Genomic DNA, 114,441 nt, shown 5'->3' with positions numbered 1-114,441 from the left:
TACGAGTGGATCCCACCCGCGCCGACCGCCACCTGCTTGGACGCCCAGTAGTCCCGGTAGGCGGCAGAAAGAGAGTCGGTCTGCTTCAGGCAGTCCAGGTAGGAAACGAGGTCGCTGATCACTCGCTTCTGGTATTTCTTGAGTTCCATGGTGGTCCTTGACTCACAGCCTCGTAATATCGCGGGGGATCTTCTTGAATGTGACGTTCAAGTTCGACATCTCCCGGTCGCTAAGCGTGCAGGTGTCCGCGTAGATCACCAGAGCATCCGATACCACCTCGGAAGAGAGGGAAGCGATGTACTTGTGGCCGACGTTCGTGACTTCGTCAGCCTCGTAGATGAAGTGGTAGGCGACGCGACGGTCGATCCCCAAGAAGTACGGATGCGTCTCCGAGGATTCCCCTGAGGCCATGGTCTGGGTCTCGGTGAACCAGATGTATTCACGAATCCGCTCAGCTGGCACCGAGGCATTCAGGTTGCCATCGACCAGCAGCGGCTCTCCAAGCTCGTAGAAGGAGAACGAACCACCAGTGCCGGACACGTCGAAGTCACGGATCTGCGTGGCGACGACCTGCACAAAGGTCGAGCCGGTCTTTCCGGTCACCTTGGTGCTCACCTTGGGGCGCCATACCTTTGTGTACTCGCCCTCGCGCTCGGCGTCGTCGGCAACTTTCGTCGCTTCGGCCAGGATCTCGGGAGCATTCTTCAAAGCGCCCAGGGTCAGCTTCTGCTCATACAGCACGACTTCTTCAGCGGTCTCGCCGGTATAGCCGTTGATTACGCGGCGCACGCGCTCAGCCGTCACCTCGTCGGCGTAGTCGCCCAGCTCGACCAGGATGAAGCTACGATTCCCGCCATCCCTCTTGTTGAGATTCAGGACCGCCTGAGCAGTCGTTCCAGATCCAGCAAACGAGTCGAGGACGATTGCGTTGGGGTTGCTGTTGAGGGCGACGAGCCATTCGAGCAGGCTCAGCGGCTTCGGCGTGTCGAACTTCTTGGATCCGAAGATCGCCTTGATGACCGCCGTGGCATCCGCGTTCGTGCCGTAGCCGTCAAGCCATGTGTTCCAGCCAAACGAGGTCGTGACATCGCGGATCTTCTCGTACGGCACCCAGCGTTCCGCCTCGCCGTTTACCGAGACCCCTGCGTCATACGGCGTGAGTTCCCAATGTGCGAAGCCTGGATCCACGAGGATCTGCGCCATTCCGGGATGGTCTTTGCCCCAACGCCAGTACCCGTCCGTCCCGTCGTTCTTGAACGGCAGCACGACTGTTCCGTTCGGGGCAGTGACCGGAAACCACAGCTTGGGCCTGTCGGATCGGTCGGACGTGGCACCCCACTTTCGCAGCTCGCGCCCCTTCTTGTATGGCCCGAGCGAGTCGCTGAGGTTGAGCGCTCCAGTCTCCTTCTCTTGCAGTGCCAGCATGCTCTGGTCGCCCTTGGTATAGATCAGGAGGTACTCGTGCCCGGTGCGCAGGGCGGTCTTATCCTTCCCTCCGCTGGGCTCGGACCGCACAGGCGCATAAGCGAGCCTGTTGGACGAGCCGAAGATCTCATCCATGACCTTGCCGAGATTCGCGAACTCGTTGTCATCGATGGAGATGAAGATGACACCGGTAGGAGCGAGAAGCTTGTGGAGCAGTCGAAGACGCGGGTACATCATGCACAGCCACTTGTCATGGCGGGAGAGGTCTTCGCCTTCCTTGCCGACGACGTCCCCAAGCCACTTCTTGATTCTGGGGTCGTTGACGTTGTCGTTGTAGATCCAGCCTTCGTTGCCCGTGTTGTACGGCGGGTCGATATAGATGCAGTCGATTCGCCCCTCATACTGCGGGAGCAGCGCCTTGAGAGCTTCGAGGTTGTCGCCATGGATGACCATGTTCGGCGACCCATTGTCGTGCGAATGCTGGCCGCTCTCATCGAATGAGTATTCCCGGTCGAGGACGCGGAAAGGTACGTCCATGTGGTGGGTGATGACGTTGGCTTTGCCAACCCAGTTCAGTTCAGGCATTGGTGCTCGCTCGTCGATGCGGGACCGCGGCGCGCTCAAGGCGACGGAGCATCGTGGACCGCAAGACCTCCGATCCGAACTCGACAACTGGGTCATGGAGAGGGCCTGCGACGCCCCACACATAGCTCGACAGAACTGACACGATTGGAAACACTCCGGTTCTCAACGAGGCCAAAGGCCCTGCGAGGGCCACTGTTCTACTTGTCGATGACTCTAGTGTGAGCCTCCGACACGACTCAGCACCGGGCGCGTTGTACGACCGTCCTGGTCGACTTGAGCCGTAGCCGGTTGTGACCGCTTGCTTGGTTAGGGGAAGAGGATCACCATCATGTCGGAGCGCCTGGGTTCGGGGGAAGGCAGTGCGTCTGGGGCTCGGACAAGACGGCTCGATGGGTACGGATCCGCCTGTGCTGCCCGCGCGATTGCCCCGCCGGTGGATGTGCATCACGAGATGCTGTGAGTTGAGGATCAAGAAGGCCGTTGTTGCCGACGGCCTGGGCAGCCTGGCCTGTCATCATCGAAACTGATCCGCCGCGCACTTCTATTGGGATGCTGTCGCCGTAGCTCGCAACTTAACGTGTCGACCTCGGCATTCACCTTCGACGGGCAACTGAGAACCTACCGGCCGTCCCCGTCACTTGCCGGGGCGCGTCAACGCATAATCATCACCTACCGGCATCAGTCAAGGCCGGGGGCCTCGTTGGTTCGAGATCGAGCGATGCTATCCGCCTGAATCCCGCAGGGCTCTTACCCGAACGCAGTTCCGAATGCCGCGACCCATGTCCACATCAGGATCGCAGCGCCGATGATGGCGGCTGGGAGGTGGGGCCAGCGTCGTGTGGTGGACAGGGCTGTGCCGGCGAGTCCGACGACGAGTGCGAGTCCTGTGCCGAGGATCAGTTCTTTGGGGATGTCGTAGGGATCCATGCAGGTTGTTGGATATTTCACGCAGTCCTGTGATGACGCGACGATGATCCAGGTGCCGGGGAATATCAGGGTCAGGACGATGAAGGCGAGCGGCAGTAGCCACAGGGCTGCGGCCAGGCATATGTCGAGTGTGTGCCACCAGCGGTGGCGCCGGTTCTGCGCCTGATACCGCGCGTACCGGTCTCGGAAATCGGGCTGGTGCGAGTACTGCGGTGGATTCACGTGTGGGTAGTTCATCGGGGGTGTCCTCGGTAGCGGTGGATGCGGGCGGCCTGGAGTGGCGAGTACGCGGTCGCAGCCTCGGGCTGTGTCGAGGTGTGAGGCAAGCGGACTCAGTCGTGGTCGTGGCAGCATTCCGAGCGGGCCAGGTCCCGCCCCCGCATACGCGGGGCAGGTAATCTCGATGTCGCTGCGTATTCGGTCATGCCGATGACAGTAGGGGGTTGCCGGGCGTCGCGGGATGGGGGTCGATGCGTGCCCTGGCTCGGTAGTTCTACTGATAGTGGCCGATGTGCGGGCGGTGGGTTCGTGGCCGTTTTACCCGCGTCCGCGTGGGTGGTGGTCGTCGTATTCGAAGACGCTGAAGGTTCGGAAGTACTCGTCCTCATCGGCGGGATCGTCGGGGTAGGTGGGTTCGGGACTCGGCCGCGGACGGGGGTCCTGGGCCGGTGGCGTTACCTCGGTGTGAGGTGTCGGCGGTGGCCCGGCTGTTGCTGGGATCGTCGCGCTGTGCGGTTCGTCGCGTTGCGATAGCTGCACACGGGGTTCGGCGGACATCGCGAACTCCGGCGATGCGCTGGGTGCGGAATCTAAATGATATGCAGGAGAGCGGAATTCGGCGGAATGGTCTGGATCGGGCTGTCCGGTGGGGTGTGGTTGCGGCAGTAGGGCCGCTGGTGAGTCGGCAACCTCGGGTTCGGGGTTCGCGGGAGTTTCGCCGCCGGACAGGGCAGCTTCGAGCGCTTTCTGCGCCTGGGCCAGTCCTGCGGTGTGTAGGGACATGATCAGTTCGGCGACCATGGCCGGTGTCATGTGGTGGCCGGTCTCGGAGAGTCGGATCGCGATGATGGAGCCGTCGGCGGTGAGTTCGACGGTGACCGAGCCGGTCGGGTCCGTCATGACGGCCCGTTGCTCACTGAGAGCGAAGGTGAGCAGATCTATCGGATTAGTGGATGTCATGGCAGTGCCCCCGCTTGTTTCTCCCCGCGTCTGATGTCGGTTGAGTATGGCAGAATCCTGGTCAGCGAGTCGGGAACGGGAGCCCGGGTTCGCTGGCCTTGGAGGGGGTCTGCTATGCCCATGCTTGATTTCGATCCCGATCGTGTGCGCGCGCTCGGGACCAGTTTCGACACCGTCGGCCATGTGCTGGCCGCCCTGGATGTCGGCGGCAATACCGAGCAGTTGCAGACCGATCTAGCGGGCGCGTTGACGGCGCCGATGTGTCAGACGGTGTCGGACATGGCGAGGGACGCATTGCTGGCAGTGCGCACCAACTTCGTGTCGGTGAGTGAGATCACGCTACTGGCGGTGAGCGAGTTCACCGGTAAGGACGAGGCGATCGCGTCTGACATTGCTCGGGCCGGGCAGGGTGTGCGATGAGCGACGCGAAAGCTGTTGCACCGATGACGGTTTCGCGATCGCGTGGGTGGAAACCGGAGACGCTCGGGTTACACGGGATCGCCTGGCAACTCGCCGCGGCCAAGATCATGCGGGAGCTGACCCCGGTCACGGCGGCGGCAGCGGACGCGGGTGACTACTGGGTTGGTGGATCCGGCGATACGGCCAGGGAACGGGTGGCCACCATCCATACCGACACGATCAAGGTCGCGGACGCTTTGAACACGGCCGCAACGGCGGCGACGACGGGTGCGCTCGACATCTCGGCGCATCGTCAAACGGTGCTCAAGCACGTCGATGACGCGCTCGCCAATACCTTCGACGTCGCCGATGACGGGACCGTGTCGGCGAGTAAGAAGATGTACACGACATTAGTGGCCCGGCTGGGTGCGGCGATGTCGATGAAGGCTTGGGGGATGCTGATCTCCGATGCCGCTGACCGCACGATCACCGTACAGAAGGCGTTGGCTGATCTTCGGACTGCTGATCAGCGATGCGAGTCTGCGATCCGGGAAGCGTTCTCCGACAAGGTATTCGCCGCGAACGCTGTTGACCCGAGCAAGGTGAATCTCGGTCAGATCCCGGCGCTGGATGCCAGTGTGGAAACCAACCGGCATTGGTGGAACACGCTCACCGAGGCTGAGCAGGCCCAGTTCATCAGCACCTATCCGGATCTGATCGGTAACCGTGACGGCATCCCGATCGCCGATCGCGATGCGGCCAACCGGGTTCGATTGCCGGGAATGATCGCGCTCGCCGAAGCCGAGCAAAGCACAGTCGCCGCACAGTTCGGCACCGACAGCGACGAGTACCGCGCCGCGACAACGAAACTCGACGACCTGAAGGCCGTGGACAAGGCGATCACGAAACCCACCGAGGTCCCGCCGGGCTGGGTTGATCGCAAGCTGATCCTGCTCGACACAACCGCCGGGCGTCAGACGCGGGCGGCGGTGTCAGTCGGCGACCCTGACAAGGCCGAACATGTCGCGGTGGTCACGCCGGGCCTGGATACGCGGGTGCGTGACGACATCACCGGCATGACCAGTGAGGCCGACCTGTTGAATACGGAATCGAAACGCCAGCTCGCTCTGGCGGGCCGGGGCACCGAGGACGTCGCGACGGTGGCGTGGATTGGGTATGACACTCCGCAGGTCAAGAAGGTATATGCCGAGGGTGAATATGGCGCGGCCCTCGAAGGGTTGACCGATGTCGGTTCGAACGAGCGTGCAGCCGAGGGCGGCCAGGCGCTCAACCGGTTCTACAACGGTCTGGAGGCCTCGCACCAAGGTACGGAACCGCCGCACATCACGGCGGTCGGTCATTCATATGGGTCTCTGACGACCGGGATGGCGTTGCAGGACGGGGATCACCCGGTCACCGACATGGTTGTCTACGGTTCGCCTGGTGTCGCGGCCGCGTCGCCCGGGGAGCTGGGTCTCGAGGACGGTCACGCCTATGTGATGCGTACCGACGATGACCCGATCAAATGGGCCCAGGACGGCCCCAAGATCGCCGGCAGTTTCAACGACAGTCCGGTGGACCTCGGGCCCTTCAATCCTCGGGTGCTCCAGGGCGGCGGGGTTCCGGTCCTCGCCGACGTGTGGGGGGCGTCGGACAACGGCGGCTTCGGTCCGGACCCGGCCACCAACTCGAACTTCAATCAGCTCGAAACCGGCCAATCGTTGTCTGAGGACGGCGAGAAACGGCCGCTGTTCGGTGCCTTCGGGCACAGCGATTACCCACGGGCCGCCGGGACAGACGCCGAGGGCAACCCGATCCCGCGAGTGACCACCTACAACATCGCCGCCGTGGTCGCCGGACTGCCCGACAACGCAATCGGGAAACGATGACGATCCACGGTCGGAGCGCGGTAACGCACCGACGCCTACTGCAATCGCGGCCCGCGCAACCGAAAGGTTCCCGACGAAGACGAATGAGGAATTTAGGGCGAACCGCCAACGCGGTGCGACCAGGACTGCTGGGAATCGGGGTCCTCGCGCTGGTTGTCGCAGGATGCTCCGGCCCGGACGCCGAGCCCACTGCACTGCCCGCGTCGACCACCACGGTGGCGCAGCCCGATTTCGACCCGTGCGCCGATTTCCCGCAGTCAGTGTTGAAGTCGGAAGGGCTCATGCTGCTCGGCCCTGAGGACTGGGAACGCGACGGCGCCAAAGCCCACGGCTGCAGCTACGCCGTGACCGAGAGCGGCTACAACGTGCGGATTGTCCGAACCACGCGGACACTGGCCGACATCAGGCAGCGTTTCCCCGACTCGTACCGGGAGCAGAAGTTCGGTACTCGCACGGGAGCGTTCTACGCGCTGTTTCCCGAGCAAGGTTCGAAAAGCTGTGTCGTCAACCTGGAGATGAAGACCGGAAGCCTCCAGTTCGACTTGTCCAATCCGCCCAGCGGACGGACGACGGGCCACCTGAACAGCTGCGATCTTGTGACGAACCTTGTCGATAAGGTTCTTCCGTCGATGCCGGAAGGCGCATGACCGTGGTCACTCCCATTAAGGAACTCATCACCCACGCCGAGAACGGCGGCCTGTCGTTGGAGGCGGACCCGGCCGCGTTCGTCGCCCTGGAGAAGGCGATGACCGAACGGATACGGCAACTGACGCTGGTCCAAGTCCAGATCCGTACGGTGGCGGATCAGGAGGCGTGGGGTTTGGGCGAGGCGTCTCCTGAGTTGACGTCCGCACAAACGCTGGTGCGGCGTTTCCGTGAGAAGGCGTCGGGCGGACCGAACAACGCGGTCGATGTTCTCCAGAGCCACGTGGTCGCCGCAGATGAGATGCGGACGTTGTTCCGGACGATCCGTGCTCGTCTGGAGGAGGCCGACGAGCAGTTCGCGGTGAAGTTCACCCAGCTCGCCGCGGCTGAGGGTATCGATGTCGGGGGTAGCCGGTGACAAAACAATATGATCCGCCGGGGATCACCGATCCGGAGAACGTGGACGGGTTCACTCATCAGCAGATCGTGGATGCGTTCGAAGCGGTGGTGAACTCGACCAGCGAGATCGTGAAGGCATGGATGAAGGCCGATGCCGATGTGACCACCTCGACGCAGGGTGTCCTCGCCGCGGTACGGGGTGTGGTCGATGGTGGGTGGTCTGGTTCGGCGGCCGAGGCGGCAATCAGCACGGTTGCCCGGTATTGCGATGACGCGTCGCGGTTGCCGGATCTGTTCGGTGACGTCTCGTCGGTGGTCAGTAGTACGGCGATGACGGCGGTGATGACGAAATCGTTTCTGCCGCCGGTGGTTTCGGTGACTGCTGATCAATCCAAAGACCCGGTGGGGTTCGATTCCCAGACTCGGGAAGCCGAAACGGCGCAGGCCGAGGCGCGTCGGATCATGCAGGAACGCTACGTCGTCGGGTTCCAGGATCAGGACACGAAGCTGCCCACGTTCCCACCCGCAATGACGATCGCGAACGACCAGCCACCGCAGGTCGGCCCCGGAGGACCGGGTGCCTCGGAGGATCCTGGTTCGTTGCCGTCGGGGGGAAGTCCGGTTTCGGGCGAGCCAGGTGCGACGGAGCCCGAGGCTGGCGACACCGATGATCCGGGTTCGCAACTGGACACCGGTGAGCAGCCGGGCGACAGTCCGGATACGTCGAGTCAGTCGTCGGATAGTTCGACTTCGACTGGCGGGCAGGATGATTCGACGCAGGCCGCGTCGACAGCCTCTGCACCGAACGGTTCTACACCGACGACGGGGCTGCCAGGGGACTCAGGGCGACCCGCGACAACAACTCCGTTCGGTCCCGGTGGCGGGCCGGGAGGTGGGGGCGGTACGCCTGGCGGGGGACCGGGTGGCGCGTCGGGTTCGGTTCCGGCTCCGGGTGCGGCGGTGCCGCCGGGGTCGGCTGGTGCCGGGGGATCACCCGCTGCCGCGCGCGGGGCAATGCCTGCTGCCGCGCACGGGCCCGGGACGGGGATGCACGGGATGCCGGGTGCGGCGGGCCGTGGTGGTCGCGGCGAGGACCCGGACAAGACGGACAAGAAGGTGAGCTTGACCCACGGTGACAACACCACGGAGCTGCTAGGTGTCATCAAGCACGTCCCGCCGGTGATCGGTGACCGATGACGTCGTGGGTGTTCGATATCGAGGAATTCGCCGCGCTGTGGTTCGGTCCGGCGGCCGACCGGATGGTATTCCCGCTGCACTACACCTCCCAATTCACGCACATGAACGCGTTCGAGTCCTACCGGTCGGCGGTGCGTGAACAATGGTCCGAGCGGGGACGTTTGGACGTCGATACCGCCGAGCGGTTGCGGCGCGCGTTCGATGTGCTGACCGGGCCCGAGGCGTGGGTGGAGGTGCACGGGCATCGCAAGCAGCGGCCAGTGCGGGCGGTCGGTGCCCGCCACGATCGGCACGGGGCCCTGGTGGAACAATCCCCTGACGGTGCGCGGGTGCGGATGAGCCTGTTCGGCGCCGACAGTCTGGCGCGCTTCTCTGTCGAAATGCTGCCAGATGTCGAAGCTGGGAAACGGCCACGGCAACGGTTCGTTCATCATGATCTGGCGCCCGCCGATCCTGATGTGGTCACGATCATCGACGGACCCGATCCTCGCGAGCAGTACCGCCGTTTGCGTGAAGAACCATGTACCTCGGCCGGGGTGATCCAGGTGTTCCGTGGCCCGCGAGAGTCAGGTGGTAGGCAACCGCACTGGGTGGCGGCGATCCAATGGCACGACCGCCACGACGGCCGCTACCTCGAGACCGGCACTCGCGCCCGCACCGTTGTCGGAGCGAACTCGGCGATGCTGGCCCACCAACTCGGCACCGATCTCGGGCGGGCGTTGGAGCAGTACCGGGAACTCGCCGAGGACGTCGCCCCCTATCTGCGGTGAACGATCGACCGAGGTGAGGCCGGTGGCGGAGATATGGGGATCCACGGTGTTTGACGAGCTCCTCGGATCGGTGACGTGGGGTGTGGGCCCCGGGATCGTCGGGAGAACGATCCCGGGGCCCGCCCTCGCTTCCTGACCTGAGATGGAGGGTCTCCCGCCGGTATCGAGGGCATTCGGTTGGTCGGAAACGCGCGGGGTCGCGCGGTCAGGGCAGCAAGTAGAGCCGTTCATTCGGCAGACGCGACCACCCAGCACAGCTGCCGGTATGGACGGCGACAGTGCCGGGGCGGTATGTGGCGACGTCGCAGACGAATACCAGTGCTGCGGTCAAGCAAGCGACGAAATGCACTCGCACACGTCCCAATTGGATGGTGAGGCCGATGTCGGGTTCGTCGGGGCGCGGTGATCGCTCGCCGCTGTTCATCGTTGGCTCTGCGGAGTCAAACACGAGCGCGCGCAGGCGATCACGACCTCGCCCGAGGGCCGGAACGCGCTGATCGCTGGAGATACCCAGGTGCGGACCATCAACGAGTCCGGAATCGGGGAGGGCAACGCGATGTCACCTTCGCGGATCACCACGACCCGGGCTTTCAATAATCGGGCGATCTCGACGGGGTCTTTGATCGGCCGGATATCGGACCTGGTCAAGAAGGTCCACATATCGGCGCGAGGGTGGCCGACGATCGGCAACGGTGCGATACCGCGCAGGTCGAGGATGGTTTTGACACGGTGGGCGATCTCGGTCGGCATCATGACCGCGCCGACCAGCCCAGCTCGCATCGTGATGCGCCCGGTGGCCGGGTCGATCACGGTGGGCAGGGAGCACACGCGCCGGTAGAACTCGCACCGTGAACGAGGGGTTTCGGAGTAGGGCGGGCCGGAGGAATCGAGAGGCGTCATCGGCGGTCCTCGGGCCGGGCGACCGTTGGTGGCTCGTCGATCGTCGGGGTGATCCACCCAGCGGTGGTCATGGCGTCGAGAATCTCGGATAGCTCGGTGCGTGTCGAGTCGGGGGTGTAGGTGTCGTCAGAATGGTTGTGGCCGTGGTTCATCCGCGTGTGCTCCATTGGCCGCGGTGGTTGGCCCACGCGAGGTTATTGGTCAAGAGCCCATCGGTGGCTCGGCGCATGTCTCGCACTGGCCGGCCGGTCCGTCGTGCCAGAGTCTCGAGGGTGAGAAGCGCGCCTGGCGCCAAGACGTCGAGCACCAGGCGCTCGACATCGGTGAGTGTGGCGGAATGTCTCATCTCAGGCCCTCCCATGGGATTTGCGGAAACTCCTCGGGCAGTTGCGCTTTGGGTTCCAGCAGCAGGTTCTGGGTTCATATCGTGGCCCGATCACCGCATCGGCAGGAACCGCACAGTGGTGGCATACTGGGGGCGTATCGCGTGAAATTCCCAGGTCAGGTCCTAATTTCGGGAGCGGTGATGGTACGAGGGCGGAGCTGGACCGGCTTCGAAGCGGTGGCGCTGCAGGAAGCGATGCGTCAGTCGAACCGCCAGTTCGCGGGCTTGCTGGGCGTGGAGACAACGACGATCAACAACTGGCGCTCGAGACTCGGCGCGGTGAAACTCCGACCCGAAACCCAGGCGATCCTGGACACGACGTACGCGCGCCACGCGACCCCGGACGACAGGGAACGGTTCGCGCAGATTGTGTTGGAAGGTGAGGATGCGTGGCGCGAGCGCTCCGGGAGGGGCTACCGATCTGTGCCGACCGGGTCACTGGGAAACGCCTCGACAATCAGCGGCGGTGTTTCGCACGAGTCGGCGTCATCAGGGGCAGAACCCCATGGTGGATCGGTTCGGACTGCTATCCGAGTCGGAGCGGCCGATGTCGAACGAATTAACCAGAGCATCAACAGGATTCATGAACTGCAACTGCTTGCTGGTGGAGATCGGCTGTGCGAGATCGCGGCAAACGAAGTGCGCTATGTCGAGCAGCTGCTCGATGGGGGAAGCTACAGCGACAAGGTAGGCATGGCCCTTACCAGCGCCGCCGCCGAGATGATGACAGCGGCGGGATGGGTGCACTACGACGCTAGGCGGTGGAAGGAGGCGAAACGCTATTACGCCGACGCGGTGCAAGCTGCTACCGCCAGCGGCGACGGCATCGCCACATCTCACGCCTGGATCAACACATGCCTGTTGTCGTATCGGGAAGGCTCGCGGCCGCAGGAAGGAGTGCGGCTCGCGCAAGCAGCTCAGCACGCCGCCAAGCGGGAAGGTGGACCGAAACTGCGGGCCTTGGCAGCGATTCGAGAGGCCGAGGCGCACAGCGTAATCGGCGACCGCTCTGCGATGGTCAGGGCTGTCAAACGGGCCCGCCGAGCATTTGAATCGGACAGAGGCCACGATCCCGCCTACCTCGCCCACCTTTCGGAAGCGCAGCTCGGCGGGCTGACCGGTCTGGCATTCATGCGGGTCAGTGATCACGACCAAGCGGCGAGGCATCTGCGGTCCGCCATCGACGGCTCGTCGGCCTACCCACGTGAACGGACTGCCTGGCAGATCCGTCTAGCTCAGAACAGTGTTAGGAACGAGGATTTCGCCGATGGCTGCGGTCTGCTCGTCGAGAACTTCACCGAGATCAGCGACGTCGCTTCGGCTCGGCTGCAGACAACTCTTACCGGCATTGCCGCGGCTTTGGGGGCTCAACATGGAGTGCAAGAAGTGCGCGAGTTCTTGGACTTGTGGGCTGACCGGGCTCAAGACTGAGTACCGAGTAGCTCCGCGACGCGTGACCTCAACCCCTCGTAGCGACGTCTTGTGTTCTCATAGGACAAGCAGTAGTCGCGAGTTGCGGGGAAACCCTTGGTTTTCGGGGTCGGCGGAGAAAATTGGGTGCGTTCCGGGAACTGTGCTGCAGTGAGATCGTGTGGGCGTCCGTCGATGACGTTGAAGTAATGCGAGACGGTTCTTCCGCCGGGCAAGGTGGCGATCGTGTTGACGATATCGCCACCCAGGTAGTCCTGAACCACGCATGCCGTCACCGCGCACTGCCCCTTGGAAGGGTTGCTGGCCGTCCAGTCGCTCGCCGCGCTCGTCTCTGCTGACCAGGCGGCCTCGACGGCCCGGCGGAGGGATTCGAGCGCGACGCCGTGCATAGGGCCATGGTAGCTGTCAGGGGAGACACCCGCCGTAGTCCTCTCGCTGCTCAGTCGCGCTCGATCCTTCAGCGGCGCGCTGTCCTGGCTGGTCGCGTGAGTTATGCAGACGCTGCATCATAGGCGGCGATGATTTCGGAGGAGATCCTGCCCCGGCTGGACACGTTGTGGCCGTTTTCGCCCGCCCACATCCGGATCGCTGCGAGATCGTTCCGACGAGAGGGGGTCCCCGCGATCACTGCGACGGAGGACCGGCGGCTGGTGGACTTGATGCGTCCGACGCGGCGGGCGTAGGGCAGCCACTGGTCGAATGTTTCGCGCAGTTTGGTCGCGTTGGCGTCGGACAGGTCGATTTCGTAAGCTGCGCCGTCGATTTCGAAGTTGACGGTATCTTCGGCAACTGAGATGCCGTCGAAGTCGTCGACGAGGGTGACAACTACCTTGCGCGCCATAGCTCTGCGTCCTGTTCGTTTGTGTCCGGAAAGGCCTGTTGACAACCCTAATGGCCGATCAGTGCGGTGCGAAATTATCGGCCCGGGTTCGCGTGGCATGGACTCAGACGTTCGTCACCGCCGACCAGCCTTCGGGGCTAGCTGTCGTGATGGTGCACGGTGGTGGCGTGACCGGAGAGGAAGGCGGGTTCTTCGCCAGGCTCGCAGACGGCCTCGCCATCGCTGACATAGCTACGCTGCGTTTCGATCTTGGATTCGAATCGAAATCAGATACAGCTGTTCACTCTTCGATGTCTCATCATCAGGCATGTCGTAGCAGAGAGTGATTGCGAGGTGAGATCGTTGGGTGTTCGTATGGGGGATCTCACCTCGCGGGCAGCATTGATCGCTGTCGTAAGGGTTCTCAGCAAGCAATCGCGGGTGTGCTGTAGAGGCCGTGGACGACGAGGACTTCCGAGCACGCCCCGTACTCGTTGATTTCGAGGTTGAGCGCGAGCGGTTTGCTGGTACCGGATATGCGCAGGTACATCGGTGTCGCGCGAGGCCAGTCGTAGGTGACTTGCATCGGGGTGCCGTCCCAGGCGCTGCGGAAGGCGATGTCTTGTCGCAGCGTCAGGAACAGCTCTTTTGCCCGGGGATCGTCGCGGTAGCGGGCCAGCACTGTGCGCAGGTTACGTGCGAGGCCGAGTAGTTCGCCGTGCCAGCCGTAGACACGGTCGCGGGCGGCGGGGGTCAGCATCCAGCGAATGATGTTGTAGTCGGCCTGGTCTAGGCCGGGCATCATCCAGTGGAGTACCTCGTTGCCCATCAGGACGGTCTGGAGTGGGTCTACGTATCCGCCGAGGATCTCGTGCTGGTCGAGAACGTCGAGGTGGTCTTGGACCCGGTGGGCGGTGAGGCGGCGGCGTAGTTCGTCGGTGGAAACGAGAGGGCGGGAGGGTTGCAGCAGGTCTTCCAGGTGCCGCCGTTGCGCGGGACTGAGGCCGTGGAACCGGACGAGTTTGTCGAACACCTTGGGGCCGGGAATCTGGCGTTGCCAGATGAGCTGGTTGAGGCGAGAAATGCTGATTCCAGCCTTCAGGGCGATGGATTCGCGGGATAGGTTGCGGTAGTGGCGCAAGTACTCCACCGAGTCGTGGAAGTCGGGCATCCCGGGTAGCAAGGGCGGGTTGAACCAGGCCGGGCGGATCATGTCAGTGGCCTCGCATCGGCGGCGGGATGAGCACGATACGGACCTCGCACGGGGCGCAAGGTCCGGGTTCTGCATCGCGATGATTGGCGTTGGCGGGGAGGGCGGACATGGCGTGCTCCTAGGTCGGTGTTCGGTTGTCCCGCCGCGTGTTCGGTGAGACGGTTGTGTTCTGCAGGGTGTGTCAGAACTGGGTCGGTGGGTCACGGGGGTCGCGGTAGCCGATGAAGAATCGCAGCTCAGGGGTGTCAAGGTGTGTACGAACTCTGGCACCGAGATGGATCCGGACGGAGTACCGATTCCCGGTGTCGGGCTCGCGGAGCTGGAGGGGTTCCTCGGTCGGGTAGCCGTAGGCAACCTCGAGCTTGGTGTTCCACAGCTCGGTGAAAGTGTGTGAACCGCAGAGCTTCTGAAACAGCGCCTGCGCTTGTGGGTTTTCGCGGTGGATGCCGAACGCAGCGCGCAGGGACGCGACCAGGTAGGCAGCGGCGGCATCCCAGTGCACGACAAGGGGTTCAGCGGTGTGTGTGGTGGTGCCGGGGTGGAAGAACCACAAGGCGGCGTTGTCGTCGTAGCGATCAATACCGGGCAATTCGGAGCGAAATCGTTTGTTGGCGTGGACCAACGACCACAAGGGGTCGATGTACGCGCCGACGAGTCCGCGCTCGTCGAGCCCGCTCAGTGTTGTGAGGTGCTCGCGAGCGCTGTGATGGGTGCGCGGCTCCTCGACCGGGGTCAGCGGTACAGGGTCCTGGGCGAGGTCGCGGGTGTGGCGGGCTTGGGCCGTATCCAGGCCGTAGGTGGTGATCATCTGCTCGAGCACCGGCAGGGTGCACGGCGCGGTGCCGTACTCGATCTTCCGCAGCAGCTCGTAGCTGATGGTGAGCAGGCCGGCCGCCTCGGGCCGGGAGAGTTCGCGGTCCTCGCGGACCCTGCGCACCCATCGGCCAAGGTCAGGTAGCTCGGATTCGAGGTGGTGACCTCGGCCTCGCCGCGGGTCGTTGGTCGGTGGGTTCCTCCGGTTCATGTCAAGCCCCTCCTACTACAGTCTTCCGTTTCTCCTTCCCCGTCGGTTACGTTGAAGGGTTAACTCCCCCCGGAGTTGATTAATTCGTACCAGAAACTGACCGGTCCGGCCACAGATCATTCGCTTTGACCTCGCTGACAATTAGCTACCACTCTCCGCCTCGGGGCGGCGAGGTATTTTCAGTACCCTTTCGGTGGGGGGACAGGCCCCGGAAAATTTCCTGTCTGACACTTTATTTACCACTTTCGACGATCGACGCAGGTCACCCCCTGTTGGCCGGGTGGTAACAAAATCGGCAGCAAAACATTTACCAGTCGAAGGGGTAGCGCTGCACTGGTTTTCGTGGCTGTGATGGTGAGGTACGCCAACCTCTTCCGAAAGGGAAATCATGGATCTCTACACGGTTTTGTCGGTGCTCAGTGCTGGTGCGTCGCTGGTCTCGAATGCGCTGGCGATCGCGGTGCAGGTGCTGCCGTTCTTCTGATCGGTCAGCTGGTTCTCACTGACTAGAAGAATCGAGAGCCCGGCTCTCCCGGCTGCGATCCGCAGCCGGGAGACACGGGAATTTGTCGCAAATTCGCGCAATTCCTAGTCTTTTCCCTGGTCTTTTTCCACCTTCGATCGAAGGGTTATTTGTCATGCCCAAAAATGGGAATACATCGCGGGTCGCTGTCGCGCTGTCGGGGCAGGTCTGCCACCGAGCCCGCAGCCCTCGTCTGCCCTACGGAGGGCGGCTGCTGTGGAGTGGCCGCATAGTGGCCGCTGGTGCTGTGCCGGTGCTGATGATGCTGGCCACCCAGCCCGCGAGCGCGATGGCACCGCTGGCCCCGATCGCGGACCAGCCCGGCGTCACAGCTCCCGCACAACCCGGAACTCAGGCTCCCGCACCGCCTCCGGCCCCGGAGCCTGAGCCGCCGGTGTATGTCGAGCAGCCACCCGAGGTCCGCAACGGCCCGTCCCCCCGTCCGGCTCCCTCGCCCGAGCCCGCGCCGCCGGTGTACGTGCTCGAGCTGCACACTCCGGTGCCGGTGGAACCGGTCGCGCCGATCGAGCCGCCGCCGGACACGATCCGGATCGGGACGGCTGAATTCGCAGACCCGGAGTGGCTGCCGCCGGAGGTCGGCGACACGATCAATACCGTCGCCGCCGACCTGGAAGCCCAAGCCGCGACATTCCTGGACTCGGTCGGGCTCCCGGCCGGACGTTCTGATCGGGTGGCCGGGGCCACGGTCGCCGGTGCCGGGGCCGGTGGCGCGATCGGCGGCACGATAACCGGTGCCCCGGCCGCAGCGGCGGGCGCGGCGGTGGGCGCGCTGGCAGGCGGCACGATCGGCGGAATCGCCGGGGCCGCAATCGGAACCGTGGTAGCGATCCCGGTCATCGGGACGATTACCTCCGGCGTGGCCGGTACGGCACTGGGTGCGGCGGCCGGGGCGGTCGCGGGCGCGCTGGTGGCCGGTATGCCAGCTGCGGCCGTGGGCGCGATGGTCGGCGGCACGGTCGGTGCTGGCTTCGGTGCGGGCGCAGGGGTGGGCCAGCCATGACCGCCAGCCGTGTCCTCACCGCAGCCGTTCTGGCCACCTTCGCCGGTAGCCTCTGCGCGCCGGGCACCGGTGTCGCGCAACCGTCTCCGGCGGGGCCGAGCTGCCCGGCGCTGTGGGTGCTCGGGGTGCAGGGCACCAGCGAGTCCTCGCCGGGCACCTCTGAGACGGTTGACAGCGGGATGCTCGGGCAGCTGCTCGGCCCGGTGGTGGCTGCCGCACCACATCTGGTGGCACGCAGCTACATCGGCTATCCAGCCTCGTTCGGCGGTGCGGTCGGCACCGGTGGCGGGACCGACCCCTACGCAGTGTCGGCGGGCGCGGGCCTGGCCGGGCTCACCGATACTGCTGGGCGGATCGCTGCCGACTGCCCCGGCACTGCCCTGGCTGCTGTCGGGTACTCCCAAGGCGCGCAGGTGGTTTCGTCTTTCGCTCAGTCTGTCGGGGCCGGGGAAGGCCCCGTCGATCCTGGACGGGTCGCCGGGATCGCGCTGTTCTCCGATCCGCAACGCGCGCCGGGATCGCCGGTGATCCCCGGCCGCCCCGGACAACTGACACCGGACCCGGCCCCCGGCACGAGCGGGGCAGCGGTATCGCAAGTGGCGATCACCACCGCGTCCGCCTCTGGTGGCGGGATCGCCACGAACTCGGGCGTCGACTACGGCTCGTTGACCGGCCGGGTTGCCGATATCTGTGTCGAGGGTGACCTCAGCTGTTCGGCACCCGATCGCGCCGCGCTGTTACGGATGTCGGCCCAGCTAGCCGCCCAGGCGGACTTGCGTGACCCGATCGCTGCGCTCGGCTCGATCCAGGCGCTGTTGTCCTCCACACTCGGTGACGCCTGGACGACCGTGGTGAACAACGACTTCCAGATCGGCCCCGGGTTCGTCGACTATGTGCCCGCGGCGAGTCTGGCCCAGCGGCTCACCGACGCTGCGGACTCGCGCACACCTGCCCCGGGCCCTGCGGACAATGCCGCCGCGTCAGCGAAGTGGGCGCAGATCACCGCCATGGTGGCTGCAAACCCGTTCACCCAGTTGCCCAACCTCGCCGCGCGCTTGTCAGGGGCGTGGGGCCAGTTGGTCGCCGACAATGCCGATCTGCTCGATCCGACGGTGTTGCTGCGCTATGCCGATACCTCTTCCCGCCACACCAGCTATTACGCGACCGGGCAGCTCGCCAGCTCGGTCGCGTGGATGACCGCCCTCGCCTACGACCTCGCCGGGAGATACCAGTGAAATTCAGCGACTTCTACCAAACACCGATCCTGCGTGACGGTGCCCGGCCCGGCGACCTGGTCCGCACCAGGCCCGTATTCGCCTCCCAACTCGCCGGGGCAGCCGGGGCCTGGCAGGTCATCTACGTCACCACCGGCTCACGCGGGCAACTGCTGCCCGCCTCGGCGATCGTGCTGATCCCCGAAGCCACCGCCGAGCCCGGCAAGACCGCGATCCTGATGTACTGCCCACCTTTTCGCGGGCTCGCGGGAGTGTGCGCGCCCTCGCAACTCCTCTCCACCGGCACCGAACCCGACACCTACGCGATCGAAGCGGCGTTGGATCGAGGGTGGGTGGTGGCGATCCCCGATGGGCAAGGACTCGGCGTCGGCACCGGACCCCACACCTTCCTCGCCGCCCGAGACGGTGCCAGGGCCGTGCTCGATCTCGCGCGGGCTGTGTATCGGGGTGCGAACCTCGATCTGCCCGTCGCTCCGGTCGTGGCCTGGGGATACGCCGACGGCGGGCGGGTCGTCGCGGCTGCGGGGGAACTGCAGCCGTGGTACGCACCCGAGGTGGACCTGCGCGGGATTGCCGCCGGGGCCGTCGTCTCCGACTTCGTCGCGGTCGCATCAGCGATCAGCGAGGGCGCCGGCGCGGGACTGGGACTGCCCGCGCTGATCGGGCTCGCCCGTGCCTATGACCAGCTCCCGCTGCGTCACGTGCTCAGCGAGGCCGGGGTGCAAGCTGTCGCTGAGGCGCAACAGCTCACCGGTGTCGAACTGCGAGAACGGTTTCCGCAACCATTGGCGCATTGGACCAAAGGTGCGGACCCTTGGAACGATCACTGGTGGCGGCGGGTGCTGGCGCTCGAAACCCTGGGCCACACCAAACCGCCGATGCCGCTGCACCTCTATCACGGCGAGCTCGACCTCGTCGTGCCCGTGCGCGCTGGTCGACGCACCCTCATCGCCTACCGGCAACGCGGCACGCTCGTGTCCTGGCGTGAATACGAGGCCGATCACCGCTCCACCGCCCACCTCGCGGTCAGCGATGTCCTCGCCCGGCTCGGCGAGGACCTCACGAATCGGCCGGCTACCTCGCCCACCCCGACACAGCCCGAGAGCGAGCACAGCGAGCACACGAGCCGCCCATGACCCCTCCGGGGAACCTGCCCGCGCCCCCACCCCCCTCCGGGGTGCGGGCAGGCCCCGGAGCCTCACCGATCCGAGGCGAGCTGAATGGCGAGGTACCCCCACAATCCACCCGATGAAGGCGACGCCGAAGCATGGGTCGAGCTACCCGACTCCCAACCCGACCTCCGCAACATTGCTGGCCAGTACACCGGCCCCGACGTCGACGAACCCGACCAGTCGCCCTCGCCCGAGGACGACTGGCTCGTCGCACTCGGTGACCCTCCCGGCACGGCCGCCATCGACACGATGTCTGGATGGTGGACCGGCATTCGATTCCGGATGCCGGTCGGAGCCTGGGCCGCCCTAGCGGCCACCGTCGCCCTGCTGGCCGGTGTCTTGGCGTTCGGGACCGGCGACACCGGAGATACCGGCCAGCAGGTGCAGGCCACCGCCGCACCGCCGAGCCCGACCACGACGGCACAGGGTCCCTGCGCCGGGCTCTCGGGCACGGTGGTCACCGACCGCGCCGGAGACTCGAGCACTGTGGAAGGGCTGATCGCCTCGTTCGAAGCGGCCTACTACATCGATCGCGATGCTGGGAAGGCGACGGGACTGCTCGGGCCCGAGACCGGCATCACCTCCGAGGCCCTCGCTGCGGGTATCGCCAGCATCCCAGCGGGCACGCGGCACTGCGTGGCGATCACCCCGATCACCCCGAGCACAGCGAACGTTCACATCGCCGAGCTGCACCCGGACCGCAAACGCATCGACTACCTCCAGCTGATCAACACACGCCCCGCCGACACCGGCACCGCGCTGCTGATCTCCAACTTCCAGAAACGGGGATAGGGCATGAAACCAGGCTCACAGGCGCCACTACTGATCGCCGTCGCCGGACTGAGCCCCCGCGCCGGAACCACCACGACCACCGTCGCCCTCGCCCACACCTGGCCCGGCCCGGAAACCGCCCTGATCGTGGAAGCCGACCCGTTGGGTGAGCAGCTCGCCGAAATAGTCGGCGCGGACCCGTATCTCGGGCTGGCGAGCCTGGCCCGCAGGACCCACCCCGGCGAACCCATCACCCCGGACATCCTGGCGCGGCATGTGCAGCGATTACCCGGCGGCGAAGCGCTGCTTGCCACGCCACCACACCACGACCCCACGCGAGCCCATCCAGCCGCCGAATTGCTCACTGATCCACATGGCAGCTGGCGGGCATTCGGAGCGACCGTGTTCGCCGATTGCGGTGTGCCCGAGCCAGATTCGACCGCGCATCCGGTCATCGCTGCTGCCGATGCCTGCCTGTTCGTGGTGCGCGCCGAGCACATCGACCCCGAGCCTGCCGCGCAACGCATCCTCGATCTCACCCGCCGCAGACGGCCCCGAGGAATCGTGCTCATCGGTGCCAACCGCGACTATGCCGCCGCGATCGGGTTTCCGGTCCTGGGTACCTTGCCCGCCTCGCGCGCCGCTTCCCAGGCGCTCCTGAATGGCCGCCGCGCACGGCGGCACCTGATCTCACCCGCTCGCCTCATCGTCAGCGACGTGGAAATCCAGCTTCGCGCCAATGGCCGCGACCGCCTCGCCCAGCCGTACATGCCCCGCGCTGCCCGCCAGAACCGCCCGAGCCGTCGTGACGACGGCGGGCCGAGGATTTACAGCATCGACGGTGGACCTGTGCCCGCATCGCGACCTCGGCCGCCGGAGCCTGTGCTGGTGGAACCGGCCGAGCCGAGCACGCCGCCAACGGCTTCTGACCCTGTGCTCATCGAAGTGGCCGAGGATGCCGGCCAACCCCGCGAGGGCGACCTCGCCGCGGCACCGGAGCCCGGCCTTGACCTCGAGACCGAGATTGCGGACTCCGCACCGTTGTCGATGCCGACACAGGCTGAGCCTGCGCTGCGGTTGCGGGTGTTCGGGCCCACCCGGATCTTCTGGCGCAAGCCCGAAACTGGTGAGAGCGTGGAGATCACTTCGCAGTTGCAGCCGCGTATCCGCGAGTTGGTGACCGTGCTCGCTCTACATCCTGAGGGACTCTCACGGGAACAGTTGATCGAGCTGTTGTGGAGCCAGCGGCCCAAGGACAGGGGAGGCAGCGCGCTCGCCAACACAGTGAGCCGCCTGCGTGCCGCGATCACCGCCGCGACCGGTGGGCAGATCACCAGCGTCCTCGCCGACGACAGGCTCCAGCTGTCGGACCTGCTGGGAGTCGACTACTGGGACTTCACCAGCGCGGTCGCTGCGCGCCGCCGCGCGAGCAACGACGCCGAGCAGGCCGACGCCGCCCGCCGGATCGCGGCCCTGGCCACCAGCGAACTGGCCAGTGACCTCACCGACACCTGGGTCGAAGCGCTGCGCGAATCAGCGCGGCGCACCTCCCTGAACGCGTTGAGCTGGTTGGCCATCCGGAACACCGAAAACGACCCCCGCGCCACCTTGGGAATTCTCGAGACAACTGTCGAGAACGACCCCTACAACGAATCGGTCTGGCAAGACATTCTCCGGCTCCATGCCCGCCTCGGCGAAAAGGCCGCACTTACCCGCACCTACACACTCCTGACCCACACACTCGCCGAGATCGGCCAGAATCCGAGTCTCGAAACCCGCCAGCTCCTCGAACGTCTCCGCCACGCCCCGAAATAGATAGACATAGGCCGGGTGTTCCCGTTTCGCCGTCGATCGATTAACGTGGTGATCGCATTTACCGCTATTCCGAAAATGGCGGAAATGGCGGGTTGCGACAATCATGAAACTCTATCAGAGTTGTTGAAATGGCCAGGTTTCCGCTGTGGCGAATTCTGTCAATTTCAGGATTGGATATTCTGCCGCCTGGGTGGCTCGATGAAAATCAATCGGTGCATCGTTCGATGGTGAGGTTCCGTGCCCTACTCGGTGGGCGGATCAAAACGACCCACCCGTGCCCGGCAGGCTGGCAGGTGGGAGGCGGTTTATCCGGGCGGATAGCAGCCGGGATTGTCTATACACAAAGCTGTATAGACATGCGTCGCCGGTCCGTCCATGCCTGTCTTCGGCATCCGGTTCGTGTCCTGCTCCCGCTGATCCATTCCGATTCCTTCCCCCGCTTTCTCATTCTTCCTTTATCGCTTGATTCCTTTCCGCTCATTTGGTCGGGCGCTCGTCGTCGCGCCTAAGCATTGCCGTGCGCATTGCATATCCGTATTGCACTGCCGGGCTCGCCGTTGTCCGGAAGAATTCCGGGAAATTCGCGCACTTTTGGGGTTGCGAGCCTGTTCGAGGTCGAGCTAGCGTCGAACCGTCCCCGGAATTCGCCGGGAAATTCGCAGAAATCCGAATGGCGGCCACGCCGCACCTGTGCCGGAAACAGTGCACGAATTCGGAACTGATTTTCCAGGAGTTGCAATGCCCACCACACCCGCCACCGCCACCACTGCACCGGCCGCCGGTCGTCTGCCCAACGGGGAATTGCGGCGCATGGTCGCCGCTGCACTGGCCGCCGACCCGGGCCGCGACATGTCGCCCCGTGAAATCGCCAACGGGCTCAACCGGTCCTCCGGGGCAGTCGGCAACGCCCTCGAGGCGCTGACCGCCGCCGGGTACGCCGACCGCACATCGGCCACACCCCGCCGCTACCGCGCCAATGCCGACACCGCCGCCGCTGCCACCGCCCCGGCCCCGGCAACCCCGGCGGCGGGTACGGCGGCGAAACCGGCCACGCGCCGCCCCCGGGCACCGAAAGCGGCCAAACCGGCCCCGGTCACTGCCGCCGCCCCGGCTGCCCCGGCGCGCACGGGTAACACGGTGGCTCGTCCGAACGGGCAGGACTACCACGTGCGCCAGCTGGCCGGACGCGCTGATGTGGATGTGTTGGTGACGATGCGCGCGGCCGAGGTGCCGGTCCTGCTGTACGGGCCGCCCGGAACGGGCAAGACCTCGCTCATCGAGGCCGCCTACGGGGACCTGCTGACCGTGCAGGGCGACGGGGACACCACGGTCGCCGATCTCGTGGGGGAATACACCCAAAAGTCGGATGGCACTTTCGTTTTCGTGCACGGGCCCATGGTCCGGGCTATGCGTGAGGGTCGGGTGCTGTTCATCGACGACGCGACCCTCATCCCGCCGACCGTGCTCTCGGCGGTGTACCCCGCGATGGACGGGCGCAAAGAGATCGTGATCAAAGCCAACGGTGGCGAGGTCATCACCGCCGAGCCCGGCTTTTTCGTGGTGGCAGGCCATAACCCCGGCGTGCACGGGGCCATCCTGTCGGACGCGCTCGCCTCGCGGTTCGCGTTCCAGGTGCAGGTGGGCAGCGACTACGACCTCGCCGCCCAGCTCGAGGTGGAACGGCGCGCGGTGAAAGTAGCCCGCGAGCTGGCTGCCCGGCAGGCCAAAGGCGAGGTCGGGTGGGCACCGCAGCTGCGCGAGCTGCTCGCGTTCCGCAAGATCGCCGCCGCCACCGATCAGGCCACCGCCCTGGCCAACCTCGTCGGGGCCGCGCCGGAAGAGGACCGCGATGTCGTGGCCGCCGTGGTGAAAACCGTGTGCGGCCGTAGCCACGAGCCCCTGTCGCTGGGCCCCCGTTTCTGACCTGCCAACCCGCCTCAATCCACCACCACCGCCACTGATCCCGGGAAAGGACCCCCGACATGACCGAACGCACCCTCACCGAGGCCCTCGCGATTCACGACTACATCGTCGCCGTGCGCGACCTGCGCGACGAGCTGGCCGTGCTGGCCCGACAGACAGAACACGCGCAACTCAACCTCGCCGCCGGACTACAGCTGCAGGACCCACCTCGCGGCGAACGGGTCTCGATGGCGATCAGCAAGGTCACCGCCCTCGCGCCGATCGCCCGGCGCGCGATCGGTGACGAGGCGCGATTCCTTGCCCTACACGCGAACCCGGACACGTTCGAACCGATGCCCCAGCGCCCTCGACGCTGACTACCCGCCCGCCCACGAAAGGCACTGCCCGCCATGACCGGCCACATGATCACCGCACCAGCCCCCGCCGCCACGACAACACCCCCGCCCCCGGCCACGCCGACCAGCCCCCCGGCTACTGCCGCCACGCCCACCTCGGCCTCGGTGCCTGTCACCGGTGGATGGGCCACGCTCTCGGCGGCGATGACCGCCGAGGTTCCCTCGATCGCTGACAGGGACGACCTGACCGTCACCATCGCCCCGGGTGCCGCGTTCGGGCACCCGGCGGCGTTCGTGCCGAGCTGGGGTGCCATCGAGATCGATGGCACCCGCCTCACCATCGACCCCGCCACTGCCCGCCCGGAACGCACCAGCGACCGCAACCGGTACCCGGCGGTGTGGGGCGCTCTGGTCCACGAGTGCGCCCACGCCCAACACTCGGTGTGGACCGCGCCGCCGGTAGCGCACCCCGGGGTCCTCGAGGCCGCGACGCTACTCGAGGAATCGCGCATCGAGGCCGCCCAGATACGCCGCCGCCCCGACGACCGGCATTGGTTGCGTGCCTGCACCACCGAGATCGTGATCGGCGACAACGGCGGCACGATCGCCGCCGCCCAGATTCCCCCGGTGCCCTACCACGCGGCTCGCAACGCCGCCCTCATCCTGGCCCGGTTGGACGGCGGGATCCTCGACGCTGGCGAGTGCGCGCCCGCCGCCACCGCGATCGAGGCCATCCTTGGCACCGACACCCTCGAGAAATTGCGGGCGATCTGGCGCGAGGCCCACACCGTGGCCGACACCGACGCCGCCGCCATGCTCGAACTCGGGGCGCGCTGGCTCGACCTGGTAGGCCCCGACCCCCACGCCGACCCCGAACCGTCCTCGCCACTGGGGGCCGCGATCGGTGACACCGTGACCAACATCGGCAAGGCGGTCGCTGCCGCCCCGGTAGCGCCCGACCCTGCCGAGTTCGCCGAGGCCGCCCGGCAGGTTGCCGAGCAAGAGGCGAAAGACGCTGCCGCGCAAGCGCGAAAGGTGTTCGGTGCCGGGGCGGGCCGGGCCCGGACCGCGAGCAGGCAACGGACCCGCGAGGCCCGCGCGGAAGAGCACACCGCCGCCCGGGTGCTGGCCCGCGCCCTCAACACCGCCGCCACCCGCGAACGGGCCACGGTGAAAACGACCTCCGCGCTACCGCCGGGCCGGTTGCGGATGCGCGGCGCGCTCGCACGTGAGGCCCAACGCGCGGCCGGAGCGATGCCGACCGCCGAACCGTTCACCCGCACCACACGCAAAACCGTTCCACTGCCGCCGTTGCAAGTCGGTATCGCCTGCGACGTGTCCTCTTCGATGGGCGACTACGCGGGCCCAGTGGCCTCGGCCGCGTGGATCATCGCCCGCGCGGCGGAACTGGCGACCATGCCCGCTACGACCGCGACCGTGACGTTCGGGGCCTCGGTCAAACCGATCACCTACCCGGGCACCGCACCCGCACGAGTTACCGAATTCAGTTGCCCGGATGGCTACCACGCCCTCGACATCGCGGTAGAGGCCCTCAACGGTGCCCTCGATCTGGCCTACCCGGGCGCGACCCGGCTGTTGGTCATCATCTCCGATGGCCACTACACCGGCAGCGAACGACGCCGCGCCCAGCAACACCTCGACAAGCTACGCGCCGCCCGGTGCGCGGTGCTGTGGCTCGCACCGGCCGACAGCAACCCGAACCCCCTCAAAGGGGCGAACATGCACCTGGTCACTGACCCGGCCACTACCGCCGCCGCCATCGGTCGCGCCGCCACCGCCGCTGTACGCGCCACCTAGCCCCTGTGTTGCCCCGGGTGCGAAACCGCGCCCGGGGCAACAGGACCGGGACCGCCACACACCAGCGGCCCCGACTGTTCGCCCGAACACCACCCCGCCCGCACGGGCACCGACGACAGGACACGACATGACGAGCAATGCCCACCCGATCCCCACCACGGCCGCACTCGACACCCTCTACGCCGCCGCCAACCCCGTCACCGGCGACCAGTTCGTCATCTACGCCCCCGGCCCGCACGACGAACGCGGCATGTACACCGTCGCGCACGTGACCGGCAGCACGGACCGGCTCGCCGTTCCGCGCGTTCACCTCGTGCACCCCGACGACATCGCCGCCTACGCCACCGGTGCGGTGAACCGGCTGCGGGACAGCCACGCCGGGCACGCGGTGAGCGTGTGGCTCGACCGCACCACCGGCGGACTGCACGAGCGCCTGACTCGATGAACCCGCTAGCGACACAACAGAGCCCGATACCGAACCGCGAACAGAAGACATTCATGCGCGAGATGAAGAACACCCAGAGTCACGATGAGGAGGGCGTGATCAAACCCGGAGCCAAAGTCAGCGGCAACGACTATGTGTTGGTGAGGCTGCGCGATAGCGAGGACCCCTACGGCCGGATCCTGCTGGTGGGCAACCCCTCCCGCTGCAACCACGGCTACGCCATCTGTGTCGAGTGTGCTGAGAGCTGGGAACTCGACCACCTCGTGCACTACGACCTGACCGGCGGCGGGCGACGGTTACGCGAGGCCCTCGACGTACAGCCTACCGAGGCCACCCGGTCCGCCGAGGCCGTCTTCTCATCCCCAGGTGAGGGGGTCCAGGTGAAGGTAGAAGTTCGAGCGGTCACGGTCCAGGACGAGGCCGTACCTCTGCGCGAACGCCGTGTCCGCAGCCAACGCCCGCTCCTCGTTCCCCCAGGTTTCACGCGCATTGGCGAGCAGCAGTGCCAGATCGGCATAGCGATCGGCGGTCCCGAGGCGGCCGAGGTCGATGAATCCGGACACCTTCAGTGTTTCCGGGTCCACAACGATGTTGGGCAGGCACAGGTCTCCGTGACAAACGACTGTGTCCAAGGCCTCCTGAGCCAGCATCCGCGCGATCTCGGGTTCGAGGCTGGCTAGTAGTTCCTCGGGTGGGGTGTGCTGCTGCTCGACGGGAAGGAACTCCGGGTTCACGGCATGTCGGCCGACGACGTCACGCGCCACGGGGACCATCGTGGCCAAACCTCGGTCGAACAGGCACCGTTCCGCCGGAAGCTCGTGCAGCCCGCGCACCGCGTCCGCGATGTGTCCCCAGGCCGCGCCCAGGTCCGCAACCGGTAGCTGATCCGCGGAAACACCGGAGACTGCACTGGTCACCAGTACTGCCCCCGCCTCGCCGGAGTGCCAGTCGAGCACCCGTGGACCTGACACGCCTTGGTCGGTCAGCCACTCGACCCGGTCGTGCTCTGCCTTCAACAGGGCGGCCTCTGCGGCCGGCACGCATTTGGCGTATCGGGTGAGGTCCTCGTCGCGAAGGACTGTGGCGCCCGACTCACCTGTTGTGACAGGTGACCAGTCTTCGGTGCTGTATCCCGCACTCGCCAGTATTGTTCGCAGGTCGCGTGCACCATTCATTCCGGCCACTGTAGCCAACCCACACCCGCGCTTGTCGGCCACGCAGGCGGCGCCCGTTTGCGGTCCGGCGCCGCCAACTCGGGTGGTTTTCTTTATAGGACACAACGTAATTGGTTGTCCGGGATGTTCAGGTTCACGAGGTAGTGCTCGACGATCTCGTTGATGCACGCATTTGCTGCGATGGTGGCGCCGTGTTGTTCGCCGTCGACGGTGAGCAGTCGTGCGCCGAGCATCTCTGACAGTGCCACACCGCCTTCGTGCGGGGTCAGCCCGTCACCGGTGACGGACACCACGAGCGTTTCGGGTAGGCCGGTGAGGTTGTCGCCGTAGGGATAATCCAGTACCTGTTCGTCGGGCCACCCCTCGCATCCGTAATGGGTGTCCACATCGAACCCGGGGTCCATGTACGGGGCAAGAGAATTGACCTCTGCGACGACGGCTGTTGTCTGTTCGGGTGTCGGCCTGATCTCGTCGAGGCAGTTGATGGCGAGGGTCGCTTCCGATGAATTGGTGTACGTGCCGTCGGGTCCGCGCTGCGCCGCGACATCGCGCAGTGCGAGCATCACATCGGCGCGCCCGGCTCGTAGCTCGGCCAGGCCTGTGATGACGCTGTCCCACGCCTGGCTGGAGTACAGGCCGAGTGTGACAGCTTCGATCGCAGCGAAATAGGTCAGTCGACGCCCGCCGGCGGTCGGGGCAGGGGTGTCGAGGAGAGGTCGAAGCAGGCTCTGGAGGGCATCCACCGTTCCCGCCGGATCACTTCCGAGAGGGCAGTTCCCTCGGTCTACGCAGTACCGGGACAGTTCGTCGAACGAGCGCTGTACGCCTGCGAACAGTTGTGTCTGGCGTTCGAGGACATTCTTGCGAGGATCGACCGCCCCGTCGAGGACCATCGCACGGACCCGGCTCGGAAACTGTTGGGCGTAGATCGTCCCCAGGCGCGTTCCGTAACTGGCACCGAGGAACGTCAACTGCTCGTCGCCGAGCACCGCGCGCAGGACATCGAGATCACGTGCCGCGTTCTCGGTGCCCATCTGTCCCAGGACGTCCATTCCGCCGCTTCGTCGAGCGCACTGCTCCAACACCGACCGGGCAGAGTCGGCGGTCCAGGCCAACGCACCAGCGGGGATCCCGGAAACGATCGCGTCGTCGTCACGCTCCTGGTCGGTGTAGCAGTCGATGGCCGGTCGAGAGGTGCCGACTCCGCGGGGATCCATCGACACGATGTCGAACTGTTGGCGCGCTGGGCCGTCCGCCCAGGAGTCGGCGACCGCGGTCACGAAACCCACACTGGGTGCTCCTGGTCCGCCGGGGTTGACCACGACAGATCCGACTCTGTCGGTGCCGGTGGCTCGGATGCGGGAGATTCCGAGTTCGATGGCGGTCCCGTCAGGGCTGGCGTAGTCGAGCGGCACCTCGAGTGTCGCGCATTCGACCCGGTCATCGTCGATGCCTGCGGCGGTCTGGTCGCATGGGGCGAAGTCGAGTGTCTGTGACTCGTAGCGTGCCGGTGCGGGATACGAGGAGTTCGGCTCCTCCGATGAGAGTGTGCCGCAAGAGGTGACAGTCCACAGGGCGGCTGTACTCACTGCGGCGGCTTTCAACAGTGCAGTGCGGCGACGCCGATGACGCCCGTGTCGGTGAATATCGCTGTCTGTCACGAGAGATTCCTATCGAAAGGGTCGGCGTGGAATGGGCGAGCAAGAGTCCCCCGCAGGCCGGTGACTAGTTCGCGAAATTGTCCAGCCAGCTTGTGCGGATGCGCAGAGCGCGTTCGATGCTGCCGAGGAAGGCGGCTACACCGACCGCGATGTTTGCCGCGAGCGGCAGCCGCAGCGGAGACTGCACCCCGCCGACGAGCTCGCGTACCTGCGGAATGCTGGTGATCGGCTCGACCAGCTGTAGTAGCGCGACCATCATCCCGACCAGAACGGCGAGCGTGGCGAGGACGCCGAGGATGCGGCTCAGCTGTGGCCGGTTCTCCTCGAGCCTGGCCCGACGACCTTCGGCGGACGCGGGATCGGGCACCAGCATCGTCTCGTTGCCGTCGGTGTCGACGAAGTGGCAACGCTTGAGCCCGAACCCGCCCATGGCGACTTCGATGGTTCCGTTCTCGACGCAGAACCGGGCGGGCATACGGGCGACAGCATGTTGCAATCCGTTGCGGTACATCCGGGCACGTACTTCCCCGTCTTTGCCGTCGCCGAGCTGTCGGACGTCGACCGTGTACTGGGTGGTGGTGCCGGATTCGGCCGGCACGTCCACAGCGAGCTGGGACCTGCTCAGGACCTGCCACCACCGAAACCGTGTGAGGGCTCGGCCGTCACCGGGTCGAACTCGTCGCTCGGCTCGTCGTTCACGCCAGCTTGTCGCCATGACTACACCCCAAAATTCATTAGTACAGTGTGATAGTGCGTTTTCGACGTTAGCACGCTGTACTAGTACTGTCAGGGTCGGAGGTGACGATGGTGCCACGAAGTGAGCCCAGCACGAGGGATCGCATTTTGATTGCTGCCGCGACGATGGTGTCCGAAGACCCGGGTGCCAGGCTCAGTGTCCGCGCGGTCGCCGCGCGCGCTGGCGTCAGTACCGGTTCGCTGCGGCACTTCTTTCCCACGCAGCGGGCGTTGATAGACGAAGTCGCAGCAGGCATCACCGGTCTCTTCGCGAGTGCGGACGTCATCGAGGACACCACGGTGCCCGCCGAGGATCGGCTGCTGGCGTGCATGCAGCAGGTGCTGGCCGCCACGGGCGCGGGGGAACAAGCGCGACATGCGTGGCGGCATACGCTCGAGACCTACGTCGGCTCGGAGCCCAGTGCTGATGCCATCGACACCTACCTTGCCTTCAGCGCGGCTGGGCTGCGGCGTACCGAGCACTGGCTGGACGTGCTCGAAAGAGAAGGGGTCCTCCCGCCGGGAGACAATGCTCAACGGGCTGCCTACCTCAACGTCGTACTGGACGGTTTGGCCATTGCTCGAGCGTTGCCGACCGACGCCGCGCGAATCCGCTCGGAGACAGACACACTGCGATACGCCATTTCGATGCTTTTCCTACCGCACCCACACCGCAGGGGGGCTTCGGCGTGCGAAGCTGATCTGTAGTCATCGTCCTGAGCGCCACGTTGGTCTGTAGTTGGCCCGTGGTCCAGATCTGAGAAATCCGGCGCTAAGGATTTGCCGCAGATAACGGCCCATTATGTGTGCTCTGTCGCGTATTTCATCTGATGAATGATTCTGGAAGCCAAGAGATTTGGGTGCTGAGCTGCTGGAATTCGCCGTTCCCTGACTTGCGGCGATAGCTCGGGAGGGCTGGTCGCCAATTCTGTGATCAGCGACTTTCCGACTGCCTTATCATCTGATGAATGAATCATTCGACAGATGTTGGGGTGATGGGTGGCGGGATCACGGAAGTTCGAGGTCGCCGGGGCGGCTCATCGGGTCGTGGCGGCCGGAGTGCCGTTGCTGAGTCCGGACGCGCAGATGTTCGACGCGATGTTGGAAGGATGGCGGCAGCAGCAGCTGAGCCGAAATCTCGCCTTCAGCACCGTCGATTCACGATCGGAGATGCTACGACGCTTCCAGGACCACTCCGGTGAGTTCCCGTGGCAGTGGACGCCACAACATCTCGAGGAATGGTCGACCGACCTTCGGGCGGTGCGCGGAGCCGCGTTGTCGACCGTGCGAGTCGAAGAGATCGTCGCCGCCCGCGATGACGCCCTGGCCCAACGCCGCGCCGCGGCCGCCGGCCGCGTCACCTCGCCCGGGCATTCGCGCGCCCCCAAGCCCGGCAAGAACGCCTCCACCGCGCACTCGCATACACCGAGCAGAGCGGTGAGTGAGCGGCGCCAGCTGCACGCGTCGGAGGTCGAGCGCTGACGCGGAACTTCGCCACAATCACCGCGCAGAATCTGCTCCAGGGCTTCCTGTAGTCCAACCCCTGTGAAGCGTCAGCCCCTGTCGGGGTCTATCCGACAGGGGCTGACGCATGTCGAGGGTAGGGGAGACACCGCCGAAACGCTCGGTGTCTCACGCCCATGTGTCCCAGGTTTTGCCCCATGCGCCCGGAATTCGAACAGGACGAGCGTACGGTCATTGCGGGAAGGAGAACTGATGAACGGGACCGATCCCGCCCAGCTGCTCCAGGTCCGCACCGGCACACACGGCCCGATCCCGGTCGTGACCGCGACCGGTGAGGTCGATGTGCTGTCGGCGCCACTGCTCAAACGCGTGATACGTCAAGTCCTGAAAGCGGATCCGCCGGCCGTGGTGGTGGATCTGTCCCGCGTGGCGTTCATGGGATCTGCCGGGCTCGCGGTACAGGCGGCCTGCGCGCAGGAGTGCGCGTCACCGCTACGCGTGGTGGCCGCGCTCGCGGTGCAGCGCCCGATCCTGGTCATCGGAATGCACACCCCTGCTGCAGCTGCACGACACCCTCGACGAAGCGCTCGCCAACGCCACACAGGAGTGAAAAGAGGCTGCTTCGCTGCGGGTTTCGGCGGTCCGCGCGACGGGCGCGCGAGTACCACTGATGGTGCCGGTTAGACACGGCAGAGGGTGGGTGGTTCGTCCGGTGGAATGCGCTCGGGGAGCACGATGACCGTCACATCGCGCGGCTCATCGTTGGCGTGGTCGAGCGCCTGGTCGCCCGCCAGGATGAGCAGGCCGCTGAGGACCCCAGCGAGGATGGCACCGCGCATCGTGGCGGGGTTACGCCAAGGCTGCTTCCGACGTTTCTCCATTTTACTACTCCACATACCTTTTCTCCCTGCTAGTCGTCCTCGGTTGGACGACCAAGAGGAGCTTGGACCTACTCGATTAGCGGCAGGTACAGGTATTGGATCTGGGATCATTCGGCCAAGGAAGCCGAGGCCGGGCGGTCGGCTGTCAGAGCGTTTTGGATCGCCTTTGGATCATCACCGGCCTGCACGGCTGAGGAAGGACATCAGATGGACGAGGCATCAGGCACTCTCTCGGCGAGAGAGGAGTTAGCTAAGAAGCTGGGGGATCTCCAAGTTCGGTTGCCCCGTCAGCAGAAAGATGTGATCGACAAGGCCAACGAGCGCAGGGCGAACTCCGGCAAAGACCGGCTGAACCTCACGACGGTCAATAATTGGTTTCCCAAGTCCAACGGCAAGGCACCGTCGATACCGAATGATTTCGAAGACCTGTGGGCGGTGGTCCACGAGATGCTGGCACGGACCGCCCCGACTCCCGCTTCCTTCGAGCAGCGTCTCGCGGCTACGAAACTTGCCTGGCGACAGCTGCACGACAGGGCGAAAAGACCAATCGGCCTGGACGAGTCGGCGCGCGGTTTCCTTCGGGCCGCCCTCAAGTTCGCGCAGGTACACCCGTACCCACATCTCCCAGTTTCGGTGTACTCGCCGACAGTGAGTCAGGTCTACGTGCGCCAAACCAGCACGCGCGCGGCAGACAAACAGGACGAAGTCCATTGCCGCCCATCGCCGGAGCCCGCCAAGAACCTCTTCCTGGCCCGCGACCGCCTGTGCGTGCTCATCGCCGGTCCGGGGGGCGGCAAGTCCACGCTGCTGCGCACTCGGCTGTCCGAGTCCGCCACGGCATGGCTGGAGAACCCCCACACCATGAACAACAAAGACCCAGCTGTTCCGGTCTGGATCGAGGCACGCGCGCTGGCCGACCCGGATATCTCCGTGCCCACGGCGCTCGCCAAGGCCACCCAAGTACTAAGCGATTATGGGCTGCACCAGGGGTTGGACACGGACCACTTCCTTCGACGGCCCTATGGCCGAGCGTCCTGGCAACTACTGGTCGACGGCCTGGACGAACTCCCCGACGCGGAAACACGGCAGAAGGTGTTGACCAAGCTTCACAACGCCCTCGAGGAGCAGCAGATGTACCGGTGTGTGGTGGCCACCCGTCCCTTGGGCGAGAACGAACTCACGGTGCTCGGTGAGGTGCCGCGCTACGAATTGGACCCTTATACCACCGAGGACCTGCTCACCTACGTCGAAAAGCACTTCAGCACTCCCTCTCTGTCGAAGGAGACCTGGTCGCAGGAGGAGGCCACCCGCCGAGCCCGTGAGTTCACCGCCGCGCTCCGCGACGCCTCCCTGACCGCACTGGCCCGCACCCCGCTGATGGCCTCCCTGCTCTGCCAGCTCTACCTCGCCGAGCCAGAACGTCCGCTGCCCCGCGGCCGGAGCGGGGTGTACGAGGATTTCACCGACCGGCTCTACGAGGTCAACCCGAGCAAGCCTGTCCGTACCAACCATCAGATGGCGATCCAGCGCCTCGTAAAGAACCTCCACAACCCGTCGACGCGTGAGCCTGCTGAGGAGGCCGCACAGCAGGCCCTCGGTCGGCTACCCGAACTGGTCGACCTCCTGGCCTACCAATGTTTCTCAGGAGAGAAGATCTCGGTATCCGCAGCACTGGAATCGGAACCTGTCCCCCGCCCGAACAAAGTGCTCAAAGAGTCCTGGAAGGCGTTCTTGAGCGATATCCTCCAGCACTCCGGTCTGTTGGTCCACGGAGCGGACGGCCTCGAATTCCCCCACCAGACCTTCCTCGAATACCACGCCGCCCGCCACGCCACGCGTGACGCAGAAACGCGCGCCGAACTCCTCGACAAGCTGTTCCCCTCGGATGAGGAGAACATTTGGCCACCGACCGTCGAAGCGTCCTACCTGGGTTTCCTCCTCGATGGCCTCATCGTTCTCGGTGACGACGTCACGGCCAAGACCATCGAAAAACTGCACGTACTCACCAGACAGAGCGAATACAGAGGAGAACGTGCCTGTCGGTTCCTCATCACGCAGGTACGCCTGAGGACCAACTTCGGCCCCGGCCACATCGTCGACTGGCTGACCCGCTTCACCCGCGACACCAGCCTGGACGGCTTCTACCGCCTGCGAGCAGCGGAGGTCCTGGCCGAGGTGGACCAGAAGGCCGGTACAGCCCTCCTGGTCGGCCTTGCCGACGACGACCTCCTGAGCGTTTCCGACCGCGTGCAGGCCGCAGAGTGCCTGTCCCGATGGAACAAGAAGGCTGGCACGACCCGACTGACCGGCTTCGCCGACGACGACCTCTTGAGCGTTTCCGACCGCGTGCAGGCCGCAGAGTGCCTGTCCCGATGGAACCAGAAGGCTGGCACGACCCGACTGACCGGCTTCGCCGACGACGACCTCTTGAGCGTTTCCGGCCGCGTGCAGGCCGCAGAGTGCCTGTCCCGATGGAACCAGAAGGCTGGCACGAACCGACTGACCCGCTTCACCCGCGACACCAGCCTGGACGGCTACTACCGCGTGCAGGCCGCAAAGTACCTGTTCCGGGTCGACCAGAAGGCCGGCACAACCCGATTGATTCACCTCGCCGACAACCGCGACCTGGACGGCTTCTACCGCGTGTTGGCGGCCAAGACCCTGGCCAGAGACGACGAAGAGGCCGGAGATATCGGGGTGAGCCTGTTGGCCGACCTGGCTGCCAACCGCGACTTGGACGGCTTCTACCGCGTACGGGCGGCCAAGATCCTGGCAGGAGGAAGCGCACAGGCAGGGGTGGACGAGAAGAATGGTCATGCCCTACTGGCCAGACTTGCCGCTGATCTCGACGTGGGCGGCTCTTGCCGCGTCAAGGCGGCCTGTGCCCTGGCTGCGGTGGACGGGCCCACGGGTACGACCCTACTGATCAACTTTGCTATCAATCCCAAAGTGGCCGGCTACTCCCGCGTGCAGGCAGCGGAGGGGCTCGCAGCCGAAGTGGACTCGGAGGCTGGTACGGCTCTGCTGTCCGACCTCGCCAACGACCTCGGAAACGACCTCGGACTAGACGGCTACTCCCGGATCCAGGCGGCGCAGGCTCTCAACGATCACGAAGAGGACATGCAAACGGCAATGGACCTGCTGGCCCGCCTCGCCAACGACCTCAACCTCGAGGACCACGCCCGAGTTCAGGCCGCGCAGGTTCCGGCCTGGGACGAATCCTGCGGGAACCTCTCCTGGGTAGAAGGTTGGTCGGCGACGGAGTGGCTGTTCAGCCAGGCCAAAGACACCGGCCTGAGCGTCTCCCATCGCGTGAATGCAGCGTGGACGCTGGCCGGGTGCGGCGACGAGCGGATCATCAGGAACCTACTGGCCGGGCACGGCGTCGACGGCGACGAGGCTAAATCGGATGAAGATCTCGAACCGGCGGAGAAGGATTGGAAGGTCGTCGGGGAGCTGTTGGCGAACCACCACAGCGCCAACGCCCATCCGGACCTCGACAACGCTCACCTGGACGGGTTCTTTCGCGTGCAGGACGCAATGAGCAAGGTCGAGAATGCCGAGGAGGACGAGGATCTCTGGGCAGATGGTGCGGACTGGAAGGTCGGCATGGATCGGCTGGCCGAACTTGCTGACAATCGCAATCTCAGCGCTTTCTCCCGCGTACAGGCGGCGGAGTTCCTGGCCAAAGCGAACGAAGAGGCCGGTAAGGCCCGCCTGGCCAGCTTGGCCTGCGACACCGACCTGGACGACTATTTCCGGGCGAAGGCGGCGTGGGCTCTGGCCGGGTGGGGTGTTGTGGCCTAGCCACTACACGGCACGTGGGGTCCGCGCGGCCGAAAAGTCTCGGTAAGACCGGCTACCGCAGATAATTTTCCGAGTCGGTACCGCCCATGCGGTGCATTCGCCCAGGTCGGCACCCGAGTTGCCGCAGATAATGGGCCCTTTATCTGTGCTCTGTCGCGTATTTCATCTGATGAATGATTCTGGAAGCCAAGAGATTTGGGTGCTGAGCTGCTGGAATTCGCCGTTCCCTGACTTGCGGCGATAGCTCGGGAGGGCTGGTCGCCAATTCTGTGATCAGCGACTTTCCGACTGCCTTATCGTCTGATGAATGAATCATTCGACAGATGTTGGGGTGATGGGTGGCGGGATCACGGAAGTTCGAGGTCGCCGGGGCGGCTCATCGGGTCGTGGCGGCCGGAGTGCCGTTGCTGAGTCCGGACGCGCAGATGTTCGACGCGATGTTGGAAGGATGGCGGCAGCAGCAGCTGAGCCGAAATCTCGCCTTCAGCACCGTCGATTCACGATCGGAGATGCTACGACGCTTCCAGGACCACTGCGGCGAGTTCCCGTGGCAGTGGACGCCACAACATCTCGAGGAATGGTCGACCGACCTTCGGGCGGTGCGTGGGGCCGCGTTGTCGACCGTGCGGTCCTACCAGCTGGCGATTCGCGCGTTCCTCGCCTACGTCTGTGAACCGCTCTACGGCTGGGATATCGAGTGTGAGAAGCGATTTGGGACTCATCCAGTTCAGATCAGCCACGACTGGAACAGTGCCAAACACGTCCTGGACGTTGAGGGACGCCCGCAACGGCGGGCGTTGACACGGCCGGAGTTGCAGCAGCTGTTCGACGCGGCCGATGAGATGGTGGAGGAGATCCGACGGCACGGCCGCAAGGGCGCGGTCGCGGCGTTCCGCGACGCGGCAATGTTGAAGACCGCCTACGCTTTCGGGCTTCGCCGTCGTGAACTGGTGCGGTTGGAAGCACACGATTTCGGTCGCAACCCCAAAGCGTCGGAGTTCGGAGATTTCGGTGTCTGCTACGTCCGTTTCGGCAAGGGAAGCCAAGGCAGCGGTCCGAAGCGGCGCAGCGTGCTCACCGTGATGCCCTGGTCGGTCGACGTGCTCACCGAATGGGTGCACGACATCTGGCCGCACTGCCGACGCGACGGCAGCGCGGCATTGTGGCCGTCCGAACGATCGGAGCGGATGAGCGAAACCCGGTTCAACGCGGTATTCGTCAAGCTCCGAGACCGAGTGGGCCTGCCCGAGGAATTAGGCCCGCACTGCCTGCGCCACAGCTACATCACGCATTTGATCGAGGATGGGTTCGATCCGCTGTTCGTCCAACAGCAGGTCGGACACGAGCACGGCAGCACGCTGTCGGTCTACACCTCGGTCTCCTCCGACTCAAGACGACGGTGCTGCGGGCCGCCCTCGACAGGGTCATCGAGCAGGCCCGCAACGAAAAGGAGCGACGATGACGAAGAAGATGAGCTACCGCTGGCTGCTGCGCGAACGGATGGCAGAGCAAGGCATGTGGAAGACCACCGAACTCGTGCCTCTGCTGGCCGACCGCGGTATTCATCTGTCCAACGTGCAGATCTACCGGCTCGTGTCGGGCACCCCCGAGCGCCTGTCCATGCCGATCCTGGTCGCGCTATGCGACATTCTGTCCTGCACACCCAACGACCTGATCGCCCCACAGGTCGAAACCATCAAGGCACGCAAGGCGGTTGGGGAGAACCTCGCCGAGGACGTGGTCGACCTCAACCGGATCGGACGACCGCGGCGGGCCCGCATCACCCCAGATTCCCAATGAGCCCCGAACCCAGCCTCTGCGCGCGCTGCGACCGGCCGCGCCGACGCTCAGTCCTATGGCCCGACGGCATCATCTGCCCCAGCTGCCATAGAGCGGCCTACCGCCGCATCGGCATCTGCGGTGCCTGCGGACATCGCCGTGTCCTTCCCGGTCAGCGCAGCACAGATCTGCTTTGCGCGCCATGCTTCGGCATCCCCGGATTTGTTTGCGCCACTTGCAGTGCCGACGACGAGGCCCTCTGGGGAGTCTGGGAATGCGCACGTTGCGCGCTCCGACGCCGGGTGATCGCGCTACTGGGCGATGGCACCGGCAATCCGCCGACCTTCTTGAAACCACTGGTCGACGCATTGTGTTCAGGGAAGAACCCGGGCAGCGCCGAACAGTGGCTCCGCAACCCCGGCGTCGGGGATCGGCTGCGAGCGCTCGCGGCCGGCGACTGCCGTTGACTCACGACGCATTTGCCTCCCTCCCTCCCACGCTCGGGCGGCGTCACCTACCTGCGCGAACTTCTGATGACGACCGGACTACTGCCCCAACGCAATCCCGACCTGCTCAAATTCGATGAATGGACCACCGGCTTACTCGATCAAATCGTCGCGACCGACGACCGCCAGGCACTGGCCACCTACATCAAATGGCACCACCGCCACCGAATCCTGCGACAACTCGACAACGGCACCCCGCGTGCATCGGCCTGGAACACCGCCCGCCAACAAGCAAGGGTCGCAATGGATTTCCTCAACTGGTTGAGAGCGCGAGGAACAAACCTGGGAGAATGCACACAGCACGACATCGACGACTGGTTCGCCGACGGCCCGAAAACCCGCCTGACGGCCCGCATCTTCATGACCTTCGCCATCCGGCGACGGCTCTGCCCGAAGCTCCACATCCCCAGCCCGCCAAGAGTGATCACACCCGAGGCACAGCCCCAGGCCGAGCGAATTGCGCTGGTCCGCCGACTGTTCACCGACGGCTCGCTGGCACCCATCGATCGTGTCGCGGGCTTGTTGGTCCTGCTCTACGCCCAGCCAGCAACTCGCATCACCCAGATCAAGGTCGAGGACGTGACCACCCGCGACGATCAAGTCGCACCTGCGGATCGCTGAGGAAGACCTGCTGATGCCAGAGCCGTTGGACCGCCTCATCACAGACCTGATCACCCAGCGCCGCAACATGGGAACCGCCGCCAACCCCACCTCACCTTGGCTGCTCCCCGGGCAGCGACCGAACCGACCGATCACGACGAGCCAACTCCGGAACCGCCTTCGCAGGATCGGCGTCACCGGCACCAGCCGGGTCGCGGCCTTCAACGAACTCCTGCGCGACATCCCCGCACCAGTCCTAGCCGACCTGGTCGGCTGCCACCCGCGATTCGCCGCAGAACGCGCTTCCGCCCTCGCGACCGACTGGGCCAACTACGCCGCCATCCGTGCACGCCCGTCACCCGCGAATGCGTGAGATTCAGGGGCATACGAGCACGCCGAGTATGGGATGGCACCGGCCGGATCATGAGATTCGGCCTGCGCGAACACCGCGCGGACGACGCACGAAGCGCACCTGTTATCTGTGGCAAACAGGAGGATCGGCATGGCGAGCACAGTTCACCGCCTCCGCACCAGTGGGGGAATCACCGTCGTGGATGCCGCTAGCGCCTTCCTCGACTCGGTCCGATCCCCGAACACCCGCCGGGCATACACCACCGCAGTGGTCAAAACCGCCAACCACTTCATCGGCACCGACCCCGTGACGACGTTGCCGAACTTCGGCCGCCCGCTCGCCGAGGTCGCCGACACCGAGATCGGCGACGCGCTCGAAACTCTGTGGGGCGAGGCCGCGGTCAACACCTGGAACGCGCGCCGCGCCGCCGTGCTTGCCTGGCTGGCCTGGTGTCGCGAACACGGCCACGCCGGACCGACCGTTCCGGCCGCGGTGAAGCGAAGCACCCCACCCGACTCCGAAACCCCGGTGCGGTCGCGCACCGCGATCGACCGACTGATCTCCCAGCGCGGCGTCCATATTCGGGAGAAGACGCTGTGGCGGATGCTGTATGAAACCTTCGCCCGCATCGACGAGCTGCTGCAGATCAACATCGAAGACCTCGACTTGGCTGGGCGCTGCTGCCCGGTGAAATCCAAAGGCGCCAAGCCACGCACACGCCGCCGCGGCACGACCCACGCCGACTACGTCCACGAACTCGTCTACTGGGACGCCAGCACCGCCCGGCTGTTGCCGCGCCTGATCCGCACCCGCGGTCCGCTGTTCGTCACCCATCGCCGACCGGGACCCGGCAAGTACGTCGACGACCGCGACGTACGTCCCGACACCGGGCTGGCGCGGTTGTCCTACGAGCAAGCCCGCTCGCTACTGGACGCAGCGACCGCCACGGCCGGTCCCGGAACAGGTTGGGATCCACACGAACTACGACATTCTTCGCTGACCCACCTCGGGGAAGCAGGCGCCAGCCTGGTCGAGTTGATGGCCAAATAGCGGCGTCGGAAGCCGGAGAACCTGCGCCGATACTTCAAACCCTCACCGCAGGCGATGCGGGATGTGACCGCCCTACTCGGGCCAGGCGCGGACCGTCGATAACCCGGCCCGAGAAGGATCTTCGCCGACATCTTCCAGCAGCTTCTCGGACTTCGGATCTGCCCAGGTCAGACGGGTGCGAGCCCGGTCCTAGCTGCTGACATTTCGTGCGGCATGCCGCTGACCTGCAGTGCGGTATGCCCAGGTCAAGCCACTGACATCAACGCGCGGCCTCTCAGCGAGGTCGGCGCGAGTGGCTCTCGCGCTGCCACAACAATTGCCTGCGAGTCGAATTCCTCTCGTGCCGTTGGCATTCCAGAAATGGAAGAGAGGAATTCGGGACCGGAATTTTGTTTTCACGTTCCGCTTGACATCGGACACCGTATCGAGCGTCCATGGAACCCGGAACGCCGCCGCCCCCCGGGGAATTCGCCCCGACCGGAATGGCATTCCGTCCAGGCCGGGACACCACGAATTCACCGAAACCCACTGTTGGAAGGAATCCCGCCATGTCCAAAAGGAAGAACACCGCGAACGCGCCCACGGCACCGGCAGCACCCGTCCCCGAAACCGCCGCACCGGCCCCGGAATACGGTTCGACGGTGGTGCCCGTGCTGCGCAAACCGGCCACCCGGGCGTTGTGGGCGGCGTTGGGCACCAACCCCGGCAGCACCACCGCCGCGCTGGCCGACACGGCGGGGATCGCGGTGTCGACGGCCCGCCGTCTGCTGACGGGGTGGGAATCGGCCCTTGCGGTGCGGTCCTACACCGACCCGGAAACGCCCCGGGCCGCAAAAGCCTGGTTCATCGCCGGATCGGCCGCGCCCGAACCCGTCGCCGAACCGGCCGGACCCGTAGCCGCCGAACCGGAACCGGCCACCCCGGAACCGGCCACCCCGGAACCGGCCACCCCGGAACCGGCCACCCCGGAACCGGCCACCCCGGAACCGGCCGCGCCCGAACCCGCCGCCGCCGAACCGGTCAACCCGCAACCCGGCCCGGCAGTACCCGCCGCGCCGGAACCGCTGGCCCCGGAACCTGACTCGGCGGAGCCTGCCCCGCCGGAACCCGCTGCGCCGGAACCCGCCGCGCCGGAACCTGTTTCGCTCGACCCGGCCGACCCCGACGAGGAGGCGGCACCGGCCGACCCCGTGCCAGACAGCGCACCGAAACCGGCGGCAGCTGCCCCCACGGGCGACGATCCCGCCGAACCGGCCCCGGTGGCACCGACACTGCCCGCCGAACCGGTAGCGGCCGACGCGGAGTCGACGGTGTATCGGTTGCCCGCCGGTGCGCTGCGGGGACAGGTCGAGGACTACCTGCGCGACAACCCAGGAGAGGAGTTCACCCCACACCAGATAGGCAAGGCCCTCGAACGGTCCAGCGGCGCGGTCCACAACGCCCTGGTCAAGCTGACCAAGGACGAGACCGCTCGCCAGACCAGCACGGCCCCTAAGAAATTCACCCTCGCGTCCTGACAAATGGGGCGATGCCGGAATCCCCGGAGGACCTAACTCCGGGGAGTCCGACACCGCGCCTCTCAATGTATCTGCTGAGAAAGGTGCTCGACTATGTACGTCACTCCCACCCCCGCCATCCTGGCCTCATCCCTGTACCGGGTGTTCGCCAACTCCAGACAGGCCCCCGATAGCCTCGCGCTGTGGCGCGACATCGCGGCCGAGGCTGTGCGTGAGCTCAGCATGCCGGTGCAACCCGCTCTGGTGCCGGGGGTGCCGGTGGTTCTGCGTTACCGGCTCTACCGGACCGAGGGCGACTTCTTCCCGTTCACTGGTTCGGTGCGGATCCTGTCGGGGCCGTTGGTCGGCAACACCTTCGCCGATGCCGACAGCGCCGCGCGGGCGGTTGTCGAGGTGACCCCGGCCCCGGTGTCGGACGTGATGCGGAATGTGTTGCCGTTGTGGCGGTTGCGCACTACTGGTTCCCCGGGCGCGTTCACACCGCGCGCCGTGCCGCCCCTGATCTCCTGATCCTGGCTACCGACTGAGACGGCCGATGGTGCCGAGCAATTCGCTCGGCACCATCGGCCGTCTCGCTGTGCGTTGTGGGTGACTGTGTGGCGGTGGCTATTTCGTACGGTCGATGGACCCGGCGATCCAGTCGGTCAGCGCGGGCGCGGCGGCGTCGTAGCCGGTGGCGTCGAACAAGGCCGTGTCGCCGTCCTGGGGGGCGGTGCCGGTACCGGTAGTGATGTCCGCCCCGGTGGTCGTGGCGGTGTTGTAGGTCTGGGTGAGCGCGGGGAACGTGGTGCCGGTGAACGCGCTGGCGGTGGCCGAGAGGAGATCGGCCGCGATCGGTGCCAGCCCGGTCAGCGCCAGGAAGGCGGTGACGGGGTCGCCTTTGGCGAGGGTTTCGGCGGCGGTCCAGGCGATCTCTTGGGCTTGGCCGATGTCGGTGGCGATGCGGGAGATGTCGAGTCCGGCCAGGACACCGACGATCTCGGCGGCGATCGTTGCCGCGCCGGTGGTGTCCAAGGGGGCGGCCAGTTTCAGTGCGCGGGCGACCAGGCGCAGGTCGAGTCCGGCGGCCATCTGCACGAGCGGGCTGAACTGGTTGTTGAGGTCGCCGGAGACTCGGTGCAGGCCAGGCACATCCGCTGCGGTGAGCAGGCCCGGCAGTTGGGCGAGGTCGTTGACGATGGCGGGCACGTTCGCGGTGAAGCTCGCGAGCCCGTTGAGGACGGTGACCACTTGGGCGAGAACCTGTGACGCGCTGAGCTGCCCGGTCGAGGTCGTCGTAGTCGGCGCACTCGTCGTGATGGTGGGGACCTTCGCTGAGGTCGTGGTCGTGGGGGAGGCGGTGGTGGTCGGGGCCGGAGTGGAGGTGGCCGAGGTAGCGGCGAGTGCACGGTTCACCGCGGCGAGGACCGGCGAGGACTCGGCGGTGGTCGAGCAGTAGCTGTCGCCTTCGAGGCAGAGCGTGCGGACCCGCTCGGTCAGCTCGCCGAAGCTCTGCGATCGCGAGCTGGTGACGCCTTGCCCGGAGACCGGGGTGCCGAGTTGGGTGGTGGTGGGGTTGCGGCGCGGGTCGGAGACGAGCGCGACGGCCACGATTCGGGAGGCTGGGATCGGGCCTTTGTTGTTGCCGATGCTGGTGGCGAGGTCGCCGGTGACCTCGGCGCCCTGGCCGTAGCCGGCCACAACGACTCGCGTTTCCGAGCACAGCCCCGAGACCGCCGCGGTGAGTTCTGCTCCGCTCACCGAACCGGCACCGCTCGTCGTCGTGGCGAGCGTGCGGACCTCAATATCGCTGCCGTAGCGGGCGGTAAGTGATTGCCCGAGCTGGGTGAGGATCTCGGGCATGGTCTGCCCGCTGGTGGTGGGGGTTGTCTCGTAGGTGCCCGGTGTCAGCAGCGCGGTCCAGCGCGGGCACTGCGCGCCGTTGCGGCCGGGTGTGGGTTCTGCGGCGGCGACACCGGCTGTCACGGTGGTCGCGGCGACGGCCGCGCACAGTGCCAGGTGTGCGGCGCAACGGGTGGTTCGAGTGTGGTTGTGGTGCATGAGTGTTCTCCGTCCGTGCAGGGGTGATCAGGAGGTGGCGCGGGAGTCGTCGTGGGCGGGAACTGGTGAAGTGCGAATATTGAGAAGCTGTCGTATTCCTCCGTTCAGAAGTCAGCTCGGACGTGCTTCGATGCCTTGGGTGTCATCCGCTGGGTTAGTGCGGGCGGCGACGTATGCGCTCCATTCGTTTTGGGCGTAGTTGGACCACGCGAGAGCGGTGTCGATGTGGAGGTCGAGGAGCTCGGCCAGGACCGCGGCGGGGATTTCGCTCGCGAGGTGAGCCAGAGCAGCGCTGCGAGCGCGTCGGAGGTGGACGTGGAGGTGGTTGCGTAGTCCGCGATAAAGGCTGTCGCGGGCGTGTTGTCCTGGGGATCCGCCGGGGAAAAGCCATTTCTTGTTGTTGGGGTAGTCGCGGTTGACCGCGGCGATGACGGTCGGGTGCTCACGTTGGGTGAGCACCAAAGTCGCGACGGCGGGTGGGAGTCGGAGTTGGTGGCGGCCGTAGTGCAGCCAGACCCGCTGGCGGGTGTCGATGTGGATGTGGTGGTGTTGCAGGGCGGCGACTTTGCTGAGTGGGAGCCCATAGAGCAGGACGAGCGCGCCGGCTGCGCGGACGGCGGTGGGCAGGGTGTCCTCGTGGAGGCAGCGGCGGAGCTGATGCCAGCGTTCGTCTTCGGTGATCGGTGCGAGTGTGGTGCGCGGGCGCTTTTTGGGGATGGCGATGCCGTCGACCAGTCGTCGGTGACGTGCCCAGTTCAGGAATTCCCGTGCGGGATAGGTGGATTCGGGCCTTCCGGTCAGTAGCCAGGTGTCGATGTGGTCTTGGCGGACGTCGTGAAGCTCGAGGTGTTGCTCGTCGATCCAGACCAGCAGCCGTCGTGCGGCGAGTATCCGGGTGCGTGCCCAGCTGTTCGCGCCGGAGGTGAATGGTCTTGTGGTGGTGCGGTGTCGGGCGCGTCGTAGCACCGTCCAGGTGGTGTAGGTGCGTAACAGGTGGGCGCGGGTGGCGGGTTCGTCGGTGAGGAGCCGGTCGAGCCAGGGCACGAGTCGTTCCAAGTACTCGACTCGGTCGCGTAACATGCCGGTGTGGACGAGGGTTTGACGCAGGTGGTGCAGCGCGGGTCCGGGTGGGAGTTGGTCGAGCAGGTTGTGGGTGATCGGTTCGTCGGTGCTGGTCAGGTGTTCGAGCATGCGGGTGGCTGATCCGCCGGGGCGCAGCCACCGCAGGATGGCTGCCGGGGACTCGGAATCGGTCAGTGCGGTGGACAACGGGAGCAACTCGGCGGGGATGGTGCCGTCGATCCCGAGGATCTCGTGTAGACGGTCACGGACGTGGCAGCGCAGGCAGCGCCCACTGGTGTGGAAGAAGCCGGACTCGCCGCAGCGTTGGCAGCTGTAGGCGCGGTCGGGTTGTCCGGCGCAGGGGCCGCAGATCGGCTTTCCGGTCGTGTTGGTGCCGATCAACGGCCGGGTGGCGCCGCACTCTGTGCAGGTTTGTGGGTGGTGGCGGATCCACTTGTAGCAGGCACCGCAGATGTCGCCGATGGGCCAGCGGGTCAGGATCGCCGTGATGTGTTTGCAGTTGACGCAACGGCGTCGAGGCCGTGGCCAGCAGCCTGCGCAGGTCGGCTCGCCTGCTCGGGCAGAGCATCGTTTGGTCGGTCGCTCTCGCCCGCAGCGGGTGCAGATGCCGGTGCGGCCTCGGTAGCACCCGCCGCAAAGGGCGGGTCGGGTTGGGGTGCGGCGGGTTTTCAACGGTCCGACTCGCCCGCAGGCGTCGCAGCGCTGGTCGGGAGAGCGGTAGCAGCGGTCGCAGACAGGGCCCTGCGGGCTGCGATGTGCGGGCACGCGCTGTTGGCCGCAGCCCCAGCAGCGTTCGGGTGGGCGTTGTTTGTTGTAGCAACTCCGGCAGAGCGCGGTTCCGTCGGCGGCATGCGCGGTGATCGACGTGACCGTGCCGCAGCGTCCGCAGGCCCGATGGTTGCCGGGATCGCGAACTCGGCATGTCTGGCAGAGTGGTGTTCCCTGGTTGTCGCGGGTCGAGATCGGGCGGCGTCGCCCGCAGCGCCCGCATGGTTGGGCCGTCTCGAGATCTATGCAGGGTGCGCAGATCCGTCCTCCTTCAACGGCTTTGGGGAGCCGTCTGGCAGGGCGTCGGCACCAATGGCATGTCGGTAGCATCGCTGCGGCACCGGCGTCGGCGAGCACGGTGATGAATGTCGCGACCACGGGTGTGACGTCGGAGTCCCCGGAGGTCAGCGCTGCGGGATGGCGTTCCAGGTGTTTGCGCAGGATCGCCAGAGCGCGTGTGCTTTTCGCGGCCGAAGCCACCGCAGCCCGTGCTGCAGTGGCGCTGAGCATGGGGAACGCGCCGCGGACGTGCGCGACGAGCCAGTCGGTCGAGTCCGGGCCGGCCACGGCGGGCTCACAGTCCGTCCGGTCGACGGATCGTGGTGCGGCGCGGCTTCGCCGCGGTGCCGGTGCCGGTTCCGGTTTTGCGGACCTGGGTGGGCTCGGTGGTGATCTCGATGAGATCGTTCGGGGTGGCGTCGAGGATGTCGCACAACGCGGCGAGGGTGTCCATCGACAGCCGTTGCGGGGGTTGGGTGACCATCCGGTAGACCTGTTCGCGGGAGAGGTGGATGCCGCGCTCGGCGAGCAGCGGCACCAGATCCGAGGTCTGGAACAAGCCCCGTTCGGCCATTCTGGCTCGTAGGTGCCATCGGTAGCCCATTGTGCGAGTCATGTTGTCTCCGTCCATAATTCGGTATGCTGGCGCAGGGATTGCTCCAGCAGGCGGTTGCGGAATTCATCCGATACCGAGGTGTAGAGCGCGGTCGTGGAGCCCCAGGCGTGCCCGACTTGCTGTTGCACCATCAGCGCCGGATATCCGAACTCGAGTAGGTGGGTGACGTAGGAGTGGCGTAGCGCGTGCACGTCGGCCTCGGGCGGCAGACCGGCCTCGGCACGGATGTCGCAGAAGGCGTCGTTGACCGATCGCACCGAGATCCGGCCGCGGCGCTCGGTCACCCACAACGCTGGATGCGCGCCCGGGTTGAACATCGGGCGGATCTGCTCGCACCACTCGGTGAGCACGTCCACGATCCAGTCCATCTCCGGCACGGTCAGTACGGTGCGGCGTTTGGGTGGGCTGCCGCGCGAGGCTTTGCCGTAGCGGACCTGCACCGATCCGAACAACCCGTAACTCGGGGCACGCGGGTTACGGCGAAAGTCCGCGACATCCAGACACGCCGCCTCCCGGCGGCGGAGGCCGAAGGCGTAGATCGTTTTCAACATCGCGGCCTCGCGCCACGCGGCCAGCGCACCTTTGCGGCCCCGTGCGCGGATGGCCTCCACGCGGGCGTCGGCCGCGTCGAATAACGCTTGTACCTCGTCGTAGGTCAACGCCCGCCGGGCGGGACGGCCCTCGTAGTCGACCTTGTGGGTGACGGTGTTCCACTCGTGGGCGATCTGGATCGGTGCTTGCCCGAACCTGGTGTCGCATTCGGTCGACCAGCCGTAGCGGGTATCGGTGAGGAACTCGCAGAACATCCGCAACGCACCGTGATACGAGCGGATCGTCGACTGCGCCGCCGGGCGCTCGCGAGAGAGAAGGTCGGTGGTGAACGCTTCCAGCTCACCCGGAATCCATTGCCACGGATACTGATTGGTGAACTCGGCGAACCTCCGTATCAGCCGCAGCCGGGGCTCGATGGTGTCGTCGTTCAAGAACCGGCTCTTCTGCTGACGCCGCCAGCCCTCCAGCATCGCGTCGAATACCGCTGTTTCCGGATCCAGGTACCGCACACCGGATTCCAGTACCAGGTGCATCGCGCCGGGTAGATCGATCTGTCGCGCCACCGTCACCTCCGGTTGTATCGGATGCAACATCGTTGTAGCTGGCACCGTAACCGCAGGTCCGCGACACGCCAACCCGTCACTGCGCGACTCGCCAAAACCGTTCCGACGTGGGAAGATCGGGTAGTCGCGCAACGTGTCCAATGTTGCATTCACTGCGATAAATCCTGTTTTGTGGGTCGGGTGGCGGTGTAGTAGTCGTCACCTCCCCAGCGGTAGGGCGAGACCTGGACCGGCTCGTTGAAGGTGGGGGCGTGCACCATCTGGCCGCCGCCGAGATAGATGCCGACGTGATGGACGTCCCCAGAGGTGCTGTAGAAGAGCAGGTCTCCGGGCGCGAGCTGGTCCTCGGAAACCGTTGTGCCGGTGTGGACCTGGTCGTAGGTGGTGCGGGGTATCGAGATACCGGCGGCGCGGTAGGCGGCCTGGGTGAGTCCGGAACAGTCCCAGCCGCCGTTCACGTCGGGCCCGTTGCCGCCCCACACATACGGGAGGCCGAGCTGGGCGCAGGCGAAGGAGATCACCTGCGCAGCAGTGGGATTCGGTGGCGAGGCGCTCTGGCAGTCGCCGCCGGAGGTGTCGGTGGCGCGGTAGCGGGCGGCTTGGTCGACGACTTGGTTGACGTACCAGTCGGCGTGGTTGTACGCGAAGATCGCGCTGTACATGTCCTCGGGTGCGCCGGAGTCGCACAGGTAGAACGCGGCAGCGTGGATCGCATCGGAGGGGTTGTAGCGCGAGGGCGGGCTCGCACCACCAGCGGGCAGAGGATGGCGGCCGACGACGGAGTCGAAGGTCGGGGCCAGGAACTGCATCGGCCCGCCCGCCCCGGAGCTGTTCTCGCCCGAGGACACTCCCGGCAGCGTGGAGCGGGCGTGGTCGGTTTCGATCTTGCCGATCGCGGCGAGTACCGACCAGTCCAGCCCGGGGCAGTCCCCGGCAGCGGCCTGATACAGCACGAGCATCTCGCCCGGGATCTCTTGTTGGGCTTCGGCACTCGGGGACGACCCGGTGCCGGTCGAGGTCCCCGGGGCGGGCGCGGTGAGCGCGTGATCGAACACGACGACGGTGGTGACAACGGCCGCGATGACGACGGTGAGGAACACGAACCCCGCGAATCCCGCTGCGAGTGCCTTGACCAGCATTGCTGCCTCACCAGTGCTCGGAGGCTGGTGGCTGTGGGGGCGGTGGTGCGAGGACGACGAGCCCGTTCAGCGATGGCGCGGGTTCCTCGGAGTCGATGCTGGTGGCAGGTGGGGTTCGCCGTGGCCAGAGAGCGGGGAGTTCGTGCAGGCGTTTGCGGTCGGTGTCGGTGTCCAGTGGCAGCCACACGTGTTCGGCGGGGCTGGCTTCGGGCCTCGGGGTGAGGAGTTCGGCGGCGGCGGTGGCGACGGGCACGGCATCGGGGTCGGGGAGCCGTTCCCAGGTCCGGCGCAGCGCCGCGCGAGTGTTCGCCTCGCGCACCATGGTCGGTACCCACAGCAGCACGGGGGTGATGACGCCGGTGGTGCGGGCCAGCTCGGCGAATCCGTGCAACTTGGCCGCGACCCGGGACGGGGCCGTGGTGGTGGCGAGGTCGTATTCGAGGAAGAAGTCGAGCGTGGTCTCGGCGTAGCTATAGCGGCCGAAGGCGTCGGGGCGGGCGAGGTCTCCCCACAGACGCTGGCACCGGGTCTGCGACCACCACGCCTGCACCTGGGCCTGGTTGCCGCGCTGGTCGCGGGGGGCGTGGGCGATCAGGGTGGTGAACCATTCGGCGACGCCGAGGGTGTGGGTCAGGTGCAGGCTGTGGGCGATGGCGAGGGCGCGCTGGTGGTTGTAGCCGAGCTCGCGCACGCTGATCCCGGCCTCGGCGGCGAGGACGGCGGCTCCCCCGGGTGCCAGGACCCAGTGCACGGGCGCGCTGCCTCGGGTGCGTAAGGGCCGGAACCGTTCCAGGACGCCGTAGCGGTGCAGCAGGGTGAGACGGCGCAACGCGATGGCGGGGGTAGGGAAGGCGAGTGCGGCGAGTTGGTTGGTGGTCAGGACGCGGTGTTCGTGCAGCATCCGCAGGATCCAGCGGTCGCGCTCGGTCAGCCGCGCGACGAGTGCGGTGATGTCGAGCGGCCGGGTCCGGGCGGGCCGGGCCTCGGGGCGGGGTCGGCGGGTGTCGGTTTGTTGGTCGGGACGCGAGATCATTGGTGACGCAACCTTTCTCAGTGTGGGCGGGGTGCGGTCAGGAGTGGCGAGGGTCGCGCTGTGGGCGATTGGGTGGCTCGTCGTGATCGCGGTGGGGCGTGCCGCTGGGCGGGGATGCGGGTGTGGTGAGGCGGGCGGCGGCGGCGATCTCCCGGGCACGGCCCGGGATCGGCGGGTCCAGGGGGCGGGTGGTGAGGGTGAAGGGTCGGGCGTTACGCCCGTCGACCAGCAGGCGGGCGGCGGCGTGGAAGGCGTCGAGGTGGGACAGGTCGTGCTCGGACAACCACGGGTCGGTGTGACGGGCGAGGTCTCGGGCGTCGTCGGGAGACACGGCGAAGACGATTTTGTTGCGGGCATTGGCCGAGATCCCGTCACGCAGCTCCCGGGAGAGCTGGCCCAGGTTCTGGTGCGCGAGCAGCAGAGAGAGGCGTAGTCCTCGGGCTTCGGCGAGCATGTCCTCGATCGGCGTCGACAGGTTGAGGAAGTTTTGAGCCTCATCGAGAACGAGAGCTGCGTCCGGCCGGTCGGCGGCGGAGACCCGAGCCCGCGCGGTCACCGCCTGCCACGTGCGTGCCACGAGCAGTGACCCGACAAGGCGTGAGGTTTCCTCGCCGAGTGAGCCTTTCGGTAGACGGGCCAGGCAGATGCCGCCGTTGTCGAGGATGTCGGCGAACTCGACGGTGCTGGGCCCGCCCGCGATGGCCGCGCGCACGAACGGGCGCAGCAGGAACGCGCGGAGCTTGTTCAGCAGTGGTCCGGTGAGTTGGGCGCGGCCGGTGTCGGAGAGGGTCTCGTAGCTGTCCCAGAACCCGCGCAGGACTGGGTCTTTGGTGGTGCGGGTGACCCGGGCGCGGAAAGCAGGCTCGGTGAGCAGCCGGGGTAAGTCGGCCAGGGTGGCGGTGCCGGGCTGGGCGCACAGAGTCAACAGGCTGGCGCGCATGATGTCGTCGGTGCGCGGTCCCCACCATTGGTGGAAGATTCGGTGGAAGACCGTGACGAGGTTGTCGACGGCGAGATCCATTCCCGCGCGACCGATCCGGTCGATGTCGAGGGGGTTCACGCACGGCGGCGGGGCGGAAGAGTCGGCATCGAAGAGCACCACTCGATCGGCCATGCGGGAAGGAAGCCGGGACAGGACGTCGGTGACAAGGTCGCCTTTGGGGTCGATGACGATCACCCCGCGTCCGTTGTCGGCGTCGTCGAGGATCGTGCGGGCGAGCAGGGTGGACTTGCCGACGCCGGTCGGGCCGAGGATGTGCAGGTGGTGTCGGGCGTCGGAGATCTTGACCGCGACCGGTCGGCGAGTTCCGGTGTCGGCCATCCCGAGGGGTTTCGTGAACTCCCCACCGACCGGTATCTCCGGGGCCGGGGACAGGGCGCGGGCTCCGGCTCGTTGGAGTCCGGGTAGGCCGGTGTCGGTGGGCAGGTGGGCGATCGTGGCGAGTTCGGGTACCGACAGCACGTCCCCCCGGCTGAGACGCCGCTGCCGGATCAACCACCCGAGGCGCAGGCGACGACGCCGCCGGTAATAGTTGTGGTCGGTGCAGGCTCCGAACACCGTGGCTAAAGCGTCGGCCCGACCTCGCGCCACAGCTCGCGCCTGCGCTGTCGGCGCGCTGTCGTCGGGATCATCGGAGACTGGGATCGAGGTGGCGTAGCGGACCACGGTTTCCCAGTGCGCGCCACGTGCTTTCGCTGCCGCTGCGCGGGCGGCGGCGCTGTACTCCATCACCGACTGCCGGTCGCTACCCCGGCCGCCCTGGGCGGAACCCTCGGCCCGCGTTGGCCGGGCGGTGGTCGTGCCGGGGGTGAGCAGATTCAGTGCCTCCCGCAGCAAACCCACCACGATCCCCGCTGAGGCACCGGTGCTCGCCGCGGCACGAGTAGCTCGCGCGACTCGGCGGCCGGTGACCGGGCGAGCGAGGATCTGCACACAGGCGGCCTGGCCGGGGCCGAGATCGTCGGCGGCGGTGATCAGGTCACGCACGAGATCACCGGAATGGTCAGTACTCAACGGCAAACCCTCACGCCGCCCGAGCCGCAGCTCGCCTCCGGCCACGATCCGCCGCACGCCTTCTGCCGGGGCGGGCAGCGGTGACCGGGCGGGGGTGAGGGTGTCGGTGTGCGCGCCGGGCCACGCGGAGGCGATGGCGCGTTCGATGAGTCCGGGCGGGATCGCGCCGGGCACCCAGAGCCGGATCGCGGCTCCTTCTTCCGGGGTGACGGTGTACTCGAACCCCAGGTGCGGCTGCCCCCACAGCACCCGTGCCCAGGCTGGGCGGAGTTGTCCGATGAGGTGGGCCCAGAAGGCGAGTGCGCCTTTGGCGTCGACCTCGGGTGGGGTGAGCACGGTGATCTGGCGAGCACGCGCACTCAGCCGGCGCCGACGCCACTCGGCCAGAGACCGCACCGCGGCGAGCACCCCGAGCACGGCCGCGACCACACCCAGCCCGGACACCGATCCGAGGGCCTGTTCGATCGACTCGGTGAGATCGGCCAGGGCCGTGCCGGGCGCGAGAAGCGCCCGGCCCAGCCACCCCTGTTCGGGATTCACGCGGCCACCGATCCCGTGCCGCTGGCATCGAGAGTCGGCAGCGTCGTAGAGGTGCCGAAGGGGAAACCGCCGCTCGCGCGGCGGCGCTCGGACGCGGCGCTGGCGGCCTCGGGCTTCCTCAAAATCACGACGTCCTCGTGGGCGATGAGGTGCATCGGCAGCCCGGCAGCGCGCTGTTTGACGACGAAGTCGCGCTGGAAGAAGCTCGACCGGGCGACGAGCTCGCCCTCGGACAGGCGGCCCAGCAGGGCGACGCACCGCTCCACCGGCACGAGCCCGGCCAGCTCGCCACAGGTGTAGAGGTGGCCGGGCAGCGGTACCAGTTCGGCGTGCTGACGCCACGGCCGCGCGGTGATCACGACATGTCCGCCGGGGGCGAGGTATTCGGCGGCCCCGGCGAGGATCCTGGTGAACCCGGTGAGCAGGCGGCCGAGGCCGACGTTGGCGAGGTTGCCCCGGTCGAGGACCTGGCCGTAGCGGTGGTTTCTCTTGCGGATCGGGTCCGCGCCGTTGGCGCGGACGTGGCCGTGCAGCGAGTCGCCGTAGGGCGGGGAGGTGATCACCAGACTCGCCTGCCCGCGCAGCTCGGCCGGGATCAGATCGGGCAGCTTGCGGGCATCGCCGTGGTAAACGTTGGCGTCGAGATCGATCCCGGTCTCGCGGGCGAGCTCGATGTTGGTGCGGGCCAGCTCGGCCCACCGGGACTCGTATTCGACGCCGACCGCTCGGCGGCCCAGGTGCAGCGACTCGACGAGGGTGGTACCGATCCCGCACATCGGGTCCAACACGAGGTCTCCGGGGCGGGTGTAGGTCTCGACCGCGTGTTGGACAATCGCGGGGAACATCTTGGCCGGGTGCGCGGTGCTGTCGGGGTGATAGCGGCCCCGTCGTTGCGCGGCGGGGGCGTTCTGAGCGGTCGCCCACACCGACACCGGCAGGGCGGCCAGGTCGTTCTGTACGGCGGTCGCGGAGTCGATGTCGGGGGTGTGGGTGGCGTGGGCGTCGAGAGTCATGCGGGTGTCCTTCGCGTGAGAATGCGGGCAGGGCGAGGGGTGCGGGTCAGCCATGGGAGGGCTGGAGGAACACGAAGACATCGGTGTGCGCGACGCGGTGGCGTGCGAGCGCAGACGAGCCCGGTTCGGTGGTGACGGTGGTGCCGCTGATCGGGGCGGCGATGATGTGCTGGAGGTAGAGCAGATCGGCGGCTTGCGCAGCGGCTACGACCGACCCGGCCGGATCCAGCAGGACCCCGGAGTCGCTGTGGCGGCAGCGAGAGAGAACAACCAGCAAACCGCCCATCGCCAGCACCTCGGTCGCGAGCGAGGTGACATGGTCGGCGGCGGCGTTCGGGTCGACGTGCTCGGTCAGCAGGCTCGCGATAACCAGATCCACCGACTGTCCGGCCCCATTCCGGTCGGTGGGGGCGTCGAGGCCGTGGCGGTCCAGGTCACCGATCGAGGCCAGAGCGGCGGCGGTGTCGGGCTCGATGATTCGCAGCGCGCCTCGGGCGGCGGGGGTGGGCCAGCCCAGCAGCATTACTCGTGAGGCTGGTTCGGAGAACTCAGCGATCGCGTGGGACAGGACCGGGTCGGGCCAGCGGTCGTCCGGATCGAGCGGGGCGGGGCCCAGCGCCCACAAGGTCGAGGGGACACGCACCGGGGCAGAGGTGGAGCGGTGACGAGAATTGGCGGGCATAACGACTCCTGACGAGAGAGAGCGGTGTGTACTCGCTTACTTCCGCCGAAAAGCCGTTTTCGGGACACAATTATTTGGATTTTTTTCTGAGAATTTTCTGAGACAGAAAAGGCGGAACGACGCCCGTTCTGTGGGTGGCGGGTTGAACTTTTTTTGAGAACTTTTTGGATGGTTGCGAACCGGTGCGAAGGGGGTATCCGCAACCTATCTGAAACATATCCAGTTCATATCCGGAACCTATCCGCGTCTTCATAGCCGCAGGTAGGCGGCATATCGGTCCGGATATGAGTGCGCGTTCGGGGCTCGGGTGAAGCGGTAGCGAAATGTTCGCCAGCTTGCTCGGGATATGACTTGGATATGTTTCAGATAGGTTTGGGATATGGTTTGGATATGTTTCAGATAGGTTTGGGATATGGTTTGGATATGTTTCAGATAGAGGCCGCAGGTGTCCTTGTGAGGTCGGAAGTTCTCGATCGAACAAGGAGTTTTTGTGGTGACGAATTCACACGTCGGTACATATTCGGGATCGGGCGGTAAACCAGGTTCTCCGCTGGCAGTAGTGCGGGCGGGTTTCGACCGCATCGCCACCGAGTTGTTGCCCGCCGATCCGCGTGCGGTGCCGACGCCGGACGCCGCCACGGCCAGCTCGGTACGGACGTGGGAGCAGTTGCGCGAGCGGCTGTGGGACCCTGCGGTGCCGATCGCCGAGATCGACGCGATCTGGGCATGGCTGATCGAACGCACACACAACCACGACCAGGACGCGATGCTGGTGTGCGCGGGCCTGGCCGTGCCGATGCTAAGCAGAGTTGCCGGGGAATACGCCACCCCGGGCAGTAGTAGCCGCCACGACGTCGAGTCCGAGGTACTGACCGGATTCCTCACCCACCTCGCTCGCGTCCCGTTGGACCGGCCCGGGGTGTGGCATCGCCTGCGGTGGGCGGCCTACCGCGCGATGATCACCGGGGCGAATCAGCAGCAATCACCAGCGATGTCAGCGGGTGACATCGACTGCGACCTCGGTCCGCTCGCAACGCGGGCGCGGTCGGCGATCGCCGAACCGGGCCATCCCGAGTCGGTTCTGGCCCGAGCTGTGACGGCCGGAGTGATCTCCGCCGACGCGGCTGAATTGATCGCGGCGTCGCGGTGGGAGGCCCGCTCGTTGACTTCGCTGGCGGCTGAGCGTGGCGTGTCGTTGGGCAAGCTGCGCAAGCAACGCCGCCGCGCCGAGCGCGCCCTGCTGGCGTGGCTGACCGAACGCGCCCGAGACCTGGACTCGGATCGCACCAGCACTGTCGAGGCCGCGACGGTCACCGCACTCGCGTCGCCCTCACGGTTACCGCGGCGAGGTCGCCGGCCCAAGCGCGACTCCTCGGCACCGGCGCAGTCGGGCACCGAACACGGGCAGGTGGCGGCATGAGCGGGAACCGAGGAAACCTCAGCGTGGCACCACTGTCCTCGACTCGGCAGGCGGTGCTGCGGCGGCGGTGGGCGACGATCCTCGCGGCCCTAGCCACGATCATGGCGTTGCTGGTGCTGATGGCCGGGTCGGCGTCGGCCGCCCCGCAGACAGCGGTGCTGGCGGTCGCGTCGTCGCTGGATGAGGTGATCGACAACGCCCGCAACTGGGTGATGGGGATTCTGGCCGGGTTGGCGACGCTGTGCCTGACCGTTGCCGGTGCTCGCTATCTGCTCGGCGCGGGCGATCCCGCCGAGACCGAGAAAGCCAAGACCGCCTTCCGGGCCGCGTGCATCGGCTACGGGTTGGCGGTGCTGGCACCGGTCATCGTGGCCGTTCTCAAGTCCATCGTCGGAGGCTGACGGTGAACGCCTCACACCAGCCCGGTCCCACCCGGGTCTGCGCACGAGGACTGCGCCTCGTCCGCACCGCCACAACGGCGGCAGCGGTGGCGGTATTGGTGGCGGTCCTACTCGGGCTCACCGGCGCGGGTGGTGCCGCCGCCCAGCCCGCCACGCCGACGCCGCCTGTGCCGGTGACCCCGACACCTGCCTCGCCGACGACCACTCCTCCGACTACGACCCCGCCGTCGCGGTGGGTGACGCCGCCCTCGACCACCACCCCGAGCCCGGCCACGCCCACACCCTCTCCGGCTTCGCCGGGTTCGTCGACCTCGGCCGAGTGCGGGGTCACCAACATCAACGGGTGCGTGGAGAACGCGATCGACGGATTCTTCCAGCGCATCGTCGAGTCCGCGCTCAACCCGCTCCTCGAGTTGCTGTCGGAAACCCTGCTCACCACACCCGAACCCAGCGAGATCCCACAGATCGGTGTGCTGTGGAACCAGTCCTGGCAGATCGTCACCGCCCTCTACGTGCTCGTCGTGATGGCGGCCGGGGTGCTGCTGATGATGCGCGAGACCCTGCAATCTCAATGGTCGCTCCGAGAACTCGCCCCGCGCTTGGTGGTCGGGTTCGCCGCCGGGGGACTGAGCATGGCGATCGCCACGGCAGCGATCAGCTTCGCCAACGCACTCGCCGCCGCCGTGGCCGGAGATGGCGTTGACTCCGGCTCGGCCGCCGATGCGCTGACCGAGCTCGCAACGACCGGTCCACAGAGCCAAGGCTTCGCGCTGCTGCTCTATCTCGCCCTGGTGGTGATGCTGCTCGTGCTGCTCATCAGCTACGTCGTGCGAGTCACCATCACGATCCTGCTGATCGTGGGTGCACCGCTAGCGTTGATGTGTCATGCACTGCCGGGTATCGACGGGGTAGCGCGGTGGTGGTGGCGCTCGTTCGCCGCGTGCCTGGGGATCCAGGTCGTGCAGTCGCTGATCTTGGTGACGGTTCTGCGGGTGCTGCTGGCCCCGGGCGGGTGGTATCTGTTCGGCCCGGACGCGAACGAGATCGTGAACATGATCGTCGCGTTGGCGCTGATGTTCGTGTTGATCAAGATCCCGTTCTGGCTGCTGTCGGTCCTCAAGATCGGGCAAGGTCGCAGCTTCGTCGGCTCGATTGTGCGTGGCTTCATCGCCTACAAGACGCTCGGCCTGCTCAAAGGTTCTACCGCGAGTAGCGCACGCAGCGCCGCCTCAGCGACATCCGGCCAGCGTGCGGCCCGGCCCCCGCGAGCACCTCGTACCGCTACCAGCTCCGGACCTGTGGATCCGTTTGCGCGGGTCCGCTCGACGCGAGACGGGCAGCTGATGCTGCCTCTGGAAGGGGTGCGCCGCGTCGCCCGCCAGCCGAGCCCGACACCCGCCCATTCGACCAGCCCCACCCCACCGCCGAGACCGACGCGGGCTCAACGTGGACGCCAGCTCGCGTTCGACTTCGCCCCACCAGACCCCTACCGGGGCATCCGCGCCGGGGCTGGCGGTCAGTACCCGCTCCCGATCCCGGTCCGCCGGGTCCGCACGACGCCACTGGCCCCGCCACCACCCGAGCGACCCGGCCGCCGGGCAACACCTCAACAGCTCGCCTTCGATTTCACCGAGCCCGCCCCGGCCGATCCCTACGCCCGTCTCCGGCCGAACCGCAGCGGCCAGTACCCGCTGCCGTTCCCGGTGACCCGGGTCAAACCCGTTCCGCCGCCACCGAACCCGCCACATCCACCCGCATCCGCGCCTGCGCGTCCTGCGGGGCGGCAGCTGCATCTACCCATGCCCGACCTGCCCGTGCGCCGCCGCGCACCACGCGCTCCGAGAGGAGGCACCCCGCAATGAGCACCATCGTGCGCATCCCCGCCGACGTCGACCGCTCCGACCGACTGCTGGGTCCGTTCACTGCCCGCCAGCTCGCCGTCCTCGCCACCACCGCCGCGCTGATGTACGTGGCCTGGATCACCGTCAAAACGGTGATCGAGCCGCCGATCTTTCTCGCCACAATGACTCCAATTGGAGTCATTGTCACCGTCGCCGTCGTGACCCGACGCGACGGTCTGTCGACCGACCTGCTCGCCGTCGCTGCGATCCGCCACCGCCTGAGCCCACGTCACCTGGTGAGAACACGCGGGCAGGCACCGCCCCCGCCGCAATGGATCACCAACCGCACCACCCGAACCCAGCCCCGCCCACCCACACCGGTCGCGTTCACCGCGCAGGTGGCACGGCTGCCGGAGTCGGTGACGCAAACCGGTAGCGGTATCGGGGTGATCGACCTCGGTGCCGACGGGCTCGCCGTCATCGCGGTCTCTGGAACCCTGAACCTGAGCCTGCGTACCCCGGCCGAGCAGGACAGTCTCGTCGGCCAACTCGCGGGATGGCTACACACGCTGCGCCAACCCGTGCAGATCCTGGTGCGCTCGGCGCGGCTGGACCTGACCGAGCAGATCACCGGACTGCACTCCGCCGCCGAGCAGATGTCAACCGACCTCGCTGTGGCCGCGCTCGATCATGCCGATCATCTCGCCGAGCTGGCCGCGCGCGAGAACCCGACCCACCGCCAAGTGCTGCTGGTGTGGCGCGAACCCACGCAGAGGCTCGCCGCCACCGGGCTGCGTGCCCGGTGGCCCGGACGAAACCGGGCCCGGCGCGCGCTGTCCACCGGCGCGCGCCGGGCTGCGCAATCGCGGCTCCTACGCCGGATGACCGAGGCAGCCGATGTCCTTGCACCGCTGGGAATCTCGGTCACCCCTCTCGATGAGACGCAGGCACGGGCGGTGCTGACCAGCTGCACCAACCCCGAGGGCCTCGTCTCGGTCGCAGCCGACATCGCCGAACCCTCCGCGATCATCACGTCTGACCCCGCCTCCGCAGTGGCCGACCCATTCGCCACCGAGACCGGGTTCGCGCCGGAATCACTCACCATCGGCACCCGGCATCTCGAGGTCGGCTCGGACTGGACTCAGACCCTCGCGGTCACCGGATACCCGAGAGAGGTAACGGCCGGCTGGCTCGCGCCGCTGCTCTCGCACCCCGGGCGGGTCGAGGTCGCCATCCACATCGACCCCGTCGACCCGGTCACTGCCGCCACCCGGCTACGCCGCCAGCAAGCCCGACTCGAGTCCTCCCGGATGCACGACACGGCCCGAGGCCGCCTCACCGACCCACAGGTCGATGTAGCGGTGGAGGACGCCGCTGACCTGTCCGCCCGGGTCGCGCGCGCGGAGGCGAGGTTGTTCCGCGTCGGGGTATATCTGAGCGTGCACGCCGAATCCGAGGCCGAACTGGCTGACGAGGTCGCCGCCGTGCGGGCCTTGGCGGCCAGCCTGCTCGTGGATACCTGCACCCTGTCCTACCGAGCCGCTCAAGCCTGGGCCACCACTCTGCCGCTGGGCCAGGACTTGATCGGAGTCCAGCGCACCTTCGACACCACCGCCCTCGCCGCGGCGTTCCCTTTCGACTCCCCACAACTTCCCGCCGTCGATCCGGCGCAGGCCGCCCGCCCGCACGGGGTGCTCTACGGCCGCGACGCCGCCTCCGGGCTGCTGTTCGTGGACCGGTTCGCCCCCGAAGCGCACAACCACAACCTGGTGATCCTCGGGCGTAGTGGTGCGGGTAAGTCCTACCTGGTCAAAACCGAGATCCTGCGCTCGCTGTATCGCGGGATCGAGCAAGTCGTGATCGATCCCGAGGACGAATACCGGCGCCTGTGCGAGTCCGTGGGCGGCACCTCTATCCGCTTGGGCGCTCCTGGTGTGCGACTCAACCCATTCGACCTGGAAGTCCACACCCGAGTCGATGGCCGTCGCAGTGCTCCATCCGATGCGCTCACCCGGCGGAAGCTGTTCCTGCACACCCTGATCCAGGTGCTGCTGGGAAACCAGACCGCCGCACAACGGTCGGCCCTGGACGCCGCGCTGGCCGCCACCTATGCCGCCGCCGGGATCACCGACGACCCCGCCACCTGGGCCCGGCCCGCGCCCACGCTGAGCAACCTGCGCGATCAACTCGACCAGCTCGGCACGCAAGCCGCGACCGAGCTGGCTGCCGGGCTGCACCCCTACATCGGCGACGGGGCCTACGCCGGGCTGATCGACGGGCCGACCACCACCGAACCCGAGGGCGGGCTGATCGTGTTCTCGCTGCGGGAGCTACCCGAGGAGCTGAAAACCATTGGCACGCTTCTCGTTTTGGATGCCACATGGCGGCGGGTATCGAATCCAGGACAGCGACGGCCCCGGATGGTCACCGTGGACGAGGCATGGCTGCTCCTGCGCCAGCCCGCCGGAGCCCAGTTCTTGTTCCGGGCGGCCAAGAGCTTCCGCAAACACTGGGCGGGATTGACCGTCGCCACACAGGACTGCGCGGATGTGTGCTCGACCGAACTGGGGCGCGCGATCATCTCGAACGCCGCGACCCAGATCTTGCTACGCCAAGCACCTCAAGCGATCGACGAGGTCGCCACCGCCTTCCACCTCTCTGAAGGCGAACAGCAGTTCCTCCTCTCGGCCGCACGCGGTTCAGGACTGCTCGCCGTCGGCGGCACCGACCGGGCGGTATTCGGGTCGGTGGCCTCGCCTGCCGAGAACGCCTTCATCACCACCTCTGCGGTCGAACTAGCCGCTAGGGATGACGAACCCAACACCGACGTCGAGATCGGCGATACGTTGGCGGACTCGTTGACCGGCACTCCTAACAAGCAGGAGACCGGCCACCCGAACATGGTCGCGTCTGCCAGCGACCGAGCCGAGGTGGTGGTCGGAAGTTATGGGGCATGAGCTCGTCCTGCTCCGGTCGGAGGACGCCCAAATCTTCTTCACCATCATGGACCCCGCATCCCCGGCGAGAGCGATCTAGCGCGGCCCGTCCGCGCATCCACGCGCTACCCAATCCGCCCGGAATCCGCCGCTGTGCCCGAACGGGGCGGTCGGCGAACGGGAAACCCCAAATCGGGCGACGCGACAGCAGAAACGTTGGACGAGAAGCTATTTGACTGCTCACCAACTACGGAGCGTTCATGGACCCGGTGTCGGAATGATCCGGTCCCTTCACGCAACCCATCACCCCGTCGCCGCCGACCCTTACTTGGCACCGGACACGCGGCGTGGTGCACGAAGAAAGCGAGGAATTGATGAATCCGAGAACTCCTGGCGGCGAGGTGGTCACGCCGCTGCACAGGCCCGGCGGTCCACACCGGACGGGACACAGGCGCTGGCTTAACCGCAGTGAGGCTGCCGACTACTTGGGCGTGCACCCTCGAACGCTGGCGAACTGGGCGGCGATGGGACGCGGCCCGCGCTACTCGAAGCCCTCCGGCAACTCGTGCATGTATCGCCTCGGCGACCTGGACGCCTACCTCAAAGCGTGCATGGTGCACACCGATGACCAGCCCGAAGCCGCCTGACAGCCATCGAAAGAATCGAAAGGATCGAGAGGATCAATGCCACGACCAGCCACCGAGCTCGGCAGCTACGGCGATATCGGCACCAAGGAGCAGAAGGACGGGAAGTGGAGAGCCTGGGTCACGTTTCGTGACTACGACGGCACGGGCCGCGTCGTGGATGCACTCGGAACAACCAAGAGCAAGGCCACGGCGGAGTTGCGGAAGAAGCTCACAGCTCGGCAGAAGCAGTACAAGGGCCGCACGCGCGGCAAAGTCACCCGCGATACACGCCTCACCGTCCTGATGGACATCTGGCTCGACGAGGTGTCACGAGATGAAGGCGTAGGCCAGCAGTCGTATGACCTGTACAAGGGCGAGATCGACGCGAGCGATGACAAGCGCGCCGACAAGGCGACGGTCAAGCTGCGTCCCGCGATCGGCAATCTTCGTGTCTGGGAGGCAGATACAGGTCGACTCGACGAACACATCCAGTCGATTGTCGCTGCCGGAATGAGGTCGAAGGCGCGGCTGCACAAGGTGATTCTCACCGGCATTATGGGGGTCGCCGTCCGGTACGGAGCGCTGCCGGAGAACCCGGTGCGAGACACATCGCGTCTGCGCAGCCGCAAGATCAAACCTCAGACGATCGAGCGGGACCGCCTGACGGGTTTGCGTGCTCAACTTCGGGAGTGGTTGGCGGGGAACGAGATTCCGGGATCACCCGCTTACACGCACGGCCCGAAAAGGGACCGGACGATACTCGATGTGGCCGATTTGATCCTGGGCTCAGGGGTGCGGCCAGGCGAGGCGCTGGCAGCGTCGTGGGATCAGTTCGATCTCGAGGCGAAACCGGCGACGTTCACCGTGTCGGCGACCATTGTCAGGCTCAACGGGAAGGGGTTGTTCCGGCAGGAGTGGGCGAAGTCCGATGCCGGGCATCGGACGGTGGCGCTGCCCGGGTTCACGATCGAGATGCTGAAGCGGCTACGCGACAGCCCGACCTGTGGACGGATGTGCGCGGTGAAGGCGCTGCGCGAGGTGGGTGCCAGCGTGGTGCAGATCGAAGACAAGGTCCCGCTCGTCTTTCCCGGTCGGGGCGGGGTCCTGCGCGATCCGAACAACTTCAATCGGACATGGCGGAATGCCCGGGGCACGTTGTATCGGGATGTCACGCAGTACACGTTCCGGAAGGCGGTAGCGACGCTGATCGCCGAGACGTCGGATTCGAAGACCGCCGCGAAACAGCTGGGGCACTCTCGTGAGGCGGTCACCGAACGGCACTACATCGCGTCACCGGAGCAGGCGCCGGACTCATCGGCGGCGCTGGAGCTGGGGTTCGGTACGTCGGGCTGACAACGACGTTCTTGGTGGCGAATTCTTGGTGTTTTCTTGGTGATGGCCCGAAAATGCGGGATAAACGAAGAAATCCCCTGACCATTTTGCCTGGTCAGGGGATTTTTTATGCTCCCCCATCTGGACTCGAACCAGAAACCTGCCGATTAACAGTCGGCTGCTCTGCCAATTGAGCTATAGGGGATTGCCCTGAGTGGTTAGACTCAGGCGGTCTGCCTTGGCGGGCTGACCGAGATGAAACTTTAGCGCATCGTGTCGCGGGAACCCAAATCGGGGCGCTACCTGCGGACATGCGGCGTATAACGATGTGCTGTCGAACGGTGGCCGGATCGACAGGGGTGGGGCGGCTGGGGCAGGATGGAGCCCGCACACAGACGTGGGAGGAGCTCCAGGAGATGCTGCGGTTGATCATCGGCGTAGCGGCCGGTTACGTGCTCGGCACGAAGGCTGGTCGGGTGCGCTACGAACAGATCACCGCGGCCTCGCGAGCGGTCGCGGGTAGTCCGGTGACGCGCAAGTTGGTGTCGGTGGGTCGGCAGAAGCTGTCGGACAAGTTGAGCACGCAGCCGAAGCTGGAACCGATGGAGCCGATCGACGAGCGCACCACGGTACTGATCCCGCACAACCAGCTGCGCCGCTGAGGCCTATCGAGTTGTACGGGAAAGCGGTACAGTACAGGTATCTCGTACGAGGATGGGAATCCAATGACAGATACCGTGTCTGCCAGCGAAGCGCGGAACAAGCTGTTCCCGCTCATCGAAGAGGTCAATAACGACCGCACCGCAATCCACATCACCAGCAAGAAGGGCAACGCCGTCTTGCTGAGTGAAGAGGAGTACAACTCCATGCGGGAAACGCTGTATCTGCTGCGCTCGCCTGCCAATGCGGCCCGGTTGGCGCAGGGTATCGCGCAGGCGGAGTCTGGCGATGTTGTGGAATTCCAGCCAGAAGGGGACCAGTGAGAGTCGTCTTCGTCAAGGTCGCTTGGGAAGATTACACACATTGGGTCAGTACCGACCGAAAGGTTGCTATCCGCATCAACCGTCTGATCGACGACATCGCACGCGATCCGTTCAACGGTCTCGGCAAGCCTGAGCCGCTGCGAGGCGACAAGTCTGGCTACTGGTCACGTCGCATCGACAGTGAACACAGGTTGGTCTATTCGGTCTCGGGGGAGACTGTCACGGTCGTGCAGGCCAGGTACCACTACTGAATTCTTCCGAACCTTTCGCGTTCATCGCCCGACTCGACTGTGCGAGAGGTTCGTTGATGGTGAATCAGCTCCTCGACAGTCGCACGTAGCGGAGCACGTAGTACTGCCCGAGAAATTGGGGTAGCCGTGTACTCGCGTCGGCTCGCGCACATCCTCGTACGTTCAGAGCGGACAGAAAATCTGCGGCTGACGTTGGCGTTCGGGACATCGGAGCCGCTCGGGAATCGAGGAGCACGGATGTCTACCGCAATCACCACCCTGACTTCGCCCAAAGGTCAGCCGCTGACTCTGGTGGGGGAGGCGAAGGTCTCACCGAACTCGGTGTACCCCCGCGTCGAACCGCCGCGCGGCGACGAACTCGGCCCTGTCTTCGAGATGTCGGACTATGAGCTCGCCGAAGCATTGCGGCCGGTGATCTTCAACGAGGGCAAGGAATACACCGTCGACGCACCGAGCAGCTCGTTCGTCGAGCTGCTCCGGGCGGATCGCGAACGGCGCACATCGTCCTACACCGCGCTGCCGCGCTCCCAGTCCGAACAGATCGATTCCACGTCGCTGCACGCACTTTCGGGAATCATCGGCACGGACAACCGCGTTGTGCGTCGCGACAACACGGTGTATCCGATGAGCACGATCGCCTATCTCGCGCTCGCGAGCGGGGGATACTCCGGGTCCGCGACGATGGTCGGGCCGTCGACTGCGGTCACCGCGGCGCACGTCGTGCACAACGGAACGAACTGGCTTCCTTTCGCATCCGTGGCACCCGGCACCGATCGCCAAGACCCGACACCGATGCCCTTCGGCAGTCACGGCGGTTACAACGTGACGGTCCCCGGTGGCTGGGTCAACAATGCGGGCGGTGACGCGCGATTCGACTACGCCGTCATCGAATTCTCCGGATACGGCGACTTCCCGGGCCGCGCGTCGGGTTGGAAGGGGCTGTGGGTGGCGCCCGACAACGTTGTGACCGGCAACCGGATGTATCTCTACGGCCATCCGAGTGACAAGTCTCAGCCCCAGATCTGGGGCAACGAAGGCAACGGCATCCTCAACGGTCAGTACATCAACTTCTTCATGGACGCGTGGTACGGCGACAGCGGTTCGGGTCTCTATGTGTACGACACCGACGGATGGCCCTACGTCGTGGGCGTGCTGCGCGGTGCCGCGGGCGCGATCGGCGACAACACCAAGCCCAACTTCGGGCGGCGGATGACTCGCGACGTCTTCGACTTCATCGTCGCGTACTCGGCTCTGTAGGAAGGAATCATCATGTCCGACACCATTTCTGCGGAGCCGGAAGCCGGCGTCGCGTTCGAATCGGTCGTCCCCGTCGAGAAGCCGCTGCAGACCGACCTGGCGTTCATGCCGGAACTGCTCGAGGTCGATCTGCTGGTACGCGCCGCCGAGGCTCGCACCAAGTTCAACGTCGACGGGTCCGGTATGACGGTCGCCGTTCTCGACACCGGGCTCCGCACCACCCACGTCGATTTCGCCGGACGGGTTCGGGCGGGCCGGAACTTCACCTCCGACAACAACGGTTCGCCCACCGATCCGACCGACGGCCAGGGGCATGGAACCAACGTCGCGGGCATCATCTGCGCCGGCGGCGTGCACACCGGGATGGCACCGCGCGCGCATATCGTGCCCGTCAAAGTCCTCGGCAACTCCGGCGGCGGCAGTTTCCTCGCGATCCGCGACGCACTGCTCTGGGTGCTGGCCAATCGAACATCGCTCGGCATCTCCGCCGTGTGCATGTCCCTCGGCGCATCGGACAACAACACCTCCGACGCGGATTTCGCGGGTGACGGCATCGGTGACGCGATGCGAAAACTCACCAACGCCGGAGTGGCCTGCTGTGTCGCGGCGGGTAACGACTACTTCGCCCACAACAGTGGCCAAGGCATGAGTTACCCGGCGATCTTCCGCGAGACGATCAGTGTCGGCGCGGTCTACGACGCCGACGAGGGATCGTTCAGCTACGGCTCCGGTGCGACCGCCCTGTCGACGGCTCCGGACCGGATCACACCGTTCTCGCAGCGCCTGCACTCGACCGTGGGTGGCGACTGCGCGACCGATATCTTCGCGCCCGGCGCCCCGACGACCTCGTCGGGAATCCGCAACGACAGCGGCGAGTCGATCCAGCACGGCACCAGTCAGGCCACGCCCGTGGTCGCCGGCGTCGTGCTGCTGATTCAGCAATTCCATCTGCGGGTGGCCGGGACGATGCCGTCGGTCGCCGAGGTTCGCACATGGTTGCAGGCGGGCGCTGTGCCGATCGTGGATGGCGACGACGAGCACGACAATGTCGTCCACACCGGGCAGACGTTCAGCCGGATCAGCGCGTTCGGCGCGCTCACCGCCTGCGCGAAGGATGTCGCGAGGTCGGCGCTGATCGAAGCGGGCATCGACCGGTCGCGGGTGTAACTGCCATGGACGCCGGCCGGTCGGCCAGGCTGTTCCTCAGCCATTCGAGCCGGGACAGCCGCGAGGCGGTCGCGCTGCGGGCGTGGCTGATCGAGGCGGAGCCCGGTCTGGCAGGCGAGATCTTCCTCGATCTCGACCCGGATACCGGGATTCCGGCCGGCGTCCGATGGAAGGACGCACTGCGCGGGGCGGGCGATCGCTGCGAGGCGGTCATCTGCCTGTTGTCGAACAATTGGGACAGTTCTCATGAGTGCAAGGTCGAATACCGTCATGCCGAGTCACTGAACAAGCCGATCTTCACGGTCCGCCTCGAGCCGTTGGCGGGGCGCGACATGACCAGTGAATGGCAGCGTTGCGACCTGTTCGGGGACGGACCGAAGACGGCGATATCGGTGAATGGGGAGACGGTCGAGTTCCTGACCGAGGGGTTGCAGCGGCTCCGTCACGGCCTGCGGGCCGCGGGCATCGGCGCCGACACCTTCGGCTGGCCACCGCCGGGCGACCCGGGCCGCGCACCTTATCGAGGGTGGGAACCGCTCGAATCCGTAGACGCCGCAGTCTATTTCGGCCGCGACGCGCAGATCGGGCGAGCGATCGACACGGTGCGTGGGCTGCGCAACCTCGGCGGCGGCCACCTGTTCGTCGTGCTCGGTCCGTCCGGTGTGGGCAAGTCGTCGTTCGTGCGCGCCGGGTTGCTGCCACGCCTGGCCCGCGACGACCGCCACTTCCTCACCATGGACATCGTGCGGCCGCACCGCAAAGCGCTCACCGGTGACGCCGGATTCGCGCGGTCGATCCACGCGCTGCGCGTCGGCGTGGGGCTGCGGCGGCCCGGTCTCACCGAGATCGAGGACGGCGTCCGCGACGTCGAACAGGTGCGGGCCTGGCTGATCGAAGCACAGCAGGCCGCGCGGGAACGCGTCCTGGACTCCGACGACGACCCGGCCCCGACGCTGATCCTGCCGATCGACCAAGCCGAGGAACTGTTCGGCCCCGAGGCGGGCGAACAGGCCGGTGTGCTGCTCACGCTGCTCGGTGGCCTGCTCGACCGCGACCGCGGGATCTCGATGATCGCGATCGCGACCATCCGCTCCGACCGCTACGAACCGCTGCAGACCGCACCGATGCTGGCGTCGGTCGCGGTGCGGCCGTTCGACGATCTGAAACCGATGCCGCAGGCCCAGTTCAAGGAAGTCATCGTCGGGCCGGTGCGGCGGGCGAGGGAAGCGGGCGCGGAGTTGTCGTTCGCCCCGGACCTGGTGGAACGTCTGCTCGACGACTGGTCCCGCGGCGCCGACACCCTGCCGCTGCTCTCGCTCACCCTCGCCCGGCTGTTTCGGGACTACGGGGATGGGGAGATCACCCTCGCGCACTACGAATCCCTCGGCGGGTTGCGGCGGGTGGTGCAGCGCGAGGTCGACGAACTCCTCGAGGCCGACCCCGAGGTCCGTGCCGGACAGTTGGCGATCCTGCGACGGGCGTTCGTGCCGTGGCTGGCGACGATCAACTCCGGCAACGACCAGCCGATGCGCCGACCGGCCCGCTGGTTCGATCTGCCGCCGGAGAGCCATCCGCTGCTCGAGGAGTTCGTCGCACGCAGGCTACTGGTCAAGGACGAGCGTGACGGGGCCGTTGTCGTCGAGGTCGCGTTGGAAAGCTTGCTGCGCCAATGGGATACGCTCGCCGACTGGCTGCGGGTGCAGGCCGCCGATCTGGAGGCCACCGACAACCTCGAGCGGGCCGCGCAGGCGTGGGAGCAGAACGGGCGGCGCGAGGACTGGCTGCTGTCGGGGTCGCGACTCGCCGACGCCGAATCACTCGCCGCCGCACCAGGATTCCGCGAGCGACTCAACCCCGTCCGGGGTCTGCTGTTGGCCTCGCGACGCGCCGAGGACCAGCGAATCGACGAGGAACGCCGGCATCGGGAGGATGAGCTGCGGGCCGCCAGGGAACGTCAGCAGGCGGCGGAAACGTTGGCGGCCACGGAGAGCCGGGCGAAGGAGGACGCGCAGCGCAGCGCGCGGGCATTGCGTCGGCGGTCGCGGATTCTGCGGGCGGCGTTGGTGTTGACCATGGTCGCTGCGCTGGTCGCGGGGTTGCTGTGGGTGCGTGCAGATCGGGCGCAGGAGCGCGCCGTCGCGGAGAGCCTCCACGCGACAGCGCTGGCGTTGTCGGCGAATTCGCAGCTCATGCTCTCGGGAAGGTGGCCGGGCAAAAGCGACGACATCCTGGGAATGCAGATGGCTATGGCCGCGTATCGCATCCCTACGGAAACCAAGCGGGAGTTCGCCCTGCTCAACGCTATTCACCAGCAAGGCAAACTCCGCAAAATCGTCCACATGAACAGGGTCGAGGTCGCCAGTGTCGCCTATAGCCCGGACGGGAAACGGATCGCGGCCGCTGGTGGTAGCGAGATCCAACTCCTCGACGCCGTTACCTGGAAGCCGATCGGTACTCTGTTGGCGGGTCACAAGTCTGAGGTGATACGCATCGCGTTCAGTCCCGACGGTACCCGCCTCGTGTCCTCGGGTCGGGATCGAACTGTGCGGCTGTGGGACACCGGGTCCCAGCAGCAGGTAGGTGCCGAAATGCGCGGCCACACCGGACCGGTTATGGGCGTAGCGTTCAGCCCGGACGGCCGCCACATCGTGTCGGCGAGTACAGATAAGACCGTCCGGCTCTGGGATGCCGACACGCGCCAGCAGATCGGCGAAATGACCGAGCACACCATGCCGGTGACCTCGGTGGCGTTCGGTGAGGGCGGGCTGATCGCTTCGGGCGACTTCGGCGGCACCGTCCGTTTGTGGGACGCGCAGTCCGGACTACCCTCGGGCGAGCCGCTGACCGTGTACACCGACAGCGCGGTGAACAGTCTCTCCTTCGACCACAAAGGTGACCGACTCGTGGTCGCGGGATTCGATGTCCAGCAATGGGATACAAGAACCCACCGGCAGATCGGCGAGCCGCTACGTGAGCACACCGCAGCGGTAGGATACGTAACCTACAGTCGCGACAGCACTGTCATCGCCTCGGCCAGCGATGACAAGACGATCCGGCTGTGGGATGCCATGGCGGGTCGGCCTCTTGGGGAGCCACTGGACGGACACGAACTCATCGTGTCCAGCGTCGCGCTTCACCCCGATTCAGGTCGAATTCTCTCCGGCAGCCTGGATTCCACCGTCCGCGAATGGGAGGTTGGCGGCGGGCGAACCATGCACCACGGCGCCAAGGTGTTGGGCGCGGACGTGAGCCCGAATGGCAGGCATATCGTCTCTGGCGGTACGGATGGCATTATCCGACAGTGGGACACCGCCACCGGTGCGCAGCTCGGGCCCTTGATCCGCGGCGAGCACGGCATTTTCCAGATCGCGGAATACACAGCCGAAGGCACACAGGTGGCGGCTACCGGGTTCAGCCCCAAGTCCCTCGCGTTGACTGACATTCAGCTTTGGGATGCTGCATCGGGGGCGGCGATCGCGCCGCCGATCGCTCTGCCACCAGGAACGACCGGCCACACATACGATCCCGGCCGGCGCAGGCTGGTGATCAGAGCTGACGGTTATGCCCAGATTCGAGACATGGCGAGTATGCGTCCGATCGGACCGGAACTGCGCCATGACGATGGCTCTGTGCGGACGGTATCTATCGACAACGGCGGACGGCGTGTCGCCACCGGCGCCACCGACTACTCGGTGCGGTTGTGGGACCCAGACACCGGTCAACCGGTCGGCCAGCCGATGACCGGGCAAGCATGGGTCAAGAGCACCACCTTCAGCCCGGACGGCCAGCTGCTCGCCGTCGGCTACGAAGACAAATCGGTGCGCATCTGGAATACCGATACCGGCAGGCAAATCGACGAACCCATGTGGCAGGACGGACCGGCCAGCATGGTCCAATTCTCTCCGGACGGCCGCATACTCGTCACCGTCGGCATCGACAATGTGTTGCGACTGTGGGATGTGGAGACGCACCGTCAGATCGGCCCGGCCTTGGTCGGGCACGGCGCCCCAGTTACCGCTGTCGACTTCACGCCCGACGGTTCTGCGATCATGTCCGCGAGTGTTGACGAGACCATCCGGATGTGGCCGGTGCCGACTGCCTCGCCCGAGCAACTCTGCGCCAAGATGACCCACAACATGAGCCGGGAGACGTGGCGGAACTGGGTCTCTTCGGAGATCGACTACATCGAGCTGTGTGAGGGACTACCGATCGCCGGCGAGGAGGAATAGCCGATGATTACCGACGACGATTTCCTGAATACCCTCTGGCAGCGGCGAACTCGCTGGTCGACCACCGCTACCCAGATGAAGCGACAGTTGGATCGAACGCGTCTCGCAGTTCTCCTCCTCGGAAGCTGGGGCGCGATCGCCACGGCCTCGACCGCGACCATCCTCCGCTCGGCAGGCACCCCGACACGCATCGTGGCGCTGTCGGGCGCGGTGGCGCTGGCGGTGGCGACGTTTCTCACCGCCCAGTACCTGACCGCGGAATCGACCCGCCGCTGGGTTCGGGCCCGGGCGGTCTCCGAGGGTGTCAAGCACCGAATTCTCACCTTCCGCGCCACCGGTGACGCGGAACAATCCGGGCAATTGCTGGCCGATATCGATGGCATCGAGCGGACGGCAGCGGACCTGTTGCCGATGCTCGCGCCCAGCGCCGAAGCCGTCGAGGCGCCACGATCGATGCACCCCGAAGAGTATGTCCACGACCGGGTACGGGCCCAGATCGACGACTACTACCTGCCCGCGGCCCGCTGCTACAGCACCCGTGCGACCCGGCTGCGCCGCGCCGCTGTCGGCCTCGGCCTCGCGGCTACGATCGTCGCCGCGATCAATACCGGTGTCGGTGTGGAAGCGGCGGGCCGCATCGCGCCCTGGGTCGCGGTGATGACCACGCTGAGTGGATCGTTGCTGGCCTATCTCGCAGGCAAGCGGTACGACTTCCTGGTGATGACCTACCTCGCTACCGCGGATCGCCTGCGACGGCGGCTCGATCGGTGGCGCACCGACGGGTCACCCACCGACCGGGTCCGGTGGGCGGCGTTCGTCGCGGACTGCGAGAACACCATCTCGCTCGAGAACGCGAGCTGGATGGCGAAATGGGGCGAGCGCACAGAGATCTGACGACCTCGACCGTCTCGGCCCCGAGACGCGCGTGCGGACGACTTCGGCACCACGCCGAGCGGCCTCGCTGATCGTCTGCTGTGGCTGATCGACCGCCGCTAGCAGGTGAGCGAACTGGTCAGCGCCGCATCATCGCTCGACCTTGCGGAAATGCCTCGGCTGACCCGGTTGATGTCGCAACAGACGCTGACGTGCTCTTGCGGCAGGGGTGGACCGGGGCGGATAGCCTGATCGCAGTCACATGGGTGGTGCGAAGGAGCTGTGATGGAGTTCGGGCCGGGGGCGATCCTTGCGGGGTACCGCATCGAGCGCAGGGTCGGTGGCGGGGGGATGGGAGCGGTCTATCTGGCTCAGCATCCGCGACTGCCGCGCCGGGACGCGGTGAAGGTGCTCGATGCGCGGCTGGCGGTGGAGCCGACGTTTCGGGCGCGGTTCGAGCGTGAGGCCGATCTGGCTGCGCGGCTGCGGCATCCGAATGTGGTGCAGATCTTCGATCGCGGGGTCGATGGCGATCGGTTGTGGATCGCGATGCAGTTCGTCGATGGGCTCGACGCGGCGCAGTTGCTGCGTCAGGGGTTGTCGGTGCTCACGCCGGAGCGCGCGGTTCACATTGTCGCCGAGGCGGCCAAGGGGCTGGACTACGCGCATCGGCAGGGGCTGCTGCATCGCGATATCAAACCGGCGAACCTGCTGATCGCGCGTGCCGACGACGGCACCGACGAAGTACTGGTCACCGACTTCGGGATCGCTCGCAGTATGGGGGAGACGACCAGTCTCACGTCCGCGGGATCGGTGCTCGGCACCCTCGCGTACGCGGCGCCCGAACAGCTCGAGGGGCAGCCGCTCGACGTGCGCACCGATGTGTACGCCCTCGGCGGGACCCTCTACGAGCTGCTCACCGGGTTCGTTCCGTACCAGCGGGAGAGTCCGGCCGCGTTGATCAGCGCGCATCTGATCGAACCGCCGCCACGCCCGACGGCGGGTAATCCGGCATTGCCGTTCGCGCTGGACGCGGTGATCGCGCGGGCGATGGCGAAGAACCCGGACGACCGGTACGCCAGCTGTGGTGAGCTCGCCGACGCGGCGATCGCGGCCTTCACCGGCAGGCGGGTAGTGGGGGATACCGCTGTGCTGCAGGGAGATACGCGACCCACACCACCGCGTGCTCCCGGCACGTCGCGGACGAGGAAAGCCCTGCTCGCGGTGGGCGGCGTGGCGGTGGTGGCCGGGGTGACCGCGATCGCCGTGCTGACTGCCAAGGACCGGGGCGGGGCGGAGGCGACAACGCCCGTCGCGCAGATCGGTGCCGTCCCGAACAGCTCGAGGGCGGCGCCGGCCCTGCGTCCCTGGCTCGACGATGTCCTCGCCGGTGATACGAGCGCGCTGATCCGCAAGTGCTGGACCCAGTCGCCCGCGGAGATTCCCCGGATGTACGGCGACGTCGAGCAGATCACCGATGCGGTGCGCCGCCCTGGCGTCCTCGGGCCATTCGGACCGTACTGGCAGAACGACGCGCTCCAGGTCAGCTTGCGCCCCAGCGAATTACGGTCCGACTACGGCTGCCCGATCGTCAGCGACCGGTCGGCGACCCGGCTCACCGACGAGCAGGCCCGCTACACCGTCGAGCGCTATCTGAGCCGGGTGGTCGGTGATCCGGTGAACCCGGCCGACGTGGAACCGGACTACCCACTGCTGTGCAACGGCGCCCAACCGGGCACCACGCTGTCCGGCGTGCGGCACTTCGAGGACAAGGCGCTCACGGTCCGCGGCTCCGCAGGCTCGGTCGTGACCGTCAGCGCGCCGGTGACCAGCTCCGAGGGTGCGACGTCGTCGGTCGACCTCACCCTCGACCATGCCGCGAACGGTTTCTGCATCTCCCGTATCGACCGGGCAGGCTGAGCGGCGGGCCCGGTGGCAGCCCGGCTTATCCGAAAAGGACGATCCGTCCGGTGGACAAGCCGACCCGGCCGCTCACCATCAGATGGTGAAGGCATGGGATAGGCTACGGCGGAAAGTTGGAACATGTTGATATGCAACACATTCGGGCCGCCGTATTCTGGCTCGTGTTCGAATCGGGACATATTTCAAATGGGGACATACACCGTCCTCCACCAACGCAATCGGGTGGCGGGTGCTGTGAATTTTTCTGAAGGGGTTGGGCATGAGGGCGACAGCGGGAATTTTCGGCCTTCTCCTTGCGATGGCCGGGGCCGTGATGATGTGTTTCGCCTATATGGCGCAGCATGATCTGCGCGACGACTCGGCCCAATCGACGCGAGATCTGGGTTGGAGCTGCGAAGCGCATCGCGACTACCCAGAAAAGCAGGAATGCACGTGGGGCTATTGGGACTCCATGTCCAACCACACTGCCGGCGAAGACACCGGGCCCGTCCGAGAACGAACAGCCGAACTCATCAGTGATGTCGTGCTGATCGGTGCCGCGCTCTTCGTGGGTGGTTTGGTCCTGACGGGCGGGGCGCTCGCAGGTGGGGGACGATCGGCTGCTGTCCTGCCCGTAGCGCCACCCCGCCAGCAGGTTCACGGTTCGTCGGAGCAATGGCCCAGCCCATGACCCTGTCATCGGGTCGGCCACCCGGACTGGATCGGGCCTAGTGGTCGACGAGGTCCTGCGCGGAAATCAGGGCGAGTTCCTCGGCAAGGGTGGTGACGGTGTCGCGGATCTGAGCTTCGGTGTGGCAGGCCGTGACGAAGAAGCGGAGTCGGGCCAGGTCTTCCGGGACGGCCGGGTACAGAATCGGATTGACGTTGATCCCGCGGCGCAACAGCGCGGTGGACAGTTTCAGCGTCTTCATCGAGTCGCCCACAATGCACGGGATGATCGGGGTGTTGCGGCTGTCGCCGGTATTGATGCCTGCCTCGCGGGCAAGGCGCAGAAAGAGTTCCGAGTTGCGTCGCAGGCGGTCGAGTGGCTCGCGGTCGGCCCGCAACAGCCGCATCGCGGCCAGGGAGGCGGCGGCGTTCATCGGTGTCATTCCGACGCTGTAGACGAAGCCGGGGGTGGTGTATTTCAGGAACCGGATCAGGTCAGCGCTGCCGGCCACATAGCCACCGCAGCCCGCGAGCGCTTTCGACATCGTGCCGGACCACAGTTCGACGTCGCCGCGGTCGACATCGAAGTATTCGCCGATGCCACCGCCGGTCTCGCCGAGCACCCCGACGCTGTGCGCCTCGTCGATCATCAGCAGTGCCTGGTGCTTGTTCTTGATCTCGATGATCGCGGGCAGATCGGGGATGTCACCGTCCTGGCTGTAGACGCCTTCGATGAGGATCAGGACTCGGCGGTACTGGTGACGGATTTCGGTCAGCAACGCGTCGAGGGCGGCGTGGTCGTTGTGGGGGAACGGTCTGCGGGTCGCGCCGGACAGTTGGCAGCCCTGCAGGATGCTGTCGTGCGCCAGGCTGTCGTGGATCACCAGGTCTTGGCCTCCGACGAGATGACCGATGATCGTCACGTTCGTCGAATGACCGCCGACCAGCGCGATCGCGTCCTCGGTGCCGAGCAGGGCGGACAGTTCGGCCTCGAGTTCACGATGGATCGGCTTCTCGCCGGAGAGCAGTCGGCTGGCCGAGACCGAGCTGCCGTAGCGGGCCACGGCGTCTTGAACGGCGGCGACGACCGCGGGGTGGCCCGACATCCCCAGGTAGTTGTAGCTGGCGAAGTTGACCACCTGGTTGCCGCCGATGAACGAGGTATCCCTGGTGACGCCGTCGTTGATCAGGAAATACGGGTTGGCCAGGCCGAGCGCTTCGCCGCCTGCGAGCCGGTCGGCGATGGCCCGCACCTCGGCGAAGTCGGCGATCCGGTATTCGGGGGCGACAGTGGTCGGTCTGGTTTCGGTTGTGGGAGTGGTGGTTTCGGGCGTGCGGGGCGCCGGCGCGTTTCCCTCGGCGGGCGAATCGGTGAGCTGACCGGTCAGGTGCGCGATGATGTCGCCCAGTGTCGTTGTCCCCGTGATGCGGGTCGGGTCGATGGTCGTGCCGGGGAGTTTGCGTGCCAGACCGGCGAACAGGTCGGTCAGCATGAGCGAATCGAGTCCGAGGCCGTCCCCGAGTGTCCGGGTGTCGTGCAGCCGGTCGGCGGGAAATCCGCTGACCCTGGCCAGTTCCGCGCGGACGATGCCCGCGACGGCGTCCGGGGTGGGATCGCGGCGCGCGGTGCCGGTGTCGAGGTGTGGGCCACGTGCCTCGGCCGGTGCCGCCAGCAGGCCGGCCAGCACCGCGTTCTGTTCACGGAAGAGTGCGATCAGTGGGTCGATCATTGTTCCCTCGGTATCTGCTTGCGCCGGTGCGGATTTCGGTGTGCGCGCCGAGGCGCCGACTTCGCTGACAGCGGGTGGCTCCACCCAGAATCGGTGCGCGACGGAGAACTCGTACACCGGCAGACGCCGACGCACGCGCTGTGCGGGTTCGTAGAGTTCGTTCCACACGGGGTCGAGACCGTCGCAGTAGAGCGCGGCGACAGTAGCGGCGAGTTCCTCGCCGGTCGCGCTCGGGCCGGGGCTCGGAGACAGGTAGCGGGCGTCTAGTTCGGGGTTGATCTTGCGCGCCGACGCGGCGAGGACGCGGCGGGGTCCGATCTCGACGAGGTGCGTCGGGTCCGTACCGAGCGCGGCCTGCACGGCGTCGCCGAAACGGACTGTGGCGCGGACGTGTTCGGTCCAGTATTCGGCATCCATCACCTCGTCGGGGTCGAGCGGTCGGCCGTGCACGGTCGAGTAGATCGGCAGGGCGGCGGCGCGGTAGGCGCAGGTACTGGCGACGGCCTCGAACTCGGCCAGCATCGGCGCCATCAGCGGACTGTGGAACGCGTGTGACACGGTGAGCGGCTTCGCGATCACCGAACGCGTGCGCAGCGCCGAACGGATGCGGGTGAGCGCCTCGGCGTCGCCGGAGAGAACGAGATCTTCCGGGCCGTTGACGGCGGCGAGCACCACAGCGGGTTCGGCGCTGAGCAGGTCGGCGATCCGTTCTGGCGTTGAGCGCACGGCCAGCATCGCGCCGCCGGCGGGCAGACGTTGCATCAGCCGCCCCCGCGCGGTGACCAGTTTGCAGGCGTCGTCGAGATCGAAGACGCCCGCCACCGCGGCGGCCGCGAATTCGCCGATGCTGTGCCCGATCAGCCACGCGGGCCGCACGCCCAGGTCGGCGAGCGTCTTGGCGATGGCGTATTCCATGGCGAAGATCGCGGGTTGGGCGAGCGCGGTGGGGTCGAGGTCGGCGTGCTCGTCGAGCAGTAGCTCCTGGACCGAGCGGCCGAGGTGGTCGGCCATGGCGGCGTCGACCAGCTCGAGCGCGCGCCGGAACCCGGGGCTCGCCTCGTGCAGAGTGCGCCCCATCCCGGGGAATTGCGACCCCTGGCCGGTGAACATCCAGCCGACACGCACCGGCCGCGCGAGGCCCTGAAGTTCGCGACGCGGCCTGCCCACGTGTTCGCGCGCACCGTCACCGGATGTCGCATCGGCGCGCAACTGCGCGATCGCCTCGTCGCGGTCGTCGGCGACGACGGCGAGCCGGTAGCGGCCCGACGACTTCACCTGATTGCTGGTCCAACAGAACTGGGCAAAGTGGTTCTGCGGCAACGACCGCAATGCCTCGGACATCCGAATCGCGTTGCGCCGTAGCCCGTCTTCGGTGTTCGACGAAAGGGTGAGCACTCCCACCCCCGATGCCGCGGGCGTTGCGGCGGTCCTTGCGCTCGCCAGCACCATGTGCACATTCGTGCCGCCCAGGCCGAAGCTGCTCACACCACAGAGCGCGGGTCCGTCGAGGGGCAGGGGATCGGCCAGTAGACGCAGGCCTTGCTGCGCCATCTGCAGGCGCGGATTCTCCTGATCGGCGAACCTCGACGGCGGGACGACACCATGGTGCAGGCTGAGGACGGCTTTGATGAGCCCGGCGACACCCGCGGCGCCCTCGGTGTGGCCGAGGTTGCCCTTGATGGATCCGATGCCGCACGGCCGCGCCCGGTTGTTCGCGTGCAGCTTGCCCAACGCCTTGACTTCGATCATGTCGCCGAGAACAGTTCCGGTGCCGTGCGCCTCGATGAAGTCGATGTCATCGGCACGTACCCCGGCCCGCTGATAGGCCGCACCGATCACCGTCTGCTGGGCCCACCGGTTCGGCGCGGTGATGCCGTTGCTGCGCCCGTCGGAATTGACCGCGCTGCCCTTGATCACCGCGTAGATCGGCAGCCCCGCGGCCTCGGCGTCGGCCAGGCGGCGCAGGACGAGCACCGCGACGCCTTCCCCGCGCACGATCCCATCGGCGTTGCCGCTGAACGGTTTACACCGCGCGTCCGGCGCCGACAGCCCAGCCTGGGTGTAGAACACGCCGACGGCCGGAGTCAGCACGAGATTCACGCCGCCGGCGACAGCCTGGTCGCAATCGCCCGCCGCCAGTGCGGCGCACGCGAGATGCACCGCGACCAGTGACGACGAGCATGCCGTGTCGACCGCGATACTCGGCCCCGCGAGGTCGAACTGGTAGGACAGCCGGTTGGCGGTCATGAAGTAGCCGTTGCCGGATCCGTGCTGCGGGGTGATCGCGGCGTAGTCGCTCATCTGCAGGTTGGCCCATTCGTTGGCCATCACGCCGACGTAAACCCCTGTCCGCGAGCCGGACTGCGCGCGAGGATCGAGCGTGGCGTCCTCGAAGGCTCGCCAGGTGGCCTGCAGCAGCAGGCGTTGTTGCGGGTCCATCGACTCGGCCTCGTGGGAGGTGATGCCGAAGAATTCGTGGTCGAACGCGTCGGCGTCGTCGATGAATCCGCCGCTGCGGGTGTTGATGGTGCCGGGCGCGCCGGTCGGGTCGTGGAAGTCGTCGGCGTTCCAGCGGCTCGACGGTACTTCCGAGATCGCGTCGCGACCGTTGATCAGCAGCTGCCACAACCGCGCCGGGTCGGCGGCGTGGGGGAAGCGGCAGTCGAGGCCGACGACAGCGATGTCGGTCATGCCGCGACGGCGGTTTCCGCGGCGAGGTAGGCGGAGATGGCCGTGATGGTGGGGTATTCGAAGACCAGGGTCGGGTCGATGTCGAGCATCCAACGGTCTTCGATCTCGCCGCACAGGGCCACCGCCGACACCGAGTCCATGCCGAGTTCGGCGAGCGGGATCGTCGGGTCCACCTGGTGCTGTGCGCGTTCGGTGTAGTCGGCGACGCGCTCGATGAGCCAGTCCTGGATCGTCGTGGAGTGGGTGATGGTGGTGCTGAACATGTTTCGGCTCCTCAGCGGGTCGCGGTCGATGATCGGCTCATGGCCGGTTCGAGATCTTCGTGCAGGACGGTCGCGATGGTGTTGTCGAGGAAGGCCTCGCGCATCGAGGCCCGTTGGACTTTGCCGCTGGTGGTGCGGTGCACGGATCGGCTTTCGATGAGGACGACGCTCGGGGCGGGCACATCGAAACCGCGAGCGACCGCGATCTTGATCGTCGAGGTCAGCTCGGCGAGGGTGGTACCGCGCAGCATCGCTGTCTTGACCCCCTGCACGACGACGAGTCGCTCCCGGCCACCGGCCTCGACGGAGACGGCGACGCCGGTGGTGAGCGCGGGGTGCAGCTGCTCCACCACTTCCTCGACATCCTGCGGGTACAGGTTTCGGCCGTTGATGATCAGCAGGTCCTTGAGCCGTCCGGTGACGAACAGTTCGCCGCCGCGCAGCATTCCGAGGTCGCCGGTGCGCAGGAACGGCCCTTCGGCGCCGAGATACGCGTCGAAGGTGTGGCGGGTCTCCTCGGGCCGGTTCCAGTAGCCCGCGGCGACGCTGTCGCCGCGAATCCAGATCTCGCCGACGGCGTCGTCGCCGGCCTGCTGCCCGGTGTGCGGGTCGACGACGCGGACGGTGAGGCCGGGCGCCGCCTTGCCGCAACCGACCAGCACGCTGTCGGTACCGTCGACGATCTGCGGCTGCGCGTCGATCGCTGCGGCGGTGGCCAGCAGCGTCGCCTCGGCCAGGCCGTAGGCGGGCAGCAGTGCGGTCGGGCGCCACCCAGCGGGGGCGAACCGTTCGCGCACCGCGGCGATGGTCCGTGCGCGGACCGGTTCGGCGCCGCACAACGCCACCTCGAGGGTGGACAGGTCGAGGGCGGCCAATTGCTCGTCGGTGACGCGCTTGGTGATCAGTTCATAGGCGAAGTTCGGGGCGGCGGTGCAGGTTGCGCGGTACTTGTCGATCGTCTGCAGCCAGCGCACGGGGCGTTTGAGGAAGGTGGTCGGCGACATGAACACCAGGTTCGCGCCGGCGTAGATCGAGGCGAGCAGCGATCCGATCAGGCCCATGTCGTGAAATTGCGGGATCCAGGTGACGCCGGTCGAGGCGTCGCTGATCCCGATCGACGTGGAGATCGCGGCCTCGTTGTGCAGGAGGTTGCCGTGGGTGACGACGACGCCCTTCGGCGTGCCGGTCGAGCCGGACGTGTACTGCAGGAACGCGATGGTCCCGGTGTCGATATCGGGCAGGCGCCACGCATCGGGGTCACCGAGCTGCTCGTCGGTGGCCACCACCGCCGCGGTCGTGGCCGCGGCGACCATCGGCTGGAAGTTGGCGGTGGTGAGAACCAAGCGGGCACCGGAGTCGGCGATGATGCCGGCCACCCGTTGGGTGCTGCGCTCATCGTGGGGCAGCGGCGCGGGCACCGCGATGACGCCCGCGTAGAGGCAGCCGAGGAAGGCCCGCAGGAAAGCCATACCGTCCAGGTAGAGCAGGACGACGGGTTCCGCCGATTCCGGGCGGTCGGCCAGCCACGCGGCGAGCGCCCTGGCGTCGCGATCGAGTTCGGGGTAGGTGACGATCTCCTCGACCAGCTCGCGCCCGGCCTCACGCAGGTAGGTGTAGGAGCGTGTCTCTCCGTACGTGTGAACCTGGTGCCTGACGTGGTGCACGTAACTGGGCTGCATGCGGCCGTTCCTTCACAGGGGAGAAAGTCATAGGGGATGACTATGACTATCCGCTCTCTGTGCCGGTGGAGATAGTGCCCGCGGGTATCACCCAGCTAACCCGGGGGGTGGCATCTGTGCACCCTTGGTGGAAGTCGAACCCGCGACTCAGGCGACCGACGCACTGACAGCGTTGTTGCCCCTCATGAACCTGCGGACAAGATCTATCATTGACGACGAAGTGTCTGCGTGGACGAAGTGAGAGGCCAGGATGTCTACACCCGACGACGACCCGAGCGCGATCTTTCGCCGGTACCTGAGTTCGGTGGTGCTGCATGCTCAGGCGGGCGCGAAGGCGGTCGATCTGCACGCGACCGACCTCTACGCACTGAATATCCTCGAGCTGAACGGTGCGATGACACCGGGGGAACTCGGCACTCGTACCGGACTCACCACCGGCCCGACCACCCGTCTCGTCGACCGCCTCGAGCAGGCCGGATACGTGCGCCGCGGTGCCGACCTGAGCGACCGGCGTAAGGTCATCGTCGAACCGATCGACCAGCCTGCCGAGTTGGACAAGGTACTTGCCCCCGCCCGGCGCCGGATCGGCGAGATCATCGCGAGCTATACCCCGGCGCAGCGCGAAGTGCTCTTCGACTATTTCGCGCGCGCGGCCGTGGCCTACCAGGAGTCCGTGGCCGATCTTCGTGACTGAGGTTCACGGGTGGGGGTTTCGCGGAAGTCAGTGCGGTAATCGACTATCCGCACACGATCGAGATCACCAGGCTCTCCGGTTGGATTTCCGGGCGAGAAAACGCACAGGAGAGCCTGGTGACCGGCGGGCCGGTTCAGTGATCAGTGTCCGCGGGCGATCCAGTCCGCGAGCGCGGGCCGCTCCGTGCCGATGGTGGTGGTGTCGCCGTGGCCGGTGTGGACCGTTGTCTCCTCGGGGAGGGTGAGCAGGCGATCCCGGATCGAATCGATGATCGTGTCGAAGTCGGAGAACGAGCGGCCGGTGGCGCCGGGGCCACCGGCGAAAAGGGTGTCGCCGGTGAACAGGGCCGCGAGATCGGGGACATGCAGCGAGACCGAGCCGGGGGAGTGGCCGGGGGTGTGCAGGATGTCGATATCGATGCCCGCCACGGTGATTCGCGCAGTGTCCGCCAGGGAACGGTAGTCGGCACTCGGGTGGGTCATGCGCCAGAGTGGCTCGTCACCGGGGTGGAGGAGGACGGGAGCGTCGAGGCGCTCGGCCAGTTCCGGGGCGACGGTCACGTGGTCGTTGTGGCCGTGGGTGCACAGGATGGCGGTGACCTGACGGTTCCCGACCGCGTCGGCGATGGCGTCGGCGTTATGGGCGGCATCGATGACGAGCACCTCGTCGTCGTCACCGATGAGCCACACATTGTTGTCGACATCCCAGCTGCCACCGTCGAGCGCGAAAGTGCCCGAGGTGACCACTCTTTCGATGCGGGTCACCAGACCACCACCGAACGCAGCACCTTGCCCTCGGCCATCGCGGCGAACGCCTGCTCGACCCCGTCGATGCCGATCCGCTCGGTGACGAACCGGTCCAGCGGCAGTCGGCCCTGACGGAAGAGATCGATGAGCATCGGGAAGTCGCGTTCGGGCAGACAGTCGCCGTACCAGGACGATTTCAGCGCGCCGCCGTGCGAGAACAAGTCGATGAGCGGCATCTCCAACTTCATGTCCGGTGTCGGGACACCGACGAGGACGACCGTGCCCGCCAGGTCGCGCCCGTAGAACGCCTGCTGCCAGGTTTCCGGGCGGCCGACCGCGTCGATCACCACATCGGCACCGAAATCGCCGGTGAGTTCCTTGATCCGCTCGACCACGTCTTCGCTGGTCGCGTCGATGGTGTGGGTGGCACCGAAGTCCTTGGCCCAGTCCAGCTTTTGCTGATCACGGTCGATGGCGATGATCGTGCCCGCACCGGCGAGACGCGCACCGGCGATGGCCGCGTCACCCACGCCGCCACAGCCGATCACCGCGACGCTGTCGCCGCGCGAGACGTTCCCGGTGTTCATGGCGGCACCGATCCCGGCCATCACGCCACAGCCGAGCAGACCGGCGACGGCCGGGTCGGTCTCGGAATCGACCTTGGTGCACTGCTTTTCGTGCACGAGGGTCTTGTCGGCGAACGCGCCTACCCCGAGCGCCGGGGTGAGCGGTGTGCCGTCGGTGAGCGTCATCGGGACGCTGGCGTTGTGGGTGTCGAAGCAGTACCAGGGGCGCCCGCGTCGACACGCACGGCATTCGCCGCAGACCGCGCGCCAGTTGAGGACGACGAAGTCACCCTCGGACACATGGGTTACGGCGGCGCCAACGGACTCGACCACTCCGGCGGCCTCGTGACCGAGCAGGAACGGGAACTCGTCGTTGATCCCGCCCTCGCGATAGTGCAGGTCGGTGTGGCACACCCCGCAAGCCTGGACGCGGACGACCACATCGTGAGGTCCCGGATCGGGAATTACGATGTCGACGGTTTCGACCGGCGCGTTCTTCGCGCGGGCGATGACTCCGCGAACGGTGTCTGGCATGCGGACCTCCTCATGGTTGGCGTGGTCTACGTCAACGCTAGCGGGCCCGCCCGCCCGATCAGTCCGGGATGGGTGGGATCTCTCCTGTCGGACTGCCGAGTTCTTCCTTCACGTGGTGCTCCACGAGCAACGGAACATAGTCGCGGATGTGCACTTTCCCGAACGCGTCGTAGACCTTGTGCACGATGTCGGCCAGCTCGGCGGGTGCGATGGTCGGGTATCGGATGATCAACCGCTCGATGACCTCGTCGAGTTGGCGGTTCTCGTGAGTCGTCATATTCCACGGTTACCCGGAGACGACGTCGATCAACGGGTCGGCGCCTAATCGAGTTGACGTCCTTACCTGCCGTCCGGGCCGATCCGTGTCAGCACCGCGTTGACCACCAGGCACGCGCTGTCGACGACATCGGTCAGCGGTTGGCGGTATTCGTCGAGCACCCACTTCTGGGCGATGATCACGATGGCGCCGACCAGGCCGAGCAGCACGGTGCGCACGCTGACGGCGGGATGGGTTTCCAGGTCGACGTGCGGGGTGAACAGGGCAAAGCAGATGTCGACGATGGCGTCGAGAACGCTGTGGTAGGCCCGGTCGACGGCGGGGCTCACGCCGAGGATCTCGAAGAACGCGATCCGGGGCACCCGTGGGTCGTCGAGGATGAGCTGGAAGTACGCGGTCAGGGCGACGTGCACCTGGGTGTCGATGTCGGCGTCGGTCTCGCGAAGGCCGGTATGGATCGCCTCGATCATCCTGGCGGCGGTCTCGCGGTACACCTCGAGCAGCAGATCCTCACTGTCGGTGAAGGATTCGTAGAAGTAGCGTTTGCCGACGCCTGCCGCCGCGCAGATCGTGGTGACTGTGCTGTTGCGGTAGCCGTCGGTGCCGAAGGCGTCGGTAGCCGCTTCGATCAGCCGGGCGCGGCGTTCCTGCTGACGTTGTCCCGGTGCGGCGCCACGGTATCGGCGGCCGTCGTCGAGTTCGGGCGCTGTCACAGTGCCAATTCTGTCAGGCGGCGGCCGCGTGGTGCGCGCGGGCGCCGATCGAGGATTGCCCAGAACATGTTCTTGCGATCGAACGTGACCCACGCTACGTTACTTCCCGGTACGGGAACGTTGTGGTTCCCGATGGTCGAGGGGTGAACCGAAGCATGATCACACATCGCGGGCGGCTGGCTGCGCTGGTCGCATCCGTCGTTGTCTTGGCAGGCGCCGTCGCATCCGCACCGGTCGGCCAGGCATCGCCGAACGCCGAGGGTCTCGACGCTCAGTTCATCGCCACCCATAACGGTCCGCAGCAATACCCCAACGTCTTCATCGAGTGGGACGTGCCGATCACGATGAGTGACGGCACCGTATTGAAAGCCAACGTCTATCACCCAGCCGGTGCGGACGGTCAGCCGGTCGCCGAGCCGACACCCACCATCGTCAACATGACCCCCTACACCAAGCTGGTCACCAACATCGCGGACTCGGCACTCGCGGTGCCCGGCCTGTCGGATCTGCTGATGCCGGTGCTGCAGAACCTGGACTTCACGCCGTTCGGTTTCAGCAGTCTCAGCGACATGATGAACGCGCTGCCCGGCGGCGCGGCCCGCACCTTCGGCGTCGACCGGAACCTGATCCGCGGTGGCTACACCCAGGTGGTCGTCGACGTGCGCGGCACCGGCTTCTCGCAGGGCACCTGGCAGGTGTTCGGTGAACGCGAGCAACTCGACGGCGTGGAAGTCGTCGACTGGGCGGCGAAGCAGGGCTGGTCCGACGGCAAGATCGGGATGAGCGGCATCTCCTACTCGGGGATCAACCAACTGCAGACCGCGCAGCGTCATCCGGAAGCGCTCAAGGCGATCTTCCCGGTCGTGCCCGGTAGCGACCTGATCCGCGATGTCGCGGCCCCCGGTGGCGCGCTCGGGATCGGGTTCATTCCGGCCTGGCTGCTCGCTGTCGACGGCGCGAAACTGCTGCCCGACATGGTGTCTGTGCTCACCGGCAAATTCGACTGGGTCTGGCTGCGCGACCGGGTGCGCGACCCGTTCACCTTCTTCAATGTGCTCATCGCCGCGCTGACCACGCCGAGCATCGAGCAGATCCCGCCGGAGATGGCCGCGATCCTCGACGACGAGAGCCCACTGCGGAAGGCCTGGGTCAGCTCGCCCGAACAGGTGCAGGTGCCGACCTTCCTCTACGGCGGCTGGCACGACATCTTCACCTACTCCACCCCGCGCATCTACAACGCGGTGAACGTGCCGGCCGAGCAGAAGAAGCTCGTCATGGACGACGTCTACCACGTGACGGTGAGCTCGGGCATGGGCCAGCCGGGGGCGCCCGCGCCACTGGAATCGTTGCAGCGCGCGTGGTTCGACAAGTGGCTCAAGGGCATCGACAACGGCATCGACCGCTACGACCCGGTCACGTTGTGGCAGCAGGGAAGTGACCAGTGGACCACCGACGTCGCCTTCCCGCGGCCCGGCATGCAGTACCGGCGGATGTATCTCGACGCGGCCTCCTCCGGCACCGCGCCGGGCGCTCGCCACGACGGCAGCCTGCGCACCGCTCCTGGTGCCGCACAGCGTGTTTCGGTGGACCCGAGCCTGACCACCATCTGCTCGCGTGATGCCGCGCAGGGCACAGCCGGACTGGTGCCGCTACCCGATATCTGCGCGAAGGACGCCCGGATCAGCGAGGGTGCCGCGCTCACCTTCACCACGGCGCCGGTGACCCAGCCGACGAGGATCTCCGGGGCGATCGCCGCACACCTGAACACCGTGCTCGACGCCACCGACGGCTACTGGACCGTGACCGTCAATGATGTAGCGCCGGACGGCACTTCGACGGTCTGGTCGCAGGGCCAGCTGACAGCGTCACTGCGCGCGATCGACGAAGGTAAGGCGACCCGCTCGCCGAACGGCGACTACACCGACCCGTATCCGTACCTCACCCTGGATACCCGTCAGCCGATCGTGCCCGGCGAGCCGACGACGATCGACATCGGAATCCGCGCCACCGACGGTGTCCTGCTGCCGGGCCACCGCCTGCGCGTCGACATCTTCGCGGGCAACTTCCCCAGCGGAATCCCGTTGCGCCCGTTGCTGAACGAAAGCGGCCTGCGCACCCAGCACCTCGAGCTGGACCCGTCCCGCCCGAGCTGGATCAACGTCCCCCTCGACACCGATCCCGGCTGGTGACCCGGCTCGACCAGCCGCCCGGCAGACCACGAGACGATCGATAAGTCGGGCACCCGGGTAAACGTCGGCGCCTGCGCCCGCCGCGAGATGGGCGCAGGTGACGGCGTCGCTGCATGGCGAACCCGGGTTCAGCCGCGGCCGAGGGCGCTGGCCAGTTCCTGCTTGTTCATCTTGGAGCGGCCGTCGATATTGCGGCGCCGGGCCTCCTCATAGAGCTGATCGCGGGTCTTGCCGCTGCCCTTGGCCTGCTGACCGCCACGTCGCTGCGCGGCACTGCCGGATCGCGATGACTTGCCCGATCCCTTGGTCTCGCCGTGCTCGGCGCGGGTCTTGTTGACCGTCCGCGCGGCGATTTCCTCAGCCCTTTTCTCGCTGCGGCCACGGTCGCGCTCAAGATTTCTTGATGTCTTTGTACTGACGTTCGCGCTTGTCGCTCCACGCTTGCTGGGGCATCGGCTGCTCCTGTCGTCTCGGGATGTCGCCTGTGGTGGACGCCTACCCGGGGATCGGCCGAGGAAACAGGACGACAGCAATGCCCTGGCAATTCTTGCCTGGCACACTGTTCTGGTGGGCGTACCGGGCAGGACGGCGAACCGCCTATGGCGGTGGATCCGCAGCGCGCCCGGCACCTATCTGTGGCTGACCGCCCTCGCCGTCACGACGGTGATCATCGATCTCCTCCCACCCGATGAAGCCAGACAGTGGCTCGATCACCGGTCGACCAACCTGCACCACCTCGGTCAAGATCCCCTGCGGGTGCTGATCACCAGCGCGTTCTGGACCGACGGCGGCGGATGGCTCGCCTACGCAGTGCTGTTCACGCTCTTTCACGCCAATGCCGAACGCTGGCTCGGCACGCTGCGCTGGCTCGTGGTCGTCGTGCTCGCGCACGTGGGCGCCACCTATCTCAGCCAGGGCGTGGTGCTGTGGGCGATCCGCAGCGAGGACGCGCCCGAACGGGCGATGTACATCCTCGATGTGGGCGTCAGCTACGGGCTGGCCGGTGTCGCCGCGGTGCTCGCCTATCGGTTCGTGACGCCGTGGCGCTGGGTGTACGTGGTCGCGGTGCTCGCGGTGGTGGTTCCGCCGATCTTCATCGACCGCACCTTCACCGATATCGGGCATGCGAGCGCGGCCGCCATCGGTTTCGCCTGCTACCCGCTGACCCGAGGTCGCGGGCGACGGTGGGATCCCGGTGTACTGCTGAGGCGGCGGTCCACCGTCGAGCGTTGATTGCTCACTAGGGTGAAGCTGGTGATCTTGCTGGCGATAGGTGTGGTTCTGCTCGGTGTGTTCGCGCTGCGCTTCCGTCAGGAGCGGCGCCGATTCAGCAACGGCGTGTTGCTGCTGCTCGGAATTCTGTGTGCCGGCGCCGCGCTGATCGGCTCGGGCGCCGAAGGGGCCGGGCCCGAACTGCTCGTCTTCTTCGCGCTCGCGTTGTCGCCGCTGCTGGTGCTGGTGCTGGCCGGACTGCTGATGCTCAACGGCGTGGTGATGTCGCGCCGCGAGGGTGTGCGCCTGGCGAACCTGCTCTCGTTCGGACTCGGTGTCGCGCTGCTGATTCCGTACGCACTGCTGGTGGTGGCGGTGATCGCGGAATGGACGGTGTTCGGGGTGTTGTTGCTCGCGGTCGTGCTCGTCGCCGCCTACCTCGGCTTCGTGCTGGTCGCGTTCCTGTTCTATTCGGTCGTCTACAGCTGGGTGACCCGCACCGACGACGCCGTCGCGATCGTGGTGCACGGCTCCGGTCTGCTCGGTGACCGGGTCCCGCCGCTGCTGGCGAGCAGGCTCGACCGAGCGCTGGGTATCTGGCGTACCGACCGTGCGCACGGTCCGTCGCCGCTGCTGATCACCAGCGGCGGCAAGGGTTCCGACGAGAAGGTCGCCGAAAGCACCGCGATGGCCGCCTACCTGGTCGAACACGGCGTGCCCGACGAGGAGATCCTGCGGGAGGACCGCTCGACGACCACCCGCGAGAACTTGCTGTTCAGCCGGGAATTGCTCGCCCGGCGCGGGATCGAGAGCCGCATCCTGCTGGTCACCAGCAACTTTCATGTGCTGCGCACCGCGCTGCTCGCCCGCTCGGTCGGGCTCGACGCCCAGGCCGTCGGCGCGCCGACCGCGCGCTACTACCTGCCCAGCGCCATCCTGCGCGAATACGTCGGGATTCTGGCCGAGCACAAGGCGGTCAATGCCGTGATGTGCGCGTTGCTGGTGGCGGCGCCGGTCGCGCTGGCGATCTTCGGTGAAGCGAAGTGACAGATTTAGGTGTTACGTAAAGTTATGGATAGTTGTATCATCGGGACTACCGAGTGGGGCGCAACGTCGCGACCTGGTGCACGGAGGTTCGTGCGCGGTTGATCGAGGAGTACCGATGAAGTTATTTCCTTGGGGGAGAGAAGTCCCGGACACTGATCCGGGCGTTGTGGCGTTGCATGCCCGTAATGTCGCTTTCGACTGGTCGGGTGTTGACCTGCAGTGGATGTCGGCAGAGCCGATCGCCAGTCACCTGATCAGTGCGTTGAACATGCTGCTGCCCGAGGGCGAGCGCATGTTCATCGAGACCTATCGCGAGGCATTGCCCTACGTCAAGGACGCGAAACTGCGCGAGGACATGCTCGGTTTCATCGGGCAGGAATCGATGCACGCGCAGACTCACGCGAAGGTGCTCGAGGATGTGTTCGTCGGGCACGGTGTCGACATCGCCCCGTATGTGAAGCAGATGGAATACCTGTTCCGTATCTCGCTGGGATCGCGCGGTGGCGACGATCGCGCGGGTCGGCAGATGCTGGTCGAACGGGTCGCCTTCATCGCCTGTCTCGAGCATTTCTTCGCCTGGCTCGGCGATTGGATTCTCAACGCCGACCTGGAGAAGTTCGGGGGCGACCCGCGGATGCTCGATCTGTTCCGCTGGCACGGTGCCGAGGAGGTCGAGCATCGCAATGTCGCTCATGACGTCGCGGAGTACTTCGGGGTCGGGTATGTCCGGCGCTGTGCGGCGATGACCCTGGTGTTCCCGATCTTCATCGTCTTGCTGGTGCGGGGGGCTCGATTCCTTGTCCAGCAGGATCAGCAGTTGCCCGATTACGGATATCCGCGGGTGATCGCCGGTGTGTTCGGCGCGATGTGGCGTGGGGCGCTGCCCGGCGTGCCTTCGCTGCTGCGCAGCGCGCTCTCGACCTTCCAGCCCGGGTACAACCCGGAGAGCGTCGGCTCGACGGCGCAGGCCCTCGCCTACCTGGCGGCCTCGCCCGGTGCCCGCGCGGCAGCGTCGTGACCACTCGCGAACTCCCCGCCGATCTGTATGGCAAGGACCGCCACGACCAGGCGGTCAGGATCCTCGATGCCGTCGCCTCCGCCCGCCTGCGCTGGGCCGCCTTGGTCAACCGCCGTGATCTGCGACCACGGGTCGAAGATCGCCGCCTGCCCGTGGTGGTGACCGAACGCCGGATCGAAGCGCACGACCAGGACGTGGTGAGCCTGCGCCTCGAGTCGCCCGACGGCCGGGTCCTGCCGCGCTGGCGGCCCGGCGCGCACCTCGACCTCGAATTGCCGTCGGGCCGGTTGCGGCAGTACTCGCTGTGCGGCGACCCCGCCGACGCGCGTGCCTACCGGGTAGCGGTGCGCCGGATTCCCGGCGGTGGCGGCGGCTCGATCGAGGTGCACGACGCACTGCCGGCCGGCAGTCGATTGGTGGTACGCGGGCCACGCAATGCCTTCCCGTTCGCGGTGCCAGGGTACGGATCACCCTCGCAGCGACTGCATTTCATCGCCGGTGGCATCGGCATCACGCCGATTCTGCCGATGGCCCGGCTCGCGCACCGCCTCGGTGTGCCGTGGACCCTGGTGTACAGCGGGCGCAGCCGCGACACCATCCCGTTCCTGGCCGAGATCGAGAGCTTCGGTGCGAATGTCGTCGTGCGCACCGATGACGAACACGGTCTGCCCGCCGCGGCGGATCTGCTGGCAGGCGTCGGTCCTGGCACCGCGGTCTACGCGTGCGGCCCCACCCCGATGACCTCGGCGATCGTCGCCGCGGTGCGCGAGATGGGCGAAGTGGAACTGCATTTCGAGCGGTTCTCGCCACCGCCGGTCGTCGACGGCACACCGTTCGAGCTCGAATTCGCCTCCAGCGGTGCGGTAGTCACCGTCGACGCCGACCGCACCGTGCTCGACACCATTCTCGATACGCGCCCCGACCAGCCCTATTCGTGCAGGCAGGGCTTCTGCGGCACCTGTGTGGTGCGGGTCAGGTCGGGCGAACCAGACCATCGCGAGACCGTGCTCTCCGCTGACGACCACGCCGAGGGTGCCATGCTCGCGTGTGTATCTCGTTCTCGCGGTGAGCGATTGGTGCTCGACCTATGAATTCCTTCGGGGACAACTCAGTGGACAGGGAGTCCGACAGATCATGACGAACGACAGCCCGCAGCCCGTGAATCAGCGCACCGTCCGCAGCGGCGATTTCGACATCGCCGTGTTCGAGTACGGCGACCCGACCGCCGACACCATCGTGCTCGTGCACGGCTGGCCCGACACCCATCACCTGTGGGACCGGGTTATTCCGCTGCTCACCGAGCGTTTCCACGTGGTCGCCTACGACACCCGTGGTCACGGTGAATCCACCCGCACCCAGCGCACCGACGACTTCCGTCTCGACGAACTCGCCCGCGATTTCTACGCCGTGATCGACGCGGTGAGCCCCGACCGCCCCGTGCACGTGCTCGCCCACGACTGGGGTTCGGTGCAGGTGTGGGAAGCGGTGTGCGAGCCGCAGGCCAGCGCGCGCGTCGCCTCGTTCACCTCGGTTTCCGGCCCCAACCTCGACCACCTCGCCAGCTGGGTGCGCGACCGGCTCGCCCGCCCCACCCTGCGCAATGTGTGGCAGCCGATGACCCAGCTCGCCTCCTCGGCCTACACCTTCTTCTTCATGACGCCCGGGCTGCCGCGCGCCACGTTCAACGCCATCGGCACCGAAAAGGTGTGGCAGCGCGCGGTTTCCATCATGAACGACACCCCCGCCGCCAACGTGAAGCTCGGCCCGACGTTCCGCCGCGACATGGTCGACGGGCTGCTCATCTATCGCGCCAACATCGTGGCGCGCATGCTCTCCCCGCGTGAGCGTCGCACCGAGGTCCCGGTGCAGTTGATCGTCGCGGGCCGCGACGTCGCCGTGCGGCCCGCGGGTTACGACGATTCGGCCAAGTGGACCGACCGGCTGTGGCGTCGCGACGTCCCCGCCGGGCACTGGATGCCGTTCTCCCATCCGGAACTCCTCGCCACCGCGACCACCGAGCTGATCGACGCGCTCGACGGGGCCGGCGTATCGCGTGGGCTCGCCAGGGCCGAGGTAGGTACCGCGCAAAGGGAATTCGAGAACAAGCTGGTGGTCGTCACCGGTGCGGGTAGCGGCATCGGCCGGGAGACCGCGCTGGCATTCGCGCGGCTCGGTGCCGAAGTGGTGGTCTCCGATGTCAACGAGCTCGCCGCCAAGGCCACCGCGGAGCTCGTCGCTTCGGAAGGTGGTGTGGCGCACTCCTATTCGCTGGACGTGTCGAACGAAGACGCGGTGCGCGCGCATGCCGACCTGGTGATCGCCGCGCACGGCGTGCCCGATGTGCTGGTCAACAATGCCGGTGTCGGTCAGGCAGGCGGGTTCCTCGACACTCCGTCGGAGGAGTTCGACCGTGTCCTGCGGATCAACCTCGGCGGTGTCGTCAACGGCTGCCGGGCTTTCGGCGCGGCGATGGCCGATCGTGGGCTCGGCGGGCACATCGTGAACCTGTCCAGCATGGCCGCCTACAGTCCGCAGCGCGATATGGCGGCCTATGCCACCAGCAAGTCGGCGGTGTTCATGTTCTCCGACTGCCTGCGTGCCGAACTGGCCGACCGCGGCATCTCGGTGTCGACCGTGTGCCCGGGCATCGTGCACACGAATATCGTTGCCACCACCCGTATCTCGGGTGTCTCCGCCCGAGAAGAGGCGGCCGCGCAGCAGAAGTTCGACAAGCTGTACGAGCGCCGCGGCTACACCCCCGACCGGGTGGCGGCGCAGATCGTGAAGGCGGTGCGGACCGGGCGCGACATCGTGCCGGTGACACCGGAATCGTGGGTGCAGTACCGGATCAACCGGATCGCACCCGGCGCGGTGCGGTTGGCCGCACGCCGGATGAAGCTCGTCTGAGTCGGCTTACGCCCGGCGCAGTTGCTCCGCCACGGCGGCAACGTGCCGGGCGTCCACGCCCCATGGGTCCTCGACGCCGACCTTCCGGTCCAGGTCCCACAGCACACACTCTTCGTCGGGTTGGGCCACCATCGACCAGGCGACCACGGTGCGGCCCAGTTGTTCGACCATGGTGCCGTGACTGTGCGTACTCTCCCCGACGCCCTCGGGGAAATGGTGCAGGAAACGCCCGTACGCCTGCTCGCAGAAGCTGGCGTAGAGCTGGGTACACAGGATGAAGCCGTGCCACGCCTCGTCGACCGCGTGCGAGGGCATCCCGATCACCTGATCGTCGCGAATGGCGGCACCGCAGCACCGCAACCATTGGCGCAGACCGGTTTCCACGAGATCGCGAGGTTGCCAGGGCGAGGTCTTGAAGATCGCCTCGGGGAAACGCAGCGCGGCGACGGTGCGGTCGACGGTGGGGAGGTCGACTTGCCGTCTGCCGGGCCGGGAAAAAGAGAACGCCACAATTCACTGTAAGGCCACCCGGCGGTGGGAGTAGCAGCTGCGGTGGCGGCTCATGATCATGTGACCTACGTCCTAGTGCACTTGACCTGAACCCCGCTCGAGGTTTCATCCTTGACTTGTTCGGTCAACGCCACGAAGGAGTCACCATGCGTGCAGTGCAGGTCAAAGAATTCGGTGGGCCAGAGGTCCTGGAGGTGCTGGACTTGCCCGCACCACAACCGGATTCGGTCGAAGTAGTCGTCGACGTCGAGGTCGCCGACGTGATGTTCCTCGACACCCGGCTGCGCAGCGGGTGGGGTCAGGACTACTTCCCGCTGAGCCTGCCCTACGTTCCCGGTGGGGCGATCGGTGGTGTGGTGAGTGCGGTCGGCGCCGAGGTCGATCCCCGCTGGCTCGGCAAGCGCGTAGTCACCGCGACCGCAGCCAGCGGCATCGGCGGGGGCCTGCCCATCGGTGGCTACGCCGAGAAATCCCTTGCCAAGGCCGCCACTTTGACCGAGATCCCCGACGAACTGACCACCGAGCAGGCCGTCGGCCTCGCGCACGATGGCCGCACCGCCCTGGCGGTGTTCGACAGGGCTGCGGTGCAACCGAATTCGTGGGTGCTGATCACCGCCGCGGCGGGTGGGCTCGGCACGCTGCTCATCCAGCTGTCGATCGCGGCAGGTGCACACGTTGTCGCCGCGGCCCGTGGTCCGGAAAAGCTCGCGCTCGCAACACGATTGGGAGCGACTGAGGTGGTCGACTACTCCGTCGAGGGCTGGGCGGAGCACGTTCGCGAGATCACGGGTGGGGGAGCGGCCATCGTCTTCGACGGAGCGGGTGGCGAGCTCGGCGGTGCGGCGTTGGCCGCCGCTGCCGACAACGGACTGTTCCTCGGATATGGCGCTGCCGCAGGAGAGTTCGCAGACGGAGACACCGATGGCGCAGTAGCACGGGCTGTCACGGTGCTGGGACTGTTCGACATCGTCGGCAAGGACGTCGACTGGGTCGACATCACGTCCCGGGCTCAGGCGGCGGTAGCGGAGGGTGCGCTGGAAGTGGTGATCGGGCAGACGTTCCCGATCGACCAGGTGCGGGAGGCTCATGCCGCGATCGAAAGCCGCTCCGCCCTCGGTCGTACCTTATTGACGGTCGGCGCGTCATTGTAACTTGTTATGCGCCGCAACGGAATACACGTTAAGTTATGTTCTGTGCAGGGACTGATTATCGTCGCAGTGATCGCTGCGGTTCTGTTGTTGGTAATAGGAGTGATCAAGTTGGCCAGCAACCCAGGGGACAACATCGACCGTCGCGATCGCGAGGTTCGATTACGGGGAGGCCAGCGAGCGAAAAGCTCGTAAACCCCTACCCTCGGGTGCAGCACCACGACGGCGATCGGCCGCCGCGTCTTCCTCGGAACCCGCGACCCCGATCGCCGTTTCTGCACCCAGTCAACCCGCATCACCCAGCCGCCGCGACACGACCGCCGCGCCAAGTGGTCAACCCCGCACTCCGCCGGGTACCATGCGACTCGCCCGCGGAGACCCCCGCGGCGAGGGGCGGTAGCTCAGTCGGTTAGAGCCGCGGACTCATAATCCGCTGGTCGTGGGTTCGAGCCCCACCCGCCCCACTTACCCCCTCTGAACTGTGGATATGTTCTTTTCGCCGGAGCGCGACAACGGCCCCTCAGCATGTTTACACGCCGCGTCCGCTGACGCCCGATGTCGTCGCGGGCCTCGATCCTGAGGCGGAAATCTCCGATCTGGAGGACGACATCATCGAAATCGACTACTCGCGTTGACCGTTCGATCGCGCAGCAGGGCCTCGGTGGGGCGGAAAGGCGGCCATCCACTTCCCGCTCGGCCCAGTGATACCGCCGCAGCGCGGGCAGCGGCATGCATGCTGGTCGCATTCAGCACAGGCTGCCGTGCGGTCCGTTGGGTGGGGATTCCGGCGCGGTTATTGCTGTGGGCGAACGGTCAGAATTTGTTGGGCTACTCCCACTGGGCCATGGGTGTCGTGCAGGACGGTGCTGGTCAATCCTTGCCCCGCCTGGCCGAACGTCACGGCGGTGTCGAGGCCGGTCCAGGTGCCTTCGGGTTGCCGGTAGAGGTGGATGGTCAGGTCCAGGTTGGGGAACATCCACTTGGTGGGTTCCTGCCGTACCGCGATCCCGTTCGCGGTATCGACCAGCGCGATAAATGTCGCCAGCGGATCGGCCGATTCCGCGGCGACCAAGTCCACCGGTGAGTGCACCCACGCGGTGGTCCGTCCGGGCTGGGGCACGCCGACGGGGCGGGTATCCACCGAGGCGATGTACCCGCCGGGCCATACCGAGGTCAGCGGCCAGGACGCCAACGACTCGGGTGCCGGGAGTCGGTCGGGCTCCCCGCCCGCGACACTGTCACTGTCCTGGCTGCTCAGCATCCAGGCGCGCGCGGAGACGACGTCGCGTCCGGCGATGGTAACTGTCGCCTCGACCAGTTCGATGGTGCGCCCGGGGCGGATCGTGCGGACCGTGATCTCGAATTCGTCGCACGCTATCCGGCCCAGGATGTCGAAGCTGATCCGGCTCATCACCAGCGCAGGACGTTGTTCGTGTGTTCGCGTGCGCTGGATCTCGTGGACGATCAGGCCGCCGAGCGGGCTGAAGTGCTGCTCGGCGGTGTCCCACGCGCCGCCGGCGTGCACTGTCGGCGCGAAACGGTGGGCGCCGACTCGGTGAAAGTAGGCGGACGCGGGAACAGTCATATCCTTCACATTTCTCAACCTATCGGTCGAGTTTTGATCGATCAAGTCGAATTGCCGTCCAAGCGGTTGGTGGTAGCCGAGCCGAGGCTGTGGGTGGGTCGACCAATCGACCTCTCGGTCTATTCGCGCGAAACGCGGTAGGCCCTTCGGTGATCACCTCGATAGGATCGGGCGATGACTTCGAGCACGGACGAGAGCGTCGCGCCTGCCGGGCGCGCGGAGCGGCGGCGCGATCGGCGCAAGGCGGAGATGATCGTCGCCGCGTTGCAGATCCTGTCCGGCGTCGGTTACCAGGGGATGCGGTTCGAGGACGTCGCCGAGCGCTCCGATATCGCGAAAGCCACTCTCTACCACTATTTTCCGAGCAAAGACGCGTTGGTCTCCGCCGCATTGGAGAAACTGACATCTGACGTGCTCACGCACCTGAGCAAGGCCCTGGACGCTGCCTCGACACTGTCCGCGACCGAGCAGCTACGCGACCTCATCGCCGAGCAGTTGCGTGTCCTGACAGTGCTGTATCCCGAAGTGGGCAAACTGTTCTCGTTCCCCGCACCCTGGCCCGAGCAGCACAGCGAATCCATCAAGACCATGCGTCGGCGCCACGATCGGATCTTCCGGGAGGTCATCGACGGCGGCATCGCGTCGGGCGAGTTCGACTGCCCGGATCCGTCGGTCGCACTGCACTGCCTACACGGCATCTTGAACCACGCCTCGATCTGGCTACGCCCGGACGCCGACCCCGAGGGCCGAACCCGCGACGCCGTCGTCGAGCAATCACTGCGGCTGTTCACTCGGCCCCAGACAATCGCGACCTGACCAGAGTGTCGTGGCTTTCGCGGTTGGCCAGCACCTCGGTCATGTGCGTCTGGGCCCAGGCTCTGAGGCCGCGCGTCATGTGGTGGAGCGAGAGGCCGAGATCGGTCAACTCGTAGGTGACGGTGACCGGGACGGTCGGCGTCACGGTGCGAGTGAGTAAGCCGTCACGTTCGAGGGATCGCAGTGTTTGCGTCAGCATCTTTTGGCTGACACCCACCAGGAGGCGAGAGATCTCGGAGTAGCGCATCGCCTTGGGGGCGTCTGCCGCACCGGGAACGGGCGAGCCGTCGCCGCCGAGCGCGCAGAGGATCAGGACGACCCACTTGTCGGAGATTCGGTCGAGTAGTTGGCGGCTGGGGCACGCCGCCAGGAACGCGTTGTATTCCACCTTTGCCTGCGCCTTCTTCTGAGCCGCCGTCTGAGTCACGGATCGTGCCTTCCTTCGGGTGGGTTACGCACTCCAAAGTGCCTACTTCCTCACGGGAAGTTACTCTCCGATACTGGTCCACGGAGGCGGAAAGCGCCACCCTCGAGCGAACGACGAAGGGCACCACGTGAGTACATCTGCGTCTTCTCTTCCCGGCGGCACCTGGGCCATCGGCGACCTGACGGTCACCCGGTTCGGCTACGGTGCCATGCAGCTCGCCGGCCCGTGGGTCATGGGCCCGCCTGCCGATCACGACGGTGCGCTGGCCGTCCTGCGTGCGGCCGTCGAACTGGGGATCACCCACATCGACACCAGTGACGCCTATGGGCCGCGGATAACCAACGAGCTGATCCGAGAGGCGCTTCACCCTTATCCCGATTCGCTGCACATAGTGACCAAGGTGGGCGCGAACCGTGACGCACAGGGTGGCTGGCCGGTAGCCCGGCGACCCGAAGACCTGCGCAAGCAGGTCAACGAGAACCTTCAGGCGCTCGGGGTCGAGGTGCTCGACCTGGTCAACATGCGGATGGGTGACGCCGAAGGGCCGCAGCCGGGTTCGCTCGCCGAGGCGTTCGAGACTCTCGTCGAGCTCCAGCGGGACGGTCTGATTCGCCACCTCGGGGTCAGCAACGTCACCACCGAGCAGGTCGCCGAAGCGCAGGGCATCGCCCCGATCGTGTGTGTGCAGAACATGTACAACCTCGCCCACCGCCACGACGATGAGCTCATCGACCGGCTCGCCTCCGAGGGCATTGCGTATGTGCCGTTCTTCCCGCTCGGCGGGTTCAGTCCGCTGCAGTCCTCGGCGCTCTCGGCAGTCGCCCGCCGCCTGGGGGCGACGTCGATGTCGGTCGCGCTTGCCTGGCTGCTGCAGCGTTCACCGAACATTCTGCTCATCCCCGGTACGTCGAAGGTGCCGCACCTGCGTGCGAACGTCGCAGGCGCCGGCCTCTCCCTCGCAAATGAGGACTTGGCAGAGCTGGACGACCTCACCCGCCCGGCCGACCCCCAGCTGTGACAGTGGACCGCACGTCACGAAGATCGGATGGTCTAGGGCTCGTTTCGTTGCGTCGACTTCGCGCTCAGCCCCGCGATGAGTAGGGCGACCATTCGGCGCGGGTTGTAGCGGGGTGTGCTGCCGCCGATGCAGAGGTTGCCGGCGGCGCGGAGGAGTTCGTAGGGATCGGTGCCGGGGTGGATTTCGCCTGCGGTGGTGGCGGCGGTGAGCAGGTTGGCGCAGGTGGGGACCAGGCGGTCGAGGAAGTAGGTGTGCAGGGTTTCGAAGGTGGTGGCGTCGGACTGAAGTGCTTCGGCCAGGCCGTGTTTGGTGGTGAGGAAGTCGGTGAAGAGGGTTATCCACTCGCCGAGTGCGGCGTGGGGGGAGCTGTGGGTGGACAGGAGGGCCGGGCCCGCTTCGGCGCATGCTTCGACCTGGTGGCGATAGACGGCGACGATGAGGTCGGCTCGGGTGGGGAAGTGGCGGTAGATGGTGCCGACGCCGACGCCTGCCCTGGTGGCGATCTCGCGGACGGGGACATCGACGCCGGAGGCGATGAAAGCCGCCGCGGCGGCGTCGAGTAGCGCTTGCTGGTTGCGCCGGGCGTCGGCGCGTTTGCGCGGTGCCTCGGCCGGGTTGTCGACCACGGTCGCGAAACCTCCCTCTTGGCAAACGGAACAGTGTTCCGTATGTTGATTAGCGGAACATCGTTCCGCTTGGTTGAGGATGCCAGAATCGGCGAGCCGAACCAAGCTCATCTGGGAGGAACCGCCATGCAGTACCGCACTCTGGGTCGTACCGGCGTTCAGGTCAGCACGCTCGTGCTCGGCGCGATGAACTTCGGCAAGCTGGGAAAGTCCACGCAGGACGAGGTCACCGCCATGATCGACGTCGCCATCGACGGCGGCATCAACCTCATCGATACCGCCGACATGTACGGCCAGGGCGAATCCGAGGAACTGGTCGGTAAGGCCATCGCGGGCCGCCGCGACGACATCGTGCTGGCAACGAAGGCGAGCATGCCGATGGGCGAGGAGCGCAACCATCGCGGCGGATCACGCCGCTGGCTGACCACCGCGCTCGACAACAGCCTGCGCCGACTCGGCGTCGACCACGTCGATCTCTATCAGATCCACCGCTGGGACCCCGAAACCAGCGACGAGGAAACCCTCTCGGCGCTGACCGATCTGCAGCGCGCAGGAAAGATCGGCTACTTCGGATCCTCGACGTTTCCCGCCTACCGCATCGTGCAGGCGCAGTGGGCCGCCAAAGAACACCACCTGAGCCGCTACGTCACCGAACAGCCCGCCTACTCGATCCTGCAGCGCGGCATCGAAACCCACGTCCTGCCGGTCACCGAGGACTACGGCCTCGGCGTGCTCGCCTGGAGCCCACTGGCCTCGGGTTGGCTCTCTGGTGCGATCCGTGCCGACCGTGAAATATCTACCAGCCGTTCAACATTCATGCCTGACCGCTACGACACCGCCATCGCGGCCAATCATGCCAAGATGACCGCCGTCGAACAACTCGCCAAAGTGGCCGACCAGGCAGGCCTGACTCTGATTCAACTCGCACTAGGTTTCGTCACCGCCCACCCGGCTGTGACCAGCGCGATCATCGGCCCACGCACCATGGACCACTTGCACTCTCAACTGGCCGCGGCCGACACCGTATTGTCGGCTGAGGTGCTCGATGCCATCGATGCAATCGTCGCCCCCGGCGTCGACCTCGCGCCGCACGAAAAGCATGACACCCCACCATCTCTGCTCGACGCCTCCCTGCGTCGCCGCTGAATTCCGACCCTTCGAGACCCGGTGGAACAAGTGGCGATGGGTGGCAGGACGGGCTGATCGGCGCATGTCTTGCGGATGTCCGCGGGGACCGGCCGAGGTATTTGACTTACAGTTACAGAATAACTACGGTCGGACCCGTGGCACGGACAAAAGGCTTTGACCCCGACGATGCGGTCGCGAAAGCGATGGAGGTGTTCTGGCGTAAGGGATTCGCCCGCACCACGCCGCAGGATCTCCTCGATGCGATCGGCATCGGCCGGGGCAGTCTGTACAACGCGTTCGAGGGCAAGCGTGATCTGTTCGATCGGTCGCTGCGCCTCTATCAGGCGAAAGAAGCTGCGCGGATGATCGATCTCCTCGACGGCCCTGGCTCGCCGCGGGATCGAGTGCATACCGCGCTCACCATGGTCCTCGACGCCGCCTGCGCCGACTCCGAACGTGGCGGTTGCCTGGTCACGAATACTGCCATCGAACTAGGTGACGACGACGATGTCGGCCTGCTCGTGCGGCGCATTTTCGACCGCCAGCACGAGGCTTTTCGGGGTGCCGTCGAGGAGGGGCAACGCGCTGGGGAATTCAGCGCGGACCTGGACTCGCGAACCGCCGCCACCTTCTTGTTGACCACTATCAACGGTATGCGGGTGCTGGCGAAGGCCGACCCGCGTCCTGCCCGGCTCGCCGGATTGGTCGAGACGGCAATGCGCGCACTGTAGCCCACTGACCGGCTCAATTGTCGACCGTCAGCTGGAGTTGTGTGCTGCCTCAATTCTGTAACTTTAGTTCAAGAAAGGGATATCGTGGATCTGCAACTCGTCGGCAAGACCGCCGTCGTCACCGGAGCGAGCAAAGGTATCGGCCTGGAAATCGTCCGGGCACTCAGCGCCGAAGGAGTGCGCGTGGTTGCCGCCGCGCGCACCGTCACCGCCGAACTCCGCGAGCTCGAACACGCTGTCAGCGCGGTGGCCGTCGATCTGGCCGCCCCGAGCGGGGCCGCAATCTTGATCGAACGTGCCACCGCGATCCTCGGCGAGATCGATCTCCTGATCAACAACGTCGGCGGCGTGGTCCCCGGGAGTATCGACGTCGGCGGCTTCCTCGACATCGCCGACGACGCTTGGGAGCGCACGTACGAGCTCAACCTCTTCAGTACGGTCCGGGTCACCCGCCAAGCTCTACCCAGCCTGCTCCGGCAGCGCGGCGTGATCATCAACATCTCGTCGATCGGCGCCCGTGCAGCCTTTCGCCCGGTCGACTACGGCACCGCGAAAGCCGCGCTGAACAACCTCACCAAAGCTCTCGCCGAGGAGTTCGGAGCGCAGGGTCTCCGCGCCCTCACCGTCTCCCCGGGCCCTACTCGTACCCGCAACTGGTCCGACCCTGACGGATATGCCGCAGACGTCGCCGCCCAAAACGGGGTCACCCTTGATGAATTCCTCGCTCAGGCCCCCGCTCAAATGGGCATCACCACCGGCCGACTGACCGAACCGTGTGAGACTGCGGCGCTGGTCACCTTCCTCGCTTCTCCAGTTTCCGGAAATCTCACGGGCGCCGACTATTTGGCTGATGGCGGCGTGATCAAGACGGTCTAGCGCAGCAATCCTGTCCACGTTCCGCGGCAACGATCCGGTCGTCGATCGAGCGCTGGGGAATCTCGGTGCCGATCGTGCCGAAATAGCGAGGGTCACAGGGGAAGAGAAGGATGCTCCGCGCGTTGTTTTGACCGTCTCGCAGCCCACTGTCAACCGAGGTACGGCACCACTCTGTGTTCCTCGAAGTGTCCGATCCGCAGCCGAACGGTGGGGTGCACCGGCAGTTCGGCCAGCTCATCCGCACCGACAAACCGAACCTCAGTCGATTCGCTACTTATCGTGATTTCGCCACCCAAAAACCGGCCGAGATAGGTGACGGCGAACTCCTGCCGCACCTCTCCGTCCCCATACTCGATGACGTGCTCCGGATCGGTGTAGATACCCAAGAGACCCGTAATCTCGATATCGAGTCCGGTCTCCTCCTTCGTCTCCCGAACCGCACACTCTTCGAGGGTTTCACCGATCTCCATGGCACCCCCTGGCAGCGACCAATTCCCGGAATCGCCCCTGCGCTGCATCAAGATTCGCCCGGAACCGTCCGTGACCAGAACAGAACCGCCGGGCACGAGGCTGGTGGCCTTTGGGGCGCTCGGGTCCTTGTAGTAGTCACGCCGTGAGCTCATGCGAAAGTCCTTGCGCATAGGGGGTCGCCGAACCCCAGATCTGTTCGAATTGCTCGGCGAACGAGGAGAAGATCCCGTGCTGGGACAGCTTCCGCAGATGGAGCGCCGGGTGCTGATATCCGCGGGCACGGAAGAGATACGGCGTCACGATCATCTTGTCGTCGAACCGGAACACCGAGTTGTAGAGATGGCTGGTGTGCAGACCGATGTCGCAACCTGGCATATCGGTCAGCGGACCTAACATGTTCAGCGCGTTGCGGATTCTGCCGGCAAGAGTTCCGTTCATCTGTTCCAGCGCATCACGCTCGACCACGTGCGGGCAGTCCGGATCCGCGAACGCTAGTCGGATGCGAGTTCCGTTGCGGCACTTGGCGGCGAGAATGTCCGCCGCATCCGGCAGCAGTTCCAGCACGAACGGGTAGGCATAGCCGACGATGTCGATCTGCTCGTCGGCCCCGAGAATCAGCGAGGTCCACAGGTCGTTCGGAATATCTGCCCGATGAGCGTAGGTACCCTGGACCTCAGCAGTCGCCGCCCCACCCACTGCGAGATCAGGGCGAGTCTGCGGCCACAACAGATCTTCGGTCTCATCAAGAACCCGCGCGACCAACGCCCGCGTGCGCCGATGCGGGACACGACCGGACAGCCACCGGTTGACGGTCTTCACGTCGACACCGACAGCATCCGCTAGCGCAACCGAATCCAGTCGCGCACGAAGCATCGCCGATTCCAAACGGGTGGCCATGCTCGAACCATACGGCGCATTTCCTGGACATACCAGCACCTTTGAAATGTCTGCTGAAATGTCCCGGACGTAGTTCAGGTGCCCGACTCGGAGCAATACCGTCAGATCACCGTGCACGACCAACAGCCAAGGGGGCGACGTGATCTACGGACGAACATCTCTCATGTATCCGAGAACAGACCTGACCGACGGGAGACGTCGATGACCACGTTGCTCGACCAAGCACTCGTCCTCCGAATCCTGCAGCCTGGCGGGCAACTCACCGATCGCCAGATAGCCGATAACACAGCACTTTCCATCCGCCGAACGAGACGAGCACTACGCACCCTCCATCTCAACGGCTTACTCCGCCAAGTCACCCACCGTCAAGCCTGGGAACTGTCGACCTGCGGCCACGCCTACACCAACACCCCAACCGGCCAAGCCATGCTCGACGTTCCCCGGTCGGCACTCGCCGGATGAAACCCATCGCCATCGGATACCTGCGATCCGACATCTCCGGAACAGCACAGAACTGGGACGAGATCCGAATCCGCTCCCTGGCCATGCGATACGGCTACGACCTCGCGAAAACCATCGTGTTCACCCCAAGAACCCCAGACCCGATCACCCGACTGATCGCTACTGCTCACCGGACCGCTGCCGATGCTGTCTTCACGCCCCACCTCGCGCACCTCGGCACCGAACTGCCGGGTGTCCTCGTCCGAACCTGCGACGTGATCACCGTCAATGACGAGAACACCTACGCCAGATCATATTCGTCAGCCGGAGCGCTACGGTGACTACGTGATGCGCGAGGAATCAGACAACCTACTCAGCGCCGACCTCGAAGCGCCCGTCAACGCTGTCGGAGTGATGGTGGTGCAGTCACCCGCGCGGCGTGAGGATCACGATCGGGATTCTGCGGTTGCCTGCGTTGCGTTGGTAGAAGTCGTAGCTCGGGAAGAACTCGATGAACTCCGGCCACAGTAGGTTTCGTTCCTCATCGGTTGCTACGCGGGCTCGGACGGGGTGCGACCGATGGCCGATTCGGATCATGGTGCCCGGGTTGGCTTTCAGGTTGTGAAACCAGGCTGGGTGGGTTGGTTGGCCGGCTTTGGATGCGGCTATGGCGATGACTACATCAAGGGTGATGTTCGGTGGGTGCCGGTCCTGGCGCCGACGTGGTCGAGGAGCAGGATTCGGGCACCGGGCCAGCCGGGCATGCGCCCACCCAGTCGGCCGCCGGTCCGGCGGTACAGGGCCACATGGAGTTTCGTCGACCGACGGCCCAGGTAGATGCCGCGCTTGTTCACGAATTGGGAGCACGATTCCACCAGTCGTGCCACCAACGACCTCTTGCCCGGATCGGCATGGTTCGGATCACTCACTGCCCCTCCAGTGTTCGGTCTACTACGGCCTATAGTAGATGAATTCTCGGTCGGCGGAGGGTGAATAGTCAAGCGAGCAATTCGCGGGCAAGGGTTGTGGTCCACCAGGATTCGACTCGGTCGGGGGACCAGCCCCGTTCGGTGGTGAGGGTCGTGTAGACATCGATGGTGCAGAGGGCCGCGTAGATGTCGACCGAGGTGGGGAGGTCTTCGCGGAGAGTGCCGGGGGGCCATGAGGTGAAGACCTCGATGCGGGTTCGGTCGGCCCGGTGGCGGGCGTCGCTGTAGGTGGTGGCCAGGGCGGGTTCGGTGCGGCCTGCTTCGCGGATCAGGGCGATCACGTCGGCGGCCCGTTCGTAGAGGCGGCGGTCGTAGGCGGCCATGGCGGCCAGTTGCGCGCGCGGGTCGCCTGCGGCGGATTCCAGCGTGTCGAGCATTCGGGGGGCGTCGGCGGAGAGGTCGGCGGCGTCGACTATTGCCTGGATGAGGCCGGTTTTATTGCCGTAGGCAGAGTAGACGGTGGGGGCGGAGACGCCTGCTTCGCGAGCCACGTCGCGGACTGTAGTCGCCGCCCAGCCTTGCTCCACGAAGAGGCGGCGGGCGGCCTGGGCGATCTCGGTGCTGGTCGCCTGGGCTTGCAGACTGCGGCGAAGCGAGTCGTAGCGGCGGCGGGGTGGGTCGGTCGCCATCGGGGGTTTCCCCTTTCGTTTTACGGTACCTATATTCAAAATATGAGTGGTAAATCTAATCTGTCGAGCGGTGTGCGGTTTCAGCGGGCCGCGGGGTTCGCCGGCATCGGGTTCGCGCTGGTCATCCTGGGGGCCAACCTGATCTTGGCACCAGCGGGACTGCCGAAGCCGGGTACCGACTCTCGCACAGCAGTCGCGTTCTTCGTCGACCACCGTGACCTCGTCGCGCTGGCGATGGCCCCGGTACCGCTGGGATGGTTCTGTGCCGTGCTGTTCGGCGCAGGCGTGCTGGCGGCGCTGCGCCCGGCCGAGCGGACGGCGGGCACAGGATGGTCGCTGGTCGGCTTCGCCGGATTGCTCTTGCAGAATGCGACTTTCACCGTGATCGTCGGAATACGCTATGCCCTGGGCGCTTCGAGTGGGGAAGGTGCGGCGCTGTGGGCGCTGCAAGACGCCCTGCTCGCGCTGAACGGCACCTTCCTCGCGACAGCGCTGGTCGGCCTGACCATCGCCGGTCGGCACGGCGGTCTGGTGAAGACATGGCACGCCGTCATCGGATTCCTTGCTGCCGCATTGCAATTCACCGCAGCCAGCATCGCGCCCCTGATTATCGACCACGACGGCCCACTCGGTCTCATCGGCTTGTCCGGTTGGCTGCTGTGGGCGGTCTGGTTCGTCGCCTACGGCATTGCGCTCCTGCGCACGAACAAGCAGCGATGACTTTTGTCATGCCCGACCCGTGCGATTCCCATCGCGGATCGGTGACTGCGCTTACTACTGGTGACGCCCCGCGTCGACCACCGTAGAGGGCATGAGAAACACAGACGTCATCACCGCACGCGGGCTGCGCCGCACATACGGCCGCGGCGACGACGCATTCGAAGCCGTCAAAGGTGTCGACCTCGAGGTGCACGAGGGGGAGGTGTTCGCGCTGCTCGGGACGAACGGCGCGGGTAAGACTTCGACGCTCGACATGCTGGAAGGGCTCATCGCCCCGTCGGCGGGCGAGGTCGAAGTCTTCGGGCTCGACCCGCTCCGGCAGCGCGACCAGGTCCGCCCGAGGGTCGGCATCATGTTGCAGTCCGGTGGGCTGCCCGCCGAGCTGACCGTCGCCGAGACCCTCGAAATGTGGCGCGGGACGTGCACCGATCCGACCACCGCGGACGCCGTGCTGGCGCAGGTCGGCCTGACCGATCGCGCGGGCGTGCGGGTCGGCTCGCTGTCGGGTGGTGAGCAGCGCCGCGTCGATCTGGCGTGCGCCCTGCTCGGACAACCGCGCTTGCTGTTCCTGGACGAACCGACCACCGGCCTCGATCCGGAAAGCCGGCGTGGGACCTGGCAATTGCTCGCCGACCTCAAAGCATCGGGGGTGACGATGGTTCTCACCACGCACTATCTGGACGAGGCCGAAGCACTCGCCGATCAGATCGCGATCATGCACAAGGGGGCGATCGCCCGTAGGGGCACGCTGCGCGACATCGTCGAGGACCACCCGGCGCGCATCGCCTTCGACCACCCCGGACTGCCCGTGCCGCAGTTTCGCGGCGCCCGCGTCGACGCACACGCGCGAGTCACCATCAGCACCAATGATTTACAGGGCCACCTGTTCGAACTGCTCGGCTGGGCACGCGAAGCAGGCGTGCGGTTGACCGGACTCGAGGCGCGTGCCGCATCGCTGGAATCGGTCTTTCTCGATATCGCCGAGGCAACCACTCCCACCCTGATCGGAGCACGATGACTACCACCCTGCCCGCCGGCGGATTTCGCCGCCGACCACTCACCGCTCTCGCCAAGGCCGAGTGGCTGCAGTTCCGGCGCAACAAGACCCTTGTCTACATGGCCACGGTGTTCCCGATCGGAATTCCGTTGGTCACCTTCCTCATTGCCCGCAAGGACGCCGAGCCGACAACGGCGATGGCGGCGGTGGCCTTCGAAATGCTCGCGCTGCTCGCCCTGCTGTTCGTCCAGTACTACTCGGTGCTCTCGATGGTGACCACTCGCCGCAGCGAAGGTGTGCTGAAACGGCTGCGCACAGGTGAGGCCGCCGACTGGCAGATCCAGCTCGCCCCGGCCATACCCGGCGCCATCATGACCCTCGCGTGCACCGCTGTCGTCACCGTGGTGGTCTACGGCACCGGCACACCCGCCCCCGTCAACCCCCTCGCGATCGCCGTGGCTCTGATCGGCGGGACGGTGCTGTTCTCGCTGCTTGCCCTGGCGACCAGCGCGTACACCAAGAACGCCGAGGCCGCGCAGATCACCTCGCTGCCGGTGATGATCATCGCGATGCTCGGCATGGCCTCCATCCGCACCGTGCTGCCCGACCGGCTGGCGCAGGTGGCCGACTGGACTCCCTTCGCCGCCGTCTCCGATCTCATCTCCCTCGGCACGGCGGGCAAGCTGTCGGCGGTCGCCGAATCCGACGCCGCCCTCAGCTTCGCGGACACCGTCATCGAATCCGGCCGGCCGTTTGCGACACTGGCGCTATGGACCGTTCTCGCGCTCGTGCTGACCCGCAAGAGCTTCCGCTGGGACGACCGCGGGTGATGCGCGCGACCGCCTGGTGGCATGAGCTGTCGGGGTCGGCCAAGTACCGGCTCTACTCGCGGCTCACGTTCCAGGCGGCCATCGCCGGTCTGGCAGCCGCGTTGGCGGTCTCCGCGGGCTCGGTGGTGGCGGTGCTCATGATCGTCGTCGCCGGCATCGCGGCGATGGTCGCGGTGGAGGCGCAACCCGCTTTCGCGACCGTCCCCGGTGTGGTGGCACGGCCGCGGATGCTGCCGCTCGCCACCGCGGTCCTGGCCGCGCTCTGGGTGGTCAGCGGAGTCGTTGCCCACCTCGCCGGCGGCGAGTCGACTGTCGTCAGCGCACGCGTTGTCGGTGTGTCCGCGGCCTTGCTGACGATCTTCTCCGTCGTCGCGTTCGCCAGGCACAAGTGGTGGATTCTGATCGGCCTCAGTGTGATTACCCCGCCGGTGCTGGGAGCGCCGCTGGTGGCCGGACTGCAGGGGACCGCGTCGCTGCTGCTCGCGGGGGCGTTCGCGATCGTGTTGACACTGCTCACCGTGTGGGCGCTGGGAATCATCGACGAGTTGGAGCGGACCAAAGGGGTCGAGGCGCAGCTGCAGGTCGCCGAGGAACGGCTGCGTTTCTCTCGCGACCTGCACGATGTCGTCGGCCGCGGGTTCTCCGCCATCGCGGTGAAAAGTGAACTGGCGGTGGCGCTGTCACGAGCAGGCGACCGCGATCGGGCGACCGTGGAGATGGAAGAGGTCAGAACGCTTGCGGTCGAATCGATGGGACAGATGCGCACCCTGGTGCGCGGCTACCGCAATATCGACCTGCGCGGGGAGGTGGCTGGGGCACGATCACTGCTGTCGGCGGCGGGGTGCGAACTCGTCGTCGAGGGTGACGCGGCCAAGGTGCCCGCGGCATTCCATGAGGTCGCGGCCTGGGTGGTCCGTGAAGGCACCACGAATATCGTCGAGCACTCGGCAGCGACGACCGCGACTCTCACACTCGGCGCGTCAGGCATGTCGCTGCGCAACGATCGTCCGCAGCGTTCGATCGGTGAACGATCCGGGCTGCGTGGGCTCGGCGAACGCCTCGCCGCGGTCGGCGCGACCCTCGACATCGCCACCTCCGGCGACGAGTTCATCCTCGAAATCCATTGGGAGAATCAGTGATTCCCGTACTCCTCGCCGACGACGAAACTCTCATCCGCGCCGCCATGGCGACGATGCTCGGGCTGGAGCCCGATCTCGATGTCGTCGCCCACGTGGGCTCCGGCGCCGAGCTCCTCGCCGCGTGGCGCCGTCGGGCCGAGGGTGGTGAGCCGGTCGCGGTCGCCGTCATCGATCTGCAGATGCCGGGCATCGACGGCATCGACACCGCGGTCGAACTGCTCCGAATCACCCCTGGCGCAGGGACTTTGATCGTCACCAGCCATGGCAGGCCCGGCTATCTCAAGCGCGCGCTCGCCGCGGGTGTGCGAGGTTTCTTGCCCAAGACGACCTCGGCGGCGACGCTGGCTGAGGTTATCCGGTCGGTGCACAACGGTGGCCGATACGTCGATCCCGAACTCGCGGCCGAAGCCATCAGCGCGGGGGATACCGTCCTCACCGCCCGCGAGGCCGACGTCCTCGAATTCGCCGCCGACGGTGCCTCCGTGGAGGACATCGCCAAACGCGCACACCTCTCGCCCGGCACCACCCGCAACTACCTGTCCTCGGCCATGACCAAGCTCGGCGTGTCCAATCGCTACGAAGCCGCACTCAAAGCTCGGGAGAAGGGCTGGATCTAGCCCGTATTCGCCTAGGGTGTGGGGCATTACGGCTGCGATGAGAGGGATGGCGATGGCTGCTGCGCTGGTCAAAGGGCAGAACGCGAGCTTGGATTCGGGGGAGGTGGTGCTGTCTGTTCGGGGCGGGGTCGCGGCCGATCTCTCGGCACTGTTGGTGACCGATGCGGGGAAAGTTCGCTCGGACGCGGACTTCGTCTTCTTCAATCAGCCACAGGCGCCGGGTGTCCGGTTGAACGGTGCCGGACTCGAGGTTTCGCTGGGCGCCGTGCCGGGTGATATCGCGCAGATCCGCGCGGTGATTACCGTTGCGGCAGAAGGCGATACGTTCGGAAGTGCCGCGTCTCCGGTCGCTTCGGTGGCTGATCGTGCCGGGACTGTGTTGCACGAGTATGTGATCGAGGGGCTCGGTCGTGAGTCGGTGGTGATCGCGCTCGAGCTGTATCGCCGGGGCGAACAGTGGAAGGTCCGCGCGGTCGGGCAGGGCTACGCGGGCGGGTTCGCCGACCTGGTCACCGATCATGGGGTGAGCGTCGACGACGAGCCGGGCGTTGTCGCGGTGCCGGAAGTTCGCACCGTGCCGGGGGAGGCGGCGCTGTCTTTCGAGAAGCGGCAGAAGCTGGACATGCGCAAACGCGACGTCGCGAAGGTGCTGATCGACAAAGGCGCTTTCGGAGCCAGAGCGCGGGTGGTGCTGGTCATCGACAAGACCGGCAGCATGCAGAAGATGTACAGCGGCGCGACCGTGCATCGGGTCGTCGAGCGGATGATCCCGGTTGCCACCCAGCTCGATGACGACGGCACCCTGGAGGCCTACCTCTACGCGCTGACCTACGCGAAGCTGCCCGATATCACCGTGGCGGGCGGCGAGCAGTGGGCGCGGACCTACCTGCACCTCAAGGGCACCCACCAGGGCATCGACTACGACGGGATCGGCGGCCGCAACGACGAACTGCCCATCATGCGCGCGGTCATCGACAGCCTCACCGCTGAGCCGACGCTGGTGCTGTTCTTCACCGACGGCGGCTTCGCGAAAAGACGTGAGATCGCCGCTCTCATGCGCGAGGCCGCCCACCTGCCCGCGTTCTGGCAGTTCATCGGCCTCGGCACGGCCAATTTCGGCGTCCTGCGAACTCTCGACGAACTCGACGGCCGCATCGTCGACAACGCCGGCTTCTTCGCTCTCGCCGACATCGACAAGGTCGACGACGCCGAGCTCTACCGCCTCCTGCTCAGCGAATTCCCGGACTGGCTGCGCGCCGCCCGTGCCGCGGGGATCGTGACGGCGTAGGCAACCCTCGTCAGAAATCGAGTTGTCGCTGGTCGCGAGGATCGTTAGCGTGTCTACCGTTTGCTGTTCGGCAAACTGAAAGGACGAGCTCATGGAACCGATTACCGAACGCGACATCAGGTCGTCGTTCGTCAACTGCTCGAAAGGTGACGCGAAGCGGTTGAATGTGCCGCGTGACCTGGGTGAGCGCCCCTGGGAGGATCTCGACTTCCTCGGGTGGACCGACCCGTCGTACGCGGGGCGCTGTTATATCTCGGTGCCGCGGGCGGACGGGCTGGTCAGTGTCGCATTGCGGCATGAGACCGGTGGGTCGGGCAAGACACAGATGTGCACGATCTGCCTCACCACGCATTCCGGCGGTGGTGTTTCGCTGATGACCGCGAGCAAGACGGGCGAGTCGGGGCGCAAGGGGAATACGGTCGGCAGCTACATGTGCACCGATCTGGCCTGCTCGCTGTACGCGCGCAACAAGAAGCGGCCGTCGATGGGTAGCCGGTATCGCGAGGATCTGACGCCGGAAGAGAAGGCGGAGCGGGTGGTGGAAAACCTGAACGCCTTCGTGGACCGGCTCTACACCTAGCCGACCCGACCCGCGCGATGACAGGAGGTAGATGCTGTGCGCCGACACTCGATAGACCATGGGGCCCGAGTTCTGTTGATCCCCAACAGGACTCGGGTCGATTCGTTCCTGACCGGTCGAGGCGGCCCGGGCTGATCCCGGACCGTCCCGAGCGGAGCAGGAAACCTAGAGCATCGCGTTCATGATGGTGCCCGCGCTGGTGGCGACGACGCCGCCGATCATCGCGCCCGCGACCATCTTCGGCGACTGCATCGCGCCGCCGGTCCATTTCTCCCAGGCGAACTTTCCGCCGGCGACAGTGATGGCGACGATGCCGGACAGCAGGATGAACCAGGTCAAGTAGCTGACCATCTGCATGATCTTGTCCGCGAGCGGTGGTGCTTCGGGGGTCGGATTGCCGATCTGCGCCAAGGTATCGGTGACGGCGGCCAGAAACATGGGGTCTCACTCGGTAGCTCGGAGGAACGGAACGACGATGAACTCTGCACTGATGGTATCCGGTCATGTGCGACGGCGTCGGTGCCCATCTGGACCGAACCGATCGGTTTTGTTGGTGTGCAGGGGGTTCGCGCCCGTATCCTGGACCACGATCGAATACGGCAGGGCTGGAACGCAGTTCGCGTCACGCGATAGGGGAGCAGGCTATGAGCATCATTCTGACGTCGATGGCCGACACCATCACCACGTACGCGCAGATCGGCAACCCGTCGCCGCAAGCGCCTCCGCTGTCGGACAAGATCATGCAAATGGTCCAGTACTTGACCTGGTTCATGATCCTGTCGGGCGTGCTCGCCATCACCGTCGCCGGCGGAAAGTTCGCCTGGGAGAAGTGGAACGGTAGCGCGATGGAGTCGCCGAAGATGATCGCGGGCGCCATGATCGGCGGTGTGGTCGCCACCAGTGGCGGCACCATCATGAACGCGATCCTCGGCTAGATCCGCGCGCCCTTGGCGCGATTGCAGGCCCGGCACAGGATCTGCAGGTTCGTCGCGCTCGTCGCACCACCGCGGCTGAGCGGGATGATGTGGTCGAATTCCAGGTAGTGGCCGTCGCCGCATTCGACGCACGCGCCGCCGTCGCGCTGCCACACCTGGGCTTTCACATCCTGGGGGATGCTGCGGCTGTCGCGCTGCCCCGGTGTCAGGACCAGGCGTTTCGACACGCGCAGCGCACCTTCCAGCGCCGCCGCCACATAGTCGGGGTCGGTGACGCCGAAGGTCGCGCCGCCGCGTGCTGAGGTCGCCGCGAGCACGACCGTGCCGTGCTCGGGATGCACCGACACCACCCGGTTCCACGGCAGCTCGATGCCGGTGCCGTCGCCGACGAAGCGCAGCTTCTTGGAGCTGCCGATGAGCCGGCCCTCGGTGTTGCGTGGGCCCCGGGCGAGCATGCGGATGTGGACGGCGGGCAGGTCGAGGTGGACGCGCTCGTCGGGGTCCAGGTGCAGGCCGGGGGTGTTGACGGTGGGCAGTTCGCCGGCCCGCAAGCGGGAGAGGGTGCGGCCGCGATGCATTCGGCGGCGCAGATCGTCGACGATGCCGCCGGACAGTGCCAGCTCGCTGACGACGTGTTCGAAGGCATCCAGTTCGTCGGCGAACACCTCACCGTCAGCGAAGGCGAAGGCGACCATTCGCTCGACCTGGGTCAGGCCCGCCTCGCGCAGTAGTGTTCGGCCGCGCTCCTCGTCGATGCGCTGGAAGCGCAGGGCGGCCCACACCTCGGTCCATTCCTCCGACATCGTGCCGGTGCTCGCCAGGACGCGCCTGGCTCGGTTGCGCCAGTGGGTGAGGAATTCCTCGATCTCGTCGGCACAGTTCTTGCACGGTCCGTGACCACCGAACAGCTTGCGCCGCAACGGATTGCCGCAGCGGGTGCAGCGGGTTCGGTGATCGTGGATGTGCGGATGGACGCTGGTGGTCCACTCGTCGCCGTCCCACCAGCGGAGCTGATCGGGGGTTTCCGGGTCGGGGTGCCAGTCGGCGATCTCCGGGTCGACCGGCGGCGGGGGCGGCACGTCGATGACGCGGCGGGACAGGGCCGGTGGGCGCGCCGACGTCGGTCCGTCGTGCCGCGACGCGGCTGGATTCGGAGACCCGGGAGACGACCGGTTCGCCCGGTGGCCGGCGTCGGGCAGATCGGCGGCAGACGTCGACGTGTCGTGTCGTGGCGGCACACTCGCGAATCGTGCGCGATCGGCGGTGCGCGCGGCGTCGGCGGATGATGCCCGATTCGGTCGCGCGGGCACCCGCGAGCTGTCGTCGGGTGTGATGCCGGGGCGTCCGCTGGCGGGTTCGTCCACCGTGACCCCGAATTCACCGGCCAGGCCGGCCAGCCCACCGGACCAGCCCTGGCCGATCGCACGGAACCGCCACTGGCCGTCGCGGCGGTAGAACTCGCCGAACATCATCGCCTGCACGTCTTCGATGCCGTCGATGGTGAACTGGGCGATCGGGCCGTCGGCGGCGTGCACGGTCAAGGTGAGGTCGGGAAGCTGGTCGAAGGTGGCGTCGTCGAGAGACGCGCTGACGACGATGCGCGCCACATCGGGTTCGGTGCGGGGTAGCGAAATGCTCAGTCGCGCGGTCCCCGGGGCGGGCTCCTGGTCCAGGGTCACCGCCTGGGAGGCGTGGCGGGGTGCGTTGAAGAAGACGAAGTCCCGGTCAGCACGGACTAGACCCGACTCGGTGACCAGCAGGGCATGCGCGTCTACGGCATGCGCCGACCGCCATGAAACGACCACGGCGAGAAGCGATGTCGGGACCGGCGCGTGCGCACCCTTGCGTAGTTCCATGGTGCTCGCATGATGTCATGAAGGTCCGACAGTGTTTATTGGCGCGCTGGCGCGCGCGTGTCCGCGGCCCCAAGGGGCCGCCGGTTAGCGCTCGAGACTAGAGCCTTCGGCTCAGCGCTTTCGAGCGCTAACCGGCGACCCGGCCGCGGACCGGCCACTTCGTGGCCGTCCCTCCCCAGGGGTCGGGAGTGCGGGGTTGGGAATGCGGTCATGGCGGTCTTGGGGTGAGCGGTGTGGTTGGGGGGTGCGGGGTCGTGGCGGGTTCGAGATGGCGGTGTGCCTTGGAAGAGTGTGGGAGGGGCGGAGCTCGGGTGTGACACGAGGTGGTGGGGTGCGCCTTCCCTGCGTCTGTGGCGTCCTTGCGGCACAGTGGTGTTATGACGAACCCGAGGAAACGGGGGCGCGCGCAGGAGGCTGCTCCGGCGGCGCAGGCGCGGAAGGTGCCGGGGGCCGATTTGTTGTCGGCGGCGCAGGCGGCGGTGGGGGCCGCGCAGACCGCGGCGGGGCAGGCTATCGATGCCGCTCAGCAGACCGCGGGGTATGCGTTCGACGCGGCGGTTCGGTTGCCGCCCGCTTCGGCGCAGCTGGCTGCGCAGTTGCCGGATCTGGTGGAGAACCTGTCGATCGCGGTCGATCGGCTCAACACCACCATCGATCGGCTCGATCGGACATTGGCGCTGGCCGATCCGGTGTTCGCCACCTACGACCGGTTGTTGCCGCGACTCGAAGCGATGATTTCCCTGGGCGAGGACGTGTTCGGCGCGGTGGCGAAGCTGCCCGGTGTGGGGCTGCTCGGGCGGATCACCGGGCGCGGGGGCGAGGAACCCGCCCCGGAGCCGGAGCCGGACAAACGCGGCCGCCGTCGGCGGTGACCCTCACGTTCCGGGCGTCAGCGCCCGGAACGTCGCTGCCGCCTTGAGCACCATCTCCGCGTACTCG

Annotated in this window: 109 protein-coding genes, 2 tRNA genes and 1 pseudogene (2 of these 112 running past the window's edge); 68 read left to right on the top strand and 44 right to left on the bottom strand. The window is 66.4% G+C overall.

From position 1 onward, the window contains the following. The 4 genes from ACFWO8_RS19060 to ACFWO8_RS19045 form a co-directional block, all read right to left on the bottom strand. A protein-coding gene (locus ACFWO8_RS19060; protein ID WP_378952553.1) for a DEAD/DEAH box helicase crosses the window boundary here: on the bottom strand, nt 1–149 show its start. Its footprint begins 2,503 nt before the window's first position; the window shows 149 of its 2,652 coding nt (coding positions 1–149); the start codon lies at nt 147–149; the stop codon falls past the left edge of the window. Nucleotides 150–162: 13 nt separating this feature from the next. After that, a complete protein-coding gene (locus ACFWO8_RS19055; RefSeq protein ID WP_378952550.1) occupies nt 163–2,010 on the bottom strand; it encodes a site-specific DNA-methyltransferase in 1,848 nt (615 codons plus the stop codon). A 747-nt stretch (nt 2,011–2,757) separates the two neighbouring features. Continuing rightward, complete coding sequence (locus tag ACFWO8_RS19050) at nt 2,758–3,174, bottom strand: hypothetical protein (RefSeq protein WP_378952547.1); 417 nt, start codon at nt 3,172–3,174, stop codon at nt 2,758–2,760. A 300-nt stretch (nt 3,175–3,474) separates the two neighbouring features. Further along, the gene (locus ACFWO8_RS19045; protein WP_378952544.1) at nt 3,475–4,116 is read right to left on the bottom strand and encodes a hypothetical protein; all 642 of its coding nucleotides are present in this window, start codon (nt 4,114–4,116) and stop codon (nt 3,475–3,477) included. 114 nt (nt 4,117–4,230) lie between these two features. On the opposite strand from ACFWO8_RS19045, the gene ACFWO8_RS19040 reads away from it, so the two are divergent. The 6 genes from ACFWO8_RS19040 to ACFWO8_RS19015 all read left to right on the top strand — a co-directional run bounded on the left by ACFWO8_RS19040 (nt 4,231) and on the right by ACFWO8_RS19015 (nt 9,415). Further along, complete coding sequence (locus tag ACFWO8_RS19040; RefSeq protein WP_378952541.1) at nt 4,231–4,536, top strand: hypothetical protein; 306 nt, start codon at nt 4,231–4,233, stop codon at nt 4,534–4,536. Nucleotides 4,537–4,559: 23 nt separating this feature from the next. Continuing rightward, a complete protein-coding gene (locus ACFWO8_RS19035) occupies nt 4,560–6,404 on the top strand; it encodes an alpha/beta hydrolase (protein WP_378952538.1) in 1,845 nt (614 codons plus the stop codon). A 113-nt stretch (nt 6,405–6,517) separates the two neighbouring features. Continuing rightward, nucleotides 6,518–7,051, top strand: coding sequence for a DUF3558 domain-containing protein (locus tag ACFWO8_RS19030; RefSeq protein WP_378952535.1), 534 nt, complete (start codon nt 6,518–6,520; stop codon nt 7,049–7,051). Then, nucleotides 7,048–7,467, top strand: coding sequence for a hypothetical protein (locus ACFWO8_RS19025; protein WP_378952532.1), 420 nt, complete (start codon nt 7,048–7,050; stop codon nt 7,465–7,467). Before ACFWO8_RS19030 ends, ACFWO8_RS19025 begins: the two co-directional genes overlap by 4 nt. Next, nucleotides 7,464–8,645: a hypothetical protein gene (locus ACFWO8_RS19020; protein ID WP_378952529.1), complete on the top strand. Its 1,182-nt coding sequence runs from the start codon at nt 7,464–7,466 to the stop codon at nt 8,643–8,645. The genes ACFWO8_RS19025 and ACFWO8_RS19020 overlap by 4 nt, the downstream gene beginning before the upstream one ends. Next, a complete protein-coding gene (locus ACFWO8_RS19015) occupies nt 8,642–9,415 on the top strand; it encodes an ESX secretion-associated protein EspG (protein ID WP_378952526.1) in 774 nt (257 codons plus the stop codon). Before ACFWO8_RS19020 ends, ACFWO8_RS19015 begins: the two co-directional genes overlap by 4 nt. 420 nt (nt 9,416–9,835) lie before the next feature. Here the strand turns inward: ACFWO8_RS19015 and ACFWO8_RS19010 are convergent, their stop codons facing one another. Beyond that, nucleotides 9,836–10,315, bottom strand: a complete 480-nt coding sequence (locus tag ACFWO8_RS19010) for a DNA-directed RNA polymerase subunit beta (RefSeq protein WP_378952523.1) — start codon at nt 10,313–10,315, stop codon at nt 9,836–9,838. Continuing rightward, complete coding sequence (locus tag ACFWO8_RS19005; protein ID WP_378952520.1) at nt 10,312–10,467, bottom strand: hypothetical protein; 156 nt, start codon at nt 10,465–10,467, stop codon at nt 10,312–10,314. Before ACFWO8_RS19005 ends, ACFWO8_RS19010 begins: the two co-directional genes overlap by 4 nt. 371 nt (nt 10,468–10,838) lie before the next feature. Here ACFWO8_RS19005 and ACFWO8_RS19000 point away from each other — a divergent pair, with 371 nt between their 5' ends. Beyond that, nucleotides 10,839–12,131 carry a hypothetical protein gene (locus ACFWO8_RS19000; RefSeq protein WP_378952517.1) on the top strand — a complete coding sequence of 431 codons (1,293 nt, stop codon included), beginning with the start codon at nt 10,839–10,841 and terminating at the stop codon, nt 12,129–12,131. Here the strand turns inward: ACFWO8_RS19000 and ACFWO8_RS18995 are convergent. From ACFWO8_RS18995 to ACFWO8_RS18980, 4 genes are all read right to left on the bottom strand, one after another. Continuing rightward, nucleotides 12,122–12,520: a hypothetical protein gene (locus ACFWO8_RS18995; protein WP_378952514.1), complete on the bottom strand. Its 399-nt coding sequence runs from the start codon at nt 12,518–12,520 to the stop codon at nt 12,122–12,124. The genes ACFWO8_RS19000 and ACFWO8_RS18995 overlap by 10 nt on opposite strands. 101 nt (nt 12,521–12,621) lie before the next feature. After that, nucleotides 12,622–12,972: an Lsr2 family protein gene (locus tag ACFWO8_RS18990; RefSeq protein ID WP_378952511.1), complete on the bottom strand. Its 351-nt coding sequence runs from the start codon at nt 12,970–12,972 to the stop codon at nt 12,622–12,624. A 403-nt stretch (nt 12,973–13,375) separates the two neighbouring features. Beyond that, entirely contained in the window at nt 13,376–14,164 is a 789-nt protein-coding gene (locus ACFWO8_RS18985) for a hypothetical protein (RefSeq protein ID WP_378952508.1), read from the bottom strand. A 181-nt stretch (nt 14,165–14,345) separates the two neighbouring features. Continuing rightward, nucleotides 14,346–15,188, bottom strand: a complete 843-nt coding sequence (locus tag ACFWO8_RS18980) for a helix-turn-helix domain-containing protein (protein WP_378952505.1) — start codon at nt 15,186–15,188, stop codon at nt 14,346–14,348. Between the two features lie 755 nt (nt 15,189–15,943). On the opposite strand from ACFWO8_RS18980, the gene ACFWO8_RS18975 reads away from it, so the two are divergent. From ACFWO8_RS18975 to ACFWO8_RS18935, 9 genes are all read left to right on the top strand, one after another. Next, nucleotides 15,944–16,732, top strand: coding sequence for a hypothetical protein (locus ACFWO8_RS18975; RefSeq protein WP_378952502.1), 789 nt, complete (start codon nt 15,944–15,946; stop codon nt 16,730–16,732). Then, nucleotides 16,729–17,967 (top strand): cutinase family protein, encoded by a 1,239-nt coding sequence (locus ACFWO8_RS18970; protein WP_378952500.1) that lies wholly within the window; start codon nt 16,729–16,731, stop codon nt 17,965–17,967. The genes ACFWO8_RS18975 and ACFWO8_RS18970 overlap by 4 nt, the downstream gene beginning before the upstream one ends. After that, nucleotides 17,964–19,103, top strand: a complete 1,140-nt coding sequence (locus ACFWO8_RS18965) for a lipase family protein (RefSeq protein ID WP_378952497.1) — start codon at nt 17,964–17,966, stop codon at nt 19,101–19,103. The genes ACFWO8_RS18970 and ACFWO8_RS18965 overlap by 4 nt, the downstream gene beginning before the upstream one ends. An 84-nt stretch (nt 19,104–19,187) precedes the next feature. Continuing rightward, nucleotides 19,188–19,931, top strand: a complete 744-nt coding sequence (locus ACFWO8_RS18960) for a hypothetical protein (RefSeq protein ID WP_378952494.1) — start codon at nt 19,188–19,190, stop codon at nt 19,929–19,931. A gap of 3 nt (nt 19,932–19,934) precedes the next feature. Further along, the gene (locus ACFWO8_RS18955) at nt 19,935–21,725 is read left to right on the top strand and encodes a BTAD domain-containing putative transcriptional regulator (RefSeq protein ID WP_378952491.1); all 1,791 of its coding nucleotides are present in this window, start codon (nt 19,935–19,937) and stop codon (nt 21,723–21,725) included. 738 nt (nt 21,726–22,463) lie between these two features. Next, a complete protein-coding gene (locus ACFWO8_RS18950; RefSeq protein WP_378952488.1) occupies nt 22,464–23,648 on the top strand; it encodes an AAA family ATPase in 1,185 nt (394 codons plus the stop codon). Between the two features lie 59 nt (nt 23,649–23,707). Next, the gene (locus tag ACFWO8_RS18945) at nt 23,708–24,004 is read left to right on the top strand and encodes a hypothetical protein (RefSeq protein WP_378952485.1); all 297 of its coding nucleotides are present in this window, start codon (nt 23,708–23,710) and stop codon (nt 24,002–24,004) included. Nucleotides 24,005–24,037: 33 nt separating this feature from the next. Further along, the gene (locus ACFWO8_RS18940) at nt 24,038–25,801 is read left to right on the top strand and encodes a hypothetical protein (RefSeq protein WP_378952482.1); all 1,764 of its coding nucleotides are present in this window, start codon (nt 24,038–24,040) and stop codon (nt 25,799–25,801) included. Between the two features lie 127 nt (nt 25,802–25,928). Next, on the top strand, nt 25,929–26,246 hold the full coding sequence (locus ACFWO8_RS18935) for a hypothetical protein (protein ID WP_378952479.1): 318 nt from the start codon (nt 25,929–25,931) through the stop codon (nt 26,244–26,246). A gap of 356 nt (nt 26,247–26,602) precedes the next feature. Here the strand turns inward: ACFWO8_RS18935 and ACFWO8_RS18930 are convergent, their stop codons facing one another. From ACFWO8_RS18930 to ACFWO8_RS18920, 3 genes are all read right to left on the bottom strand, one after another. After that, nucleotides 26,603–27,421, bottom strand: coding sequence for an APH(3'') family aminoglycoside O-phosphotransferase (locus tag ACFWO8_RS18930; protein ID WP_378952476.1), 819 nt, complete (start codon nt 27,419–27,421; stop codon nt 26,603–26,605). Between the two features lie 92 nt (nt 27,422–27,513). Next, nucleotides 27,514–29,010, bottom strand: a complete 1,497-nt coding sequence (locus ACFWO8_RS18925; RefSeq protein ID WP_378952472.1) for an alpha/beta hydrolase — start codon at nt 29,008–29,010, stop codon at nt 27,514–27,516. 136 nt (nt 29,011–29,146) lie between these two features. Then, the gene (locus ACFWO8_RS18920) at nt 29,147–29,686 is read right to left on the bottom strand and encodes a hypothetical protein (protein ID WP_378952469.1); all 540 of its coding nucleotides are present in this window, start codon (nt 29,684–29,686) and stop codon (nt 29,147–29,149) included. A 200-nt stretch (nt 29,687–29,886) separates the two neighbouring features. Between ACFWO8_RS18920 and ACFWO8_RS18915 the strand changes: the two genes are divergently transcribed. From ACFWO8_RS18915 to ACFWO8_RS18905, 3 genes are all read left to right on the top strand, one after another. After that, nucleotides 29,887–30,525, top strand: coding sequence for a TetR/AcrR family transcriptional regulator (locus tag ACFWO8_RS18915; protein ID WP_378952951.1), 639 nt, complete (start codon nt 29,887–29,889; stop codon nt 30,523–30,525). Between the two features lie 291 nt (nt 30,526–30,816). Further along, on the top strand, nt 30,817–31,299 hold the full coding sequence (locus ACFWO8_RS18910; protein ID WP_378952466.1) for a hypothetical protein: 483 nt from the start codon (nt 30,817–30,819) through the stop codon (nt 31,297–31,299). 234 nt (nt 31,300–31,533) lie between these two features. Then, a complete protein-coding gene (locus ACFWO8_RS18905; protein WP_378952463.1) occupies nt 31,534–31,965 on the top strand; it encodes an STAS domain-containing protein in 432 nt (143 codons plus the stop codon). Here ACFWO8_RS18905 and ACFWO8_RS18900 read toward each other — a convergent pair. Then, nucleotides 31,962–32,162, bottom strand: coding sequence for a hypothetical protein (locus ACFWO8_RS18900; protein ID WP_378952460.1), 201 nt, complete (start codon nt 32,160–32,162; stop codon nt 31,962–31,964). The two genes, ACFWO8_RS18905 and ACFWO8_RS18900, sit on opposite strands and share 4 nt — an antisense overlap. A gap of 207 nt (nt 32,163–32,369) precedes the next feature. Between ACFWO8_RS18900 and ACFWO8_RS18895 the strand changes: the two genes are divergently transcribed. The 8 genes and pseudogenes from ACFWO8_RS18895 (at nt 32,370) to ACFWO8_RS18860 (ending at nt 42,283) form a co-directional block, all read left to right on the top strand. Further along, nucleotides 32,370–35,969, top strand: coding sequence for an NACHT domain-containing protein (locus ACFWO8_RS18895; RefSeq protein ID WP_378952457.1), 3,600 nt, complete (start codon nt 32,370–32,372; stop codon nt 35,967–35,969). Between the two features lie 425 nt (nt 35,970–36,394). Beyond that, nucleotides 36,395–37,291: pseudogene (locus tag ACFWO8_RS18890) on the top strand (tyrosine-type recombinase/integrase); the annotation flags it as partial. A gap of 136 nt (nt 37,292–37,427) precedes the next feature. Continuing rightward, nucleotides 37,428–37,769, top strand: coding sequence for a helix-turn-helix domain-containing protein (locus ACFWO8_RS18885; RefSeq protein WP_378952454.1), 342 nt, complete (start codon nt 37,428–37,430; stop codon nt 37,767–37,769). Between the two features lie 458 nt (nt 37,770–38,227). Next, a complete protein-coding gene (locus ACFWO8_RS18880; protein WP_378952451.1) occupies nt 38,228–38,875 on the top strand; it encodes a hypothetical protein in 648 nt (215 codons plus the stop codon). Nucleotides 38,876–38,888: 13 nt separating this feature from the next. Continuing rightward, nucleotides 38,889–39,227, top strand: a complete 339-nt coding sequence (locus ACFWO8_RS18875; RefSeq protein WP_378952448.1) for a hypothetical protein — start codon at nt 38,889–38,891, stop codon at nt 39,225–39,227. 129 nt (nt 39,228–39,356) lie between these two features. Then, nucleotides 39,357–40,256: a tyrosine-type recombinase/integrase gene (locus ACFWO8_RS18870; protein ID WP_378952445.1), complete on the top strand. Its 900-nt coding sequence runs from the start codon at nt 39,357–39,359 to the stop codon at nt 40,254–40,256. 548 nt (nt 40,257–40,804) lie between these two features. Beyond that, nucleotides 40,805–41,773: a hypothetical protein gene (locus ACFWO8_RS18865; RefSeq protein ID WP_378952442.1), complete on the top strand. Its 969-nt coding sequence runs from the start codon at nt 40,805–40,807 to the stop codon at nt 41,771–41,773. A 93-nt stretch (nt 41,774–41,866) separates the two neighbouring features. Then, nucleotides 41,867–42,283: a hypothetical protein gene (locus tag ACFWO8_RS18860; RefSeq protein ID WP_378952439.1), complete on the top strand. Its 417-nt coding sequence runs from the start codon at nt 41,867–41,869 to the stop codon at nt 42,281–42,283. Between the two features lie 96 nt (nt 42,284–42,379). Here the strand turns inward: ACFWO8_RS18860 and ACFWO8_RS18855 are convergent, their stop codons facing one another. From ACFWO8_RS18855 to ACFWO8_RS18815, 9 genes are all read right to left on the bottom strand, one after another. Further along, nucleotides 42,380–43,813 carry a cutinase family protein gene (locus tag ACFWO8_RS18855; protein WP_378952436.1) on the bottom strand — a complete coding sequence of 478 codons (1,434 nt, stop codon included), beginning with the start codon at nt 43,811–43,813 and terminating at the stop codon, nt 42,380–42,382. A 111-nt stretch (nt 43,814–43,924) separates the two neighbouring features. After that, nucleotides 43,925–45,277 (bottom strand): hypothetical protein, encoded by a 1,353-nt coding sequence (locus ACFWO8_RS18850; RefSeq protein WP_378952433.1) that lies wholly within the window; start codon nt 45,275–45,277, stop codon nt 43,925–43,927. 961 nt (nt 45,278–46,238) lie between these two features. Beyond that, nucleotides 46,239–46,559 carry a helix-turn-helix domain-containing protein gene (locus ACFWO8_RS18845; protein WP_378952430.1) on the bottom strand — a complete coding sequence of 107 codons (321 nt, stop codon included), beginning with the start codon at nt 46,557–46,559 and terminating at the stop codon, nt 46,239–46,241. After that, nucleotides 46,556–47,674, bottom strand: a complete 1,119-nt coding sequence (locus tag ACFWO8_RS18840; RefSeq protein WP_378952427.1) for a tyrosine-type recombinase/integrase — start codon at nt 47,672–47,674, stop codon at nt 46,556–46,558. Before ACFWO8_RS18840 ends, ACFWO8_RS18845 begins: the two co-directional genes overlap by 4 nt. 149 nt (nt 47,675–47,823) lie before the next feature. Next, entirely contained in the window at nt 47,824–48,813 is a 990-nt protein-coding gene (locus ACFWO8_RS18835; protein WP_378952424.1) for an NlpC/P60 family protein, read from the bottom strand. A gap of 7 nt (nt 48,814–48,820) precedes the next feature. Further along, nucleotides 48,821–49,846, bottom strand: coding sequence for a replication-relaxation family protein (locus tag ACFWO8_RS18830; RefSeq protein WP_378952421.1), 1,026 nt, complete (start codon nt 49,844–49,846; stop codon nt 48,821–48,823). Between the two features lie 37 nt (nt 49,847–49,883). Beyond that, nucleotides 49,884–52,400 carry a helicase HerA domain-containing protein gene (locus tag ACFWO8_RS18825; RefSeq protein WP_378952418.1) on the bottom strand — a complete coding sequence of 839 codons (2,517 nt, stop codon included), beginning with the start codon at nt 52,398–52,400 and terminating at the stop codon, nt 49,884–49,886. Then, nucleotides 52,397–53,413, bottom strand: a complete 1,017-nt coding sequence (locus ACFWO8_RS18820; RefSeq protein ID WP_378952415.1) for a TRM11 family SAM-dependent methyltransferase — start codon at nt 53,411–53,413, stop codon at nt 52,397–52,399. The genes ACFWO8_RS18825 and ACFWO8_RS18820 overlap by 4 nt, the downstream gene beginning before the upstream one ends. 46 nt (nt 53,414–53,459) lie before the next feature. Next, complete coding sequence (locus ACFWO8_RS18815; protein WP_378952412.1) at nt 53,460–54,095, bottom strand: hypothetical protein; 636 nt, start codon at nt 54,093–54,095, stop codon at nt 53,460–53,462. A 493-nt stretch (nt 54,096–54,588) separates the two neighbouring features. On the opposite strand from ACFWO8_RS18815, the gene ACFWO8_RS18810 reads away from it, so the two are divergent. After that, nucleotides 54,589–55,515, top strand: a complete 927-nt coding sequence (locus ACFWO8_RS18810; protein WP_378952408.1) for a hypothetical protein — start codon at nt 54,589–54,591, stop codon at nt 55,513–55,515. Beyond that, nucleotides 55,512–55,916, top strand: coding sequence for a pilin (locus ACFWO8_RS18805; protein WP_378952405.1), 405 nt, complete (start codon nt 55,512–55,514; stop codon nt 55,914–55,916). Before ACFWO8_RS18810 ends, ACFWO8_RS18805 begins: the two co-directional genes overlap by 4 nt. Here the strand turns inward: ACFWO8_RS18805 and ACFWO8_RS18800 are convergent. Further along, entirely contained in the window at nt 55,894–56,298 is a 405-nt protein-coding gene (locus ACFWO8_RS18800; RefSeq protein ID WP_378952402.1) for a hypothetical protein, read from the bottom strand. The genes ACFWO8_RS18805 and ACFWO8_RS18800 overlap by 23 nt on opposite strands. Between ACFWO8_RS18800 and ACFWO8_RS18795 the strand changes: the two genes are divergently transcribed. From ACFWO8_RS18795 to ACFWO8_RS18780, 4 genes are all read left to right on the top strand, one after another. Further along, entirely contained in the window at nt 56,264–57,778 is a 1,515-nt protein-coding gene (locus tag ACFWO8_RS18795) for a hypothetical protein (protein ID WP_378952399.1), read from the top strand. The genes ACFWO8_RS18800 and ACFWO8_RS18795 overlap by 35 nt on opposite strands. Further along, nucleotides 57,775–60,714 carry a PrgI family mobile element protein gene (locus tag ACFWO8_RS18790; protein ID WP_378952396.1) on the top strand — a complete coding sequence of 980 codons (2,940 nt, stop codon included), beginning with the start codon at nt 57,775–57,777 and terminating at the stop codon, nt 60,712–60,714. The genes ACFWO8_RS18795 and ACFWO8_RS18790 overlap by 4 nt, the downstream gene beginning before the upstream one ends. 353 nt (nt 60,715–61,067) lie before the next feature. After that, nucleotides 61,068–61,340, top strand: a complete 273-nt coding sequence (locus ACFWO8_RS18785; protein ID WP_378952948.1) for a helix-turn-helix transcriptional regulator — start codon at nt 61,068–61,070, stop codon at nt 61,338–61,340. A gap of 282 nt (nt 61,341–61,622) precedes the next feature. Next, a complete protein-coding gene (locus tag ACFWO8_RS18780) occupies nt 61,623–62,672 on the top strand; it encodes a tyrosine-type recombinase/integrase (protein WP_378952393.1) in 1,050 nt (349 codons plus the stop codon). A 111-nt stretch (nt 62,673–62,783) separates the two neighbouring features. On the opposite strand, the gene ACFWO8_RS18775 is transcribed toward ACFWO8_RS18780, so the two are convergent. Further along, a tRNA-Asn gene (locus tag ACFWO8_RS18775) sits at nt 62,784–62,856 on the bottom strand. Nucleotides 62,857–63,067: 211 nt separating this feature from the next. Here ACFWO8_RS18775 and ACFWO8_RS18770 point away from each other — a divergent pair. The 9 genes from ACFWO8_RS18770 to ACFWO8_RS18730 all read left to right on the top strand — a co-directional run bounded on the left by ACFWO8_RS18770 (nt 63,068) and on the right by ACFWO8_RS18730 (nt 74,004). Further along, a complete protein-coding gene (locus ACFWO8_RS18770; protein WP_378952390.1) occupies nt 63,068–63,313 on the top strand; it encodes a hypothetical protein in 246 nt (81 codons plus the stop codon). A gap of 63 nt (nt 63,314–63,376) precedes the next feature. Next, entirely contained in the window at nt 63,377–63,634 is a 258-nt protein-coding gene (locus ACFWO8_RS18765) for a type II toxin-antitoxin system Phd/YefM family antitoxin (RefSeq protein ID WP_378952387.1), read from the top strand. After that, complete coding sequence (locus tag ACFWO8_RS18760) at nt 63,631–63,885, top strand: Txe/YoeB family addiction module toxin (protein WP_378846028.1); 255 nt, start codon at nt 63,631–63,633, stop codon at nt 63,883–63,885. Before ACFWO8_RS18765 ends, ACFWO8_RS18760 begins: the two co-directional genes overlap by 4 nt. A gap of 237 nt (nt 63,886–64,122) precedes the next feature. Beyond that, nucleotides 64,123–65,142, top strand: a complete 1,020-nt coding sequence (locus ACFWO8_RS18755) for a trypsin-like serine peptidase (protein ID WP_378952384.1) — start codon at nt 64,123–64,125, stop codon at nt 65,140–65,142. Nucleotides 65,143–65,154: 12 nt separating this feature from the next. Beyond that, complete coding sequence (locus ACFWO8_RS18750; RefSeq protein WP_378952381.1) at nt 65,155–66,309, top strand: S8 family serine peptidase; 1,155 nt, start codon at nt 65,155–65,157, stop codon at nt 66,307–66,309. A 5-nt stretch (nt 66,310–66,314) separates the two neighbouring features. Further along, the gene (locus tag ACFWO8_RS18745; RefSeq protein ID WP_378952378.1) at nt 66,315–70,538 is read left to right on the top strand and encodes a TIR domain-containing protein; all 4,224 of its coding nucleotides are present in this window, start codon (nt 66,315–66,317) and stop codon (nt 70,536–70,538) included. Between the two features lie 3 nt (nt 70,539–70,541). After that, complete coding sequence (locus ACFWO8_RS18740; RefSeq protein ID WP_378952375.1) at nt 70,542–71,432, top strand: DUF4231 domain-containing protein; 891 nt, start codon at nt 70,542–70,544, stop codon at nt 71,430–71,432. 264 nt (nt 71,433–71,696) lie between these two features. Beyond that, nucleotides 71,697–73,331, top strand: coding sequence for a protein kinase (locus ACFWO8_RS18735; protein WP_378952372.1), 1,635 nt, complete (start codon nt 71,697–71,699; stop codon nt 73,329–73,331). A 262-nt stretch (nt 73,332–73,593) separates the two neighbouring features. After that, nucleotides 73,594–74,004, top strand: coding sequence for a hypothetical protein (locus tag ACFWO8_RS18730; RefSeq protein WP_378952369.1), 411 nt, complete (start codon nt 73,594–73,596; stop codon nt 74,002–74,004). 37 nt (nt 74,005–74,041) lie between these two features. On the opposite strand, the gene ACFWO8_RS18725 is transcribed toward ACFWO8_RS18730, so the two are convergent. The 3 genes from ACFWO8_RS18725 to ACFWO8_RS18715 are packed head-to-tail and all read right to left on the bottom strand — an operon-like array spanning nt 74,042 to nt 80,345. Further along, nucleotides 74,042–78,403 (bottom strand): type I polyketide synthase, encoded by a 4,362-nt coding sequence (locus ACFWO8_RS18725; protein ID WP_378952366.1) that lies wholly within the window; start codon nt 78,401–78,403, stop codon nt 74,042–74,044. After that, complete coding sequence (locus ACFWO8_RS18720; RefSeq protein ID WP_378952363.1) at nt 78,400–78,666, bottom strand: acyl carrier protein; 267 nt, start codon at nt 78,664–78,666, stop codon at nt 78,400–78,402. Before ACFWO8_RS18720 ends, ACFWO8_RS18725 begins: the two co-directional genes overlap by 4 nt. Nucleotides 78,667–78,677: 11 nt before the next feature. Beyond that, nucleotides 78,678–80,345, bottom strand: a complete 1,668-nt coding sequence (locus ACFWO8_RS18715; protein ID WP_378952360.1) for a fatty acyl-AMP ligase — start codon at nt 80,343–80,345, stop codon at nt 78,678–78,680. Nucleotides 80,346–80,595: 250 nt separating this feature from the next. On the opposite strand from ACFWO8_RS18715, the gene ACFWO8_RS18710 reads away from it, so the two are divergent. After that, a complete protein-coding gene (locus ACFWO8_RS18710; RefSeq protein ID WP_378952356.1) occupies nt 80,596–81,039 on the top strand; it encodes a MarR family winged helix-turn-helix transcriptional regulator in 444 nt (147 codons plus the stop codon). 140 nt (nt 81,040–81,179) lie between these two features. On the opposite strand, the gene ACFWO8_RS18705 is transcribed toward ACFWO8_RS18710, so the two are convergent. The 4 genes from ACFWO8_RS18705 to ACFWO8_RS18690 all read right to left on the bottom strand — a co-directional run bounded on the left by ACFWO8_RS18705 (nt 81,180) and on the right by ACFWO8_RS18690 (nt 83,875). Next, nucleotides 81,180–81,803 carry an MBL fold metallo-hydrolase gene (locus ACFWO8_RS18705; protein WP_378952353.1) on the bottom strand — a complete coding sequence of 208 codons (624 nt, stop codon included), beginning with the start codon at nt 81,801–81,803 and terminating at the stop codon, nt 81,180–81,182. Beyond that, complete coding sequence (locus ACFWO8_RS18700; RefSeq protein ID WP_378952350.1) at nt 81,800–82,885, bottom strand: S-(hydroxymethyl)mycothiol dehydrogenase; 1,086 nt, start codon at nt 82,883–82,885, stop codon at nt 81,800–81,802. Before ACFWO8_RS18700 ends, ACFWO8_RS18705 begins: the two co-directional genes overlap by 4 nt. 58 nt (nt 82,886–82,943) lie before the next feature. Further along, nucleotides 82,944–83,162, bottom strand: a complete 219-nt coding sequence (locus ACFWO8_RS18695; RefSeq protein ID WP_378952347.1) for a three-helix bundle dimerization domain-containing protein — start codon at nt 83,160–83,162, stop codon at nt 82,944–82,946. Nucleotides 83,163–83,224: 62 nt separating this feature from the next. After that, a complete protein-coding gene (locus ACFWO8_RS18690; RefSeq protein WP_378952344.1) occupies nt 83,225–83,875 on the bottom strand; it encodes a TetR/AcrR family transcriptional regulator in 651 nt (216 codons plus the stop codon). Nucleotides 83,876–84,030: 155 nt separating this feature from the next. On the opposite strand from ACFWO8_RS18690, the gene ACFWO8_RS18685 reads away from it, so the two are divergent. From ACFWO8_RS18685 to ACFWO8_RS18655, 7 genes are all read left to right on the top strand, one after another. Next, nucleotides 84,031–86,064, top strand: a complete 2,034-nt coding sequence (locus tag ACFWO8_RS18685) for a CocE/NonD family hydrolase (protein WP_378952341.1) — start codon at nt 84,031–84,033, stop codon at nt 86,062–86,064. Nucleotides 86,065–86,177: 113 nt separating this feature from the next. Beyond that, the gene (locus tag ACFWO8_RS18680) at nt 86,178–86,354 is read left to right on the top strand and encodes a hypothetical protein (protein ID WP_378952338.1); all 177 of its coding nucleotides are present in this window, start codon (nt 86,178–86,180) and stop codon (nt 86,352–86,354) included. Nucleotides 86,355–86,631: 277 nt separating this feature from the next. After that, a complete protein-coding gene (locus ACFWO8_RS18675) occupies nt 86,632–87,297 on the top strand; it encodes a rhomboid-like protein (protein WP_378952335.1) in 666 nt (221 codons plus the stop codon). Between the two features lie 21 nt (nt 87,298–87,318). Beyond that, nucleotides 87,319–88,323 carry a YdcF family protein gene (locus ACFWO8_RS18670; RefSeq protein WP_378952332.1) on the top strand — a complete coding sequence of 335 codons (1,005 nt, stop codon included), beginning with the start codon at nt 87,319–87,321 and terminating at the stop codon, nt 88,321–88,323. A gap of 115 nt (nt 88,324–88,438) precedes the next feature. After that, nucleotides 88,439–89,341 carry a metal-dependent hydrolase gene (locus ACFWO8_RS18665; RefSeq protein ID WP_378952329.1) on the top strand — a complete coding sequence of 301 codons (903 nt, stop codon included), beginning with the start codon at nt 88,439–88,441 and terminating at the stop codon, nt 89,339–89,341. Further along, nucleotides 89,338–90,432: a PDR/VanB family oxidoreductase gene (locus tag ACFWO8_RS18660; protein WP_378952326.1), complete on the top strand. Its 1,095-nt coding sequence runs from the start codon at nt 89,338–89,340 to the stop codon at nt 90,430–90,432. The genes ACFWO8_RS18665 and ACFWO8_RS18660 overlap by 4 nt, the downstream gene beginning before the upstream one ends. A gap of 43 nt (nt 90,433–90,475) precedes the next feature. After that, a complete protein-coding gene (locus ACFWO8_RS18655; protein WP_378952323.1) occupies nt 90,476–92,248 on the top strand; it encodes an SDR family oxidoreductase in 1,773 nt (590 codons plus the stop codon). A gap of 6 nt (nt 92,249–92,254) precedes the next feature. Here the strand turns inward: ACFWO8_RS18655 and ACFWO8_RS18650 are convergent, their stop codons facing one another. Further along, nucleotides 92,255–92,758, bottom strand: a complete 504-nt coding sequence (locus ACFWO8_RS18650) for a hypothetical protein (RefSeq protein ID WP_378952320.1) — start codon at nt 92,756–92,758, stop codon at nt 92,255–92,257. Between the two features lie 146 nt (nt 92,759–92,904). Between ACFWO8_RS18650 and ACFWO8_RS18645 the strand changes: the two genes are divergently transcribed. Further along, nucleotides 92,905–93,909 (top strand): zinc-binding dehydrogenase, encoded by a 1,005-nt coding sequence (locus tag ACFWO8_RS18645; RefSeq protein WP_378952317.1) that lies wholly within the window; start codon nt 92,905–92,907, stop codon nt 93,907–93,909. Between the two features lie 387 nt (nt 93,910–94,296). Beyond that, nucleotides 94,297–94,370: transfer RNA gene (locus tag ACFWO8_RS18640), tRNA-Ile, on the top strand. A 329-nt stretch (nt 94,371–94,699) separates the two neighbouring features. Here the strand turns inward: ACFWO8_RS18640 and ACFWO8_RS18635 are convergent. Continuing rightward, nucleotides 94,700–95,491, bottom strand: a complete 792-nt coding sequence (locus ACFWO8_RS18635) for a thioesterase family protein (protein ID WP_378952314.1) — start codon at nt 95,489–95,491, stop codon at nt 94,700–94,702. A gap of 174 nt (nt 95,492–95,665) precedes the next feature. Between ACFWO8_RS18635 and ACFWO8_RS18630 the strand changes: the two genes are divergently transcribed. Beyond that, nucleotides 95,666–96,307: a TetR/AcrR family transcriptional regulator gene (locus ACFWO8_RS18630; protein WP_378952311.1), complete on the top strand. Its 642-nt coding sequence runs from the start codon at nt 95,666–95,668 to the stop codon at nt 96,305–96,307. Here ACFWO8_RS18630 and ACFWO8_RS18625 read toward each other — a convergent pair. Beyond that, nucleotides 96,279–96,734, bottom strand: coding sequence for a winged helix-turn-helix transcriptional regulator (locus tag ACFWO8_RS18625; RefSeq protein WP_378952308.1), 456 nt, complete (start codon nt 96,732–96,734; stop codon nt 96,279–96,281). The genes ACFWO8_RS18630 and ACFWO8_RS18625 overlap by 29 nt on opposite strands. 127 nt (nt 96,735–96,861) lie before the next feature. On the opposite strand from ACFWO8_RS18625, the gene ACFWO8_RS18620 reads away from it, so the two are divergent. Then, entirely contained in the window at nt 96,862–97,752 is an 891-nt protein-coding gene (locus ACFWO8_RS18620) for an aldo/keto reductase family oxidoreductase (protein WP_378952305.1), read from the top strand. Between the two features lie 32 nt (nt 97,753–97,784). Here ACFWO8_RS18620 and ACFWO8_RS18615 read toward each other — a convergent pair whose 3' ends face one another. Further along, nucleotides 97,785–98,378: a TetR/AcrR family transcriptional regulator gene (locus tag ACFWO8_RS18615; RefSeq protein WP_378952302.1), complete on the bottom strand. Its 594-nt coding sequence runs from the start codon at nt 98,376–98,378 to the stop codon at nt 97,785–97,787. A 126-nt stretch (nt 98,379–98,504) separates the two neighbouring features. Between ACFWO8_RS18615 and ACFWO8_RS18610 the strand changes: the two genes are divergently transcribed. From ACFWO8_RS18610 to ACFWO8_RS18600, 3 genes are all read left to right on the top strand, one after another. After that, nucleotides 98,505–99,524, top strand: a complete 1,020-nt coding sequence (locus tag ACFWO8_RS18610) for an aldo/keto reductase (protein WP_378952298.1) — start codon at nt 98,505–98,507, stop codon at nt 99,522–99,524. Between the two features lie 137 nt (nt 99,525–99,661). Then, nucleotides 99,662–100,237, top strand: a complete 576-nt coding sequence (locus ACFWO8_RS18605) for a TetR/AcrR family transcriptional regulator (RefSeq protein ID WP_378952293.1) — start codon at nt 99,662–99,664, stop codon at nt 100,235–100,237. Nucleotides 100,238–100,321: 84 nt separating this feature from the next. Further along, a complete protein-coding gene (locus tag ACFWO8_RS18600; RefSeq protein WP_378952290.1) occupies nt 100,322–101,113 on the top strand; it encodes an SDR family oxidoreductase in 792 nt (263 codons plus the stop codon). A 149-nt stretch (nt 101,114–101,262) separates the two neighbouring features. Here the strand turns inward: ACFWO8_RS18600 and ACFWO8_RS18595 are convergent, their stop codons facing one another. Then, nucleotides 101,263–101,736, bottom strand: coding sequence for an NUDIX domain-containing protein (locus ACFWO8_RS18595; RefSeq protein ID WP_378952945.1), 474 nt, complete (start codon nt 101,734–101,736; stop codon nt 101,263–101,265). Beyond that, complete coding sequence (locus ACFWO8_RS18590) at nt 101,720–102,598, bottom strand: XRE family transcriptional regulator (RefSeq protein ID WP_378952287.1); 879 nt, start codon at nt 102,596–102,598, stop codon at nt 101,720–101,722. Before ACFWO8_RS18590 ends, ACFWO8_RS18595 begins: the two co-directional genes overlap by 17 nt. Before the next feature lie 84 nt (nt 102,599–102,682). Between ACFWO8_RS18590 and ACFWO8_RS18585 the strand changes: the two genes are divergently transcribed. Together ACFWO8_RS18585 and ACFWO8_RS18580 are read left to right on the top strand one after the other, a co-directional pair. Beyond that, the gene (locus tag ACFWO8_RS18585) at nt 102,683–102,943 is read left to right on the top strand and encodes a hypothetical protein (protein ID WP_378952284.1); all 261 of its coding nucleotides are present in this window, start codon (nt 102,683–102,685) and stop codon (nt 102,941–102,943) included. Further along, a complete protein-coding gene (locus ACFWO8_RS18580) occupies nt 102,940–103,263 on the top strand; it encodes a hypothetical protein (RefSeq protein WP_378952281.1) in 324 nt (107 codons plus the stop codon). The genes ACFWO8_RS18585 and ACFWO8_RS18580 overlap by 4 nt, the downstream gene beginning before the upstream one ends. An 85-nt stretch (nt 103,264–103,348) precedes the next feature. Here the strand turns inward: ACFWO8_RS18580 and ACFWO8_RS18575 are convergent, their stop codons facing one another. The 3 genes from ACFWO8_RS18575 to ACFWO8_RS18565 all read right to left on the bottom strand — a co-directional run bounded on the left by ACFWO8_RS18575 (nt 103,349) and on the right by ACFWO8_RS18565 (nt 104,540). Next, the gene (locus ACFWO8_RS18575; protein WP_378952942.1) at nt 103,349–103,540 is read right to left on the bottom strand and encodes a nitroreductase/quinone reductase family protein; all 192 of its coding nucleotides are present in this window, start codon (nt 103,538–103,540) and stop codon (nt 103,349–103,351) included. A 59-nt stretch (nt 103,541–103,599) separates the two neighbouring features. Beyond that, nucleotides 103,600–103,851 carry a nitroreductase/quinone reductase family protein gene (locus tag ACFWO8_RS18570; RefSeq protein ID WP_378952278.1) on the bottom strand — a complete coding sequence of 84 codons (252 nt, stop codon included), beginning with the start codon at nt 103,849–103,851 and terminating at the stop codon, nt 103,600–103,602. Between the two features lie 68 nt (nt 103,852–103,919). Further along, nucleotides 103,920–104,540: a TetR/AcrR family transcriptional regulator gene (locus tag ACFWO8_RS18565; RefSeq protein WP_378952275.1), complete on the bottom strand. Its 621-nt coding sequence runs from the start codon at nt 104,538–104,540 to the stop codon at nt 103,920–103,922. Between the two features lie 42 nt (nt 104,541–104,582). On the opposite strand from ACFWO8_RS18565, the gene ACFWO8_RS18560 reads away from it, so the two are divergent. From ACFWO8_RS18560 to ACFWO8_RS18530, 7 genes are all read left to right on the top strand, one after another. After that, entirely contained in the window at nt 104,583–105,260 is a 678-nt protein-coding gene (locus ACFWO8_RS18560; RefSeq protein WP_378952272.1) for a hypothetical protein, read from the top strand. Between the two features lie 91 nt (nt 105,261–105,351). Next, on the top strand, nt 105,352–106,278 hold the full coding sequence (locus tag ACFWO8_RS18555; RefSeq protein ID WP_378952269.1) for an ABC transporter ATP-binding protein: 927 nt from the start codon (nt 105,352–105,354) through the stop codon (nt 106,276–106,278). Then, entirely contained in the window at nt 106,275–107,087 is an 813-nt protein-coding gene (locus tag ACFWO8_RS18550; protein ID WP_378952266.1) for an ABC transporter permease, read from the top strand. The genes ACFWO8_RS18555 and ACFWO8_RS18550 overlap by 4 nt, the downstream gene beginning before the upstream one ends. Next, nucleotides 107,027–108,226 carry a sensor histidine kinase gene (locus ACFWO8_RS18545; RefSeq protein ID WP_378952263.1) on the top strand — a complete coding sequence of 400 codons (1,200 nt, stop codon included), beginning with the start codon at nt 107,027–107,029 and terminating at the stop codon, nt 108,224–108,226. Before ACFWO8_RS18550 ends, ACFWO8_RS18545 begins: the two co-directional genes overlap by 61 nt. Then, the gene (locus ACFWO8_RS18540) at nt 108,223–108,843 is read left to right on the top strand and encodes a response regulator (protein ID WP_378952260.1); all 621 of its coding nucleotides are present in this window, start codon (nt 108,223–108,225) and stop codon (nt 108,841–108,843) included. The genes ACFWO8_RS18545 and ACFWO8_RS18540 overlap by 4 nt, the downstream gene beginning before the upstream one ends. Before the next feature lie 52 nt (nt 108,844–108,895). Further along, the gene (locus ACFWO8_RS18535) at nt 108,896–110,131 is read left to right on the top strand and encodes a VWA domain-containing protein (RefSeq protein WP_378952939.1); all 1,236 of its coding nucleotides are present in this window, start codon (nt 108,896–108,898) and stop codon (nt 110,129–110,131) included. A 91-nt stretch (nt 110,132–110,222) separates the two neighbouring features. Then, nucleotides 110,223–110,711 carry an FBP domain-containing protein gene (locus ACFWO8_RS18530; RefSeq protein ID WP_378952257.1) on the top strand — a complete coding sequence of 163 codons (489 nt, stop codon included), beginning with the start codon at nt 110,223–110,225 and terminating at the stop codon, nt 110,709–110,711. A 165-nt stretch (nt 110,712–110,876) separates the two neighbouring features. Here the strand turns inward: ACFWO8_RS18530 and ACFWO8_RS18525 are convergent, their stop codons facing one another. Beyond that, nucleotides 110,877–111,149 (bottom strand): hypothetical protein, encoded by a 273-nt coding sequence (locus ACFWO8_RS18525; protein ID WP_378952254.1) that lies wholly within the window; start codon nt 111,147–111,149, stop codon nt 110,877–110,879. A gap of 206 nt (nt 111,150–111,355) precedes the next feature. Between ACFWO8_RS18525 and ACFWO8_RS18520 the strand changes: the two genes are divergently transcribed. Next, nucleotides 111,356–111,646: a hypothetical protein gene (locus tag ACFWO8_RS18520; RefSeq protein ID WP_378952251.1), complete on the top strand. Its 291-nt coding sequence runs from the start codon at nt 111,356–111,358 to the stop codon at nt 111,644–111,646. On the opposite strand, the gene ACFWO8_RS18515 is transcribed toward ACFWO8_RS18520, so the two are convergent. After that, nucleotides 111,643–113,502, bottom strand: coding sequence for a TerD family protein (locus tag ACFWO8_RS18515; protein ID WP_378952248.1), 1,860 nt, complete (start codon nt 113,500–113,502; stop codon nt 111,643–111,645). The two genes, ACFWO8_RS18520 and ACFWO8_RS18515, sit on opposite strands and share 4 nt — an antisense overlap. A 377-nt stretch (nt 113,503–113,879) precedes the next feature. Between ACFWO8_RS18515 and ACFWO8_RS18510 the strand changes: the two genes are divergently transcribed. Beyond that, nucleotides 113,880–114,374 (top strand): hypothetical protein, encoded by a 495-nt coding sequence (locus ACFWO8_RS18510; protein ID WP_378952245.1) that lies wholly within the window; start codon nt 113,880–113,882, stop codon nt 114,372–114,374. Nucleotides 114,375–114,377: 3 nt separating this feature from the next. Here the strand turns inward: ACFWO8_RS18510 and pabB are convergent, their stop codons facing one another. Next, a protein-coding gene (gene pabB, locus ACFWO8_RS18505; RefSeq protein WP_378952242.1) for an aminodeoxychorismate synthase component I crosses the window boundary here: on the bottom strand, nt 114,378–114,441 show its 3' portion. It continues 1,997 nt past the right edge of the window; the window shows 64 of its 2,061 coding nt (coding positions 1,998–2,061); the start codon falls outside the window, past its right edge; it ends in the stop codon at nt 114,378–114,380.

The organism is Nocardia sp. NPDC058480 (genome assembly GCF_042720495.1).
Taxonomy (GTDB): domain Bacteria; phylum Actinomycetota; class Actinomycetes; order Mycobacteriales; family Mycobacteriaceae; genus Nocardia.
Note: the sequence above shows the minus strand (reverse complement) of the source record. Positions and strands in the feature narration are given on the sequence as shown.

Coding starts and splice junctions, on each gene's coding strand:
- ACFWO8_RS18560 (WP_378952272.1), top strand. CDS start 104,583: ATGAGTGGTAAATCTAATCTGTCGAGCGGTGTGCGGTTTCAGCGGGCC.
- ACFWO8_RS18985 (WP_378952508.1), bottom strand. CDS start 14,164: ATGATCCGCCCGGCCTGGTTCAACCCGCCCTTGCTACCCGGGATGCCC.
- ACFWO8_RS19015 (WP_378952526.1), top strand. CDS start 8,642: ATGACGTCGTGGGTGTTCGATATCGAGGAATTCGCCGCGCTGTGGTTC.
- ACFWO8_RS18800 (WP_378952402.1), bottom strand. CDS start 56,298: ATGCGCTGGAAGAATCCGTCGATCGCGTTCTCCACGCACCCGTTGATG.
- ACFWO8_RS18545 (WP_378952263.1), top strand. CDS start 107,027: ATGGACCGTTCTCGCGCTCGTGCTGACCCGCAAGAGCTTCCGCTGGGA.
- ACFWO8_RS18715 (WP_378952360.1), bottom strand. CDS start 80,345: ATGCAGCCCAGTTACGTGCACCACGTCAGGCACCAGGTTCACACGTAC.
- ACFWO8_RS18515 (WP_378952248.1), bottom strand. CDS start 113,502: ATGGAACTACGCAAGGGTGCGCACGCGCCGGTCCCGACATCGCTTCTC.
- ACFWO8_RS18940 (WP_378952482.1), top strand. CDS start 24,038: ATGACCGGCCACATGATCACCGCACCAGCCCCCGCCGCCACGACAACA.
- ACFWO8_RS18770 (WP_378952390.1), top strand. CDS start 63,068: ATGCTGCGGTTGATCATCGGCGTAGCGGCCGGTTACGTGCTCGGCACG.
- ACFWO8_RS18655 (WP_378952323.1), top strand. CDS start 90,476: ATGACGAACGACAGCCCGCAGCCCGTGAATCAGCGCACCGTCCGCAGC.
- ACFWO8_RS18930 (WP_378952476.1), bottom strand. CDS start 27,421: ATGAATGGTGCACGCGACCTGCGAACAATACTGGCGAGTGCGGGATAC.
- ACFWO8_RS18730 (WP_378952369.1), top strand. CDS start 73,594: ATGAGGGCGACAGCGGGAATTTTCGGCCTTCTCCTTGCGATGGCCGGG.
- ACFWO8_RS18720 (WP_378952363.1), bottom strand. CDS start 78,666: ATGTTCAGCACCACCATCACCCACTCCACGACGATCCAGGACTGGCTC.
- ACFWO8_RS18735 (WP_378952372.1), top strand. CDS start 71,697: ATGGAGTTCGGGCCGGGGGCGATCCTTGCGGGGTACCGCATCGAGCGC.
- ACFWO8_RS18915 (WP_378952951.1), top strand. CDS start 29,887: ATGGTGCCACGAAGTGAGCCCAGCACGAGGGATCGCATTTTGATTGCT.
- ACFWO8_RS18700 (WP_378952350.1), bottom strand. CDS start 82,885: ATGCCAGACACCGTTCGCGGAGTCATCGCCCGCGCGAAGAACGCGCCG.
- ACFWO8_RS18555 (WP_378952269.1), top strand. CDS start 105,352: ATGAGAAACACAGACGTCATCACCGCACGCGGGCTGCGCCGCACATAC.
- ACFWO8_RS18595 (WP_378952945.1), bottom strand. CDS start 101,736: ATGAGCTCACGGCGTGACTACTACAAGGACCCGAGCGCCCCAAAGGCC.
- ACFWO8_RS18995 (WP_378952514.1), bottom strand. CDS start 12,520: ATGCACGGCGTCGCGCTCGAATCCCTCCGCCGGGCCGTCGAGGCCGCC.
- ACFWO8_RS19050 (WP_378952547.1), bottom strand. CDS start 3,174: ATGAACTACCCACACGTGAATCCACCGCAGTACTCGCACCAGCCCGAT.
- ACFWO8_RS18870 (WP_378952445.1), top strand. CDS start 39,357: ATGGCGAGCACAGTTCACCGCCTCCGCACCAGTGGGGGAATCACCGTC.
- ACFWO8_RS18980 (WP_378952505.1), bottom strand. CDS start 15,188: ATGAACCGGAGGAACCCACCGACCAACGACCCGCGGCGAGGCCGAGGT.
- ACFWO8_RS18535 (WP_378952939.1), top strand. CDS start 108,896: ATGGCTGCTGCGCTGGTCAAAGGGCAGAACGCGAGCTTGGATTCGGGG.
- ACFWO8_RS18685 (WP_378952341.1), top strand. CDS start 84,031: ATGATCACACATCGCGGGCGGCTGGCTGCGCTGGTCGCATCCGTCGTT.
- ACFWO8_RS18780 (WP_378952393.1), top strand. CDS start 61,623: ATGGACATCTGGCTCGACGAGGTGTCACGAGATGAAGGCGTAGGCCAG.
- ACFWO8_RS18815 (WP_378952412.1), bottom strand. CDS start 54,095: ATGCCCGCCAATTCTCGTCACCGCTCCACCTCTGCCCCGGTGCGTGTC.
- ACFWO8_RS19035 (WP_378952538.1), top strand. CDS start 4,560: ATGACGGTTTCGCGATCGCGTGGGTGGAAACCGGAGACGCTCGGGTTA.
- ACFWO8_RS18885 (WP_378952454.1), top strand. CDS start 37,428: ATGACGAAGAAGATGAGCTACCGCTGGCTGCTGCGCGAACGGATGGCA.
- ACFWO8_RS18750 (WP_378952381.1), top strand. CDS start 65,155: ATGTCCGACACCATTTCTGCGGAGCCGGAAGCCGGCGTCGCGTTCGAA.
- ACFWO8_RS18860 (WP_378952439.1), top strand. CDS start 41,867: ATGTACGTCACTCCCACCCCCGCCATCCTGGCCTCATCCCTGTACCGG.
- ACFWO8_RS18855 (WP_378952436.1), bottom strand. CDS start 43,813: ATGCACCACAACCACACTCGAACCACCCGTTGCGCCGCACACCTGGCA.
- ACFWO8_RS18945 (WP_378952485.1), top strand. CDS start 23,708: ATGACCGAACGCACCCTCACCGAGGCCCTCGCGATTCACGACTACATC.
- ACFWO8_RS18630 (WP_378952311.1), top strand. CDS start 95,666: ATGACTTCGAGCACGGACGAGAGCGTCGCGCCTGCCGGGCGCGCGGAG.
- ACFWO8_RS18790 (WP_378952396.1), top strand. CDS start 57,775: ATGAGCACCATCGTGCGCATCCCCGCCGACGTCGACCGCTCCGACCGA.
- ACFWO8_RS19010 (WP_378952523.1), bottom strand. CDS start 10,315: ATGACGCCTCTCGATTCCTCCGGCCCGCCCTACTCCGAAACCCCTCGT.
- ACFWO8_RS18680 (WP_378952338.1), top strand. CDS start 86,178: ATGGCGAACCCGGGTTCAGCCGCGGCCGAGGGCGCTGGCCAGTTCCTG.
- ACFWO8_RS18950 (WP_378952488.1), top strand. CDS start 22,464: ATGCCCACCACACCCGCCACCGCCACCACTGCACCGGCCGCCGGTCGT.
- ACFWO8_RS18905 (WP_378952463.1), top strand. CDS start 31,534: ATGAACGGGACCGATCCCGCCCAGCTGCTCCAGGTCCGCACCGGCACA.
- ACFWO8_RS18725 (WP_378952366.1), bottom strand. CDS start 78,403: ATGACCGACATCGCTGTCGTCGGCCTCGACTGCCGCTTCCCCCACGCC.
- ACFWO8_RS18990 (WP_378952511.1), bottom strand. CDS start 12,972: ATGGCGCGCAAGGTAGTTGTCACCCTCGTCGACGACTTCGACGGCATC.
- ACFWO8_RS18580 (WP_378952281.1), top strand. CDS start 102,940: ATGAAACCCATCGCCATCGGATACCTGCGATCCGACATCTCCGGAACA.
- ACFWO8_RS19025 (WP_378952532.1), top strand. CDS start 7,048: ATGACCGTGGTCACTCCCATTAAGGAACTCATCACCCACGCCGAGAAC.
- ACFWO8_RS18610 (WP_378952298.1), top strand. CDS start 98,505: ATGCAGTACCGCACTCTGGGTCGTACCGGCGTTCAGGTCAGCACGCTC.
- ACFWO8_RS18510 (WP_378952245.1), top strand. CDS start 113,880: ATGACGAACCCGAGGAAACGGGGGCGCGCGCAGGAGGCTGCTCCGGCG.
- ACFWO8_RS18645 (WP_378952317.1), top strand. CDS start 92,905: ATGCGTGCAGTGCAGGTCAAAGAATTCGGTGGGCCAGAGGTCCTGGAG.
- ACFWO8_RS19055 (WP_378952550.1), bottom strand. CDS start 2,010: ATGCCTGAACTGAACTGGGTTGGCAAAGCCAACGTCATCACCCACCAC.
- ACFWO8_RS18550 (WP_378952266.1), top strand. CDS start 106,275: ATGACTACCACCCTGCCCGCCGGCGGATTTCGCCGCCGACCACTCACC.
- ACFWO8_RS18740 (WP_378952375.1), top strand. CDS start 70,542: ATGATTACCGACGACGATTTCCTGAATACCCTCTGGCAGCGGCGAACT.
- ACFWO8_RS18875 (WP_378952448.1), top strand. CDS start 38,889: ATGCCAGAGCCGTTGGACCGCCTCATCACAGACCTGATCACCCAGCGC.
- ACFWO8_RS18525 (WP_378952254.1), bottom strand. CDS start 111,149: ATGTTTCTGGCCGCCGTCACCGATACCTTGGCGCAGATCGGCAATCCG.
- ACFWO8_RS18935 (WP_378952479.1), top strand. CDS start 25,929: ATGACGAGCAATGCCCACCCGATCCCCACCACGGCCGCACTCGACACC.
- ACFWO8_RS18635 (WP_378952314.1), bottom strand. CDS start 95,491: ATGACTGTTCCCGCGTCCGCCTACTTTCACCGAGTCGGCGCCCACCGT.
- ACFWO8_RS18520 (WP_378952251.1), top strand. CDS start 111,356: ATGAGCATCATTCTGACGTCGATGGCCGACACCATCACCACGTACGCG.
- ACFWO8_RS19040 (WP_378952541.1), top strand. CDS start 4,231: ATGCCCATGCTTGATTTCGATCCCGATCGTGTGCGCGCGCTCGGGACC.
- ACFWO8_RS18830 (WP_378952421.1), bottom strand. CDS start 49,846: ATGATCTCGCGTCCCGACCAACAAACCGACACCCGCCGACCCCGCCCC.
- ACFWO8_RS18745 (WP_378952378.1), top strand. CDS start 66,315: ATGGACGCCGGCCGGTCGGCCAGGCTGTTCCTCAGCCATTCGAGCCGG.
- ACFWO8_RS18765 (WP_378952387.1), top strand. CDS start 63,377: ATGACAGATACCGTGTCTGCCAGCGAAGCGCGGAACAAGCTGTTCCCG.
- ACFWO8_RS18900 (WP_378952460.1), bottom strand. CDS start 32,162: ATGGAGAAACGTCGGAAGCAGCCTTGGCGTAACCCCGCCACGATGCGC.
- ACFWO8_RS18585 (WP_378952284.1), top strand. CDS start 102,683: ATGACCACGTTGCTCGACCAAGCACTCGTCCTCCGAATCCTGCAGCCT.
- ACFWO8_RS18820 (WP_378952415.1), bottom strand. CDS start 53,413: ATGACTCTCGACGCCCACGCCACCCACACCCCCGACATCGACTCCGCG.
- ACFWO8_RS18970 (WP_378952500.1), top strand. CDS start 16,729: ATGACCGCCAGCCGTGTCCTCACCGCAGCCGTTCTGGCCACCTTCGCC.
- ACFWO8_RS18835 (WP_378952424.1), bottom strand. CDS start 48,813: ATGCTGGTCAAGGCACTCGCAGCGGGATTCGCGGGGTTCGTGTTCCTC.
- ACFWO8_RS18960 (WP_378952494.1), top strand. CDS start 19,188: ATGGCGAGGTACCCCCACAATCCACCCGATGAAGGCGACGCCGAAGCA.
- ACFWO8_RS18695 (WP_378952347.1), bottom strand. CDS start 83,162: ATGACGACTCACGAGAACCGCCAACTCGACGAGGTCATCGAGCGGTTG.
- ACFWO8_RS18955 (WP_378952491.1), top strand. CDS start 19,935: ATGAAACCAGGCTCACAGGCGCCACTACTGATCGCCGTCGCCGGACTG.
- ACFWO8_RS18565 (WP_378952275.1), bottom strand. CDS start 104,540: ATGGCGACCGACCCACCCCGCCGCCGCTACGACTCGCTTCGCCGCAGT.
- ACFWO8_RS18895 (WP_378952457.1), top strand. CDS start 32,370: ATGGACGAGGCATCAGGCACTCTCTCGGCGAGAGAGGAGTTAGCTAAG.
- ACFWO8_RS19005 (WP_378952520.1), bottom strand. CDS start 10,467: ATGAACCACGGCCACAACCATTCTGACGACACCTACACCCCCGACTCG.
- ACFWO8_RS18845 (WP_378952430.1), bottom strand. CDS start 46,559: ATGACTCGCACAATGGGCTACCGATGGCACCTACGAGCCAGAATGGCC.
- ACFWO8_RS18665 (WP_378952329.1), top strand. CDS start 88,439: ATGAAGTTATTTCCTTGGGGGAGAGAAGTCCCGGACACTGATCCGGGC.
- ACFWO8_RS18710 (WP_378952356.1), top strand. CDS start 80,596: ATGTCTACACCCGACGACGACCCGAGCGCGATCTTTCGCCGGTACCTG.
- ACFWO8_RS18755 (WP_378952384.1), top strand. CDS start 64,123: ATGTCTACCGCAATCACCACCCTGACTTCGCCCAAAGGTCAGCCGCTG.
- ACFWO8_RS18805 (WP_378952405.1), top strand. CDS start 55,512: ATGAGCGGGAACCGAGGAAACCTCAGCGTGGCACCACTGTCCTCGACT.
- ACFWO8_RS18530 (WP_378952257.1), top strand. CDS start 110,223: ATGGAACCGATTACCGAACGCGACATCAGGTCGTCGTTCGTCAACTGC.
- ACFWO8_RS18865 (WP_378952442.1), top strand. CDS start 40,805: ATGTCCAAAAGGAAGAACACCGCGAACGCGCCCACGGCACCGGCAGCA.
- ACFWO8_RS18785 (WP_378952948.1), top strand. CDS start 61,068: ATGAATCCGAGAACTCCTGGCGGCGAGGTGGTCACGCCGCTGCACAGG.
- ACFWO8_RS19045 (WP_378952544.1), bottom strand. CDS start 4,116: ATGACATCCACTAATCCGATAGATCTGCTCACCTTCGCTCTCAGTGAG.